This is a genomic window from Mumia sp. Pv4-285, from assembly GCF_041320275.1.
Lineage (GTDB): Bacteria > Actinomycetota > Actinomycetes > Propionibacteriales > Nocardioidaceae > Mumia > Mumia qirimensis.
This window is the reverse complement of record NZ_CP162023.1, coordinates 902,019-1,012,783: the sequence shown is the minus strand read 5'-3', so window position 1 is coordinate 1,012,783 and position 110,765 is coordinate 902,019. Positions and strand designations below refer to the sequence as shown.

The following is a 110,765-nucleotide window of genomic DNA, read 5'->3' as shown; positions in this document are numbered from 1 at the left end:
TAGCGGGCGACCGCGTCGCTGTCGTTCGCACGCACCGAGACGACGTCTCCGCGGATCTCGACCGACTCGACACCGGGGATCCGGGCCAGCGCGGTGCCGTCCGCGGACGGGAGCGTCGCGCGGACGAGACGTCCCGACGAGAGCGCCTTGATCTCGGCAGGTGTGCCGTCGGCGACGACGCGGCCACGCCGGACCAGGACGATCCGGTCGGCGTACGCGTCCGCCTCCTCGAGGTAGTGCGTCGCGAAGAGCGTCGTACGACCGTGTACGGCGTCGGCGCGGATCGCGGCCCAGAAGTCGCGGCGCCCCTCCACGTCCATGCCGGTCGTCGGCTCGTCGAGGACGAGGAGGTCGGGGTCGGACAGCAGCGCCATCGCGAACCGGAGCCGCTGCTGCTGGCCGCCGGAGCACCTGCCGACCAGCCGGGACCGGACGTCGGCGATCCCGGCGCGTTCGAGGACCTCACCCACCGGCCGCGAGGACGGGTGCAGCGATGCGACCAGCTCGACCGTCTCGCCGACCGTGTAGTCCTTGAGCAGCCCCCCGGTCTGCATCACCGCCGACACGGAGCCCCGCGCGATCGCGGCACGCGGCTTCATCCCGTGCACGGCGACCGTGCCGGAGTCCGGTTCGGCGAGCCCGAGGAGCACGTCGATCGTCGTCGTCTTCCCGGCGCCGTTGGGTCCGAGGAAGGCGACGACCTCCCCCGGCTGGATCTGGAGCGTGAGGTGGTCCACCGCCATGACGTCGCCTCCGGCAGAGGAGAACGTCTTCACCACGTCGTCGAGGAGCACCGCTGGAGCGGTCATCGCGTCGGCCTTCTTCGTCATGCCTCGATCCTCGTGCGGACGGTGCGCCCGCTCGTACGCCGAACGTCACGACCTCGCCCTGACATCTGTCACGCCCACCGTGAAGAATGGCGCTCGTGCAGATCCCCAAGAAGCTCCTCCCGTCCGACGGCCGATTCGGCTCAGGACCCTCCAAGGTCCCCCACGAGGCGATGGAGGCGCTCGCGTCGTCGACGCTGATCGGCACCTCTCACCGTCAGGCACCGGTGCGTGAGCTGGTCGGGTCCGTGCGCGCGCAGATGCGCGAGCTGTTCTCGCTCCCCGACGGTTATGAGGTCGTCCTCGGGGTCGGTGGGTCGACGGCGTTCTTCGACGCCGCGACGTTCGGGCTGGTCCGCCACCGCAGCCAGCACCTGGCGTTCGGCGAGTTCGGCGCGAAGTTCGCGAAGGCGGTGGCCGGTGCGCCGTTCCTGGACGAGCCGACCGTCCTGCGCGCCGAGCCCGGGAGCCACCCCGACCCGGTCGCCGAGGACGGCGTCGACACCTACGCCTGGACGCACAACGAGACGTCGACCGGCGTCACGGCTCCGGTCCGTCGGGTCGAGGGCGCGGCAGACGACGCGCTCGTGCTGATCGACGGCACATCAGCCGCCGGGGCGGTGCCGCTCGACCCCGCCCAGTGCGACGTCTACTTCTTCGCACCCCAGAAGGCCCTCGCATCCGACGCCGGGCTCTGGTTCGCCCTGATGTCGCCCGCTGCCGTCGCGCGGGTCGAGGAGATCGCCGCCTCCGACCGCTGGATCCCGGCATTCTTCGACCTGACCACAGCCCTCCAGAACTCCCGCAAGGACCAGACCTACAACACCCCGCCCCTCGCGTCGCTGTTCTGGACCGACCACCAGCTTCGGTGGATCCTCGACAACGGCGGGCTGCCCTGGTCGGTGGCGCGCTGCGAGGACTCGTCGTCACGGCTGTACGGATGGGCGGCGCAGTCGGACTACGCGACCCCGTTCGTCTCCGACCCCGGCAAGCAGTCGTCGACGGTCGTCACGATCGACCTCGAGGGCGTCGAAGCCGGTGCGGTCTCGGCTGCGCTGCGCGAGAACGGCATCCTCGACGTCGACGGCTACCGCGGTCTCGGACGCAACCAGCTACGGATCGCGACGTTCCCGGCGGTCGACCCCGACGACATCTCACAGCTCACCCGCTGCATCGACCACGTGGTTGAGAAGCTCAGGTTCGAGCACCTGTCCGCCTGAGCGGTCTCAGTCGAGGTCGATGATCCCGCTCGCGGGCGCGAGCATCGCGGCACGCTGGTCCTCGGGCAGGGTCACCCGCTGGATCGGCGACGGGAGGCCCTCGCTGCCCACGAGGACCGAGGTGCCGTCGGGCTCGGCTGCGAGCGACTCGCTCTGGCTCGTCTCGGGCAGGCTCGCCGACCAGGTCTCCTGCCAGGTCTCCGCGTCGAGGAGGTGGACGCCGAGGTAGGTGCGAAGGGCGACGCGTTCGCCGTCCGGCAGGAAGTCGCCGTCGGTGACCAGAGCGGGCGCCGCGGCGTCGGCGAGCGGCTCCGCGACGTTGACGCTCGTCCGGCTGAGAGTCTGGGGTAGCCGGTAGACCTGGCCACCGAGAAGCCCCTTGGAGACGATGAACATGCCGCGCCCGGAGGGGGCGGCGAGCAGCGCCTCGGCATCGGCGCTCCCGTCGGAGTAACGCACCTGGTAGCGGAGCGGTCGGACCGACTTCTCGCCGAGCACCGGCTCCTCCATGGCGTACAGCGAGACGGTCGAGCGGATCGCGTCGTTGTCGCCGATGTCGGCCACCCAGAGCGTGCCGTCCTGGTCGATCGTCAACGCCTCGGCATCGACGAGCTCGGCGCCACGCAGGCGCGTCGCTCCGACGACGTCACCGGTCGAGATCTCGACAGTGAAGACCGTCGGCTCGTTGCCGGAGTCGTTGACCGTGTAGGCGAGCTCAGGATCGCGCTTGCTCACCACGAGAGCACTGGACTCGGGGACGCGGGCGTCGGTGATCGTGCTCACCGGCTCGACGTCGGCCTCGGTCTCGTCGTCAGCGGCCCCGGCCTCGCGCGCGAGCGCGGCGATCAGCACGATGACGAGAAGGATCACGAGGAGCCCGGGGATCAAGGCCCTCCGGTGTCGCGGGTTCATGGACTCGGGGTCGCTCCTGCTCGGTGATCGACTGACTGGCCCCCGAGGAGCGACAGTATCGGGTCGACCCGCGCCCCGTACAGACGGTCGGCCTACGCGCTCGCCTCGGCGAAGCGTCCGTGCACCGCCTCGAGGAGCTCCTTGCGGCCCTCCAGCGTGAACGTGGTGGCGTCGCCGCGTCCCCACAGCCACAGGTAGACGTCGTGCGGGTCGCCCTCGAGATCAAGATCCGCGGTGCCGTCGCTCCCGGCCGTCACGACGACCTGGGTGCGCGAGAGGTCCACCGTCCACGACCGTGCGCCCGCGCGGATGCGGACGACGGCGTCGACGGGGTGCGCCGTCTCGTCCTCGTCGTCCCACCACGGGCCTCCGACCAGCACGCTCAGGAACTCGTCGATCCCGTCCTCGGCGACCGAGTGCTCGACCCGCTGGACCGACACGCCCGCGGCCTGCTCGGCATCGACACGGTGAACCGTCGCCTCGAGCGCCATCCGGCGGAACCAGAAGCCGTTCGACTGGTCGTCGGGGTACCAGGTGTGGCGGATCTGGCGGGGTCCGCGCTGCTGCAGCTCGGCGATCAGGACGGCTGCCTCGTCCGCGAGAAGGCGTCGGACGTCGGAGCTGTCGAGGCCGGTGATCGGCCAGGGCGGCTCGCTCGCCGTACGGATCGACTCGACCTTGTGCCGGAACACGCGCGCGACGTGGTCGAGCAGGTCTCGGACCGTCCAGCCGGGGCAGTTGGGCACGGATGCGTCCAGGTCCTGGGAGACCTGGAGGATCCTGTCGACCTCCGCGCTCAGGACCGCCAGATAGAGCTCCCAGGGGAGCCGGTCCTCCACGTCGGTCGGAGCCATGCGTCCAGCGTGCCACGGTGCCGAGTCCGCGCGAGGGTTTCTCGCTCCGTGGTCAGACGTCAGCGCGCACCGGCGCGGGCGCCTCGGCGACACCGGCGTCCAGCGACGCCGCGTCCTCGGCGGCCTCGACCGCGTCGCCGGCACGGACCGCCGCGCGCGGATCGCGCGGCACGACCGCGATCCGCGGACGCGCCCGCAGGTCGAGCCGCAGGTGCAGCCCGCCGCGCACGAGGTAGTACGCCGTCGCGGAGAGGATGCCGATCGCGGCGACGATGCCGCCGAGGATCAGCGTCCACCGGGCACCGAAGACCTCGCCGATCCATCCGATCACGGGAGCGCCGAGCGGCGTGCCGCCCATGAACACCATGAGGTAGAGCGCGGCGACCCGACCACGCATCTGCGGTGTCACCGTGAGCTGGATGTAGGCGTTGGCGGCGGTGACCATCGTCAGCGCGCTGAGTCCGAGCAGCGGCAGCACGAGGGCGAAGGTGAGGTAGGTCGGCATGAGCCCGGACGTGACCTCGACGGCCACGAAGACCAGCGCGGCGCCGACCACCAGCCGGCGGGTCGGACGCTCGCGGCGGGCAGCGACGAGCGCCCCGGCGAGCGAGCCGATCGCCATGATGGAGCCCAGGACGCCGTACGCCTGCGCGCCCTTGCCGAACACCTCGGTCGCCATCAGGGCCGAGGTCATCTGGAAGTTCATGCCGAACGTGCCGACGAAGAAGACGGTCGTGAGGATCAGGATCAGATCAGGCCGCGAGCGGACGTAACGGACACCGGCACGCACCGCCCCCTTGCCCCGCGATGCCGGCGTCGCAGGCCGGAGGTCGTGGGTGCGGAGCGCGAGCAGCGACATGAAGACGGCGAAGTAGCTCACCGCGTTGAGCAGGATGACCCAGCCGGTGGCGACGACGCCCGACCCGAGAGCCGCGATCATGACACCCGCGACGGCCGGACCGATCATGCGTCCGGAGTTGAACGAGGCGCTGTTGAGGCCGACGGCGTTGGCGAGGTCGTCCTTGCCGACCATCTCGACGACGAAGGACTGACGCGCGGGGGCGTCGAACGCCGTCGCGACCCCGAAGACGAACGCGAGCACGTACACGTGCCAGGCCTGAGCGACGCCCGTGATGGCCAGCACGCCGAGCAGCGCCGCGGGGACGGCCATCGCGACCTGCGTGACCATGAGGACGCGCCGCTTGGGGAAGCGGTCGGCGACGACGCCGGCGAGCGGTGAGAAGAGCAGCGCGGGCAAGAGCTGCAGCCCGGTCGTGATGCCGAGGGCGAGCCCGCTGCCCGTGAGCGCGAGGACGAGCCAGTCCTGAGCGACACGCTGCATCCAGGTGCCGACGTTGGAGATGAGGGCACCCGAGGCGTAGACCCGGTAGTTGCGGACGGACAGAGCGCGGAACGTGGGACTCACTCGCTCACGACCAGCTTCTCGAGCAGCGCGGACGCGTCGCGGAGGACGGTGCGCTCCTCGGTGGTGAGGGAGGCGAGGCGGCCGGCGAGCCAGGTGTCGCGACGGTCCCGCTCGGCGGCGAGGCCGGCTCGGCCCTCGTCGCTGATGGAGACGACGACCTGACGGCGGTCGGACGGGTGTGTCGCACGCTCGGCGAGCCCGTTGTCGACGAGGCAGTTGACGGTGCGGGTGACCGACGGGGGCTGGACGTGCTCGATCGCCGCGATCGCACCGGGGGTCAGCGGACCGTGGTGGTGCAGCGTGCCGAGGATGCTGATCTGGTTGGGCGTGAGGTCGGAGTGCCGCTCCTGCCGGAGTCGCCGGTTGAGCCGGGCGACGGCGGCGGCGAGCTTCTGGGCATCGGTGGGCATACGTCCAGAGTAGGTCGTTGCCAGTGTTAATTAAAACTGTTAACGAATGTTCCCGGTCACCCGGGCGGTGAGGTCGGAGTCACCGCCCGGGAGAGGGGTCAGCTCAGCCAGCGCGTGATCGGGTCGATCGCGAAGTACACCAGGAACAGCGCGGCGACGATCCACATCAGCAGGTGGACCTGGTTCGCCTTGCCACGCACGACCTTGATGAGCACGTACGACAGGAAGCCGGCGCCGATCCCGACGCTGATCGAGTAGGTGAACGGCATGAGCGCGATCGTGAGGAAGGCGGGGAGCGCGAGCTCGATGTCCTTCCACGGGATCTCGCTCACCTGCTGCATCATCAGGAAGCCGACGAGCACGAGCGCCGGGACGGCCGCCTCGTTCGGGATGTGCGCGACGACCGGCGAGAAGACCGTGGCGAGCAGGAACAGCACGCCGGTCACGATCGCGGCGAGGCCCGTCCGCGCACCGTCTCCGACGCCGGAGGCGGACTCGACGTACGCGGTGTTGCTGGAGACGCTCGCGGCACCACCGGCGACAGCGCCGATCGAGTCGATGACGAGGATCCGCTGCGCACCCTCAGGCGTGCCGTCCTCGTCGTTGAGGTCGGCCTCGGCGCCGATCGCCGTCATCGTGCCCATCGTGTCGAAGAAGTCGGCGAGCAGGAGCGTGAAGACCAGCAGCACCGCGGTGACGAAGCCGACGGACTCGAACGAGCCGAGCAGCGAGAAGTCACCCAGCAGCGAGAAGTCCGGCATGTCGACGAACTTCTCCGGACTCGTCGGGACGTTGAGGTTCCAGCCCTTCGACGTGGGGTCGCCGCCCGAGGATCCCGTGTCGGTGATCGCCTCGACGACGACCGCGATCACGGTGGTCGCGAGGATGCCGATGAGGATGGCGCCGCGGACGCCGCGGGCGTACAGGCTGATCATGAGGACCAGGCCGATGCAGAACACGAACACCGGCCAGCCCGAGAGCTCGCCGCCGATGCCGAGCCCGATGGGGGGCGACGGGTTGCCGGTCGTCCGGACCACGCCGGCGTTGACAAGGCCGACCAGCGCGATGAAGAGCCCGATGCCGACCGAGATCGCCATCTTGAGCGGCAGCGGGACCGCGTCGAAGACCGCCTTCCGGAAGCCCGTCAGGACCAGGACGAGGATGATGATGCCCTCGATGACGACGAGGCCCATCGCGTCGGCCCAAGTCATCTGGCTCGCGATGGAGTACGCGACGAACGCGTTGAGCCCGAGCCCGGTCGCCATCGCGAGCGGGAAGTTGGCGACGGCACCCATGAGGATGCTCATCACCCCCGCCACGAGCGCCGTGGCGGCCGCGACGAGCGCGAACGCCTGGGCCTGCGAGCCGCCGCCGAGATAGTTGCCGTCGGCGTCCTGGACGCCGGCGATGATGATCGGGTTCAGCACGATGATGTACGCCATCGTGAAGAACGTGACGACTCCGCCACGGAGCTCGCGAGCGACGGTGGACCCGCGCTGGGAGATCTTGAAGTAGCGGTCCAGCGAACCGGTCGCAGTCTGGGTGGACATGAAGCTCCTGACGGTACGAAGTAGGACAGTTCCCCAGGGAGGTACTGTAAGGGCGTGGCGGCAGGCAAGCGGAAACTCACCTCAGAACCGACGCCGAGGCGTGGCCGGGGTCACAGCGGGAGCCGCAAGGCTGATCGTGCCCAACCGGAGGAGAAGCCCGCAACCGGCGGGCGCCGTTCGGCGTCCGCGACCTCTGCACCTGCGCCCGCGCCCGCCGTCGAGAAGCCGGCACCGCCTGCGCCCACGCCCGCCGTCTCCGAGCCCGCGACCGCGCGTCGACGACCGCACGGCCTCGACCGGCCCGAGGTCACCGAGCTGGAGATCGGGAGCACCGTCCACCGCGTCGTCCCCGACCCGAAGCCGCTGGACGTCGACGGCATCCGGACGATGACCGTGGGGGCGATCCTGTGGCTCGCCGTGTTCCTCGGTCTGCTTCCCTTCCTCGGCACGCTCCAGCGCAACGGCGACGTCTGGTGGCTGTGGACCTGCCTGGCCGGATTCGGGCTCGGCCTGATGGGCGTCGAGTACTGCCGACGCCGGAAGGTCGCACTCGAGGCCGACGAGGACGACGGCGGCCACGCCGGAGCCTGACACTGCGTACGGCGAGGGGCCGCTCCCGGTGGGAGCGGCCCCTCGTACGTGGTGACCCGGTATCAGCGCGCGCCGACGACCTCGCGCTCGCTGCTCTCCTCGACGACGTCGGTCTTGCGGACGGTGGTGCGCAGCGGGACCTCCTTGATGAAGAGGACCGCGATCAGCGCGACGACCGCGACGGCTGCCGCCACGACGAAGATCTCCCCCGTCGCGTCGCCGTACGACGTGCGCACGAGGTCGGCGATCGGCGCCGGCATGTGCGCCAGGTCGAGCGTGCCGGACGCGTCCGAACCGGACCCGGAGACGCCCATCGCCGCGAGGCCCTGGGTGATCTTGTCCGTGACGCTCGAGGCCAGGATCGCGCCGAGGACGGAGACGCCCACCGTTCCGCCGAGCGACCGGAAGAACGCCACTGCTCCCGAGGTCGCGCCGACCTCGGTGACGTCGACCGTGTTCTGGACCGCGAGCACCAGGTTCTGCATGAGCATGCCCATGCCGAGGCCCATCAGGAACATGAAGATCCACAGGTGCCACAGCACCGTCGCGTGGTCGATCGTGCCCAGGAGGCCGAGCCCCGCGATCAGAAGCATCGAGCCGGCGACCAGGAAGCCCTTCCACCGTCCGTAGCGGACGATGAGGCTGCCGGACCCGATCGTGCCGATCAGCGAGCCCACCATCATGGGGATCGTGATGAGGCCCGCGTCGGTCGGGCTGTAGCCGCGGGCGACCTGGAGGTACTGGCCGAGGAAGACCGAGCTGCCGAACATGGCGATGCCGACCGCGACGCTCGCGATGATGGCGAGCGCGGTCGTCCGGTCGCGGAAGACCTTGAGCGGCACGATCGGCTCGGCGACCTTCGACTCGACGACCACGAAGGCGACGGTCGCCACGATCGTCCCGCCGACGAAGAGCGCGCTCTCCCACGACATCCACGCGAACGAGCCGCCGGCGAAGGTGACCCACAGGAGCGGCATGCTGGCGGCGATCGCGATGAGGACGGCGCCGACGTAGTCGACCTTGACGTCCCTCACGAGGGTCGGGAGCTTCAGGTAGCGCTGGAGGACCACGAGGCTCATGACCGCCAACGGCACGCACACGAAGAAGGTCCATCGCCAGCCGAGCGAGGAGTCGACGATGACGCCTCCGACGAGCGGTCCGCTGACGGTGGCCAGTGCCATCACGCCGCCCATGTAGCCCGCGTAGCGGCCGCGCTCACGAGGCGGGATGATCGAGCCGATGATCGCCTGGGCGAGCGCGGTGATGCCGCCCATCGCCAGGCCCTGGAGGCCGCGGGCGACGAGGAGCATCGGCACGCTCTGCGAGAACCCGGCGATGACCGAGCCGACGACGAACGTGACGATCGCGAGCTGGATGAGCAGCTTCTTGTTGAAGAGGTCGGACAGCTTCGCCCAGATCGGCGTCGACACGGTCATCGCGAGGAGCGAGGTGGTGACGATCCACGTGTACTGGGACTGGGTGCCGTCGAGGTCGGCGATGATCGTCGGCAGCGCGTTCGCGACGATGGTCGAGCTGACGAGGGCGGTGAACAGCGCGGCCAGCACGCCGACCATCACTTCCATGATGGCGCGGTGGCTGAGCTCCTCGCTGGTGTCGACGGGCGCGGTAGTGGTCACGCGACGGGGATCCTCTCGTTCGGTGGTGAGTCGAGCTCAGCGGACATGCGGTCCGCGGCGAGGTCGATGAGTTCTGCCATCCGCCCTGCTTCGACGTCGTCGAAGTCCACGAGGGCGCGGTGGACGAAGGCTGCGTAGCGACGGGTGATGTCTGCCAGCCGGTCACGGCCGGCGTCGGAGAGCCGGATCAGCACGACCCGTGCGTCCGTCGGATCGACACGGCGTACGACGAGCCCGTCGTGCTCCAGCGTGGCGACCTGCCTGCTGATCACTGACACGCTGACGCACTGCGGCTCGGCCAGGTCGCTCAGTCGCTGCTCGCCGTCGCGCTGGAGCCGGCGAAGGAGCGACACGTCCGTACGACGGACGCCGATGTCGAGCCGCTCCCAGCGTTGCGCCGACGACCGCAGCACGCGGCCGAGCTTTCCGAGCGCCGCGGCGATCTGCTCGGCTGTCTCGTCTCGCAGCACGCACGTCACCCCCGCCATAGATAGTTTGATAACGCAACTATATGACGAGAAGCTTTCACAAGACAACTAATTGGTCCGTGGCGCTCGCCACACGTGAGTGGCGCGGGCGAGGGAAGGTAGGTCAGGCCAGATCGACGTCGACGACCACGGGATCCACCGTCAGGGTGTCGTGGACCGGCGGCACTGCACCCTGGGCTCCCCGCTTCACGCGGGCCTCGGAGTGAGCCCCGCAGCCGTGGTCGAAGGACACGACCTTGCCGTCGTCGTTGGCCATCGCGTTGGCACACACACCGAAGAGCGCGCCCAGCGGCGGCGCGAGCCACACCATGAAGCCGCACCCCCGGCAGCGCCCCGGTGCCTGCTGGGCGATCGGCGTGTCCGGACCGCGGTCGCCGTCGTACCAGCGCTGGGCGGCGGCGGCGCGACCCTCGAGCGACAGCACCTCGACACGACCGATCGCGACCTCGTCCGCCACGGGGCGGACGGAGGTGGGATCGATCAACGGGTCGACCGCCTCGTCACCGACGAACCACGCCGGCGCGAGCCGTACGTCGTCGTCCTCCGGCGGAAGCAGGTCGCCGGGACTCATGTCGCCGGGAAGGACGCGATCCTTGTAGGGGGTCCAGTCCGGCGCGACGATCGCGTCGTCGCCCGGGAGGAGGACGATCTCGTCGACCGTGACCTTCTTCTGGCGCGACGCGCGCGTGACCGTGACGGACCAGTGCCATCCCTGGTAGCCGGCCAGGCGGGCGGCGAAGACGTGCGTGACGACACGGTCGCCCTCGGGGCGTACGCCGAGGTGCTCTCCGACCTGGCTCTCGCCCACGTCCTCGATCAGCGCAGCACGGGCTACGTCGACCGCGGCGGCGGTGACGGCGTCGAGCTTGGGGGCGCGAACGGACGAGGTCCGTGCGCCGGCACCGCGGCTGGAGGCAGGCATGAGGTCATTCTTCCGCACCTGGCAAGTCCCGACCAGGCCGGGTCCACGGTGGGTCGTCAGGCGGAGAGCTCGTCGGCAAGTGCCCGCAGGAGCGCCGCGGTCTGCTTGGACGTCCGGCCCTCGGGGAAGCGGCCCGCGCGGAAGGTGCCTCCGAGCTGGTCGAGCAGCCGGATAGTGTCCTCGACGATGACGACCATGTCCTCAGGGGGCTTGCGACGCGCCTTCGCCTGCTGCTTCGCGACCGAGGGCGTCGGATCGAGCACCCGCACCTGGAGCGCCTGGTCACCGCGACGACCTGCGGCGACGCCGAACTCGACCCGGGTCCCAGGCTTCAGCGACGAGACGCCGGCAGGCAACGCATCGGCCCGCACGTACACGTCCTCGCCGCCTTCGCGGCTCAGGAACCCGAAGCCCTTGTCGGCGTCGTACCACTTGACCTTGCCAGCAGGCACGTCTTGACCTCACCTTCGTCTCGGGCGGCCACGGCCGCAACCACCAAGACTAGGCCACGACGGCCCGCGGTCACAGGGTGTCCAGGACCTCGTCGAGCTGCTCGAGCGAGTCGACCACCGTCGCCGCCCCGGCGCCCTGCAGCTCCGTACGGCTCGAGGGTCCGGTGGTCACTCCGACACCCGGTACGCCGGCCAGGGCGGCAGCCTCCATGTCGTGCACGTGGTCGCCCACGTACGCCTGCGCCCCGAGCTCCCGCAGGGCGTCGGCCTTGCCCGAGCGCCATGCCCTGCCGCGTACCTCGTCGGCGTGCAGGCCGAGGTGGTCGAGGTGCGCGGCGGCGTCCTGCGCGTTCTTCGCGGTGATGACCGCGACGCGGCCTCCGCGCTCGCGGACCGCGTCGATCGCGTCGTACGCGCCGGGCAGGGCTGCGATGCGCTCGATCGCGATCCCGGCGTAGAGAGACCGGTAGAGGTCCGCCATCGCGGCGACGGCGTCGTGGGCGAACCAGTGGGCAAGCTCGACCTCCACGGGAGGACCGAGCCGCGAGACCACCAGAGACGAGTCGATCTCCACCCCGGTGCGGGTGGAGATCTCGTCGTACACGGCTCGGATCCCGGGACGCGAGTCGATGAGCGTCATGTCCAGGTCGAACCCGATGAGCCGGGAGGTCCCGAGATTGAAGGTGGGCACTCCCGCAGGCTACGTGGGCGTGCTCAGGACGACTTCGCGGCCTCCCTGACGATCCGCTCGGCGCCCCCGACGGTGGCCCGTCGGAGTGCGACCAGCTGCGCGATGCGCAGCCGAGCGGCCCTTCTTTGGCGTTCTGCAAGATCGATGTGCGACATCAGTGCCCCCTACACCTTGTGCCGTACCTTGTGCTCACTGTAGACGCGACAGGTACTCAGATTGTTTCCGTTCCGCGGTAACGGTTGCGTAACAGTGCGTGACGGACTAGTGACGATCGGCTTCACTGCGCGAGCCTCCGGGTCAGCGGGAGGCGGCTGCGTACGACCAGCGCCGATGCTGCGGCCGCGATCAGCGGGACGACGAAGACGATGGCTGCGAGCACGCCCCACGGGATGTCGACGACGGGTCCGGTGGTCTCCACGCCCGAACCCCACCGGTCGACCGTCATCGGCCAGGTCGCCGCAAGGCCGGGTGCGAACCCGACCGCGACCCCCATCAGCGCCCCGAGGGTGCCGAGCACGACGGCCTGCGCCGCCGCGACGGTCCGGCGGGTCCGCGGGCCGGCGCCGACGGCTGCGAGCGTCGCGAGGTCCGCCCGAGCATCGGCGAGCGCGAGACCAGTCGCCGTGAGCGTCCCGATCAGCACTGCGAGCCCGCCAGCGCCGAGGAGCAGGACCAGCACCACCGTGAACGTCTCCTGGAAACCCCGCTCGGTCGAGACGTCCTGGTCACCCGGGAGATCCCGCAGGGCGGCCTTCGTGTCGTGGAGCTGCCGCGGCGAGAGCTCGTCTCCGGCGATCGCCGTCGCGCGCTCGTACGGGATCCGCTGGGCGGCGGCGGTCTCCGGCGAGACGACGGCGAGCGCCACCGTGGGCTCCGGGCCCTGGGGCACAGCCCCCATCCCGAGGTCGGCGAGCGTCCCGTCGAGGGCGACGGAGCGGCCCTCACCCGTTCCGTCCTCCTGCACGTCGTACACGGTCAGCGTCACGCGTCCCTCGTCGAGCGCCACGCTGTCGCCGACGAGCACGCCCCCGGCATCCAGGGCACTGACCTGTTGCGGCGTCAGCTCCACACCCCAGGCTCCGAGCTCTGCAGGCGTCGCGACCGCCACCTGGGTGTAGCCCGACCAGTCGGTCATGCTCGGGCTCTCGACCGCGACATCGATCCAGCCCGTCCCGTTCTCGTCACCGTGGTCTCCGGCACTGCCGATCCCGGTGAAGCTGACTCCGCTCGCCTCCTCGGCCGACTCGACGGCTCGGTCGACCGCTCCGTCGTACTGGGAGAGCACCGTCGTCCCCATCGGATACATGAACGTGTAGGAGCGACGGCTCTGCTCGAAGTCGCTGGCCCCCGCGATCGCGAGGGCGGTGATGCCTGCGACCGTCGCCATGACCGCAGCGATCGCCGGCGTGCTGCGTGAGCGCTGTCGGGCCGTGTCACGGACCGCGAGGCGCAGCGGGAGCGGAAGACGTCTGCCGGCCCGACCGAGCAGCCCGATCACCAGCGGCGTGAGGAAGACGGTGCCGAGGACGACGGCAACCGTGCCACCGGCGACGGCGACCTCGCCGCCCGTACGGGTCCCACGGGTGAAGCAGACGCCCAGGCCGACGACGATGAGCGCAAGACCGACCAACGGCCAGCCCGCTCGGCGACTGGGCTCCGGCGAGCGTCCGACGAGCGCCGCGGTGACCTCCTGGCGCGCGACCTGCCGCGCTGGGACGAGCGCCGCCAGCACGGACGCGGCCGTGCCGAGGAGCAGCGCAGCGAAGACCGCAGGCCACATCACGTCGTACGGCCCGAAACCCTCGTCGCCCCATCGCGTGATGGCGGCCATGACGAGCGGCGTCACCACGAGCCCGAGCACAGCGCCGGCGAGCGAAGCGCCGGCGCCGAGGAACGCCGCCTGAGCGAGCACCGTGCGACGGACGTCGGCAGGGCTCCCGCCAGCGGCGGCCACGAGCGCGAGGTCACGCCGCTGGCGACGGACCCCGACCGCGAAGGCAGGCCCTGCGAGGAGGACGACCTGCAGGACGATCGCGGTGGTGATGACGACGAAGACGGCCTGCTGGGCGGCGTCCTGCTCGCCCCATTGCCCCGTCTCGTACAGGCCGACCGAAGGAGGGTTCTCGAGGACGTACCGCGAGGTCACCCAGAAGCCCTCCGCGTTGAGGCGTCTGACGTCCTCCCAGGTGACCGGCGCGACGCGGTCGACAAGGTACTCGGAGGAGACCGACGCCTGCTCGGGGTCGTCGGGAAGGACGAGCGTCCCTGGCAGAGCGACGACGCCGGCACTGTTCGGGTACGGCGCGACCGTACCGAAGGTCCCCGTCCCGACGACGGTGACCTGCTGCCCGCCTAGCTCGACGCGTTCACCCACAGCGGCGCCGAGCTGGTCGAGCAGCTTGGGGGTGACCACCACCTCGCCGACACGTCGGGGGAGGCGCCCGTCGACCACCGCGACCATCCCGTCGGTCACGGGGTGCGTGGTGTCGACCTCGAGGACCTCGACACCCGAACGGGTCACGAGCGGCGCCCAAGTGCTGTGCAGCTCCACGACGTCGGAGCCCGGCAGGAGCTGACGGATGCGATCGGGGCTGGGCTCGGTGGCAAGCTGCCCGCCAGGGCCCGTTCCGCCTGCCCTGCCGTCCGGGGACTGCTCGATCGGAGCGCCCGCCCACGACAGCCGTGCCGCCGACTGCCCCAGCGTCGCAGGCATGTCCTCGAGCGGCGTGACGTCATCGGTGGCGTACAGGGTCGAGAGGACCACCGCGAGCATCACGGGGGTGCCCACCATCACGGCGACCAGGACGCTGCGACCCTTCGAGCGCCGGATGTCGCGGCGGGCCATCCGGAGTGCGAGTCGCCAACGAGCGAGGACGGCACTCATGCCGGTGCCACCTCGCCGATGCCCACCGGGATCTCCCGTGCGTCGGCCGCGTCCACGACGAGACCGTCGCGCAGGAACACGACGCGGTCGGCCCAGGCTGCGTGGCGTGCCTCGTGGGTGACGAGGAGCCCGGCCGCTCCCGCATCGACGCGACGACGCAGGACGGCGAGCACCTCCTCGCCGGTCTCGGAGTCGAGCGCCCCCGTGGGCTCGTCGGCGAGCAGCACGCGTCGTGGTCCGACGAGGGCGCGCGCGATCGCGACCCGCTGTTGCTGGCCGCCCGACATCTCGTCGGGGAAGCGGTCGGCGAGCTCGGCAGTGCCGACCTCGTCGAGCGAGCGGAGCGCCTCCTCGCGGGCGTCGCGGGTTCGAACCCCGTCGAGCTCCAGCGGAAGCGCGACGTTCTCGGCGGCGGTGAGGCTCGGGATGAGGTTCAGGTCCTGGAAGACGTAGCCGAGGCCGCGGCGGCGTACGCGGGCGAGCTCGTTGCGGCCGTACGTCGCGAGCGACCGTCCCTCCACGATGATCTCTCCGGCCGTCGGTGCGTCGAGACCGCCGGCGAGGTTGAGCAGCGTCGACTTGCCGGAGCCGGAGGGCCCCATGACTGCGACGAGCTCACCGGCCGCCAACCGGAGGTCGACACCACGCAATGCGTAGACGGTGGCGGCACCCTCACCGTGCGTACGGCGCACGTCCCGCATCTCGAGCAGGACCTCGACGTCGTCGGGGATGGTCATCGCGCGTTCTCCTCTGCGGCGGGGGTGGTCGTACGGCGGTGGCTCCGTCGGATCCGTGACTCCATGTGGTCGAGCCAGCGCACCTGCGCCTCGATCGCGAAGATCGAACGCTCGAGCACCAGCTCGCGAGCGAGATCGTCCTTCTCGACCGCGGCCCGCTTGCGGCGGGTGAGCACCTGGAGGTGGCGCATCGAGTCGACGCGCTGCGTCTGGACGACGGACCTGACGTCGACGTCCGGCAAGGTGACGCCGAGCGCGACCTTGATGGTCAGCTCGTCGCGAGGGTCGGCATCGGGCGAGACCGACGAGGCGAACCACTCCCCCACGGTGGTCCGACCCACGTCGGTGAGCCGGTAGGTGATCCGGCCCTCCTCGTCCGGCTCGCCCGCCGACTCCACGAAACCGTCGCGCTGGAGGCGACCCAGGGTGGTGTAGACCTGTCCGACGTTGAGCGGCCACGTGCCAGCGGTTCTGTCCTCGAACTCGGCGCGCAGCTGAGCGCCGTACATCGGCTGCTGTGACAGCAGCGCGAGCAGTCCTTGCCGGATCGACATCCGCACCCCCTATACCGAGTATTCATCCAGGTAGAGAGATGTATACCGGGTATGCACGCTGCAGCGCAACCACCCCTCCGCGTTTGAGGTGCCCGCACCGGAAATGCCGGGATCCCACCCCGTACTCGAGGTGGGATCCCGGTGTTCGAGGTGCTCACACCTCAAACGGAGCGACGCGGACGGTCGGGGCAGGGGTCAGGCGGCGGCCTGGACCCCCTCCGCGGCAGGCTCGAGCGCCTGCGCGACGATCTCGGCCACGTCCGTCATCGGACGGACGTCGATCGCCTCGAGCACCTCCGCCGGCACGTCGTCCAGGTCGGGCTCGTTGCGGTGCGGCACGAACACGGTGGTGAGCCCGGCCCGCTGGGCGGCGAGCAGCTTCTGCTTCACCCCGCCGATCGGGAGGACCCTGCCGTTGAGCGTGACCTCGCCCGTCATGCCGACCTCCGAACGGACCTGCCGTCCGGTGGCCGCCGACACGAGCGCGGTCACCATCGTGACGCCCGCGGACGGGCCGTCCTTCGGGATCGCCCCGGCCGGCACGTGGATGTGCACGTGGTGGTCGAAGAACGCCGGATCGACGCCGAGGGCCTGCGCGTGCGAGCGGACGTAGGAGTGCGCGATGTGCGCCGACTCCTTCATCACGTCACCGAGCTGTCCGGTGAGCGTGATGCCCGGCTTGCCGTCGGTCGGTGTGGCCTCGATGAAGAGCACGTCGCCTCCGAACCCGGTGACAGCCAGGCCCGTCGCGACGCCCGGCACCGCCGTACGCTCGTCCGACTCCGGTGTGAACCGGGGGCGTCCGAGGTAGTCCTTGAGCTCCGCCTCGTCGACCACGACGGTCTGCTGACCCGTGGCGCCGGCAAGCTTCGTCGCGACCTTGCGCAGCACCTTGGCGAGGAGCCGCTCGAGCTGACGCACGCCCGGCTCGCGGGTGTAGTCGGCGACGATCTTCGCCAACGCGGCGTCGGTCAGCTCCACCTCGTCGGCGTCCAGCGCCGCCCGCTCCAGCTGGCGCGGCCAGAGGAAGTCACGCGCGATGGCCGCCTTGTCGTCCGCGGTGTAGCCGTCGAGCGTGACGAGCTCCATCCGGTCGAGCAGCGCCTGCGGGATCTGCTCCACGACGTTGGCCGTCGCGAGGAACAGGACGTCGGACAGGTCGAGGTCGAGATCGAGGTAGTGGTCGCGGAACGTGTGGTTCTGCGCCGGGTCCAGGACCTCGAGCAACGCGGCCGCCGGGTCGCCCCGGAAGTCGGCGCCGAGCTTGTCGACCTCGTCCAGCAGCACGACCGGGTTCATCGAGCCCGCCTCGTTGACCGCACGGACGATGCGGCCCGGGAGCGCGCCGACGTACGTACGCCGGTGGCCGCGGATCTCGGCCTCGTCGCGCACGCCGCCGAGGGCGACGCGGACGAACTTCCTGCCGAGGGCGCGCGCGACGGACTCGCCGAGCGACGTCTTGCCGACACCGGGAGGACCGGCGAGGACCATCACGGCGCCGGAGCCGCGGCCACCGACGACCTGCAGACCGCGCTGCGCCCGGCGGGCACGCACGGCGAGGTACTCGACGATGCGGTCCTTGACGTCCTCGAGGCCGTGGTGGTCGGCGTCGAGGACCGCGCGGGCGCCGTCCACGTCGTCGTTGTCGTCGGTCTTCACGTTCCACGGGATGTCGAGGACGGTGTCGAGCCAGGTGCGGATGTAGCCGGTCTCGGGGTTCTGCTCCGAGGACCGCTCGAGCTTGTCGACCTCGCGCAGCGCGGCCGTACGGATCTCGTCAGGGAGGTCCGCGGCCTCGACGCGCTCGCGGTACGAGTCGGCGCCGTCGGGCTCGTCCTCGCCGAGCTCCTTGCGGATCGCGGCGAGCTGCTGGCGCAGCAGGAACTCGCGCTGGGTCTTGTCCATGCCTTCGCGGACGTCCTCGGCGATCTTCTCGGCGACGTCCGCCTCGGCGATCGCGTCCTTCGTCCAGCCGAGCAGCGTCTCCAGCCGCTCGGTGACGTCGGGCGTCTCGAGCAGCTGACGCTTCTGGACGTCGGAGAAGTACGGGGCGTACCCGGCCATGTCCGCGAGCGATGACGGGTCGGTGACCTTGTTCACCATGTCGACGACCTGCCACGCGTCGCGGCGCTGCAGGTTGGCGATCACGAGGGACTTGTACTCCTTGGCGAGCTCGGCGACACGGTCGCCGTCGGCCTGCTCGTCGACGTCCTCCGCCTCGACCCACAGGGCCGCACCGGGGCCGGTGACGCCGTGGCCGATCCGAGCGCGACGCTCGGCCTTGAGGACCGCGGCGGACTCGCCGGACTGGGTCCGGCCGATCTGGACGATCTCTGCCACCACGCCGTACGAGGCGTAGCGGTCCTCGAGCCGCGGGGCCACGAGCAGACGGTCCTCGGAGCCGGCGCGCGCGGCGTCCACCGCGGCGCGGGCAGCTTCGTCGAGCTCGATCGGCACGACCATCCCCGGAAGGAGGACGGGCTCGGTCAGGAACAGGACGGGCAGCTGCTGGGGTGTGCGTGCCTCTGTCATGAGCAACCTTTCGAAGTTGAGCGTGTCCTACTCAACTTTGGTCGCGCACGACTTGTTCCCCCGAACGGTCGAACGGCGTCCGCGCTGAGCGAACACCCTCGCCACGAATCCGGCTCAGTCCCTGACGGCCGGGCGCTCGTCGGCGTCGCGGCGCCGGCGAGGAGGCGGAGGCGGCACCTCGACGTGGGGACGGGGCTCGGGCCGTCCGAACATCACGCGGATCGACTCGAAGCCCTTGTGCCGCTGGGCCTTCGCGTAGTCGGAGTACGCCCGCTGGTCGGCCTTCGTGAGCTGCACGTTGTCGGTGAACGGGGTCAGCAGTGCCCGCGGATAGAGCCGCTTCGCACGGACCACGTTGATCTGGACGCCGATCATCGCCATCACGGCCCCGATGTAGATCAGACCCAGCATCCCGAGGACGATCGCGAAGAGCTGGTTGAGGTTGCTCGAACGGGCGATGACGTTCTCGACGTACGCCGTCCCGGCGAACTGCAGCGCCTGCCACAGGATCGCGACGGCGAAGGCACCCGGAGCCGCCGCCCGGAAGCTGTGCTTGCGCGCCGACGCCAGCAGGAACAGAACGGTGAAGGCGATGCCGCTGAGCACGAGCGCGCCGAAGCGCGCCGCCCACCCGGCCCAGCGGTGCTCGTCGGAGAACCACGGGTTGGTCGACAAGAAACCCGTGAGGCCCGCGATCGTGAGCAGCGCGAAGCCCGCGAACCCCAGCATCACGATGCTGCGGCCACGTCCGAGGAAGGGGTTGGGGCGCGAGTTCCGGGGGACCGCCCAGGCCACGTTCATCGCGTACTGCGCGCACTGACCGAGACCGAGCACGCCGTACACCGCGACGAGCGCGCCGAACACGACGGCACCGGTCGACCCCTCGAGCCCTTCGGTGCTGGTGATCTGGTCGCTGATGATCGGGAAGCTGCCGATCGCGGTGTCGAGGAGCTGTTCTCGGAGCTCCTCGTCGTTCTGGAGGAAGAAGCCCAGGATGCTCGACCCGATGAGCAGCATCGGGAAGATCGCGAGGAACGCGTAGTAGGTGACGGCAGCGGCGAGATAGTTGCTCGAGTCGTCGAAGAACTTGTACGTGACGGCGATCGGGAACCCGACGAACGGGTGCCTCCGCTGGAAGCGGTCGATCCGATCGACGACTGACACCAGGCAAAACTACCCGTTGGGCGGATCGAAGTGGGCACGAACTCCCGTGGGACGCCGGTGCGGCACGCGGGTTGCTGCCGCGACGGTCACGCCGTACGTCCGACGCCTCCCCCGTCGAGCCCCAGGATCCCGACCGAGCGCTCCCTCATCTCGACCTTGCGGATCTTGCCCGTGACCGTCATCGGGAACTCGTCGACCACGACGACGTACCGAGGGATCTTGTGCCGCGCGAGCCGGCCGGCGCAGAACTCCCGCACCGCGTCCGCATCCATGGCGCCGGCCCCCTCGCGCAGCCTGATCCAGGCGCACAGCTCCTCGCCGTACCGCTCGTCCGGCACGCCCACGACCGAGACGTCGGCGACGTCCGGGTGGGTGTACAGGAACTCCTCGATCTCGCGGGGGTAGAGGTTCTCACCGCCGCGGATCACCATGTCCTTGATCCGGCCGACGATGTTGGCGTAGCCGTCCTCCCGCATGACCGCCAGGTCGCCGGTGTGCATCCAACGGTCACCGTCGATCGCACCGGCCGTCTTCTCCGGCTCACCCCAGTAGCCGAGCATCACCGAGTAGCCCCGGGTGCACAGCTCGCCGCCCTCCGCTCGGGGGAGCGTCTCGCCGGTGACCGGGTCGACGACCTTCACCTCGACGTGCGGATGGACGCGACCGACGGTCTCCGTCCGCCGCTCGACGTCGTCGTCGGGACGTGTCTGCATCGACACCGGCGACGTCTCGGTCATGCCGTACGCGATCGAGACCTCTTCCATGTGCATCTCGCTCATGCAGCGCTTCATCACCTCGACGGGGCACGGCGAGCCGGCCATGATGCCGGTCCGCAGGGACGCGAGGTCGTACGACGAGAAGTCGGGGAGGCTCTGCTCGGCGATGAACATCGTCGGCACGCCGTACAACGCGGTGCAGCGCTCGTCCTGGACGGCCTGCAGCGTCGCGGCCGGCTCGAAGGTCGGCGCCGGGTAGACCATCGTGGCGCCGTGCGTGGTGCAGCCGAGGTTGCCCATGACCATGCCGAAGCAGTGGTAGAGCGGCACCGGGATGCAGAGCCGGTCCTGCTCGGAGAAGCCGATCGTCTCGGTCGTGAAGAAGCCGTTGTTGAGGATGTTGCGGTGGCTCAGGGTCGCGCCCTTGGGGAAGCCGGTGGTCCCCGACGTGTACTGGATGTTGATGGCGTCGTCCGGGCTCAACGCCGCCATCCGAGCCGGGACCGCACCGTCGGGCTGCGACTCACCCGCGGCGACCAGCGCCGTCCACGTGTCGGTGCCGATCTCCACGACGTCGGTGAGCGTCGGACAGTCCGGACGGACCGACTCGATCATGTGACGGTAGTCGCTGTCCTTGTACGCGACGGCGGAGACGAGCATCCGCATCCCGGACTGGTTGACGACGTACGACAGCTCGTGGGTGCGGTACGCCGGGTTCACGTTGACGAGGATCGCGCCGACCTTCGCGGTGGCGTACTGGAGCAGCGTCCACTCCGCACACGTCGGCGACCAGATGCCGACCCGGTCGCCCTGGTCGATGCCACGGGCGAGGAGGCCTCGGGCGAGCGCGTTGACGTCGGCATCGAGCTCGGCGTAGGTCCAACGGCGCCCCGTCCACGTCTCGACCAGGGCTTCGCGGTCGCCGACGCGTGCGACGGTCCGTTCGAGGTTCGCGCCGATGGTGTCGTCGAGCAGGGGGACCTCGTCGGCACCGGCGGCGTAGGAGTCAGTTGTGACCGGCGTCATAGCGCCGAGTCTAGGCTCGCGTCAGTCGCAGGTGCAGAGGCAGAACGGGTGCCCGGCGGGGTCGGCGTACACGCGAAAGCCGCGCTCGACGGTCTCCGAGGGCGGGTCGACCGGGTCGAGCGGGGTGGCGCCGAGCGACACCGCGAGCGCGTGGGGCGCGGGGTACGACTCCACCGCGAGATCGAGGTGCGCCTGCTGCGGGAGGCCGTCCGGCCACTGCGGTGGCTCGTGGTCGTCGACGCGCTGGAACGCCAGCGCCGGTCCGGCACCGTCGAGCTCGGCCCACGCGTCGGTGCTGTCCTCCGCGACGTCGACGCCGAGCAGGCCGGCATAGAAGCGCGCGAGCGCGAGCGGGTCCGGGCAGTCGAGCACGTACGCACCGAGGCGCACGCCGGTGCCGCTCATACGGCACAGCCCATCGCGCGGGTCGGGCGGGCGGGGGCATCACGACGTCCGGTGCGCGACCTGCGGTGACGCTCCTCGCGCGCGATCGCGTCCCGGCTGATCAGGTATGCGGCCCACGGATGCATGGCGGCCTCCTCGATCGGTAACTGGTGATCTCACTTTGCCAGTTATCTGCCCGTACTGCAACCAGTGAACGGGCTATGCTGGTTGCATGAGGCGGGTCCGATGAGTGCGTACGAGGCGGCCGGCGTCGACCCCGCGGACCGCGTGGTCGCCTTCCTCAACACCCTCGACGTCGAGGACGACCTCGACGCGCTCGCCTCGGTCGAGGAGTACGCCGCGTGGTCGGGGCAGGACCAGACGCGTACGACGCTGGCGAAGGCGCGACGGCTGCGCGACCACCTCCGCGCCCTGGCGGCCGGAGAACCCTCCCCCGAACCGCGGCTGGAGGTCGGGGTCGACGTCGTCCTCGACGGCAGCGCGAGACTCAGCGGGCCGGACGTCGTCGCCGAGGTCGCGGCCGCGGCGGCGACCCTCGCCATCGAGGGACGCCTCGCGCGCGTCAAGATCTGCCCGGCCGACGACTGCCGATGGGCGTTCTACGACCAGTCCAAGAACCAGTCGCGTCAGTGGTGCTCGATGCAGGTGTGCGGCAACCGCGCGAAGGTCCGCACGCACCGCGAGCGCACCGCGCGCTGACCTCGAGCGCCGCGCCGTGACCGAGAGCTCAACCCACGTCGGCGTGCTTGCGTACGCCGGCGACGACCGCGTCGAAACGCTCGCGCGGCAGCACCGCACCCTCGCGACGCACCGCTGTGGGATCCACGGTGATCAGCCGGTCGAGCCGCACCTCGCTCGGGCGTCCCTGGCGGTCCCACCCGCCGGCGCCGATGTCGAGCCAGTGGCGACCCCAGCGCGCCTCGTCGGCGGCGTCGCGGTCGTGGTCCTTGCTGGTCATCGTGACGGCGACGAGCGTGCTGCCGCGCCTCCCGACGACGAGCACCGGGCGGTCCTTGCCCTGGCGCGGGTCGTCCTCGTACGCGACCCACGTCCAGACGATCTCGCCCGGGTCCGGACGTCCGTCGGGCTTCGGGGCGTACGTCATGTCGAGCGCCCCGGGAGCCGCCGTACTGGACGAGCGGCGCGTGGGCACCAGCGCCGACATGAGGCGGCCGAGGACGTCGCGTGTGCGGGACATGGGGCGAGCGTAGTGCGGCCGGTGGCGAGCACGGGACTACCGTGGGACGGATGACGACGTCCGAGGAGGCTCCGCGCACGCTCGCGGAGGACCTGCGCGCCCGCAGCGACGACGCGCTGCAGGTCCTGGTGCGCGCACGGCCCGACCTCGCGTCCCCTCCCCCGTCGGACATCGGCCAGCTCGCGTCCCGCGCCGCGTCGAGACCGTCGGTGCTGTGGGCCCTCGACCGTCTCGACACGGCTCACCTGTCGACGCTGGCGGCGATGGCGCTGCTCGAGCCTCCGGTCACGCGTGCAGCGCTCGAGCGGCAGGTCGACGCGCCCGACGACCGGATCGCAGCCATCGTCGCGCGGCTGCACGCCAGCGCCCTCGTCTGGGGGCGTCACGACGAGTGGAACGTGGTGCGCGAGGCGCGCGACGCGCTCCGCACCTACGGCCCGCGCGGTCCGTACGCAGGCCCGCCACCGGTCCGCACCCGCGAGGTCGACGACCGTCGCCGGCGCAACGCGAGCGCCGGCACCGTGATGGAGGTGCTCCAGCGTCTCGAGCAGCTTCTCGCCACGTGGGGCGAGTCGCCGCCGCCCGTGCTGCGCTCAGGCGGCAGAGGGGTTCGCGACGTCCGCAACGCGGCCACGATGCTCGGGGTCGATGTCGACCAGGTCGAGTTCCTGATCGGCGTCGCCGAGTCCGCACGTCTGCTCGGACGGGCCCCGGACGACAGCGCCGGTGAGGTCTGGGCGCCGACGACGCGCTTCGACGGCTGGCGCGACAGCCCGCCCGCGAGCAGGTGGGTCGAGATCGCGACCGCCTGGTTGACGGGTCCGGGGCGGCGCGTCCGCACCCAGGTGCTGCGCACGCTCTCGTCGCTCGACGGCGCCGCGTACGACGACGTCGAGGACGTCGTCGACGCCGCGGCCTGGGCGGTGCCGCGGGCCGACGACGAGCGCGACCTGCTGGTCCGGCGCACCTTGGTGGAGGCGGCCTGGTTGGGTGTCGTGACGCTCGACGCACTGAGTCCCGCCGGTGCAGGTCTCGGCCTGCCCGACGCCGCTGCCGTCGTCGAGGGGCTGCTCCCTTCGGCGGTCGACCACGTCCTGGTCCAGGCCGACCTCACCGCGGTCGCGCCTGGGCCCCTCGAGCCCGCCGTCCGCGAGCGGCTCGAGGACGTCGCCGACGTCGAGTCCCGTGGTGGCGCCACCGTCTACCGGTTCACGTCCGACTCGATCCGCCGCGCGCTCGACCGCGGCTGGCCGGCGAGCGAGATCCACGCCTTCGTCGAGCACGTCTCGGTGACCCCGATCCCGCAGCCGCTGACGTACCTCGTCGACGACACCGCGCGTCAGCACGGCCGGCTGCGACTGGGTGACGCCACCGCCTACCTGCGCTCCGACGACCCCGCCGAGCTCGACGCCCTCCTCGCCGATCCTTCCCTCGGGCCGACGCTGCACCGCATCGCACCGACGGTGGCGGTCAGCGGTGTCCGCCCCGACGTCCTCACCGAGAGGCTCGCCGCCGCCGGCCACCGTCCGGTGGACGAGGAGCCCGGCGGCGTCCTGCGCGTCCAGCGGCGCGACGTACGCCGTGCGGAGGTCGTCGACGTCGACCGCCGGTCTCCTGGAGACCCCGCAGAGACGGTCCGGGCGATCCGCGCCGGCGAGCTCGCGTCGTCGCTCCGCCCGGCTGACGGCCGCGACGTCGCACGCGGCTCGCTCGCCACGATGGCTCAGCTGCGCGAGGCCGCCGAGGACCAGCGGCGCATGTGGGTCGCCTACATGGATCAGGCCGGCACCCGCACCGAGCGCGTCGTCGAGCCGTTGCGCGTCGACGCGGGTTGGCTCACGGCGTTCGACCACCGGACGCAGAAGGTGCAGCGCTTCGCGGTCCACCGGATCGTCCAGGTAGCCTCCGCACCGTGACGGACCTGCCCGCGACGGCCGACGAGGCCGACCTGCCACCCCTGCCCGCAGCGAGCTTCTACGAGCGTGTCGACACGCACGCCTTCCGCTCGACCGCCGCCACCGAGAGCCCGTGGGACCCACGTGCTCAGCACGGCGGCCCGCCTGCGGCACTGCTGACCCGAGCGATCGAGGACGTCGTGGCCGGCGACGGGCTCGCGATCGGCAAGATCGACCTGGACTTCCTCGGCCCGATCCCCCAGGGCACCTGCGAGGTCGAGGTGACCACGCTGCGGCCGGGCCGACGCGTCCGGCTCGTCCAGGCGTCGCTGTCCAGCGACGGCCGAGCGGTCGTCGGAGCACGCGCGTGGCTGGTCTCGTACGACGAGGCGCGCGCACCCCGTACGGGGTCGGCCGCCTTCCCACCCGCCGTGCCCGACCCGCAGCCACAACCGCCGATGCCCGGGGCCGCTCCCGAGTGGGGCTACGGGCGGGCGATCGAGTGGCGCTACGTGAGCGGCGGGCTGTCGGGCCAGGCGCCGCCCGCCCAGGACGGGGTGACGCGGGCCTGGATGAGAGTGCGGGTCCCGCTGGTCGCCGGTGAACCGACGTCCGGCCTGCAGCGGCTGATGGTGGTCGCCGACTCCGCCAACGGCGTGAGCGCGACGCTGCCCTTCAGCGACTGGCTGTTCATCCCGCCGGGGCTCGGGGTGACGGCACAGCGACCGCCGGAGTCGGAGTGGCTCCTGCTGGAGGCCTCGTCGTGGAGCGAGACCCGCGGCACGGGGATGGCCCACGCCCGTGTGCTCGACGCCGTGGGCCTCTGCGCCTTCGTCGCTCAACCGCTGCTGGTAGCGCCCCGGGGATGATCCCGGGCGCAGATCACGCGCGTAACAGGCATCCGCCCCGCCACGACTTACACGTCAGCGGCCGGTCCGTCAGGTCCACAGCGATGCGCACCGCTTACGGCGCCTTGCCCCGCGGCTACGATTGCCCGATGGACTTCGTGGGGTACGCCGAGCGCGCCGCAGTGCTCGCGAACACGCCCCTCGGCTCCGTCGACGAGGTCCGCGCACACCTCGCCGGTCGCGAGTGGTTGGTGCCCCAGGTCACCGACCGTGACGTACGGGTGCTCCAGCGCTTCCAGCGTCGCCTCCGCACCGTGTTCGAGAACGGCGGCGCAGGCGAGACCCAGGGCGCGATCGGCGCGCTCAACGCCCTGCTCGCGTCGCACCGGATCACCCCGCTGATCGTCCCCACCGACGACGCCGGCACCGACTCCGGGCGTACGGCGAGCGGCTGGCGACTCCACGTCGCCGACCGTGCGGCGACCGTGGCCGACCTGCTCGTGGCGGAGTCGCTCATGGGCCTGTCGATCCTGGTGTGCGACCTCGGACCCGGACGCCTCGGCGTGTGCGCGTCGCAGGGCTGCAGCACGGCGTACGTGGACACCTCGCCCAACCACTCTCGCCGCTACTGCTCGGACCGGTGCTCGTCCCGGTCGAACGTGGCGGCGTACCGGGCGAGGAAGAAGGCGGGCACCCGAGCGCGCCGCTTGACCAGCGAGACCGATGGAGGAGACGCATGACCGGCGGCCCGCTGATCGTCCAGTCCGACAAGACGCTCCTGCTCGAGGTGGACCACGAGCAGGCAGCAGAGTGCCGGCGCGCCATCGCCCCGTTCGCGGAGCTGGAGCGATCACCCGAGCACATCCACACCTACCGCATCACGCCGCTCGGGCTGTGGAACGCACGCGCGGCCGGCCACGACGCGGAGCAGGTCGTCGACGCGCTCATGGACTACTCCCGCTACCCCGTCCCGCACGCGCTCCTCGTCGACGTGGCGGAGACGATGGCACGCTACGGGCGGCTCCGGCTCGAGAAGCATCCCGTGCACGGACTGGTCCTGATCACGACCGACCGTCCGGTGCTCGAGGAGGTCGTCCGCGCCAAACGGATCCAGGGAATGCTCGGCGAGCGGCTCGACGACGACACCGTCGCGGTCCACCCCAGCGAGCGGGGCGCCCTCAAGCAGGCCCTCCTCAAGGTCGGCTGGCCCGCCGAGGACCTCGCCGGGTACGTCGACGGTGAGGCGCACCCCATCGACCTGTCCGACGTCGACTGGCACATGCGGCCGTACCAGGCCGAGGCGGTCGAGTCCTTCTGGCACGGCGGCTCCGGTGTCGTCGTCCTCCCCTGCGGCGCCGGCAAGACGATCGTCGGCGCCGGCGCGATGGCCCAGGCCCGCGCGACGACGCTGATCCTGGTCACCAACACGGTCTCGGCGCGGCAGTGGAAAGAGGAGCTGCTCAGGCGGACGACGCTGACCGAGGACGAGATCGGCGAGTACTCCGGCGCCAAGAAGGAGATCCGACCCGTCACCATCGCCACGTACCAGGTGATGACGACCCGACGGAAGGGCGTCTACCAGCACCTCGAGCTGTTCGACGCCCGCGACTGGGGCCTGATCGTGTACGACGAGGTGCACCTGCTCCCGGCGCCCATCTTCAGGATGACCGCCGACCTGCAGGCGCGCCGTCGCATCGGGCTCACCGCGACGCTGGTCCGGGAGGACGGCCACGAGGGTGACGTCTTCAGCCTGATCGGTCCCAAGCGGTACGACGCCCCCTGGAAGGACATCGAGGCGCAGGGCTACATCGCTCCGGCCGACTGCGTCGAGGTCCGGGTGACGCTCGGCGACTCCGAGCGGATCGTCTACGCGACCGCCGAGGCGGACGTGCGCTACCGCCTGGCCGCCTCGACCGCCCGCAAGACCGAGGTCGTCGAGCGGCTGGTCGAGAAGCACCGAGGCGAGCCGACGCTCGTGATCGGCCAGTACATCGACCAGCTCGACGAGCTCGCCGAACGGCTCGGAGCGCCGGTCATCAAGGGAGAGACGTCGGTGAAGGAGCGCGAGTCCCTGTTCGCAGCGTTCCGCACCGGCGAGATCGACCTGCTCGTCGTCTCGAAGGTCGCGAACTTCTCGGTCGACCTGCCCGAGGCGTCGGTCGCGATCCAGGTGTCGGGCTCGTTCGGCTCGCGCCAGGAGGAGGCACAGCGGCTCGGGCGGCTGCTGCGGCCGAAGGGTGACGGCCGTACGGCGCGCTTCTACGCGGTCGTGGCCCGCGACACCGTCGACGCGGAGTTCGCCCAGCACCGCCAGCGCTTCCTGGCCGAGCAGGGCTACGCCTACCGGATCGTCGACGCCGACGACCTCTGAGCGATGAGATTCGCGCCTCGAGCGGGTCGACCCTGACGTACCGACCACGCTACGAGAGGAACGCGCATGCCTGGATTCCCCGATCTCGGACCGGCGACCCGTCGCGTCACCGAGCTCCTCAGCGGCGTCACCGACGACGGTCTGGGCGACCCGACGCCCTGCGACTACGACGTCGCGACCCTGCTCGACCACCTCGACGGCCTCGCCCTCGCGTTCACGCTCGCGGCACGCAAGTCCGACGACCCCGGTCTGGACGCACCGCCGGCCCCGTCGGCGGACCACCTCGCCGACGGCTGGCGCGACCGCATCCCCGCCCGCATGGCCGAGCTGGCCGAGGCGTGGCGCGCCCCGGAGGCGTGGACCGGTACGACGAAGGCGGGCGGCGTCACCCTGCCCGCCGAGGTCGCCGGCGTCGTCGCGCTCGACGAGGTGGTGCTGCACGGCTGGGACCTCGCTCGCGCGACCGGGCAGCCGTACGACGTCGACCCCGAGGCGCTCGCGGCGGTGCACGCGTTCGTCGAGGAGGCGGCGCGGCCCGAGGAGGCGGCCGGGCGCGAGGGACTCTTCGGCCCGCCGATCCGGCTGCCCGAGGAGGCCCCGCTCCTCGACCGGGTCGTCGCGCTGGCCGGCCGCTCACCGTCCTGGCCGCGGTGAACCGCAGGTGTCGTCTCGATGAGAGCGGTCTCATCGAGCCCTCACCTGATCCTCACCCCCGGTTGTTCTCTTGAAGGGACGACGAAGCCACACGAAGGGGAACATCATGACCAGCACCACGGTTCGCCACAGCCTCGCCCTCGGAGCCGCATCCCTGCTCGGGATCTCCGGGCTCGCTCTCGCGACAGGCACGGCCGCAGCAGCCCCGAACGCGACCTGCGGCGGGCTCCGGGCCACGATCGTCGGCACGAGCGGCGACGACGAGATCCGCGGCACGAACGGCCGCGACGTCATCGCCGGGCTCGGCGGCGAGGACGAGATCGCGGGACTCGGCGGCAACGACGTCATCTGCGGGGGCGCCGGAGAGGACGACATCGAGGGCGGGTCCGGCCACGACCGCCTCCGCGGCGGCAGCGGGGAGGACGACATCGAGGGCGACTCGGGCAACGACCGCATCTGGGGCGGTTCGGGGGGCGACGACCTGCAGGGCGGCTCAGGCAACGACCGCATCCGCGGCGGGTCGGGCAACGACGACATCGAGGGCGACCGCGGCCGTGACCGCCTCTGGGGCGGCGCGGGCAACGACAAGCTCGAAGGCGGAGCGGGCCGGGACTGGCTCCGAGGCGGGGCAGGTCGCGACCGGGTCTACCAGGGCTCGGACGACGACTGAGCCGACAACAGCCGTGGAACCCGGGTGCGCGATGATCGGACCATGGAGGCTGCGGCGCGCGAGAGCGCGGTCCACGTCGTCGTCCGGGGACGCGTCCAGGGCGTGTTCTACCGGGACACGCTGCGGCGCCGTGCCGACGCGGCGGGTGTTCGCGGATGGGTCCGCAACACCGAAGACGGGGCTGTCGAGGCGCTTCTGGTCGGGCGGCCGACCGCCGTCGATCGGCTGATCGAGTGGATGCGTTCCGGTCCAGAGGATGCCGTGGTCCTCAAGCTCGTGACCGAGCCGGCGACCGACCCGGGCGTCGACACGTTCGAGGTCCGGCCATGAGGGCCGCGAGGGTGTCCGCGGTGGACCGGTCACCGGCAGCGATCGGGTTCGGGCCGTAGATTGGATCAGGTGCACCCCCGCATACGGCTCGAGCTGGCGAAGCGCTGGTCCGAACCACACCGTGAGCATCACGACACGGACCACCTGGCAGAGGTCGTCCGCGCCGTGGACCTCCTCGCGTCCTCCGGGATGGCGTTCGACATCGACACCGTGAACACGGCCGCGTGGTTCCACGACGCCGTGTACGACGTCCACCGTGCCGACAACGTCGAACGCTCGGCGACGCTGGCGCAGCGTTGGCTGGGGCCGGGCGAGGGAGACCGCATCGCCCAGGTCGTCATGGCGACCACCGACCACGTCGCGGCCACGGGCGATGTCGAGAGCGCGGTGCTGTGCGACGCCGATCTGAGCATCCTCGGCGCCGACACGGAGCGCTACGACCGGTACGCCCATGCCATCCGGGTCGAGAACCTGCACGTCCCCGACGCCGAGTACAGGCGGCTGCGTTCCCGCGTCCTCGCCCGCTACCAGGCACGTTCCGAGCTGTTCGCGACTGCGGCGGCCCGTGAGCTCTGGGAGGACCAGGCCCGGGAGAACCTGGCCCGTGAGCTGACGCGCCTCGGTCGCCCCGTCGCGGTGTAGGGGTTGCCCCGCACGCCTAGTCTGGAGGCCGTGACCGAGTACCTCCTCGAGGCCCGTGCGCGGGTCCTGCACGACCTCGACGCGTGCCGTATGGCCGACGCCGCCGCCGTGTCAGCACTCGAGGCGGCGCTCAGCCAGCGCGGCTGGTGGGTCTCCCAGTGGCCGGACGGAGCGCCGTACGTCGTCGGGCTCGTCGCCCAGGACGTGCAGGACGCCCTCCTCGATGCCGGGAGTCGCTGGCCCCGCTGCGGCGCGTGCGACGAGGTCGCTGAGCACTCCCTCGGCGTGGAGCCGGAGCTCGGCGACGACCCTCACTGGGTCTGCACCGAGTCCGGGCTCGAGGTCGCACGGCTGGGCGCCCTGCGCGCGCCCCAGCAGACGGGTTGACCCGAGCGGCTCGCCCACGTCAGGATCTGCGCCGGCTCCTCACCAGCCGCCACAGGACGAACGCCACCAGGAGACCGACGAGCATGCGCGGGGCGTACCGGCGTGCGAGCACGGGCACCACGGTCGCACCCAGGTCGAGCTCTGCAGCCTCCGTCGCGAGCGTGTCGCCGGACGGCCCTCCGATCGGCGCGGGAGCGGGTGCGGCGACCGGAGCCGCAGCAGGCTGCGCGACGTCGCCGGACTCAGCCTCGCGCACCGGGGCGGAGTGACGCCCGCCGGCCGGCTCGACCGCCGGAGACGGCTCGACCGCCGGAGACGGCTCGACCGCCGGAGACGGCTCGACCGCGGGAGCAGGAGTGGTCAGACGGTCGCTGATGCAGCCGACGAACTGCGACAACAGCTTGTCGCTGACGTCCTGCATCACCCCGCGACCGAACTGCGCGGGCTTCCCGGTGATCGCGAGATCGGTCTGCACCTCGACCCGCGTGCCGTCTGCTTCCGGGAAGAGCCGTGCGGTCACCTTCGCCCCCGCCGTGCCCTGTCCTCGCTTGTCCTTGCCCCGCGCATCGATCACGACCCGACGCTGGGCCTCGTCACGCTCGACGTACGTCCCCGACCCGCCGTAGATCAGTGAGATCGGCCCGAGCTTGATCTTGATCGTGCCTGTGAAGTCGTTCTCGTCGACCACCTCCACCGTCGCCCCGGGCATGCAGGGGGCGATGGACTCGAGGTCGTTGAACGCGGCCCAGGTCGTCTCGATCGGTGCGGGGACGGTGAAGGTGTGCGTGAGCTCCATCAGGCGGTCGCCCCCCGCACCACGGCACGCTGCGTGAGGACGCGGGCAAGGTGCCGGCGGTAGTCCGCAGAGCCGTTGAGGTCGTCGGGCGGAGTCGTACCGTCGGAAACGCCGGCCACCGCGGCCTCGACGGCGTCCTTCACCGGCGCGACACCGATCAGGGCCTGCTCCACGGCGGTCGGGCGTACCGGTGTCGAACCCATGTTGGTCAGCCCCAGCCGCGCCTCCGCGATCGTGCCGCCCTCGACACGGAGGGTCGCCGCGACACCGACGATCGACCACTGCTGGGAGACGCGCACGAACTTCTCGTATGCGGCTCCCCACCCGGTGCGCTTCGGGATCCGCACGGCGGTGAGGATCTCGTCCTCGCCGACAGCGGTGGTGAACAGGTCGACGAAGAAGTCGTCCGCGGCCACCGTCCGTGCGCCCGACGGGCCTGTGATCTCGAAGCTCGCACCCAGCGCGAGAGCCGGCGCCGGCAGGTCGCCGGCGGGATCCGCGTGGACGAGCGCCCCGCCGAACGTGCCGCGATGGCGCACCTGAGGATCGGCCACGGTGCCGGCAGCCTCGGCCAGCAGAGCGGCGTGGTCACGGACGAGTCCGCTCGTCGCGACGTCGTGGTGCGGGGTCATGGACCCGATGACGAGCTCGTCGCCCTCCTCGCGGATGCCACGCAGCCCGTCGATGCGACCGAGGTCGACGATGAGCTCGGGCCCGGCGAGACGGAGCTTGAGGACCGGGATCAGGCTCTGCCCGCCGGCGAGGACCTTCACGTCGTCGCCGCCCTCGGCCAGCAGGCGTACGGCGTCCTCCACCGTGCCCGGAGACTCGTACTCGAACGCTGTCGGAATCACTGTGCTGTCCCCTCGTCCGTCCCTGTCTGGACCGCGCCCGTCGACGCGACGTCGCGTTCGGCGACCTCGGGGCTGTTCACCGTCGGTGCGGCGGCTTCGGCCCCCCGGCCCTTGTCCGCTCCCTGCAGCGCTGCCCAGACTCGGCTGGGAGAGCATGGCATGAGGATGTCATCGACTCCGAGATGTCGCACGGCGTCGATCACCCCGTTGACGATCGCGGGCGTCGACGCGATGGTCCCGGCCTCCCCCACTCCCTTCACGCCGAGCGCGTTGGTCGTGGACGCCGTCTCGGTGCGGTCGGTGACGAACGCCGGCAGGTCGGCCGCGCTCGGCACGAGGTAGTCGACGAAGGAACCGGTCACGAGCGTCCCGGCGTCGTCGTGGACCGCCTCCTCGAAGAGCGCCTGCGCGATGCCCTGGGCCAGACCGCCGTGGACCTGGCCCTCCACGATGAGCGGGTTGACGACGTTGCCGATGTCGTCGACGCACACGTACTTGCGCAGCGTCACCTGCCCCGTCTCGGTGTCGACCTCCATCGCGGCGAGGTGCGTGCCATGGGGGAACGAGAAGTTCTCCGGGTCGAACGTCGCGTCGGAGTCCAGGCTCGGCTCGACCCCGTCGGGCAGGTTGTGCGCGGCGAACGTTGCCAGCGAGACCTCCCCGAGGCCGACGCCCTGGTCGGTGCCGCGGACCGTGAACGTGCCGTCGGCGAACTCGAGGTCGTCCTCGGCAGCCTCGAGCAGGTGCGCGGCGATGACCTTCGCCTTCGCGATCACCTTGTCGGCCGCAGCGACGACCGCCATGCCGCCGACGGCGAGCGAACGGGAGCCGTACGTGTCGAGGCCCTTCTGCGCGATCGCGGTGTCACCGTGGAGCACCTCGACGTTCTCGAACGGCACGCCGAGCCGGTCGGCGACGATCTGGCTCCACGCCGTCTCGTGGCCCTGGCCGTGCGCACTCACGCCGGTGACGACCTCGACGTTGCCGGTCGGCAGCATCCGCACCTGGGCGTACTCCCAGCCGCCCGCGCCGTAGTCGAGGGAGCCGAGCACGCGTGACGGCGCAAGACCACACATCTCGGTGAACGTGGAGACACCGATGCCGAGCTGGACGGGGTCGCCCTCGTCCCTGCGCCGCTTCTGCTCGGCGCGCAGCTCGTCGTACCCGAACAGCTCGAGCGCCCGAGCGGTCGCTGCCTCGTAGTTGCCGGAGTCGTACTCGAGCCCGCACACGGTCGTGAACGGGAACTCCTCGTGCGTGATCCAGTTCTTGCGGCGAAGCTCGATCGGGTCCATGTCGAGCTCGGCCGCCAGATCGTCCATCAGCCGCTCGATCGCGAACGTCGCCTCGGGACGTCCGGCACCTCGGTAGGCGTCGGTCCAGACCTTGTTGGTGAACAGGTTCGTACACTCGAACCGGTAGGCCGGGATCTTGTAGATCGCCGGGAACATGAACGCTCCCAGGATCGGCACGCCCGACGTGACCAGACCGAGGTAGGCGCCCATGTCGGCGAGGAGCGCGACCTTGAGGCCCGTCACGACGCCGTCGCGGGTCGCGGAGAGGCTGAGGCGCTGCACCTGCGCTCGCCCGTGGTGGGCCGCGACCAGGGACTCCGAGCGGGTCTCCGTGTACTTGCAGGGCTTGCCCGTACGCCGTGCGGCGAGCATCGTGATGACCTCTTCGGGCGTCACCTGGAGCTTGCCGCCGAAACCGCCACCGACGTCGGGCGCGATCACCCGCACCTTCGACTCGGGGATGCCGAGGGTCAGCGCCAGCATGAGCCGCAGGATGTGCGGGACCTGGGTCGCCGACCACATCGTGATCTGCTCGCTGGTCGGGTCCACCACCGTGGACCGCGGTTCCATGAAAGCCGGGATGAGCCGCTGCTGGTAGTAGGTCCGGTCGACCCGGATCTCGTCGTCGGCGGCGTCGGCGTGCGCGAGCGCCCGCTCGACGTCACCGCCGGTGCCGGCCTCGCCGGAGTCGAAGACCCAGAGCGCGGACCTGTTCGTGCCGAGGTCGGGGTGCGCGAGGACGGTGTCCTTCTCGGCGTCCTCGAGGTCGAGGAGCACCGGGAGCTCGTCGTAGTCGACGTCGACCAGGTCGGCGGCGTCCTGCGCCTCCTTCTTGGAGCGTGCGACCACCACGGCGACGACCTCGCCCGCGAACGCCACCCGGTCGACGGCGATGGCCGGGTGCGGCGGCGCCTTCTGGTCCGGGGTGATCGGCCACGCGTTCGGGAGGCTGCCCTGGATGTCGGCGACGTCGGCACCGGTGATCACGGAAACCACGCCCGACGCGGCGCTCGCCTCGCTCGAGTCGATGTTGGTGATGCGGGCGTGCGCGAAGGGACTGCGCACCATCGCGAGGTGCAGCATCCCCGGCAGCACCATGTTGTCGGTGTAGCGCGAGCGCCCGGTGATCAGGCGCTGGTCCTCCTTGCGGCGTCGCGGCGCGCCGATCTCGGTGACCGTCATGCCACACCTGCCTCGGTGGAGGCCGGCGCCGCTGCGCCGCCCATCTCCTTCGCGCCGGCCTGGACCGCCTTGACGATGTTCTGGTAACCGGTGCACCGGCACAGGTTGCCCTCGAGGTTCTCGCGCACGGTCGCCTCGTCGGGCTCCGGGTGCTCGTTGGCGAGGTCGATGGACTGCATGATCATGCCTGGCGTGCAGAAGCCGCACTGGAGGGCGTGGCACTCGTGGAACGCCTGCTGCATCGGGTGCAGCGTGCCGTCAGCGGCAGCGATGCCCTCGATGGTGGTCACCTCGTGGCCGTCTGCCTGGACGGCGAACATCGTGCAGGACTTGATGCTGCGCCCGTCGAGGTGCACCGTGCAGGCGCCGCAGTTGGTGGTGTCGCAGCCCACGAGGGTCCCGGTCTTGCCGAGCTGCTCGCGGAGGTACTGGACGAGAAGAGTTCGCGGTTCGACGTCGTCGGCGTACCGCACCCCGTCGACGGTGAGACTGATCGGCTTCTTTGCCATTGGACTGGACTCCACTCCGCTCGGCGAGGGCAGGCGCCCGACTGGTTGAAGCCTTTCCTACACCCGAGTGACGTGGATCACAACGCGATCGCAAAGACTGGTGCCGTCTCGAGGCACCCCGCTCATCGGCGTTTGAGGTGTCCACACCCCAAGTACCGCGATCGCACCTCCCACATGAGGTGGGATCGGGAAATCTGAGGTGTGAACACCTCAAACGCCGCGCACCGGAAATGCGGAGGGCTGGTCACTCCACCTCGTGGTGGATGCGACCGTCCCGCTCGGTCAGCCGGTCGCCGCGGCCGCCCCACTGGAGGGCGATGATCTCCGCCGCGATCGAGACCGCCGTCTCCTCGGGCGTACGGGCTCCGAGGTCGAGACCGATCGGGCTCGACAGCCGTGCGAGCTCGTCCTCGGCGAGCCCGGCATCGCGGAGCCGCGCGAGGCGGTCGTCGTGGGTGCGCCGCGACCCCATGGCACCGACGAACGCCGGCCGGTGGGGTGGCTCCAACCGCAGCGCGAGCTCGAGCAGCGGCACGTCGAACTTGGGGTCGTGGGTGAGGACGCAGATGACCGTACGCTCGTCGATCGCGCCGGCCTCGACCTGCTTGGCGAGGTACTTGTGGGGCCAGGAGACGACGACCTCGTGCGCGTCGGGGAACCGCGCGGCCGTCGTGAAGACGGGGCGGGCGTCGCACACGGTCACCTGGTAGCCGAGGAACGCTCCCTGCCGCGCGACCGCGGCGGCGAAGTCGATCGCGCCGAAGACCAGCATGCGTGGCTTCGGGGCGTACGACGCGACGAACACGCGCATGCCCTCGCCACGGCGCTCACCGTCAGGTCCGTACGTCAGGGTCGCGGTGCGTCCGGCAGCGAGGAGTCCGCGGACGTCGTCGGCGACGGCGGCATCGGCACGGTCGGAGCCGAGCGAACCGGTGGCCTGCTCGGGACGGACCACCATCCGGCGCCCGAGCCAGCCGGCCTCCGGGTGCGCGATCACCGTGGCGACGGCCACCGGTCGGCCGGACTCGATGTCGGCAGCGACCTCACCGAGCTCCGGGAAGGTCGACTGCGACACCGGCTCGACGAACACGTCGAGGATGCCGCCGCAGGTGAGTCCGACCGCGAACGCGTCGTCATCGCTCACGCCGTACCGCTGGAGCGTCGGGGCACCCGACCCGACGACCTCCTGCGCCAGCTCGTACACCGCGCCCTCGACGCAGCCGCCGGACACCGAGCCGTACGCGCTGGCGTCCGGTGCGACGACCATCGAGGCGCCGGCCGGTCGCGGCGCCGACCGGAAGGTCTGCACCACAGTGGCGACCCCGGCGGTCTCTCCGGACTTCCACGTCTCCAGCAGCTCGTCGAGCACGTCGCGCATGTAATCCAGCCTACGTCGGTGGCGCTGGTCTCCGGGCGGTTCGACTTTCCGTTGGGCCCCACGGAGAGTCGCTGCCCCACCGCAACGTTCCGGTGGGGCAGCACGTCTCCGTGGGGCCCAACGGAAAGTGATCACCGCGGGGAGTCAGCGACCGACCTCGTCGAGGAGTGCCTGGAACGCTGCGAGCGAGTGACCGGCCACGAGCGCGTCGAGGTGCGGGTGCACCGCGGCGATCCCACCCTGTACGGGGGCGTAGCCGGGGCGCCCGCGGTGCGGGTTCGCCCACAGCACCCGGTACGCCAGGCGCTGCAGGCGCTGGACCTGCTCACCGAGCAGCACGGGGTCGCCGCGCTCCCATCCGTCGCTCGCGACGACGACGACCGCTCCCCGAGCCATGCCCCGCTGTCCCCACCGGTCGACGAAGGCCCGCAGCACCTCGCCCAGGCGGGTGCCCCCCGACCAGTCGGGGACGGCGGCGCCTGCCGCGGTGAGCGCGTCCTCGGCGTCGCGCAGCCGCATCGCAGCCGTCACCCGGGTCAGCCGCGTGCCGAGCGTGAAGACCTCGACCTGCCGCGGCGACGCGCTGACGAGGCGGTGCGCGAGCCGCAGCAGGCTGTCGGCGTACGCGCTCATCGAGCCGGAGACGTCGACGAGCAGCACGACGCGCCGCGGCCGCCGACGCGGGGCGCGGAACCGCAGCGGTCCTGGCTCGCCGGCGCGGCGGAGCTGGTCGCGCAGGGTGCGGGTGGGGTCGAGGTCGCCTCGGCGGTGCGGCGTACGGCGTGGGCTGCGGCGCAGCGGGACGCTCACGTCGAGCCCGTCGAACATCCGCGCCACCGCCGCACGCTCGGATGCGGACAGGGAGGCGACGTCGCGGTGCCGCAGCGTCTCGGTCCGGCTGGCCACCATCGCCACCTGCTGGTCGTCCCCGGAGCCGGTGCCGCCCTCGTCGGCGTCCTCGAGGCCGGCCTGCACCACGACCTGCGGGGACGGCTGCGTCCGCGTCCGCAGCCGGGGCTCCTCCGGGGAGAACCACGCCGCGAAGACCTTGTCGTACGTCACCACGTCGTCCGGCTCGGCGCACAGCGTGGCGCGACCCGCCCAGTAGACGTCGCTGCGCCGGTCCGGACCGAGGACGCTCACGGCCTCGAGGAACGCCTGCGTCCGGTCCGCGGTCACGCCGGTGCCCGCCTCGCGCAGCGCCTTGGCGAACCCGATGAAGATCGCGACGTCGGCCATCGGGTCAGGCGAGCATCGACGAGAGCGACTCTCGGACGCGGTCGATGTCCTCGCGGTACTTGCAGACCGCCCCGATCGTCGCCGCCGCGGTCTCGAGGTCGAGCTCGTCACGCTCCAGCCGGACCAGCGCCGTCGTCCAGTCGAGCGTCTCCGCGACACCCGGCGGCTTGAGCAGGTCGCCGCGGGTGCGCAGGTCCTGGACGACCTGGACCACCTGCTCGGCGAGACGCTGCGAGACCTCCGGCATCCGCGTACGGACGATCTCGATCTCGCGGGCCATGCCTGGGTGCTCGATCCAGTGGTAGAGGCAGCGCCGCTTGAGGGCGTCGTGGAGCTCGCGGGTCCGGTTGGACGTCAGCACGACGATCGGCGGGACCGCTGCGCGCACGGTGCCGAGCTCGGGGATCGTCACCTGGTTGGTCGAGAGCACCTCGAGAAGGAACGCCTCGAACTCGTCGTCGGCACGGTCGATCTCGTCGACGAGCAGCACCGCGGGGGCCTCCCGCAACGCGCGCAGGATCGGGCGCGCCAGCAGGAAGCGCTCGTCGAACAGCGACTGCTCCACCGCGTCGGGATCGACCTCGGCCGGGTCCGCCGTCGCCTCGACCGTCCGCAGGTGCAGGATCTGGCGCGGGAAGTCCCAGTCGTACAGCGCCTGCGTGGCATCGATGCCCTCGTAGCACTGCAGACGGATGAGCGGCACCTCGTACGCGGCGGCGAGGGCCTCCGCGAGCGCGGTCTTGCCGGTGCCGGGCTCACCCTCGAGCAGGAGCGGACGCTGCATCGCGAGCGCGAGGTACGCGATGGTGCCGAGGCCCTCGTCGGCGAGATAGCCGACCTGGCCGAGGTCCGCGACGAGCTCGTCGCTGCTGCGAGGCTGCTTCACGCGATCAGCCTATTGCGGCGGCGGCGACGGCGTGTCCTGATCGCGTCCCGTCGCGAGGTCGCCGCACTCGACCGCGAGCGCGCCGTGGTCGGCGAGATAGCGGCGTCCGCCCTCGTCGCCCGACAGCGTCGCCGCCATCGCCGCCCAGTGGTCGCGCCCGATGAGCACGGGGTGGCCTGGCCTGCCGTCGTACGTGGCGCGGGCGAGGACCGCAGCCCGGTCGGCGGCGGCGTCGGCCTGTTCGAGCATCCGTCGCACCACGTCCGGACCGACGTCAGGCAGGTCGACGAGCGCCACCACTGCGGCATCGGCGCCGGACGCAGCACCGAGATGTGCCAGCGCCGCACGCAGGGATGCGCCCATCCCCTGCTCCCAGTGCACGGCCGGAACCACCTCGGGCGCGGGCCGCAGGATCCCGAGCGCCTCCGTCACGCGCTCGGGCTCGGCTCCGACCAGGACCATCACCGGATCGCAACCACCATCACGCAGGACGCGGACGCCGCGGCGTACCCAGGGCTCTCCGCCTGTGTCCTTCACCAACGCCTTCGGCATACCCATCCGGCGCCCGGCGCCCGCCGCCAGAAGGACTCCCGTGACGTTCGCTCGGTCCGTCATCCCGCGATCCTGCCATCTCGCCTCGCGACGTGGAGCGGAGGAGCACACTGATGACGTGACCGTCTCCGTCGACAGCAGCGCCGTCCTCGCCCACCTCGACCCCGACCAGATCGCCGCCGACCTGGCAGCACTCGTCGGCCTTGCGCCCGTCGACGGCACCGTCGGCGAGGTGGCGGCGAGCCACTGGTGCGCCGATCGGCTGACCGAGCTCGGCGCCGAGGTCGACCACTGGGAGCTCGACCTTCCGACCCTGCGTCAGGAGACCGAGTTCCCCGGCATCGAGGTCGAGCGGACCGAGGCGTGGGGCACCGTCGGCATCGTGCCCGGGGAGAGCGGCGGCGTGCCCGCGCTCGCACTCTCGGGTCACCTCGACGTGGTCCCACCCGGAGACTCCGCGCTGTGGGCCGACGATCCCTTCACCGTGCGGGAGCGTGACGGTCGCTGGCACGGTCGAGGGGTGTGCGACATGCTCGGCGGCGTCGCGGCGGTCCTCGGCGCCGTCCACGCGCTCCGCACGAGCGGCATCCGCCTCGCCCGCCCCCTGGCGGTCCACACGGTGATCGGCGAGGAGGACGGCGGCCTCGGTGCGTACGCGACGTTGCGACGCGGTCATACCGCCGACGCGTGCGTGATCGCCGAGCCGACCGCCGGACACGTCGTGACCGACAACGCCGGGTCGCTCACGTTCCGGCTCGTCGTCCGTGGCCGCGCCGCGCACGGCTCGATGCGTACCAGCGGCATCAGCGCCCTCGACGGTCTCGACGTCGCCCGCGAGGTGCTCCGAGAGCTCGAGGCGCAGCGCAACACCGGCGTGGGCGAGCGCTTCGCCCACCTGTTGCTGCCGTTCCCGATCTCGATCGGCACCGTCCACGCCGGCGACTGGGCCAGCACCGTCCCTGACGTGTGCGTGGCCGAGGGTCGGTTCGGAGTACGCCCGGGCGAGCCCGTGGCCGCTGCGCAGGCGACCCTGCGTGCAGCGCTCGACGAGGCAGGTCGCGGCGACCTCTGGCTGCGTGACCACCCGATCGAGGTGTCGTTCCCGGGCGGGACGTTCGCGCCCGGACGGCTCCCCGACGACCATCCGCTCCTCGACGTCGTCCAGGATGCCGCCGCGGGGGCAGGCGCTCCCCGCCCGCGTGCGACGGGCGCGCCGTACGGCTCCGACCTCAGGCTGTACGCCGCGGCCGGGGTGCCGACCGTCCAGTACGGCCCCGGGGACATCGCGAACGCCCACGCGGTGAACGAGTACGTCGAGATCGACGAGGTCGTGCGGTGCGCGCGGGCGTACGTGCTCACGGCGCTGCGTCTGTGCGGCTGACGTCGATCGAGAGGAACGGCTTGGCCCGTCCGTCCGGGACGGGTTGGAGCGACAGCGTCACCTCGGCGCCGCCGGCCGGCTGGGTGGTCGACCACGGCAGGTCGCCGTCACTGTCGAGCCCGGGCGTCTCGAGGTCGAGGTCGTCGGCCCACGCTCGGACGACGTCGACGGCCTCGCCCTGCGAGGTCGTACGCCGGTTGACCTTGACGGACGTGACCACGTCCTCGTCGGTCCAGACGGTCACGGCGTCGGCGTCGGAGGAGAGCTCGGTGCCGTCCGGCAGCACGAGCTCGACACGATCCGAGCCGTAGTCGTACACCCCGGGGAAGCCGGGCATCTGCTCCTTGTCGAGCGATGCGGCCGTCACGGGCTCACGCAGATCGAGCTCCAGCGTGTCGGGATCGCTGGTCAGACCCACCCAGACGACCACGGCGATCGCGACAGCGGCGACGACCGCGAGCATCGACGCTCCCGCCCACACGAGCGGGCGCCCTCCCGGGCGACGAGACAACCCACCGGCCAGGAGAAGACCCATGCCCAGCACGGCGAGGCCGAGCAGCACGAGCGCCGCCAGCGCTACGAGGAGGCCGGCGGCGAGTCCGGAAGCGCCCACGTGTCAGCGGCGATCGCCCTTGCGGCGTTCGAGCATCCGACGGACGCGGGTCTGGTCCTGTCCGAGGACCTTGGACAGGAGCTGGACCCGGAAGACGTAGGCGGCGGCGACCAGCGCGATGATGATGAGGAGCCAGAGCATGGGCTCAGCCTACGTCGGCGGGATAGCCTCGTACGATGCTCCGCCTCGCCGCCGCCCTCACCGCCGCCACCCTCGTGGCCTCGGCAGGGTACGCCGCGGCCTCCGCGTCCACCGCGCCGACGCGGCCGACCGTGAGCGACGGCGCGGTGCCGGCGCCCTCCTCCGCGAGCCCGCACGCTGGATCCGTGTCACGTGCAGCGGCTCCGCTCGCGGGCACGACGATCGTGATCGATCCCGGCCACCAGCTCGGCAACAGCCGCTTCCCGCGCCAGATCAACCGGCCCGTGGCTGCCGGCGGTCTCCGCAAGGCGTGCAACACGACCGGGACGGCGACGAACGCCGGCTTCCCGGAGGCGACATTCACCTGGCGCGTCGCCAAGCGGCTGCGGGCGATGCTGCGGGCGCGGGGCGCGACCGTCGTGATGACCCGCACCCGCAACAGCCGGGCACTGTGGGGCCCGTGCGTCGACGTCCGCGGCAAGCTCGGCAACAAGGGATACCGCGGTCGTACCCGTGCCGCCGACCTAAAGATCAGCATCCACGGTGACGGCGCTGCGGCGTCGGGACGTGGATTCCACGTGATCGTGACGAGCAGGCGCGGCGCCGTCGTACGCTCCGCGCGCCTCGGCCGGCTGACCCGTAGCGCGCTCGAGGACCGCGGGTTCCGCCGTTCGACCTACACCGCGGCCGGGACCGCGCTCGTCCGACGCGGCGACCTGGGCACCCTCAACCTCAGCCGCATCCCGACCGTGATGGTCGAGCTCGGCAACATGCGCAACCCCAGGGACGCACGCACGATGCGGGCCAAGGCGGGCCAACGGCGGTACGCCCGCGCGCTCGCCGTCGCTGCACAGAGCTATCTGGGACGCTGACGTCCGTCGGTCGACGACCGTAGGCTGCGACGGTGGCCCCCACGCATCGCATCCTGCACCTGTCCGACACCCACGTGTCCCGCACCGGGCCTGACGAGGACGGCGTCGACGCGGTCGCCTCGCTCGAGCAGATCCTCGACGACGTCCGTCACGTTCCCGATCTCGACGTGGTGCTGGTGACCGGTGACATCGCCGACGACGGGTCGTACGAGGGATGCGTCGCCGTCCGTGACCTTGTGGGCGCCTTCGCCGAGGAGCGCGGCATCCCGCACGTCTACACGACCGGCAACCACGACGATCGTGAGGCGTTCGGGCGCGCGCTCGGATCGGGCCACCTCGGCCCCGACGGTCGCGACGTCGGCAGGCTCGCAGGCGGGACGAGCGGCAAGCGCGCCGCGGTGAGCGAGGTGCGGGGGCTCCGAGTCGTCACGCTCGACAGCCTCGTCCCGGGTTCGGTGCACGGCGAGCTCGACGGCGGTCAGCTGGCGTGGTTGCGGGGGCGTCTCGCCACCCCGGCGCCCTCCGGCACCGTCGTCGCGCTCCACCACCCTCCGCTGCACGTCGACTGGTCGCCGTTCATGCGCGACCACGGCCTCCACGACCGTGACCAGCTTGCCGCCGCGGTGGCAGGTGCCGACGTCCATGCGGTGCTGTGCGGGCACTTCCACCTCCAGCTCTCCGGGATGGCGAACGGCGTGCCGGTGTGGTCGACACCGGGCGTCGTCACACGGAACGACCGCACGTGTCCGCCGGAGCTGATCCGCGGTGTGCTGGGGGCGTCCGCGACAGTGGTCGACCTCGGTGGGCCCTTCTCACCGACGTTCCACACGCTGCACGCGCGTGACCCGCGGGCCGGCGAGCAGGTCTACCTCGTGGACCCGACGTCGTGGGACGACGTCGAGTCGGAGTGAACGTCCGGCCGCAGCGGGTCGGCCGTCATCGCGTCAGCGACGGCGTGCTCCTCCGGGCCACCCTCGGCACGCAGCCCAGCGACCACGCCCGCACGGTCGGCGTCGGAGCGGTTCTGGCTCAGCTTGGCCTTGCCGGCGACCGAGGTCACCAGGACCTCGATCCCGACGATGCCCCGCAGCTGGCCCTCGACGTACGCCTCCGGAGCATCGGTCACCTGCCACGGCTCGGGCCGCGGTCGCTCGTGCACCACAGTCAGGCGGGTGACGGCGTCCCGCAGCCACCCGGCCTCGCGGTGGACACGGACCGACCCGCGCAGCTCGACCCGGCTGTAGTTCCAGGTCGGCACGACGCGCCCGTGCTCGGCCTTCGCGGCGTACCAGGACGGCGACACGTACGCCTGAGGTCCCGTCACGACGACCAGGGCGGGCGAGCCGTCGTCGATCGTGCGCCAGTGCGGGTTCGCGACCGCCATGTGCGCGATCACCCGGTCCTCGTCGCGCAGCCACACCAGCGGGAGCCGGGTGGCGTACGGGAGCCCGTCGGCGTCCGCAGTCACGAGGTCACCCGCTCCCGCACTCGAGATCAGCGCGTCGATCGCGGCGGGGTCGTCGAGGGCGTTGGCTCGCGGCACGTACACAGCTCCACGGTACGACGGAGGCGCCCGCTGGCGTGGTCGGGCGACCTGAATGAACCGATCGCCCGCCCGACAACGTCCTTGAGACCATGACCCCTGAAGAGCGCGAATCCTTCGAAGCGTTCGTCGCCGTCCGCTGGACACCGATGTTCCGGCTCGCCCACGCCCTGACCGGCAACCGGAGCGATGCGGAGGACGTCGTGCAGTCCGCGTTCGCCAAGGCGTACTCGTCGTGGCAACGCGTCCAGGTCGCCGACCACCCCGACGCCTACGTACGCCGCATGGTCGTCAACGAGGCACGCGACGGGTGGCGCCGACGATGGCGGCACGTCGAGCGGTCGGTCCCCGACGTACCGGAGCGCGGGAACGTCGGTCACGCCGACGCGGTCGCGACCTCCGACCAGGTGTGGCGGTGCCTCCAGCGGCTCCCCGCGAAGCAGCGTGCCGTGGTGGTCCTCCGCTACTTCGAGGACCTGAGCGAGCGTGAGGTGGCGACCGTCCTCGGGATCCCGCCAGGGACCGTCAAGAGCCGTGCGAGCGCGGCAATGCGCGCCCTGCGCGCCGAGCTGGGTGCACGCGGCCACCGGCTCGCCCCGGAAGACGAACCCGACTCCGACCTCGCCCCGCAACCCACGATCGATCTCGGAAGGAGCCCGGCATGAACCTCGAGACGCTCGTTCACGACTCGGTCACGGACCACACGGCAGGCCACGTCCCTGCCCCCGACCTGGCGGCGATCACCGGACGCGAGCTCCGCCGTCGGGTCCCCCGGCTGGCGCTCGTCCCCGTCGTCACCGCCGCGGCCGCCGGTGCACTCGTCCTCGGCACCGTCCTCCTCCGGCCCCTCCTGCACGACAGCCAGCCACCGGTGAGCGTGCAGCCGACCTCGGGACTCCATGCCCACCTCGTCGGGTCGACCCACATCTCGATCCTGGGCACGGCGCACCCCCGCACCCACGGGGGTCCACGCGGGATGGCCGTCGCCACCCCCGAGGGCGTCGTCTACCTGGGCGACGACCGTCGGCCGTACCTGATGACGCCGGACGGGCACGAGACGCCGATCGGAGATCCGGTGAGCCGCGACGACGGATGGTTCCCCAGCCTGGCCGCCGACGTCGAGTCCTCCGTCGTCGCCTGGACGAGTCGCGCCGGAGGCCGCACGACTGTGCACGTCTACGACGTCGCCGAGGGTACGGAGCAGGCTCGACGCGTCCCGCTCGAGAAGTCGTCCGCCGAGGCTCCCGCCGACGACGGGGTCGTCCACGGCGTCTCGCGCGGTGTCGTGGTGATCGAGATGAAGATGGGGTCCGGTGGTGAGTACCGGGTCTGGAACACCCGACGAGACGACGGGTTCTTCGAGCCCGAGACGGCCGGTGACGTCCTGGTCGCCGCCGTCGCCGGACGCACCATCCTCACGTCCGGTGACGGCGAGCTCGGCCGGGGCGGACCCGGCGGAGGCCTCGAGGGCTGGACCGTCGTCCCGTTGAAGGGCGACGAGCGTGACGAGCAGCAGTACCTCGCCCCCGACGGGCGGCTGAGGCTGCTGGCCGGGAGCTGGGTCCAGCGGGACGGCCGACCGGGCGATCCGATCGTCGCCGAGGACGTCCGGACCGGACAGCGCACGGAGCTGCAGATCGACGAGCAACGTCTCGACATCCCTCAGGTCACGTTCGACACCGACGGGAGCCCGATGGTGCTCACACGGCTCGAGGGCCGTAAGGGCTGGACGCTCTACGACTGCGACGTGCCCCAGCGCGGCGTCGAGTCCGTCGAGTGCCGGGCACAGTCGACCGAGATCAGGAAGGCGATGTTCCCCGGCGAGGACACGTTCTGACATCACCGCACAGACGACGACGCCCCGCCGGTCCGAAGACCGACGGGGCGTCGTACGTGGTGCGTCAGACGGTGGCTCCGATCAGCTGTGCTGATCGTTCTGATCGCGAGCGATCAGAAGCCCATGCCGCCCATGTCGCCCATGTCGCCGCCCGGCATGGCCGGAGCGTTCTTCTCGGGCTTGTCGGCGACGACGGCCTCGGTGGTGAGGAAGAGCGCCGCGATCGAGGCTGCGTTCTGCAGCGCCGAGCGGGTCACCTTGGCCGGGTCGAGGATGCCCTCGGCGATGAGGTCGACGTACTCGCCGGTCGCCGCGTTGAGACCGTGACCGGCGGGGAGGCCCTGGACCTTCTCCGCCACGACTCCGCCCTCGAGGCCGGCGTTGATCGCGATCTGCTTCAGCGGAGCGGTCGAGGCCGAGCGCACGATCTGCGCACCGGTGGCCTCGTCACCTTCGAGCTCCAGCTTCTCGAACGCCGCAGCGGTCGCCTGGACGAGCGCGACGCCGCCACCGGCGACGATGCCCTCCTCGACGGCAGCCTTCGCGTTGCGAACGGCGTCCTCGATGCGGTGCTTGCGCTCCTTGAGCTCGACCTCGGTGGCCGCGCCGACCTTGATGACCGCAACACCGCCGGCGAGCTTCGCCAGGCGCTCCTGCAGCTTCTCGCGGTCGTAGTCCGAGTCGGAGTTCTCGATCTCGGCGCGGATCTGGTTGACCCGGCCGGTGATCTGGTCCTCCGAGCCACCGCCGTCGACGATGGTGGTCTCGTCCTTGGTCACGACGACCTTGCGGGCCGTGCCGAGCAGCGAGAGGTCAGCGTTCTCGAGCTTGAGGCCGACCTCCTCGCTGATGACCTCGCCACCGCTGAGGATGGCGATGTCGGTCAGCATGGCCTTGCGGCGGTCGCCGAAGCCCGGGGCCTTGACGGCGACGGACTTGAACGTGCCACGGACCTTGTTGACGATCAGGGTGGCCAGCGCCTCGCCCTCGATGTCCTCGGCGATGATCAGCAGCGACTTGCCCGACTGCATGACCTTCTCGAGGACCGGCACGAGGTCCTTGACGTTCGAGATCTTGGAGTTGGCGATGAGGATGTAGGGATCCTCGAGCACCGCCTCCATGCGCTCGGGGTCGGTGTAGAAGTACTGCGAGATGTAGCCCTTGTCGAAGCGCATGCCCTCGGTGAGCTCGAGCTCGAGACCGAAGGTGTTGCTCTCCTCGACGGTGATGACGCCTTCCTTGCCGACCTTGTCCATCGCCTCGGCGATGATCTCGCCGACGGTGGGGTCAGCAGCGGAGATCGAGGCCGTCGAAGCGATCTGCTCCTTGGTCTCGACGTCCTTGGCCATCCCGAGCAGCTGCGCGCTGACGGCCTCGACGGCCTTCTCGATGCCACGCTTGAGCGCGATCGGGTTGGCGCCGGCCGCGACGTTGCGCAGGCCCTCGCGCACGAGCGCCTGGGCGAGCACGGTGGCGGTGGTGGTGCCGTCGCCAGCGACGTCGTCAGTCTTCTTGGCGACCTCCTTGACGAGCTCGGCGCCGATCTTCTCGTAGGGATCCTCGAGCTCGATCTCCTTGGCGATGCTCACACCATCGTTGGTGATGGTGGGGGCGCCCCACTTCTTCTCGAGGACGACGTTGCGGCCCTTGGGGCCGAGGGTCACCTTGACGGCGTCGGCGAGGGTGTTCATCCCGCGCTCGAGGCCGCGACGGGCTTCCTCGTTGAATGCAATGGTCTTCGGCATGCTCCCGCGATTCCTCCGCGTAGAGGTGGATGGCCCAGGGGATGCCCGCGACGGACGGCCCGCGTCCACGACGAACCCTTCCCGCCGCGACCTTCGAACCTCATCGTCCTGGTCCGTTCGTGCTGTGCTTTGGCACTCGCCAGAGACGAGTGCTAATGCCATTTTTAGCACTCGGTCCCTGAGAGTGCAAAGAGTGGGGCGGACCGATGAGTTCGGCGTCGCCGGCTGGTCCCTGCTCCACACCCGACGGAAGGACCTGCCCGTGGCCACCTCGCTCTACCATGCCACTGCCAGCCTCGACGGCTTCATCACGGGCCCCGGCGAGGAGTTGAGCTGGCTCCTCGACCCCACCATGGGCGGCCCGAACGCGATCGTCGACACGGTGATCGCAAACATCGGCGCGCTGCTCGTCGGCGGGAGGACGGCGCACTGGCAGCCGCCGGGCGCCCAGCCCGACGACATCGAGGAGCTCACGGGCAAGCCGTTCGGCGGCGCGTGGGAGGGCCCGATCGTCATCCACACCCACGATCCGGAGGAGGCGCCGGCCAGCGAGGACCACGTGCACGTGACCGGCACCGTCGAGGAGGCGTACGCGGTCGCGGCCGAGGCCGCCGGCGACAAGTACGTCGTCGTCCTCGGCGCCGTCACGTCGCGGCGGCTCCTCGAGGCGGGACTCCTCGACGAGGTCCTGCTGCACGTCGTCCCACGGTTCGTCGGGGACGGCACCCGGGTGCTCGAAGCACCCGGCGGCCTCCCGGTGGCCCTGGAGTGGCTCGACCGGTCGACCTCGGGCGACGTGCAGAACCTGTGGGCGCGCGTCGTGCGCTGACCCGTCAGCCCAGCTCCGCCGCCACGTCCTCCAGCACCCTCAGCACGCGGCGTACGGCTGCCCGCTCGGCGCGGTCGGGGCGAGCGAGGGCAAACACGTGCCGCCCCGCGCGGACGCCGTCGAGCCGCAGGAGGCGTACGCCCTTGGCCTCGGCAGCTCGCCGCCACAGACGGGGCAGCAGGGCGACTCCCTGACCGGCCGCGACGAACGCGGCGACCACGTGGTTGTCGAGGAACCGCTGGACGACCCGCGGCTGGCGTCCGTCGACCGCGAGCATCGGCAGCAGCAGGTCGAACGGGTGTCCGACCGGGACGCCGATCCACGGCTCGTCGACCAGGTCCTGGGGTCGGACGCTGCCGGCGTCGGCGAGCCGGTGCTTCGCGGGAACCGCGACGTCGAGCGGCTCGCGCAGCAGCGGCGTGACGTGCAGGCGGGTCGTCGCCGGGTCGGGCACCGCGAGCACGGAGTGACCGAGGACCAGGTCGTGGTCGGCGGTCGCAGCCGCGAGCTCGTACTCGGCGAGATCGAGGTCGCTGAGCCGCAGCGTGACCCCCGGAGCCTCGACGGCGAGGCGGGGCAGCAGCGGTGCGAGCAGCATCTCCGCCCCGCTCGGGAATGCCGTGACCGTCACCTCTCCGGTCACGCCGCCGCGGAACTCCTCGAACCTGGCCCGGGTCCGCGCGACCGCCTCCGCCACCTCGACCGCACCGTCGGCGAGCAGCGCGCCGGCGTCGGTGAGCCGGACCCCGCGCCCCTCGCGCACGACCAGGACAGCGCCCAGGTCGCGCTCGAGCGCCTTGATCGCCTGCGAGACGGCGGAGGGTGTCCGGTACGTCGCGTCGGCGACCGCGGTGATGCTTCCCCGCTCAGCGAGCTCGCGCAGCATCGCCAGCTTCTCCACGTCCATCCCGGCGGTTTCCATGAAGGAACGCTACAACGTCAGCGAAGCAATAGTCGCTTGTGCTTCATCCTGGTTCACCCGCACGCTGGTCCGGTGACCAACCGCGACCGCTCGCTCGCCGTGCTCGTGGCGATCTGCTGGGGGCTGAACTTCATCGCCATCCACGCCTCGCTCGAGCAGTACCCGCCGATGTTCTGCGTCGCGCTGCGCTTCGGCCTGCTGGCGATCCCGACGATCCTCCTCGTCCCTCGTCCGGACGTGCGCCTGCGCTGGCTGATCGGCTACGGCGTCGGCTTCGGCATCGCGCAGTTCGTCTTCCTGTACGCCGGGATGCGTGCCGGGATGCCCCCCGGTCTCGCGTCGCTGGTCCTCCAGGCATCGGCACCGTTCACCGTCGTGCTCGCCGGCGTCCTGCTCCGGGAGCGGCTGAGCGGACGCCAGGTCCTCGGCATCGTCGTCGCGATCGTCGGGCTCGCCGGCGTCGCGTGGCACCGCTCGCAGACCGCGGCGCTCCTCCCCGTCGTGCTCACGCTGCTGGGCGCGCTCGGCTGGGCGTTCGGCAACCTCGCCAACCGGCAGGCGCGTCCCTCGAACCCGCTCCACCTCACGCTGTGGATGTCGGTCGTGCCGCCGCTTCCGATGCTCGCGGTGGCGCTGATCGTCGAGGGCCCGGACCGCATCGGCGAGTCCCTCGCCACGTCGTTCACGGTCGAGGCGCTGCCCGCGGTGCTCGGCATCGCGTACACCGTCGTCATCGGCACGGTGCTCGGGTCGGGCCTCTGGACGATCCTGATGACGCGCTACCCGTCCAGCACCGTCGCGCCGTTCTCGATGCTGGTCCCGGTCGTCGGGATGAGCGCCAGCGCCCTCCTCCTGCACGAGCGGCTCGACCCGGTGGAGCTGGTGTTCGGCGGGGTCGTGATCGCCGGTGTGCTGCTCGGATCCACGCAGTCGCGGCGACGGTTGACTCCGCCGCCTCCCGACGCCTACGGTGCGGACGTCCCCACGGGAGCCCTGGCCAAGGGCTGAGAGGGAGCCGATGCCGCTCCGACCGTCGAACCTGATCCGGGTCATGCCGGCGAAGGAAGGCAGGAGCAGGTGCCCTCGTCCGTCCCCAGCGTCGCCGTCGTCGGCGGCGGAGTCATCGGGCTCACCGTCGCGTGGACGCTCGCCCGTCGTGGCCACCGCGTCACCGTGTACGACCCCGTGCCCGCGCGCGGCGCGTCCTGGGCTGCCGCCGGGATGCTCTCCCCTGCGGGCGAGGCGTGGTTCGGCGAGGAGTCCCTGCTCCGCCTCGGGCTGGCCTCCCTCGATCGGTGGCCCGCCACCGCTCACGACCTCGAGGCCGATGCCGGGTGGGGGCCCGAGCTGCGCTCCGAGGGCACGCTCCTCGTCGCCGCCACGGACGACGATGCCGGCACGCAGGCCCGCCTCCACGCGCTGATGGCCTCGGCCGGGATCACGCACCGCCTGCTCTCTCGTCGCGAGGCGCGAGCGCTCGAGCCCGCACTCCACCCGGGGATGCACTCGGTCACGGAGGTGCTCTCGGACCACAGCGTCAACAACCGGACGCTGGTCGCGGCCCTGCTCGCCGCGTGCGCGCGGCGAGCAGTCGCCTTCGTCGAGGACACGGCCGACGTCATGACCGACACCGGTACGGCGACCGGAGTCCGTACGCGTCGGGCCGGACGGCACCGCCGGCACGAGGTCGTCGTGGTCGCCAACGGCGTGGGACTGGCCGACACCGCCGGCGTGCCCGGCTGGCTGCGCACCGCCGTCCGCCCGGTGAAGGGCGAGATCCTGCGGGTCCGCACCGACCGCCCGGCGCTGCAGCGGACCGTGCGCGCCGACGTCCGGGGGCGCGCCGTCTACCTCGTCCCCCGCGCCGACGGCGAGGTGGTCGTCGGCGCCACGAGCGTCGAGCGTGGGTACGACACCGCGGTCACCGCCGAGGCCGTCCACGACCTGCTCCACGACGCGACCGAGGTCGTGCCGGAGCTTCGGGACGCCACGTTCGTCGAGGCCACCGCCGGGCTCCGCCCCGCCGCACCCGACCACGTGCCTCTCGTCGGGTGGACGGGCGTCGACGGGCTCCTCGTCGCGAGCGGGCACCATCGCGGCGGGATCCTGCTGGCGCCGTGGACCGCTGACGTCGTGGCCGCACTCGTCGCCGGGGACGAGCCGCCTGCCGGCTGGGATACCACCGATCCCCGCCGCTTCACCGGGCCGGCCGGCGCCGGTCTCGCCGATCTCCAGGAGACTCGATGACGATCCGGCTCAACGGGTCCACCCACGACCTGCCTGGTGCGACCACCGTGCTCGGCCTGGTCGACGCCCTCGCCATCGGGCGGACCGACGTCGCCGTCGCCGTCGACGGCGCGGTGGTCCCCCGGTCGCAGTGGGCCGGCCACCTGATCCGCGACGGCGCCGAGGTCGACGTCGTCACCGCCGTCCAAGGAGGCTGACCTCGTGCACGAGAGCGTCCCAGACCCGCTCGTCGTCGCCGGGACCACGATCGAGAGCCGGATGTTCCTCGGGACGGGAGGGATCCCCAACCCCGAGGTGCTCCGCCGTTGCCTCGCCGCGAGCGGGAGCGACCTCGTCACCGTGTCGATCCGTCGTGTCGGCGCCGACGCGCCCGGGTCTCTGCTCGACGTCGTGCGCGAGCACGGTGCCCGGCTGCTCCCCAACACCGCGGGCTGCCGGACGGCGCGCGAGGCGGTCCTCACCGCCCGGCTCGCGCGTGAGGCCCTCGGAACGTCGTGGGTGAAGCTGGAGGTCGTCGCCGACGACGTGACGCTCCTTCCCGACGTCGTCGAGCTCATCGACGCGGCGGAGACGCTCGTCCGCGACGGTTTCGTCGTGCTCCCCTACACCAACGACGACCTGGTCACGGCGCGTCGGCTCGCCGACCTCGGGTGCGCAGCGGTCATGCCGCTGGGCTCACCGATCGGGTCGGGTCTCGGCATCACGAACCCGCGGGCGATCGCGGCGATCGCCGGTGCGGTGGACGTCCCGGTCGTGCTCGACGCCGGCATCGGCACCGCCTCCGATGCCGCTCTCGCGATGGAGCTGGGCTGCGACGCGGTGCTGTGCGCGACGGCCGTGACCCGCGCCGACGACCCGCCGGCGATGGCCGCGGCCATCGCCGGCGCAGTACGCGCCGGACGTGCCGCTCGCCGAGCCGGGCGGATCCCCCGCCGCGAGTCGGCGCTCGCGTCCAGCCCGACCACCGGTCTCGTCGGGACCTGACGTCGCCCGCCGGCAGCGCGCCGGACGTGGGACGGTGACGGCATGACCGACGACTACCTTGCCGTGAACCGGGCGATGTGGGACGACCGCGCACCGGCCCACGCCACGTCGCCCGAGTACGACCTCCGCCGGTACGCCGACGACCCCGCGGCGCTCAGCGACGTCGTACGGTTCGACCTCCCGTTGCTCGGCGACGTCGCCGGGCTGCGTGCCGTGCACCTCCAGTGCCACATCGGCTCGGACACCGTGAGCCTGCACCGCCTCGGCTGCGACGTGGTCGGGCTCGACCTCTCGCCGGCGTCGCTCGACCAGGCACGCGCCCTGGCGCGTCGGGCAGGCGCGGACGTGTCGTACGTCGAGGGCGACGTGTACGACGCGGTCGGGCTGCTCGGCGCCGGAGCGTACGACCTGGTCTTCACCGGCATCGGAGCGCTGATCTGGTTGCCCGACGTCGACCGCTGGGCCGGCGTCGTGAGCGACCTGCTCCGACCGGGCGGCCGGCTGTTCCTCCGTGAGGGCCACCCGATGCTGCTCACGCACGAGGTCGTCGACGGGCGGGCCACGCTGACCTACCCGTACTTCCACCAACCCGAACCGCTCGTGTTCACCACTGCAGAGTCGTACGTCGAGTCGACGGAGACGTTGAAGGAGCTCCCCAGCCGGGAGTGGGTCCACTCGCTCGCCGACGTGGTGACCGCCCTGCTCGACCACGGGCTGACCGTCACCGGTCTGGCCGAGCACGACTCCGTCCCGTGGGTCGCGCTCCCCGGGCTGATGGAGCCGCACCCCGACCACCCCGGGGAGCATCGGCTGGCCGACCACCCGGAACGGATGGCGGCCAGCTACACGCTGCAGGCCGTGAAGCCCTGACGGTCAGCAGCCGCCGGCGACCGCGGGGATGATCGAGACCTGCTGGCCCGTCGGGACCGTCGTGCCCAGCCCCTCGGCGAAGCGGATGTCCTCGGTCCCCACGTACACGTTGACGAAGCGGCGGATCGCACCGGTCTCGTCGACGACACGCGCCTTGATCCCCGGGTACGAGGCCTCGAGCGCGTCGATGACCGACGCGACGTCGTCGCCCTCGACCGTGACCTCGGAGTCGCCCTTGGTGTAGGTGCGAAGGATCGTGGGGATGCGGACGGAGACGCTCATGGTGTCCTCTCGGTCAGACGAGGTTGGCGGCGGTGAACGCCGAGTAGGTGGGGTCGATCGTGGCGGCCGGACCGACACGGTCGGCGATCGCGTCGAGGGTCTTGAGGCCGTCGCCGGTGTTGAAGACGACCGTCTCTGCGTCCGGGTCGAGCTGACCGGTCGCGATGAGCTTCTTGAGCGTCGCGATCGTGACGCCGCCGGCGGTCTCGGCGAAGATGCCCTCGGTGCGGGCGAGCAGCTGGATGCCGTCGCGCACCTCGTCGTCGGAGACGTCCTCGACGGCCCCGCCCGTACGACGGCACGTGTCGAGCACGTACGGCCCGTCGGCCGGGTTGCCGATCGCGAGCGACTTGGCGATCGTGTCGGGCTTCACCGGGCGGACGACGTCGTGGCCGTCGCGGAACGCCTGCGCGACCGGCGAGCAGCCGGTCGCCTGTGCGCCGAAGATCTTGTAGGGCGTCGCATCGACCAGTCCCAGCTTGCCCAGCTCGGTCAGACCCTTGTCGACCTTGGTGAGCTGTGAGCCCGAGGCGACCGGGATGACGATCTGCTGGGGGATGCGCCAGCCGAGCTGCTCGGCGGTCTCGTACGCGAGGGTCTTGGAGCCCTCCGCGTAGTAGGGACGGACGTTGACGTTGACGAACGCCCAGCCCTCCTCCTCGCCGGCGATCTCGCTGGCGAGCTTGTTCACGTCGTCGTAGTTGCCGCGGACCGCGACCAGCGTGCCGCCGTAGACCGCGGTGGTGAGGATCTTCGGCCGCTCGAGGTTCTCGGGGATGAAGACGACGCTCTTGATGCCGGCGCGGGCGGCAGCCGCGGCGACGGCGTTGGCGAGGTTGCCCGTGGACGGGCAGGCCAGCACCTTCATGCCGAGCTCGCGCGCGGCGGACAGGGCGACGGCGACGACGCGGTCCTTGAAGGAGTGCGTCGGGTTGCCCGAGTCGTCCTTGATCCAGAGGGACTTGATGCCGAGCTCGCGGGCCAGGTTGTCGGCCTTGACGAGACGGGTGAAGCCGGGATCGGTGTTGGGGAACGACGCGATGTCGGCCGGGACGGGCAGCAGCGGCTGGTAGCGCCAGATGCTCTTGGGTCCGGCTTCGATCTGCTCACGTGTGAGGGTGCCGAAGTCGTACGACACCTCGAGCGGACCGAAGCACTCGATACAGGCGTAGTGCGGGCCCAGCTCCTGAGCAGTGCCGCATGCGCGGCAGACCAGGCCGGTCGCGTTGCCGAAGGCTCCGGGACGGGCGGTCGTACGGCCGGTGGACTCCAGGGTGCTCGCGCTCACGAGGCCTCCTCGTCATCTCTCCTGTGCGCGACTTTCGCCACAGGACGGAATTGGCACCATCCCCTGGCGCGGCCTCGCAGTCTGCGCGAGCATCGCCGGGTGGTTGCCGGGGCTTCGTCGGGCCGTGTCCCTCCGCCCCTCGTGATGAGCTTTCGCAAGCGTACGTCGCCGTCTCACATACCGTCCAATCAGTCCAGCATCCGGACAGGCGTGACCGAGGGCTCGCCCACTCAGTCTCGCCAGCGCGGCGGGTTCACGCGGTAGTCGCCGTCGACGAGCACGGCGAGCCGCTCGAACGGGTTGTACGACCAGTGGTCGCCGGCCACCGCGTACGAGACCCCGACGCCGGCGAAGTACAGCGGGAGCATCACGGGGCCGAGGCACCACGCGTACTGCGTGCAGTGCCGGTCCTCGTGCAGCAGCAGCGCCGGCCGCCGCGTGAAACGGTCCTCGCCGTGCCGCGACACGATCACGCTGCCGACCGTGAACGCCGATGCCGCCGGGATGCGCCAGCGGTAGCCGGTAGCGACGTACGTCCCGCGTCCGCGCCGCCGCACCTCCGCGCCACCGATCCAGGCGAGCAGGAGGCCCAGCACGGTCGAGAGGTTGACCCAGTTCACCACCGTCCGGACGCGCGTCCACCCGGTGTGCGGAAGCAGAGGCGCGGTCGTCGGGGCCCGCATCAGCGCACCCCGCGCAGGGTCTCGCGCAGCGCCTCGACCTGCGCGTCGTCCCAGCCGTCCGGCGGCAGCATCGCGCGCCAGGCGTCCAGCGGCTGGGTGCCGTAGAGGTGGCCGTTGCCCTCGTCGAAGTCGTTGCCGACCGCCATGTCGAGGGCGACCGCGAAGAACGTGCCGGTCGGCCACCACCGCAGGTACGGGGAGACCGCGGGGTCACGACGCTCGTCCATCCAGTCCGGTTCGTGCCACGCCAGCGACGGCTCCCACCACACGATCGGGTCGTCGGCGTTCTGGAGGTACGTGACGCGCGGCGAGACCCCGTCGAGGTCGCTGACGCGGTTGGCGAAGCGGATCGTGCCGCCGTCACCGAGCACCGGGGCGACCTGCCGTGAACCGCGGACGCGCTCGCGCTCGGCGGTGCGTCGCAGCGCGGTGAACGACGGGGTCCCGACCCACAGGGCCCGGTCGACCTGCGTGGTCATCGCGTCGAGGTCCGCGAAGGCGCCTTGGCCGCCGTAAGCACCGAGGCTCTCGCCGGTGACGACCAGCAGCGGGCGATCGGTCCCGGGTAGCGCGTCGAGGCGGTCGCGCACGGCGTCGAGCGTCGCCCGCGCCGTGACGATCGCCGCGTCCTGCTCCATGAGGAACGCGACCGGGCTCGGCAGGTGCGAGTACTGAATGCCGACCACGGCACTGTCGCCGTCGTGGAAGTACTCCAGGGGCACGAACAGCTGCTCGTTCATCCAGCCGGTGCCGGTCGGCACGTTGACGACCACGATGCGGCGCGCCCACGCGTCCGTACGGTCCATCTCGTCGAGCAGCACCGCGACCCGCTCGTCGACGGTCTCGGCCGACCCGCGCCCGACGTAGAGGCGGATCGGCTCGACCGCGTCCTCGCCCGTCAGCTCGGTGATCCGCGCAGCGGTCGGCCGCCGCCCGAGGAACGTACGCCCCTGGTCACCGAGCCCGTCCCACGCGACGTCCGAGCCGGGTCCCGAGGTGGCGTACGGCGACTCGGGTGGTTCCGGGTCGAACGGCGTGAGGACCGTGTCCGACAACGACATCGAGCTGTTGAGCCCGTCGAGAGTGCGCTGGTACGCCCAGGCGTTCAGCGCCGCGACGACCGCCACCACCGTCACGACCGTCGCGAGGACCGAGGCCACGACCGGCCCGAGGAGCGTGCGGCCTCGTCGCGCGAGGACGTCGCGCACCCACCGCAGCGCGAGCGCGACGCCGACGATCACCAACAGCACCACGGCCGCGACCAGCGGGACGCCCAGGAGGGGACCCGCGGGCGCGTCGACGCCCAGCCGGGCGTACGTCCAGAGCTGGCGCTCGACGCTGCGACCGTAGGTCAGCACGACCAGCACGGCGGCCAGGCCCGGCAGCCACAGGCGCATCCGCCGGCTGCGCAGCACGACGACCGCGCCGGGCCGGACGCGGGCGAGGATCGTGCGGCCGACGAGTCCCAGCAGCGCGCCGAGGCCGTAGCCGATCGCCGTCAGCACCCCGCTCAGCACTCCTTGGAGCACCCACGTCCTCGGCAGCAGGGACGGCTGCAGCGAGAACCAGAAGAACGCGGCGGCGAGCAGCAGCCCGGCAGGACTGCGTCGCAGCGTCCACGCAGCGAGAGCGCGACCGGCCCGCTCAGCAGTCGAGCGCATCGGCCAGTCGCTCGAGCCAGTCCGCGAGCTCGTCGGGTCCGTGGAGGACGACGTCGGCGCGCGGCACCAGCGCCGGCTGCTCGTCCGAGGCGACCGCGACCAGCAGGGCCTCGACCTCTCCGGCGTCGCGCATCACCGTCAGTGCCTCGTACGCGGGCAGGTCACCGAGGTCGTCGCCGGCGTAGACGATCGTCCGCACGTCGGTCTCGGCCACGAGGCCACGCAGCGCGGCGCCCTTGTCGACGGACGGGTCACGGACCTCGACGACGAAGCGGCCGGGCTCCGCGGCGAGCCCGTGCTGCTCGGCGAGCTCGGCGAGCGGGCCCTCGAGGAGCGCCTGCGCTCCGGCCGGGTCCGGCAGCCCGCGGGTGTGCAGCACGACCGCGCGACCCTTGTCCTCGATCCGGACGTCGGCCAGCCCCATCGAGTCGAGCAGCGCGGGGAGCGCGGCGCGGACCTCGGCGACCGCCTCGGGCGGGGGCGGCACGGACTCGTCGCCGGTCGACGAGTCCCAGCGCTCGGCGCCGTACTGGCCCAGGATCGTCAGGTGGCTCATGCCGTCGCGCTCGGCGAACGCGCCGAGCCGCAGAGCGGTGCGGACGGGGCGGCCGGTGATCACGGCCAGCTTGCCCACGCAAGGGCCGATCCGCTGGAGCGCCGCGAGCGACCGGTCGTGGGCGTGCGCCTGCTCGGGGTCGTCGATGATCGGCGCGAGCGTCCCGTCGAAGTCGAAGGCGAGCATCGCCTGCTCGGGATCGCCGACCAGCGAGGCGAGCGCAGCGGCGCCCGCATCCGTACGAGGGGGCGGCGCCGGCACGGCAGAAAGAGGCATGCCTCCCATCATCCCAGGCACCGTCCGTGGGCGTTCGTCCTAGTCCGTGTTCGCGACGAGCGTGCGCAGCCGACGCGACTCCTCGGGTGTCCAGCCGGGAGTCCGCAGGATGGTGGCCCAGGCGTCCACGTGCTCGCCCGCGTAGACGTGGCCGTAGCCGGCGGGCACCTTGGTCCCCAGCGCCATGTCGGCGGTCACCTGCCAGAAGGTGACCAGCGGGATCCAGCGCACGGTGCCGAGGACGTCGGGGCCGCGGTCCTCGGCCAGCCAGTCCGGACGCGTGAGCAGCAGGGACTGGTTCCACCACACGATCGGGTCCGACGCGTGCTGGAGGTAGAGGATCCGCGGGCCGTCCCACGGCTGTCCGCGCGGCGGGATCGGGTCGGAGGCACGCCGCGCGAACCGCACACGCGCGCCGTCGGCGTACTGCGGGAGCACCTCCGGGGTGCCCGTCTCGCGGTCGCGGACGAAGCGTCCCCAGAGCGGGTTGAAGCTCGGCGGACCGACGAACAGCGCACCGCTGGTCCGGTTCGCGAGGTCGTACGCGCCGCTGAAGGCCGCCTCGGCGCCGAACGAGCCGAGGCTCTCTCCGAACACGTACAGCTCGGGCCGCGCCTCGGCCGGCATCGCCGACCAGTGCGCGTAGACCGCGTCGAACAGCTCGCGGCCCGCGTCGCGCGCCTGCTCCTGGTCGACGAGGTAGGAGATCCACGACGGGAACGACGAGTACTGCAGCGCGATCGTCGCGGTGTCGCCGCCGCCGAGGTACTCGAAGCCCGCCACGGAGGTCGGCTCCACCCACCCCGAACCGGTCGTCGTCGTGACGAGCAGCCTGCTGCGCGCGAACCCGCCCGCGCGTTCCAGGTCGTCGACCGCCAGCGCGGCACGCTCGGCGACGTCCTCGGCCGTCGCCAGCCCGGCGAACACCCGGACCGGCTCGCGAGCCACTTGCCCGGTGTACGCGCTGATCTGCGCCGCCCGCGGTCCCGACGCGGCGAACACCTGCCCCTCACGGCCGAGCGTGTCCCAGTCGACCAGCGACGCCTCGCTGCCGGAGCGCTCCGGCTCCAACGGCCGTTCGACGCCGTCGGGCGTGATCAGGTTGCGGTACGAGAAGACGTCGTCGGCACCGGCGCGGAGGCGTTCGAACAGCACGCCGTCGACGGCGGCGACGAGCAACCCGACCAGGACGGCGAGGCCGATCACCTTCGCGGCACGCTCACCGAGAGCGCGGTCGAGGAGACGGACCAGCCGTCGGTAGACCCAGACCGTCGCGCGGCCCAGCATCACCAGCAGGAGCGTGACGAGACCCCACACGAACGGGATCGCGAGCATCCACGCCAGCGGCTCGTCGTCCATGCCCATCAGCGCCCGGACCTCGTGCTGCCATCGCCACCCGAGGGCCAGCGAGGTGGTCACCGCCACCGTGGCGACTCCCGCGAAGACCGTCCAGGAGCGCCGGGACGGCTCCCGCGCCTGGCGCTCCACCAGCTCGCGCCAGACGTACGCCGCCAGCACACCGACCGCGTACCCCAGCGCCGAGGTCACGCCCGCGACCGCGCCCTGGAAGACCGCCGGCCGCGGCAGCAGCGACGGAGTGAATGCCAGGCAGCCCAGGAGGAGGGCGCCGTACGCCCCGGGCAGCGCGCAGTAGAGCAGCGAGCGGCGTGGGGCGAACACCCCGACAGGTTAGGGGGCGTCGGTCAGGATCAGCGTCAGCCGGTCGAACTTCATCGGTTCGATCGCGGGACGGACGCGGCCGATCCCGAGGTCGGCGGCGAGACGCTCGGCCTGGTCCTTGAGCTTCTTCGGGTAGTAGACGGTCGTCTCCTGGATCTTGCCGTACCAGTTGTCGACGCCCACGACCTTCCAGCCGGCATCCTGGACGCGACCGGCCGTCGAGTCGGCGAGGCCGGTGACACCGGAGTTGTTGTAGACCTCGACGAACGCGCGCGGCACCTCGGCCGTGGTGGGCGGCGCCGTGGTCGGTGCGGCGGCGACCGGCTCGGGCGTGGGCTGGGGCGTGGGTGTCGCGGAAGGTGCCGCCACCGGAGCAGGGTCGTCCGGGTCGTTGCCGACGAGGAGGCCGACCGCGGCAACCGCCAGCACGAGGATCGCGGCCACCAGCACGACCGACGGGACGGCACGCGGCTTGACCCGGGTACGGGGTGCGACGCGCTGCCGGTCGTCGACCGGGCGGTCTTCGCGAGTCTCGGTCACCAGGGCTCCTAGGCGTCTGCGTCCAGTCGACGCGCGGAACGGGTACGGCGCCGGGTCGCGCGCATGCGCCGGAGCCGACGCACGAGCAACGGGTCGTGGGCCAGGGCGTCCTCTCGGTCGATCAACGCGTTGAGGACCTGGTAGTAGCGGGTCGCCGACAACCCGAACTCCGCACGGATCGCCTGCTCCTTCACACCGGCGTACTTCCACCAGCCGCTCTCGAACCCGAGGATCGCCTCCTCGCGCTCGGTGAGTCCGGCGCGGGCGGGGTCTCGATCCTCCGCTGGCGCTCCGGCCTCGACCAGCGGTGGGGGTGCTGGCGCTCCGGCCTCGACCGGCGATGGGGTTTCCGTCGGTCGAGGCGACGCAGTCGATCGAGACCCGGGATCCATGCCCCCATCGTAGGTCGGCGAATCACACCCGTGGCATTCCCCGCCCGGCGTGGCGGGACCGTCCCGTACCGCCATGATGGTCGTCATGACGTCCCCCCTCCGCTGGGGCATCCTCGCCACCGGCGACATCGCCCACTCCTTCGTCCGCGACCTCGCCCTGGTCGACGACGCCGTCCTGCAGGCGGTCGGGTCCCGTTCTCTGGCCACGGCCCAGGCGTTCGCCGAGCTGTACACGACCGAGACCGCGACCCCCGTGGCGTACGGGTCCTACGCCGAGGTCCTCGCCGACCCGGACATCGACGTGGTCTACGTCGCGACACCCCACGGTCGTCACACCGAGGACGTCCTCGCCTGCTTCGACGCCGGCAAGGCGGTGCTCTGCGAGAAGGCCCTCACGCTCGACGCCGCCGACGCGCAGCACCTGGTCGACGAGGCACGGCGACGGGGGCTGTTCTTCGCCGAGGCGATGTGGATGCGGACGAACCCCAACATCCGCCGCCTGCGTGCGATGGCGGCGGAGGGGGCCTGCGGAACGGTGACCCACGTACGCGCCGACCTCGGGTTCGTCGCCCCGCTCGAGAAGGCACGGCTCTGGGACCCGGCGCTGGGCGCGAGCGCGCTGCTCGACGTGGGCATCTATCCGCTGACCTTCGCCTACCTGGTCCTCGGCCGGCCGGACGAGCTCCGTGCCGTCGCCACTCTCAGCGACCAGGGCGTCGACCTGTCCGGCGGGGCGACGCTGCGCTACGCCGGTGGCGCGATCGCCTCGATCAGCTGGACCCAGATGGGCTGGCCCGACGCCCGCGCCTCGGTGGCCGGTGACGGCGGCAGGCTCGAGCTGCCGGCGCCGTTCCATCATCCGCACTCCTTCACCTACGCCCGCAACTGGGAGGCCGAGGAGATCGCCGAGCCGGTGGTCGGCACGGGATACGCGCACGAGATCGTCGAGGTCGGCCGCTGCCTGCGCGAGGGGCTGACCGAGTCGCCGCTGCTCCCCCTCGACGAGACCGTGGAGATCATGGCGCTGATGGACGAGATCCGCGAGCAGGTCGACCCCAGCGGGAGCTGATGTCGGACGCCACGCTGGTCTGCCGTGGGTCGACGATCGCGGATAGGGTCGTGCCATGAGCGCTGACGTGTCCGAGACGGTTGCCAAGAGCCTGCGAGGACACGAGCACTCGGCGTCGTTCGTCGTCGTCGCGAACCGCCTCCCGGTCGACCGCGTGCAGATGCCCGACGGCTCCACCGCGTGGCGGACGTCGCCCGGCGGGCTCGTCACGGCCCTCGAGCCGGTGCTGCGCAAGCACGGCGGTGCGTGGATCGGATGGAGCGGCGCTCCCGACGAGAAGATCGACCCGTTCGACCTCGACGGCATCCAGCTGGTGCCGGTGCCGATCCACGACCAGGAGGTCAAGGAGTACTACGAGGGCTTCTCCAACGCGACCCTCTGGCCGCTCTACCACGACGTCATCGCGACCCCGGAGTTCCACCGCGAGTGGTGGGACTCCTACGTGGCGGTCAACCAGCGGTTCGCCGAGTACGCCGCCACGATCGCCGAGGAGGACGGTCTGGTCTGGGTGCAGGACTACCAGCTGCAGCTCGTCCCCCAGATGCTGCGCGACCTGCGACCCGACCTGCGCATCGGCTTCTTCCTGCACGTGCCCTTCCCGCCGGTCGAGCTGTTCACCCAGCTGCCGTGGCGCCGCCGCATCCTCGAGGGGCTCCTCGGCGCCGACATCGTCGGGTTCCAGACGACGGGGGCCGCCCAGAACTTCGTACGGCTCGTCCGGCAGCGCGTCGGCAGCAAGACCCACCGCGACACGATCTACCTCGACGACGGCCGTACGGTCGTGGCCAAGGCGTTCCCGATCTCGATCGACTCCAGCTACTTCGAGGACCTCGCCCGCAAGCCGTCCACCCAGGCGCGGGCCGACGAGATCCGGGCGAGCCTCGGCAACCCGAAGTTCGTCCTCCTCGGCGTGGACCGCCTCGACTACACCAAGGGCATGCCGCAGCGCCTCCGCGCCTTCGGCGAGCTCGCCCAGCAGGGCATCCTCGACCCGGCGGACGCCGTCTTCGTCCAGGTGGCGCCGCCGTCGCGCGAGCGCGTCGACCAGTACCGCCGCCTGCGCGACGAGATCGACCGCATCGTCGGTCGCATCAACGGCGACGTCGGACGCATCGGCCAGCCGCCGATCACCTACCTGCACTCCTCGTACCCGCGCGAGGAGATGGCCGCGCTCTACCGCGCTGCCGACGTCATGGTCGTCACGCCGCTGCGGGACGGGATGAACCTCGTCGCCAAGGAGTACGTCGCCTGCCGGTACGAGGAGACGGGAGCGCTGGTCCTGAGCGAGTTCGCGGGCGCTTCGGCCGAGCTGAAGCAGGCGTACCTCGTCAACCCGTACGACATCAACGGCATGAAGGCCACCATGCTGAAGGCCATCTCCGACACCCCCAAGGAGAAGGCGAAGCGCATGCGCGCCATGCGCCGCCAGGTCATGGAGCACGACATCGACAAGTGGGCCCAGTGCTTCCTGGAGGACCTCGAGACCGTGCGCGAGCCCCACGGCAAGCGCACCCGTCCCGTCGAGTGAGCGTTCGCTAGGGTCGAAGGATGCGACCGAGTCAGTGGTACGAAGCCCAGGACATGTTCGGTGATCACGTCACGCTCACGCAGCTGCGCCCCCACCACGCCGAGGGCGTCCTCGCCGCGTCCGAGGACGACTCCGTGTTCCGGTGGATGTCGTTCGACCGCCCCGAGACGCTGACGGAGGCGGAGTCCCTCGTCGCCCGCTACCTCGCGGTGCCCGGGGTCAACGCGTGGGCCCAGATGGACACGAAGTCCGGCGACCTCGCGGGCATCACGACGTACTACGACATCAACCCGGAGCGGCGGTCGCTGCTCATCGGCGTCACGTGGCTCGGCGAGCGGTTCCAGCGCACGGGCATCAACACCGAGTCCAAGCTGATGCTGCTCACGCACGCCTTCGACACCCTCGGCGCGGTGCGTGTCGCGTGGGAGATCGACGAGCGCAACGAGCAGTCGAGGGCCGCGATCGAGCGGATCGGCGCGACGAAGGAAGGCCTGCTGCGCAAGCACAAGCCCCGCAAGGACGGCTCGTGGCGCAACACCGTGCTCTACAGCGTGATCGACGACGAGTGGCCGGAGGTCCGTACGGCTCTGCGCACCGCGCTCGACCGCTGACCGGTCATCGCTGCGGCGCCGCCGCGAGCGTGCGCTGACTGGCGAGGGCCACGATCAGCGCGAGCCACGCGGCGGTGACCGTCACGCCCAGCGCCGGTGCGTACCCGCCGGCGTCGGCGAGCCGACCCGCGACGGTCGAGCCGATCGCGTACCCGATGCCCGTGGCGCCCGCGAGCAGGGTCATCGCCTGGCCGACGCGGCTGATCGGGACGATCCGCTCGCCCAGGGTGAAGTTGCTGATCATGTACGGGGCGACGGCGAAGCCGAGCACCAGGACGACCGCGACCAGGCCGCCGATGCTGTGCACGAGCACGAGCGGCGCCGACAGCACGGCCAGCGCCCCGGCCGCGACCAGGATGCGCTTCTCGAAGCCGATCCGCGCCGGGACCCAGGCCATCGAGAGGCCCGCGACGACGGATCCGACGCCGAGCGTCGCGTGGACGAGACCGGCGACGCCGGGCGTGCCCTCGGCGGTCGCGAGCGCGGTGGCTCCGGTCTGGACGGAGCCGAACAGCACGCCGACCAACAGCTGCGCCACGACCAGCGCGACGAACGCCGCCGACAGGATGCTCGCCTTCGTGCGTACGGCTCCGCGCGAACCGCGCACGAGCGCCGCGGTCCGGTGGAGGGCGAACCACCCGCCGAACACGACCAGAAGGCCCGCCGCGACCAGCAGCGATCCCGCGGGGTCGATCAGGACGGCGACCGCACCCACGAGGGCAGGGCCGAGCACGAACGATGCCTCGTCGGCGGCGCCCTCGTACGAGAACGCAGCGTCGACCAGCTGCGGCGACTCGCGTCCTGCGTGGCCGGTGATCGGACGCCACCGTACGCGGGCGAGGGGGCCGATCTGCGGCATCGCGGCGCCGGTCAGACCGGCGACGAGGACGAGCCAGCCACCGGCGGCACCCGCCTGCGTCAGCAGGACGAGCACCGAGAGCCCGGCGGCTCCGGCGAAGGACTGGGCGAGCACGACGGGTCGCTGACCGATCCGGTCTGCAGTCGCTCCGGCGATCGGCGAGACGACGGCGTTCGCGACCGCCAGGGCGCCCGCGGCGAGGCCGCCGAGGGTGTACGAGCCGGTGGTCGACGAGACGAGCAGCAGCGTGCCCATCTGGCTCATCGCGAGAGGCAGACGGCCCAGGAAGGCGACGACGACGTAGGCCGGTCCGGCGAGGGAGAAGAGTCGCCGATAGGCAGTCAGGGGTGACACGGATGTCCTCAGGGTAGGTCGAACTCCGGCGCGCCTCCCTCCACCAGAACGCGCCACGAACCCTGAGCCCCTCCAGTGTAACGGGGAAGTAAACCCTCGGCACCGCACGCACGTGCCGCGCACGTACGCTCGTGCGGTGACAGCCCTCCTCCGCGCTCGCGTCGCGACCAGTGCGTTCTTCGTGCTCAACGGATTCACCATCGGCGTGTGGGTCGTCAACATCCCGACCGTCCAGGACCGCGCCGGGGTCGACACCGTGGCCCTCGGGTGGCTGCTCCTGCTGATGGGCGGGTCGGCGTTCATCGGCATGCAGCTTGGCGGCAGGCTCGCGGACTCGATCGGCTCAGGCCGGGTCGAGCTCGTCGCCGGTGCCGTGATGGGTGTCACGCTGCTCGGCCCGGCGCTGGCGCGAGACCCCTATCAGCTGGCCGCGGGTCTCGTGCTCCTCGGCCTCGCCAACGGCGTGCTCGACGTCTCGATGAACACGCAGGCCGTCGAGGTCGAACGCGCGTACGCGCGGCACGTGATGGGGACCTTCCACGCCTACTACTCGCTGGGCGGCCTGGTCGCCGCGGTCGTCGGCGGGCTCGCCATCAGGGCCGGCGTCCCGCTCCCCGCGACCGCCGCAGTCCTCGGCGCCGCGGGTCTGCTCCTCGCGATCGTCGCGCGGTCGTCGGTATGGAAGCAGCGCGAGATCGAAGGAGGGTCCGGCGAGCCCGCTCAGAACACCCGCTCCCGCTGGACCCTGCAGATCGCCGGGCTCGCTGCACTCGCGTTCATGTTGTTCCTCGCCGAAGGTGTCGCCGGCGACTGGTCGGCGGTGCACCTGCACGACGTCCTCGATGCCGACAAGGCGACCGCGGCGTGGGCGTTCGGCGCCTTCTCCTTGATGATGACCGGCGGTCGCCTGGTCACCGACCGGGTCGTGACGCGGGTGGGGCGGGCCGCGTTCGTCCGCGGCGGCAGCCTCCTCGCGGCGGCCGGCCTGGCGGTCGCCGCCCTTGCACCGAGCGTGGCGGTCGCGGTCGTCGGGTGGGCCGTCTTCGGACTGGGGCTGTCGGGGTGCGTGCCGCAGTTCCTGTCCGCCGCAGGCCACGTCGATCCGGCACGGTCGGGCACCAACGTCGCGCGGGTCGCCGGCTTCGGGTACGTCGGCCTCCTCGCGGGTCCGGCGCTGATCGGGGTCCTCACGGCGGTGATGCCGCTGACTGCTGCGTTCTGGTTCCCGGTCGCGGGCTGCGTGGTCGCGGGGGTCGTTGCGCCGACCCTTCTCCGTTCGCGCACCGGACAGGTGACGACCGAACGCTGACGCTCAGCAGTGGCGCCGCTTGGCCTGTTCGGCAAGGGTGCCGGCGAAGACGCTCGGAACGCTCCCGCCGCGCGCCTCGTCGAGGATCAGCGTGGTCCGGCTCGCGAGAACGCCGGGGACCGTACGGATCTCCTCGAGCACGATCTCCCGCAGGCCCACGGTGTCGGAGGTCCTCACCAGCACCACCACGTCCGCGGTCCCGGCGCACAGGGCGATGTGGTCGACACCCGGCACGCGCGCCAACCGGTCACGCACGTCACGCCACTCCGCCTGCCGGATGGTCAGGAGCACCAGCGCCGACGTCCCGAGACCTGCACGCTGTGGCGACACCTGCGCCCCGAACTGCTCGATGACCCCTGCGTCGAGCATCCGCCGCAGCCGCGCGTAGGCGTTGGCTCTCGAGACGTGCAGGCGTGAGCTCAGCTCGTTGACGGAGGCGCGCCCGTCGTTGCTGAGCTCCCACAGCAGCCGCCGGTCGATCTCGTCGAGGCGAGACTCCGTCGTCGGGACAGTCGTCATCGGTCCACACCCCTTGCTCCCCGTGTGCCAGACCTTGGTGCCGACACCCTATGCACGAGCGCGACTGGCCGCAGTTCGACCGATCGTGGACCGTTTGCACGTTTCAAGTCCGACATCGACCGATCTGTCTCGACTGTGCAGCGAGACGCCTCCCCACCGTTGACCGAACCCGACGGCGTCGCGAGCCTGACCGGATCCGATTGGCGCAACTCCCGTCCTGGAGGACCCGACCATGAGAAGACGCAGCATCCTCGCCACAGCAGGCCTGGTGGTCGCCGGCCTGATCGTCTCGACCAGCAGTGCCAGCACCGCGGCACCACGCATCCCCGATCCCCCGACCTTCTTCGGCTTCGAGATGGGCGCCGAGGGGCAGCTGGCCGACTTCGCCAGCATCAAGGAGTACCTGCAGGTCGTCGCGGACAAGTCCAACCGCGTCGAGTACGAGGTGGTGGACAGGACCACCGAGGGGGAGGACTTCCCGATCCTGCGGATCAGCTCGCCCACCAACCTCGACCGTGTCGACGAGATCCTCGACATCAACGCTCGCCTCGCCGACCCGCAGACGATGCGCGAGGAGGCCGCGGAGGCGGGGCTCGAGCGCGACGCGTACGCCCGCAAGCTCGCCGCCACCAGTCTGCCGGTCTACTACGTCGAAGCCGGCATCCACTCCACCGAGGTGGGCAACACGCAGGCGCTGATGGATGTCGTCCACCGGCTCGCCACCGACGACTCGGCCTTCACCAAGCGCGTCCTCAAGAACATGGTCGTCCTCGTGGTCCCGTCGCAGAATCCCGACGGGCACAACCGCGTCGTCAACTACTTCAACGAGACGGCGGGCACGGACTACGCGCGTGTCTTCCCGGACCTGTACCAGAAGTACGTCGGCCACGACAACAACCGCGACTGGTTCATGGTGACCCAGAAGGAGTCGAAGATCCGGGTCGCGCTCGAGCAGAAGTATCGCCCGACGGTGCAGCACTACATGCACCAGGCAGGCACGAACAGCCCTCGCATCTGGTCGCCGCCGTGGGACGAGCCGATGTCCAGGACGCTCGACCCGCTCACGGTCTCCTCGGCGAACAGCATCGGCCAGGAGACCCAACGCGACCTGATCGCGGAGGGCAAGCCAGGCGCGAAGACCGACGACGCCTACGGGATCATGTGGAACGCCGACGTGATGGGCTACAGCACCTTCCAGGGCACCACGACGTGGCTCACCGAGATCGCTTCCGCACGCGACCTCGCCTACACGGTCGAGTCCGAAGAGATCCTTCAGCCGAACACCGCGACGCTGCGTTCGCCGCTGCCGTACGACAAGAAGACGTGGTCGCTGTCGCAGATCGTCGACTACGCGGAGTCCGCCGCCTACTCCGGCCTCGACACCGTGGCAGCCAACCCGCAGGAGTGGCTCTACAACAACATGTACCTCGTCAACCGCAACAGCGAGACGTGGACCGGTGGCCCGTACGCGTACGTGGTGCCTTCCAAGCAGCGCGACGCCTTCGCGACGTACGAGATGCTCAGCCTCCTCCACGCCGGCAAGGCGCGGATCGAACAGGCCACGTCGGCGTTCCAGGCCGACGGCAAACGGTACGGGAAGGGCTCGTGGATCCTCCGCACCAATCAGCCCATGGGCCGGTGGGTGGACCAGCAGCTGCGGGTCGACGAGTATCCAGACTCGGCACGCAAGTGCACGACGTGCCCGCTGATCATGCCGTACAGCGAGACCACCGACAACCTCGGTCTGCTGATGGGCGTGACGGTGAAGGCGGTCGAGGATCCGTTCGCCGCGGCCACGCGGCAGGTCACCGACATCGTGCCGACGCCACCGCCCTTCCCTGCGGCGCCCGGACGTCGGGGCGCGTACCTCGTCAGCCCTGAGTCGTACGGCGTGGGGCACGTGATCACGGCGCTGGAGCGTTCCGGGGTTCCGGCGTACCGGCTGAAGAAGAAGGTCTCAGTCCTGGGCAAGACGCTTCCGCCCGGAGCGCTTGTCGTCCCGGCGGCCGCACCCGGTGCGCGTGGGGCGCTGCAGGGCGCCAGCGCGGCGACGGGTCTGCAGGTCCACGCCCTCGCTCGGGTCCCCCGAGCCGCTGCGGTCAAGCTCGCGCCCACGACCCGCGTCGGTCTGGTCCGTGGCGCGAACAACATGCCAGGCGGATGGATGTGGTGGATGCTCGAGCAGTACGGCGCGAACGTGCAGGTCGTCGAGGCCGACGACTACGCCGCGCTCGACCAGTTCGACACGATCGTGCTCGCGCCGGGGGTCTCCACGCGATCGATCACGGACGGGCTCGACCCTGCTCGCTACCCGGCGGAGTTCCACTGGGCCCGCGGGGTCCCGGAGGGGCCGGCGAAGCTCGCGGCCTGGGTGAAGGACGGCGGCAACCTCGTCGCACTCGGGAGCGCCTCGATCACGGCCGCATCAGCGCTCTCGCTCCCGCTCGAGAACGTCACTCCGAGCGATCGTGCGGCGTTCACAGCGCCGGGCGCACTGCTCGAGCAGCGGTACGACCGAAGGGCGGCGGCGACCTGGGGCATGCCGGCCAAGTGGCCCGTCTGGTTCAACAACGACCCCGCGTTCGCGGTGTCGGGTGACGGCCAGGTCGCGGCGTCGTACCCGGACAGCGACGACCTGCTCGTCAGCGGGTACGCGAGGGGCACCGAGGCCATCGCAGGCGCGGCGAACGTCGTGACCTTCGACGTGGGCAAGGGCAACGCGACCGTCGCGGGCGGCCACATCACCTTCCGTACGTGGCCTCGCGCGGCGTGGACGATCGTGACCAACGCGATCTACAACGGTGCGGCGGCCGACGTGAGCGGAAGGGCGCTGGTCGACGCCTTCGGCCGCTGATCGACCCGCTCGACCCCCGGTCCACGTTGCGACCGGGGGTCGAGCGCCGTACCCGTCACGGGATGCCGCGGGTGCCGACAAGCTCGACGAGGACCGTCGACCCCACGTCGACGACCGTCCCGGGGCGGGGCGTGACTTTCAGTCGTGCGTAGTCCTCCGGGGAACTGCCGCCCCGGTCGATCTCCATCGCCAGTCCGACCCGCTCGAGCCGTCGCCGCAGCTCCGCCAGCGTGGGCAGCGCGTCGTTGCCGGCTTCACCGTCGTCGATGCCGATCGAGAGCTGCGGGATAGCAACCGCACCCTCCGGGAGCAGCGCGAGCGACGCCACGATCGTCTCCACGGAAGCGCCCGGGCCGCGTACGGTCAGGCGCACGTCTTCGTCAGGCACCACGACGACTGCGGTCTCGTACCCGGCCTGGGACGAGCGCGCCACGCCGTACGGGTGTCCGCCAAGGTCGTGGGTCCTCTCCCCCGGGTCGTCCGGGTTGCGGCCCGTGGCGGCGATCGAGTCGATCTGGAGGGTCGTGATGCCTGGAGGGCGATGGGCCGAGCAGGCCCTGAAGAAGCCGACCGTGAAGAAGTAGCCGTCGACCACGGGCTCGCTGCACTGCGGTTGGACAGAGCTCCACGTCACGGGAACCGAGACGACGACACGCCCCCTGCCCACCTGACGCGTGCTGACGGCCGTCAGGTGACCCATCCCGGCGTTCGCCCCGCCGGCGTCGTCGCGCCTCGGCGACGAGGTCTGTTCATCGCGAGACCTGTCGAAGATCGACGGGACGAACGCCACGCCCGCGACAAGGGCCGCGCACGCCGCCGCCGCGAGCAGCGGGGCGGCCTTGCGGCTGCGCGCGGACGCCTCAGGTCGACCGAGCCAGCGTCCCACCGCAACACGGTCGAGCAGGTCCTCCCCGTCGGGAGCCCGCTCCGCGAGGGCGTCCAGCCCGCGCCGCAGCTCGTCGGCGTTCATGACCCGATCCCGTCGGCCGACTGGTCCAGATCGGCACGAAGCCGCGCGACGCCACGCGCGAGCAGACTGCGGACGGTCGCCGGTCGGCAGTCGAGCGCCTCGGCGATCGTCGCGTCGTCGAGGTCCACCCAGTAGCGCAGCACGATCGCCTTCCGTTGTCGCTCCGACAGCCGGTCGAGGCCACGGCGCAACGCGTCGACCTCCTCGAACCCCAGCGTCGAGGTCGGCGCGTCGTGCCTCGTGTCCTCGTACGGGACCTCGAACGGCCGCTTGCGCCTCCATCGGCTGCGCTGGAGGTTGGCCATGATGGTCGCGGCGTACGCCCGGGGGTCGTCGGCCGCGGCGACCGCGTCCCACGAGCGCCAGACCCGCTCGCACGTCTCCTGCGCCAGGTCGAGGGCGTCCTCGCGACCGCCGGTGAGGAGGTAGGCCAGCCGGACCATCCACGTCGCGTGCTCGCGCACGAACGCCTCGGCGTCCGTGGCGCGCGGCAGGTCCGTCATGGTCACACATCATGGACGCACCGACGCTCCGATGTGTTGCAGACTCGTCCCATGAGCGGAACCGACCAGCGCTTCGTCCTGGCCAACGAGCGCACCTACCTCGCGTACGTCCGTACGGCCCTGGCCCTGATCGTCACCGGCGGCGCCGTCGTCCAGCTCGGCGACATCCTCGGCGGGACGGGCCGTACGCGCCTGGTCGGATCCGTCATCCTCGCCGGAGGAATCGTCATCGCGGTCCTCGGCTACCTGCGCTGGCGCGACAACGACAGGCGCATCGCGGACGACCTGCCGCTGCGCGCGACGCCGATCCCGATGCTCCTCGTGACCGGGGTGGCTTCGCTGGGCATCCTGGTGCTGGTCCTCTCGCTGATCTGACCGCACTACGCTGGCCCCCGTGCCCGCCGCCCCCCTGACAGATCTCGTCGCTCCCGACTGGGCCGAGGCGCTCGCGCCCGTCGCCGGACAGGTCGCCGCGATGGGCGACTTCCTGCGTGCGGAGATCGCCGCCGGCCACCAGTACCTCCCGGAGGGACGCCACGTCCTCCGCGCCTTCCAGGAGCCGATGGCGTCGGTGAAGGTGCTCGTCGTCGGCCAGGACCCGTACCCGACGCCGGGCCACGCGGTCGGGCTCTCGTTCTCGGTGGCCCCGCACGTGCGGCCGGTGCCGCGGAGCCTGATGAACATCTTCGCGGAGATGCGTACCGACCTCGGGGTGCCCGAGCCGACGTCCGGCGACCTCACGCCGTGGGCGAAGCAGGGAGTCCTGCTCCTCAACCGGGTCCTGACCGTGGCACCCGGTAGGCCGGCGAGCCACCGGGGCAAGGGCTGGGAGCCCGTCACGGAGCAGGCCATCAAGGCGCTCGTCGCCCGGGACCAGCCGCTGGTCGCCCTGCTGTGGGGCCGCGACGCGCAGTCGTTGCAGCCGTGGCTCGGTGACATCCCGGTCATCGCCTCTCCCCATCCGAGCCCCTTGTCGGCGTCGCGCGGATTCTTCGGATCGCGCCCGTTCAGCCGCGTCAACGCCGCACTGTCGGCCCTCGGCAGCGCGCCTGTCGACTGGAGACTTCCCTGATGGCCTAGCCTCGGTCCCGTGACCCGTGACCGCTCTGCCGTCCTCGCCAGCGGCTTCAGCACGCTCGCCCGCTGGTCGTGGCAGCTGATCGCCATCGCCGCCGGTCTGTTCGTCCTCGGCTGGATCATCGGCAAGTTCTGGATGATCGGCTATCCGGTGATGCTTGCGCTGATCGTGACGACGCTGCTCGGTCCTCCGGCGGCGTGGCTACGGGGGCGCGGCGTTCCCGCTGCCCTCGCGGCTGTGGTTGTCGTGCTCGGCTTTCTCGCGGTCCTGACGGGTGTGGTCGCGGTCCTGGCGCCGCAGGTGGCCGGCCAGGCCGGCGACATCGCCGCCGAGGGTGGCCGCGGCCTGCAGGCGATCCAGGACTGGGTCCAGGACGGTCCGCTCGGCGTCACCGAGAACCAGCTCGACAACGCGATCCAGTCGTTGCAGGACAAGCTCCGCGACAGCGCCGACGTCATCAGCGCCGGCGCCCTGTCCACCCTCGGTGCGGCGACCAACGTCATCGTCAACACGGTCCTCGTCCTGATGCTGACGTTCTTCTTCGTGAAGGACGGCCACAAGTTCCTCCCGTGGCTGCAGCGGACCCTCGGCGGACGGGTCGGCACGCACCTCAGCGAGGCAGGGAGCCGCGCGTGGGGCACGCTGGGCGGGTTCATCCGGACCCAGGCGCTGGTGTCGTTCGTCGACGCGGTCTTCATCGGGCTCGGCCTCGTCATCCTGGACGTCCCGCTCGCGATCCCGCTCGCCGTCATCGTGTTCTTCGGCGGGTTCATCCCGATCGTCGGCGCGTTCGTCACCGGGGCGCTCGCCGTGCTCATCACGTTGGTCACCAACGACTTCCGCGACGCCGTCATCATGCTGATCGTGATCATCGCCGTGCAGCAGCTCGAGGGCAACGTCCTCTCGCCCTGGCTGCAGGGCAAGGCGATGGACCTGCAGGCGGCGGTCGTGCTCCTCGCGATCACGGCCGGCAGCTCGCTGTTCGGCATCACGGGCGCGTTCCTGGCGGTGCCGGCCGTGGCGACCGCCGCAGCGGTCCTGCGCTACGTCAACGAGCAGATCGCGCTGCGGGCCGACGGTCCGCCGCCGCCACCACCGCTGTCACCGCCGCCGTCCGACGGTCCCGAGGGGCCGTTCCCTCGCGACGACACCCCGAGCACCCCGCCGACCCACGGCGTCGGACCCACACCGACCCCCGCCTGACCGCGCGACCGGCCGTTCTGCGGACGACCGGGGCCGGTGCCACGATGGCGCCGTGCCTCGTGCGCGTACGAACGTCGCCGTCGTGGCCGCGACCGCGGTCGCGGCCCTGCTCACCGCGTGCGGGGCACCGACGCCCGCCGCGTTCCTCGAGCAGTCGGACCGAGCGCTCGAAGACGCGACCAGTGCGGTCGCGACCACCGGCGTCGCCCTCGACCAGCTCCGGTTGCGGCGACTGCCGCGGCCGTACGGCACGGTGGTCCTGACCGAGCAGGAGGAGTCGCTCGGATCCACGCAGCAGTCGTACGCGGCCACCCAGCCGCCCGCCAGCGAGCAGGCGGTCTACGACTCGACGACCGACCTCCTCGAGGAGGCGTCCGGTCTGGTGACCGAGGCGCGCATCGCCGTACGCCGGGGGCGACACGGGTCGTACGCCCAGATCCGCTCCGACCTCGCCGAGGTCGGGTCGCAGATCGCTGAGGCACGTCAGGAGATCGCGCCGACGGTGGCCGAACGGTGAAGGGCGTCTTCGCCGTCGCCCTCGGCATCCTCACCGCCATCGGAGGGTTCGTCGACATCGGCGACCTCGTCACCAACGCCCAGGTCGGGGCGCGCTTCGGGCTGTCGCTCGCCGTGGTGACTCTCGTCGGCGTCCTCGGCATCTGCGTGTTCGCCGAGATGTCGGGGCGCGTGGCGGCGGTGAGCGGGCGTGCGACGTTCGATCTGGTGCGCGAGCGCCTCGGTCCGGGCATGGGCCTCCTCAACCTCCTCGCCTCGATGGGCGTCACGTTGCTGACCTTCGTGGCCGAGATCGGCGGCATCGCCCTCGCGTTGGAGCTCGCCAGCTCCGTCTCGTACCTCCTCGTCGTCCCGGTCGTCGCCGCGGCGGTCTGGCTGGTGCTCTGGCGGGTGAAGTTCGACGTCCTCGAGAACGTGTTCGGCCTGCTGGGGCTCGCTCTGGTCGTCTTCGCGGTCGCCGTGTGGCAGCTCGGCCCGGACTGGGGCGAGATGATCACCGAGGCGGTCACCTTCGCGAAGCCGCCGGACGAGAGCTGGACCGTCTACGCCTACTACGCCGTCGCGCTGTTCGGCGCGGCGATGACCCCGTACGAGGTGTTCTTCTTCTCCTCCGGCGGCGTCGAGGAGCACTGGTCCGTCCGAGACCTGCGGACGATGCGGATGAACGTCTTCATCGGCTTCCCTCTCGGCGGGATCCTGTCGCTGGCGATCGCCGCAGCGACGAGCATGCTCTTCCAACCCCTGGGCGTCGACGTGTCCACCCTCGGGCAGGTCGGCATGCCCGTCGCGCAGGCGCTCGGGACGATCGGGGTCGTCGTGGTCCTCGTCGGCTTCTTCGGCGCCACGTTCGGCGCCGCCTGCGAGACCGGGCTCTCCGTCGGCTACAGCATCGCCCAGTACCTCGGGTGGCAGTGGGGCAAGTACGTCCGGCCGCTCACCGCGGCGCGCTTCCACGCGGTGATGATCCTCGCCGTCGTCGCGGCGGTGCTCGTGCTCATGACGACGGTCGACCCGATCACGGTGACGGAGTTCTCGGTCGTGTTCTCGACCATCGCGCTCCCCCTGACGTATCTGCCGATCCTCGTCGTCGCCAACGACCGCACCTACATGGGAGAGCACGTCAACGGGCGCCTGGCGAACGCTCTCGGCACCGTCTTCGCGGGGATCATCCTCGTTGCGGCGGTCGCGGCGATCCCGCTCATGGTGATCACGCGGATGGGGCAGGGATGAGACGAAGGAGACGACGATGAGGACCAAGGACGTGCATCTCGACATGCTGCTCTCCTTGATGGACCGTCAGATCCTCGACCGGAGAGGCCGGATGGTCGGCAAGGTCGACGACGTGGTGGTCGAGCAGCGCCCGGACGGTCGCTGGGTGGTGGTCGGGCTCCAGACCGGGCCCGGGGCACTCGGGCCCCGGCTCCCCGGCTGGATCGCGCGCCCGCTGGTCGGTGCCTGGCGCCGGCTCTCCCGTCGCGACGCGCCCGCGACCATCGCGATGGACCTCGTCGCCGACCTCGGCTCGGCGGTGACGTTGTCGATCACCCGTGCCGAGACCGACGTCGACGGTCTGGAGGACTGGGTGCGCGAGCACCTCGTACGACGCATCCCCGGAGCCAGCGATGACCCCGAGCACTGAGCCCGTACGCCGGCGGCTCTCGCAGCTGCTCGGCCTCGAGGTCGTCGGCCCCGACGGCGAGCGCGTCGGCTACGTCAACGACGTCCGTGCGGTGCTCTCCGCCGGGACGTCGGGCTACACCTCGATGACGTTGGAGGGCCTGGTGGTCTCGCACCGCACGGCGGGCTCGCTGCTCGGCTACGACCGGCGCGCGGAGCAGGGCCCAGCGCTGGTCCGTGCGGTCGTGTTCGCGCTGCACCGGCACGCCACGTTCGCGTCCTTCGACGACGTGGAGGAGATCGATCTCGACCGGCGACAGATCCGGCTCGGGCGAGACCCGGTGCCGCTGCGTGAGGCGTGACGCCGACCGTCTCCGACAGGTGTGAGCGCGTCTTCCACGGGGTACTCGGCGGACAGGAGGTGCCCATGCCCGGTTCCCGTGAGGTCGTCCTCGTCGACGTCCCGGACCTCATCGACGACTACCTGTCCGTACGACTCGCCAACCTCGGCCGCGTGGCCCGTGTGACCAGCCGCGCCTTCGACGACGCCGCGCGGCTCGAGGAGCTCCTCGACCGCACCATGGTCACCGACCTCGTGGTCTGGCTGACCGACGACCCGGACGACTCCCTGGTCCGCCGGGCGGTGGCGGCCATGGTGCCCGGGGTGGTGTCGGCGAGCGGCTGCGTCGTCACGCTCGCGGGGACGACGATGCCACCGGACCGTACGGCCTGGTTCCGCGAGGTCCACGAGGCCTACCCCGCAGCGCAGGTCCACATCCTGCGCCACGACCCCGTGGCCGGCGTGTTCTGGGACTGCCGGGGCGAGCTACAGACTCTCGACACCCGCGGCCACGTCCCGCTGCCGATGCTCGCCAAGGCGGTGGCCGACGTGATGACCGACCGCACCCCGGGCTACCGCGAGACCACCTTGTCAGCCACCCAGGAGATCGTCTGATGCGGCTTCCCCGACCGCGGGGGCCGCTGAGTGCCCGCCTGCGCCACCTCCTGCTCGACGGGGACGGCCCGCTCGAGGAGCTCGACCGGACGGCAGAGGACCGCGCCGCCGCGGAACCACCGGCGACGGTCCTCGACGACCACGACCTCCAGCTCAGTCTCTGGATGATCTACGAGCTCAGCTTCCGCGGGTTCGAGGAGGTCGACGACCGCTGGGAGTCGGCGCCCGAGGTCGCCGGACTTCGCGCCGTGCTCGAGCGCCCGTTCGAGCAGGCGCTCCGCGACGTCACCGAGGGCTGGGTCAACCGGGCGCTCGGAGTCGACGGAGATGTGGCGGAGCAGGTCTTCGCCCTCGCCGAGGGCTTCGACGAGGGGCCGGACCTCTCCCGGTTCATCCGGCGCGACGCGACGCCCGACCAGGTGCGCGCCTTTCTCCGCCAGCGCAGCATCTACCACCTCAAGGAGGCGGACCCGCACACCTTCGTCATCCCGCGGCTGACCGGCCCGGCGAAGGCGCACCTCGTCGAGCTGCAGTACGACGAGTACGGCGGCGGCCGCAGCGGCTACCTCCACCACGAGCTGTTCGCGGTCACGCTCCGCGAGGCGGGGCTCGACGACGCGTACGGCGCCTACATCGAGGAGGCCGACGCGCCGACGCTGGCCGGCTCGAACGCGATGTCGCTGTTCTGCCTGCACCGCCGGCTGCGCGGTGCCGCCATGGGTCACCTCGCTGCGTTCGAGGCGACCAGCTCGATCCCGTGCCGCCGGATCGCCGCGGGCCTGCGCCGGACCGGGTTCGGGGACACCGCGGCGCGCTACTACGACGAGCACGTCGAGGCCGACGCCGTCCACGAGCAGCTCGCGGCCCGCGAGATCTGCGGCACGATGGTCCGGGCCGGGGACGTCACCGCCCGCGACGTGCTGTTCGGCGCCGCCGCCTGCCTCGTCCTCGACTCCCACCAGTCCGAGGCTCTGATGGCGCAGTGGGACAGCACCGACGAGCAAGCCCTGGAGGCAGCCCGATGAGCGGCCAGCCCCGGACACCTTCGGCCGAGGTCGTGCTCTGCCCCGGTGGACCGGCCCTGGTCCGCAGCGACGTCCTGGCCGTCGACGTGATCGTTTCCGACGACCAGCCGGCCGTGAAGCGTCCCGTGGTGGCGTTCTGCCGCTGCGGGCGCACCGGCCGCGAACCCTGGTGCGACGGCACGCACAAGCTCGCGCGCGGGTCGTCGTCCAAGAAGCTCCCGACGAGGAAGGACGAACGATGAAGGCAGTGACCTGGCAAGGACGACGCGACGTCCGCGTCGAGGAGGTCCCCGACCCCCGGATCGAGGAGCCGACCGACGCCATCATCCGCGTCACCAGCAGCGGCCTCTGCGGCTCGGACCTGCATCTGTACGAGGTGCTCGGGCCCTACATGACCCCAGGCGACGTGCTGGGGCACGAACCGCTCGGCATCGTCGAGGAGGTCGGGTCCGGAGTTCCCAACCTGGCCGTCGGCGACCGCGTCGTCGTCCCGTTCCAGATCTCGTGCGGCGCGTGCTGGATGTGCGACCGCGAGCTCTACAGCCAGTGCGAGACCACCCAGGTCCGCGAGCAGGGCAAGGGCGCCGCGCTCTTCGGCTACTCGGCGATGTACGGCCAGGTGCCTGGAGGGCAGGCGGAGTACCTTCGGGTCCCTCTCGCCTCGTCCACGGCGGTCCAGGTCGAGCACGGACCGCCCGACGACCGCTTCGTCTACCTCTCCGACGTCCTTCCCACGGCGTTCCAGGCCCTCGAGTACGCGGCCGTGCCGGACGGCGGGACCCTGCTCGTGCTGGGCCTCGGGCCGATCGGGCAGATGGCGGCACGCCTGGCGGTCCACCGGGGCGTCCGTGTGATCGGCGTCGATCTCGTCGACGACCGGCTCGCTCGCGCGTCGGCGCACGGTGCGGAGGTCCTCGACTCCCGGGAGGGCCATGTCGCCGAGCGGGTGAAGGATCTGACCGCAGGTCGCGGGCCCGAGAGCGTCGTCGACGCGGTCGGCATGGAGGCCCACGGGTCTCCTGTCGCCCAGGCGGCCCACACGGTGGTCGGCGTGCTCCCGGACATGCTGTCCAAGCCGCTGATGGAACACGTCGGCGTCGACCGGCTCGCGGCCCTGATGACGGCGATCGAGGTCGTGCAGCGTGGCGGCACGATCAGCCTGTCGGGCGTGTACGGCGGTGCCGCGGACCCGCTGCCGATGCTCGACCTCTTCGACAAGCAGGTGCAGCTGCGGATGGGCCAGGCCAACGTACGACGCTGGATCCCCCAGCTCCTGCCGCTCGTGCAGGATCCCTCGGACCCGCTCGACGTCGAGGGCTTCGCCACCCACCACCTGCCGCTCGACGAGGCGCCGTCGGCCTACGCGACGTTCCAGCGCAAGACCGACGGCGCCCAGAAGATCCTGTTCCGACCGTGACCGGGCCGGCAGGGTGGCGCGAGGGCGATCAGGCCTCCGAGATCTCCTGCACGACTCGGCCGACCACGTCGGCGTCGAGCGACCGCGCCACATCGGCCTGCGCGACCATGCCGACGAGGTCGTGGCCGTCGATCACCGGGAGCCGGCGGACGTCGTGGCGTGCCATCGTCCGGAGGGTCTCCTCCGCGGAGTCGTCGGCTCCGATGGTCACCGGCTTGCCCTGGGCGAGCGACCCCGCCGTGACCGAGGCGGGGTCGCCGCCGTCGGCGATGCACCGGATCACGATGTCGCGGTCGGTGAGCATGCCCTTCAGACGATCGTCCTCGCCGCAGATCGGCAGCGCGCCGACGTCGAGGTCGCGCATCTTCTGCGCCGCCTGCTGCAGGGTCTCGTTCTCCTGGACGCACTCCGCGCCCTCGGTCATGAGGTCTCGTGCCGTCGTCATCGTCGTCTCCGTTCCTCGGTTGGCGGTACCTGTGATGCCCTCGTCGGTACCCCGCGGCGCAGGCATCCATTCGCGTGCTTGCCAGCAGCACGGCCCATCCTCCAAGGTGGGGCCCTGACCGGGCTCGGACGCCCGGAGACGGAGGAGCCGATGACCGACGACGGGCGGGTGAAGGGCGAGACTCGCGACGAGCGGCTCACACGCAACTGGAACGAGCTCCTCCAGGAGCTGCGGGTCGCCCAGACCGGCGTCCAGATCCTCACCGCGTTCCTTCTCACCGTTCCGTTCACCGAGCGGTTCGAGGACCTCTCCGACGGCCAGGAGCTCGTCTACCTGGCGGTGCTCTCCGGCTCGGTGGCGGCGACGGCGCTCCTCGTGGCCCCGGTCGCCATGCACCGCGCACTCTTCCGTCAGGGTCAGCGACCCTGGCTCGTCCGTGCAGCGCACCGCTGCGCGAGCGTCGGTCTCGCCGCTCTGGCGATCACCGTCTCGGGCGTGCTCTGGCTGGTGTTCGACGTGGTGATCGGTCCGACCTGGGCCTGGTGGGCGTTCGCCGCGTCGGCACTGCTCTTCGGTTCCCTGTGGATCGCGCTGCCTCTGCTGAACCACAGGGCGCGATCGCGCGTCAGCTGAGCGACGGGAGCCTGCGGGTGGCGACGAGCTGCTCGGCGACCGTCCTCAGCTTGAGGTTGTGGTGCTGCGAGTAGCGCCGGAGCACCTCGAAGGCACGGGACTCGTCCAGGCCGAACCTCTCCATCAGGATGCCCTGCGCCTGCCCGATCAGCTTGCGCGCGTCGAGCGCGAGGTTGAGGTTGGCCTCCTGCTCCGACCGGGCGATCGCGATCGCCGCATGGCGCGCGAACAGGTGCGCGAGAGCAGCATCGTCCTCGTCGAAGTAGCGGGCCTCCTTCGAGTAGAGCGAGACCACACCGATGCGTCTGCCGCCGTGGGCCAGGCTCACCGCGAGCAGGCTCGCGACGCCGAGGTCGGCGAGCGCATCCGTCCACCGCGGCCAGCGGGTCTCCTCGCTCAGCTCGCCCGACCGGAGCGTCTGGTCCCAGGCGCCGTCGCAGCAAGGTCCCTCGCCCAGCTCTTCCTGCAGCTCGTCGGCCCGGAAGGCGACGTCACCGGTCGCTGCCACCGTCTCGATGCCTCCGCCGGCCCGGAGCATCGTCACACCGGCGTGGTCCATCTCGAGCATCTCGCACAGGTACTTGATGATCTGCTCCGCCGTCTCGTGCGGCGAGTCGGCCGAGTGCAGCTCCTCAGCGAGGTCTGTGAGCTCCCGGGGGTCGAGACCGTCGTCTGCCATGTCGTCCCCACATTCTTGCCAAGGATCGTGACCCCCGAATTCTAATCCCTCAGGAAGGAACGCGTCAGACTCGATCGGCGAGGTCCGCGCCCGTGCTCTCCCGAGCGCAGTGGGCGCAGCAGTACACGTCGCCGCCGACCTGCTGACCGTGGCCGACGACGGCGCAGCCGCAGTGGGCGCACCGAGGTGCGAGCGCGTGGATCGCACACTCGAAGCTGTCGAAGACCCGTGTCTCGTCGTCGGCGGTCGTGATGGTGAACGCGCCGTCGTACTGGTTGCCGCAGACGCTGCAGGTAGCCATGGTTCTCACTGCTCCTTCCGGCGCGAGGGGGTCCCTCGCGCGAGCGGACGGGAAGATGAAGGGTACGGCCGGTCGGCGCGGGCTCGCGCCGCCCTCGAGCGGTCGCGGTCCGTCCGCGAGACCGACGATCCGCGACTGGAGCTCGACGTCGTGGCCGACCGGGCGTCTGTTCGCCAGAGCACTCGGGAGTCGCGTGACGGCGTCGATGACACCCAGCACGCCGGCACGCCCTTCGCGGACGTGCCGGCCGATCCGCCGGGCGACGGTTCTGGCGGGGAGCCTCATGACGGCGGTGAGGACGTCGTTGCGCGCCAGTCGCCGCCGGCGCGCTCCGGTCGTCTTCCCCGGATCGGGGACGTGGCGGACGACGAGGTCGTCGAGGTAGCAGAGCCGGTGCCCTGCCTCGGCGAGGTCGAGGGCGACCCGCTCCTCCTCGCCGTGGATGTGGACGACGGAGTCGAAACCGCCGACCTCCAGCAGCGCCTCGCGCCGCACCACGACCGCGCACGCCATGAACCCGAGGACAGTCGTACCGGGATCGAGAGGTGATCGCGGGAGCGGCGAGCGGGCGAGCACCTCGCAGAACGGGTCGAGGGTGGCGTCCTCGCCGACCAGGACCCGCGCGGCGACCAGACCGATCGACGGATGGGCGTCGAGGACGTCGGCGGCGAGGGACAGCGAGCCGGGGGTCCACCACGAGTCGTCGTCGGCGAACGCGACGTACGGAGACTCTGCGGCCCGCGTGCCGACGTTGCGCGCGACCGCACCCGCGTTCTCTCCCAGCTCGATGACGCGTGCGTCCGGGGCGAGCTGGCGGGCCACCGCGGGAGAACCGTCGGTGGAGGCGTTGTCGACGACGATGAGGGGGCGGTGGTTTCGCTCGAGGGATGTGGAGAGCCGGTGGCGGCCGTCGTGCGTGATCACCACTGTCGTGACCCGGCCGTCCGGCTCCGGGCGGAGGCGCAATGCGGAAGACGTGGTCATGGGCCTTCGGTGCCCAATCGGGCTGCGCTCTATTCAGAATCGCCCCATCGGCGTTCGCTCACGACCTCGTGGTCGGGTCGGTGAAGCGTTTCGGCACCGAACCGTTTCTCCTGCCCAGTTCCTGGGAACCGAGGTGGGCATGGAGGACTTTCCGCGTGCTGCCGGCCGGCTGCTCGCCGTGCGGCTCGACAGTGCCGGCGACGTGCTGCTCGCCGGTCCGGCCGTGCGGGCGATGGCCGCCGCCGGCGAGGTCGATCTGCTCGTCGGCCCCGCCGGAGCCGACGCGGCCCGTCTCCTTCCGGGGGTCGATGAGGTCCACGTCTGGACCTGCCCGTGGATCGTCGCCGGCGCCCCTGCCGTGGACCCCGCCTCCCTGGACGACCTGGTGACGTCGCTCGCAGGCCGCTACGACCATGCGGTGGTCTTCACGTCCTTCCACCAGTCGGCGCTCCCGACCGCCCTGGTGCTGCGCCTCGCCGGCGTGAGTCGGATCAGCGCATACAGCGAGGACTATCCGGGCTCCCTGCTCGACGACCGGGTTGCACCGCCTGGAGACGTACCCGAGGCCGAACGTGCCCTTGACCTCGCCCGCCGTGCGGGCTTCGCGCTGCCGGCCGACGACGACGGGCGTCTGCGCGTCCGCCTCGGAGCCCCGACCGACGCGACCCCTCTCGGCCGCTTCGTCGTCGTCCACCCCGGGACGAGCGCGCCGGCGCGGGCGTGGGAACCCCGCAGGTGGAGGGCGTGCGTGCGGGCGCTGACACGTGCGGGTCATCAGGTAGCCGTCTCAGGGAGCCCGTCGGAGCGCGACCTGACCGCGTACGTCGCCGGTCCCGACGCGGTCGACCTCGGCGGCCGCACCACGTTGGCAGAGCTCGCCGTGGTGCTGTCGCGGGCCGACGCGCTCGTCGTCGCGAACACCGGGCCGGCGCACCTGGCCGCGGCGACCGGGACGCCCGTCGTGTCGCTCTTCGCGCCGACCGTCCCGCTGCGGCGGTGGGCGCCCTACGGCGTGCCGCTGGCCGTCCTCGGCGACCAGGACGCACCATGTCGCGGCACCCGCGCGGTGCGCTGCCCCGTGCCGGACCACCCCTGCCTCGGTTCGGTGACACCCGACGCCGTCGTCGAGGCGCTCACGAGCCTGCTGCGCGACTCCTCGGACGACGCAGCCCTCTCGGTCAAACCCCCTGTGACGAAAGACGAGGTGAATGCATGAGGATCGCCATGGTCTCCGAGCACGCCAGCCCGCTGGCGACGCTGGGAGGAGTCGACGCCGGCGGACAGAACGTCCACGTGGACGCGCTCGCGACCGGCCTGACCGCTCGGGGCAACGACGTCGTCGTCTACACGCGTCGAGACTCTCCACGACTTCCCGATCGGGTGACGACGCCCGGTGGCTACACGGTCGAGCACGTCCCTGCCGGGCCGCCGAGCGAGGTCCCGAAGGACGAGCTGTGGCCCTTCATGGGCGACTTCGCGGCGTACCTCGCACAGCGATGGGGGGAGAATCCCCCGGACGTGGTCCATGCGCACTTCTGGATGAGCGGAGCCGCCGCCACGTGGGCCGCCCGCCGCGTCGGAGTCCCTGTCGCCCAGACCTTCCACGCGCTCGGCGTCGTGAAGCGTCGCCACCAAGGCGTCGCGGACACCAGCCCGGCGGACCGGATCGAGGTCGAGGCCGAGCTCTGCCGGTCCGTCGACCTCGTCGTCGCGACCTGCACCGACGAGGTCCGCGAGCTCGTCGCGCTGGGGATCGACCCCGCGCACGTCCGGGTCGTGCCGTGCGGCGTCGACACCACACTCTTCCGGCCTCGGCACGCGGCGCCTCACCACCCGCCCCGCATCCTGAGCGTCGGGCGACTCGTCGAGCGCAAGGGCGTCGCCGACGTCGTCGCGGCCCTGGTGGGACTGCCGGAGGTCGAGCTGCACGTCGTCGGTGGTCCTTCGCAGGACGCCCTGGACCTCGACCCAGAAGTGGAGCGCCTGCGCGCGATCGCCGACGAGCACGGCGTCGGCGACCGGGTCGTCTTCCACGGCGGGATCGCCCGTGAGCAGATGCCCGAGATCTTCGCTGCGGCCGACGTCGTCGTCGCGACGCCGTGGTACGAGCCGTTCGGCATCGTGCCGGTCGAGGCGATGGCCTGCGGGCGCCCGGTGGTCGGCACGGCGGTCGGGGGGCTCCTCGACACGGTCGAGCCCGGCGTCACCGGGGAGCTCGTCCCTCCGCGCGACCCGGCCGCGCTCGCGCGCGTCCTCGGCGAGCTCCTCGCCGACCCGGAGCGTCGCGCCGCCTACGGGAAGGCCGGCGCGAAGCGAGCCGCGGCGTACGCGTGGGACGACGTCGCAAAACGGACGGAGGATGCACTGCGAGACCTCGTTCTCGCCGACCACAGCGAGGTGGTGCCGCGATGAGCACGACACAGCACGTCGCCCACCTGCGTGACGCGCTCGAGCGCTTCGAACACGGGTGCACGGTCCTGGAGGACTGGGGTTCCGCCCTCGTCCGGGTGCTCACCTCCGGCGGTCGGCTCCTCGCCGCGGGCAACGGCGGCAGCGCGGCTCAGGCCCAGCACCTCACCGCAGAGCTCGTCGGCCGCTACCAGGGAGAACGCCGGCCGTTCTCGGCGATCTGCCTCAGCGCCGAGACGTCGAGCCTCACCGCGATCACCAACGACTACCCGCCCGACGAGCTCTTCGCGCGCCAGGTCGAGGCGCACGGTCGACCGGGCGACGTCTTCGTCGGACTGTCGACAAGCGGCTCCAGCGCCAACGTCGTGAACGCCGCGCGTCGCGCACGTGCGTGCGGGTTGAAGGTCTGGGCGCTGACCGGACCCGCACCCAACCCGCTGGCCGACGCCTCCGACTCGTACGTGGCGGTCGAGGCGGCGTCGACCGCGACCGTCCAGGAGATGCATCTCGTCGCGCTGCACCTGCTGTGCGAGGTCTTCGACGAGCACCTTCGGATCAGCGAGCCCACCGGAGCCGTCGCCGACCTCGCCGAGGCACACCGGTGACGCCGCGCGTCCTCGTCCTCGGCGAGGCCCTGCTCGACGTCGACGTCGCGGGGCGCGCGTCCCGGCTGTCCCCGGACGCACCGGTGGCCGTGGTCGACGACCCCGTGGAGCGGCCACGCCCTGGGGGCGCTGCCCTGGCCGCCGCCCTCGCTGCGTCCGACGGAGCGGACGTCGTCCTTGCCACCCCGCTCGGCGACGACGCGGACGCAGACACCCTCCGCTCGGTGGTCCCGTCCGGAGTCGAGGTGATCGCGCTCCCTGCCGAGGGGGGTACGCCGGTCAAGCGGCGCGTCCTCGCCGCGGGTCAGGTCCTGGTCCGGTTGGACACGGGCGGCACGAGCGGCACGTGGGAGACGCCGCCGGCGGACCTCGACGCCGCGGTGCGCGACGTCGACGCGGTGCTGGTCGCCGACTACGGGCGTGGCCTGACCTCGATCCCGGCGTTCCAGCACCTGGTCACGCGCCTGGCCGAACGGGTCCCGGTCGTCTGGGACCCCCATCCCCGCGGCGCCGCGCCGGCCGCCGGCACGTGGCTCTTCCTTCCCAACCAGAGCGAGCTGTCGGCTCTCGACGGCACCGACGTGCACGCCGTGGGCGAGGTAGGGGACGCAGCCCGCCGGGTGCGCGAGCGCCTGGCGCCCCGGGCCCTCGCCGTCACGCTCGGCGACCGCGGTGCTCTCCTCGTCCAGGGCGACGCGCCACCCGCGGTGTTCGGCGTCGAGCCGGTGAACGGCCACGACACCTGCGGTGCCGGCGACCGCTTCGCCGCGGCGGCGACGGTGCGGCTCGCTCGCGGCGACGTGATGTCCGAGGCCGTCGAGCACGCCGTCCGGTCCGCAGCGTCGTTCGTCGCCGCAGGCGGGGCGGCGGCCTACGGCGAGGTCGGCACGAGCGCCGCCGCGACCGGATCGGGCAACGACGCCACCGACGGCCTCGACGTCCTCGCGCGCGTCCGTGCCGCCGGTGGCGTCGTCGTCGCCACGGGCGGTTGCTTCGACCTGCTGCACGCCGGCCACGTGGCGACGCTGGAGGCCGCTCGCCGGCTGGGCGACTGCCTGGTCGTGCTGCTCAACTCCGACGCGTCCGTCCGCGGGCTGAAGGGCCCGGGACGTCCGCTGGTCCCTGCGCGCGACCGTGCCCGCGTCCTGGCGTCGTTGGCCTGCGTCGACGCCGTCGTCGTCTTCGACGAGGACCGGCCGGACGCCGCGCTGCGCGACCTCCGGCCCCACCTGTGGGTGAAGGGCGGCGACTACGCCGGTGGCCCTCTCCCCGAGCAGCAGGTGCTCGACAGCTGGGGCGGGCGGAGCGTCGTGCTCCCCTACCTCAGCGGACGGTCCACGACCCGACTGGTCGCGGCCGCCAACGGGCACGCCTGAGGCGTTCCCGTCCCACCCCCATCACAGGAGGAACGATGACTGTCGGAACCGTTCTCGTCACCGGAGGCGCCTCCGGTCTCGGCGCGGCCGTCGCTGCGGCCGTCGACAAGGCCGGCGGCACCCCGTACGTCCTGGACCGCGTGGCGCCGGACTCGCCTTACGACCACACCGTCGTCGACCTCGCGGACACCGCTGCCGCGTCGCGTGCGGTCGAGGAGGCGATCGACCGGACCGGTGGTCTGCACGGCGTGGTGACCTGCGCCGGGACCGACGCGTGCGGGCGTCTCGAGGACGTCGCGACGGAGGACTGGGAGCGCGTGATCGCCGTCAACCTGCTGGGCACGGCCGCCGTGGTCCGCGCGGCACTGCCCTCGCTGCGCGCCGAACGCGGACGCATCGTGACGGTCGCCTCGACGCTCGGTCTGCGGGCCCTGCCGGATGCGACGGCGTACTGCGCCTCGAAGTTCGGCGTGGTCGGCTTCACCCGGGCCCTCGCGGCCGAGCTGGCCGGCGAGGTCGGCGTCACGATGCTGGTCCCCGGAGGGATGCGGACGGCGTTCTTCGACGGACGGACCGAGCAGTACAAGCCCCCGGCCGACGCGGTCCTCAACGACCCTGAGGACGTCGCGCGCGCTGTCGTCTTCGCCCTGGAGACACCCGCCGGGTGCGAGGTACGCGAGCTCGTCGTCACGCCCTCCGTCGAGCCGTCCTGGCCGTGAGCTCCCTGCCTGCGGCATCCTCCCGTCCGCGGGTCCTGGTGCTGCGGGCACTCGGCCTCGGTGACCTGCTCGCCGCGGTCCCCGCGCTGCGGGGACTGCGGCGGGGCCTGCCCCGGGCCGAGATCGTCCTCGTGGGCCCGCGCGACGCGGGTGGACTGCTGCGCGACGCCGGACTGGTCGACGAGGTAGTCCCGCACCAGGGCCTCGGACCGCTCCCGGGCGGAACCCACGGCGCCGACGTCGCGGTCAACCTTCACGGTCGGGGACCCCAGAGCCACCGCCTGCTGCTGAGCACACGGCCACGACGCCTCGTCGCGTTCGCGGACGCACTGACGCTCTCCTCCGGTCCCCCCTGGAGGGCGGACGAGCACGAGCGCGCGCGATGGTGCCGGCTGATCGACGAGGCGTACGACGTATCGGCGGACCCTGACGACACCGGGCTCGAGCTCGCGCTCGCCGAGCCGATCGTTCGCGGGGCCGTCGTCGTCCATCCCGGCGCAGCCGCAGGATCACGGCGCTGGCCCGCGGAGAGGTGGGCCTCGGTCGCGTCGACGCTGGCGGGCACCAGGCCCGTCGTCGTCACGGGATCACCCCGAGAACGTCCGCTCGCCGAGCAGGTCGCCGCCCTCGCCGGGCTGCCGCCGGAGTCGGTGCTGGCCGGCAGGACCGACGTACGGGCGCTCGCCGCCGTGGTCGCGTCGGCGCGACTCCTGCTCTCGTCCGACACCGGCGTCGCTCATCTCGCCCCGGCGTTCGGGACACCGTCGGTCACCCTCTTCGGACCGACCTCGCCGGCGACGTGGGGTCCGCCCCGGGGACGTGGGCACCGGGTCCTGTGGCACGGCGACGAGGGCCCCGTGCCGCACCGCGGCGATCCGCACGACGACCACCTCGATCCTGCGCTGGCCGCGATCACCGCCGAGGAGGTCCTCGCCCTCGCCCGCACGGCTCTGCGGGCGGGAATGCCGACCGCCGACGTGGGTACCGCCTCCACATGAGCGACTTCGATCGGCGGCGGCGACTCCTTCCCGGCGTGGCCTCGTGACCCCCGGCGCCCTCACCGACGCCCACGTGCTCGTCACCGGCGGAGCAGGGTTCCTCGGCTCCACCCTGTGTGAGTCGCTGCTCGCGTCCGGTGCCCGCGTCACCTGCGTCGACGACGAGTCCACCGGCTCCGCGGCGAACGTCGTGGCAGCGGCCAGGATCCCTCGGTTCCGTCTCGTGATCGCCGACGTCTCGGATCTCGACGCCGCCGACGCCCGTGGGGGCCACGGCCGGATCGACGTGCTCATCCACCTCGCCGCGACCGCGTCCCCGGTCCACTACCTCCGCATGCCGGTGCACACGCTGCGCTCGGGCAGCGCCGGGACGATGCGTGCGCTGGAGCTCGCCGCCGAGGACGACGCGCGCTTCGTCCTCGCGTCGACCTCGGAGGTGTACGGCGACGCCGAGGTCACGCCTCAGCCGGAGGAGTACTGGGGCAACGTCAACCCGATCGGACCGCGCGCCGTCTACGACGAGTCCAAGCGCTTCTCCGAGGCGGCAACGTTCGCGTTCCGGCGCTCGCGCGACCTCGACGTCGGTGTCGTTCGCATCTTCAACACCTACGGGCCCCGCATGGCTCTCGACGACGGCCGGGTCGTGACCACCTTCCTCGCCCAGGCGTGGCGCGGAGAGCCGCTCACCGTCCAAGGAGACGGCTCGCAGACCCGCTCGTTCTGCTACGTCGACGACACGGTGCGCGCTCTGGTCGCGATGGCGACCGCGGACGAACCGGGTCCCGTCAACGTGGGCAACCCGCACGAGATCACCATGCTCGAGCTGGCCGAGCAGGTGCTGAAGGCGACGGGGTCGCACTCCGAGGTCGTTCACGTCGACCTTCCGCAGGACGATCCGGCGCGACGCTGCCCCGACATCACGCGCGCGATGGAGACGCTGGGGTGGAAGCCCGAGGTGGACCTCGAGGACGGCCTCGCGCGGACGGCCGCCTGGGTGCGCGACCAGATCAACGGCGCCGCTCCGCCCACAGGACCACCGCATCGACAGCGGAGCTCAGATCAGGTCGTACGAACGTCGCCGCCGCGACCTCCTCAGGACGGGTGACGTCGTTCGGGACGAGGATGCCGCGAGCCCCGGCGGCGCGCGCGGCCTCGACGTCGGCTCCGATGTCACCGATCACGACGCACCGCTCGGGCGGCACGTCGAGCGTCGCGCACGCCTCGAGAACCATGCGGGGCGCCGGCTTGCGGCACGCGCACCCGTCCTCGGGCGCGTGCGGGCACACCTTGGTCACGTCGAACGGGCCGAGCAGCTCCTCGACCCGGCGGTTCACGGCATCGACCTGCTCGCGCTCGAGGAAGCCTCGGCCCACCCCTGACTGGTTGGTGAGCAGCCCGACGTACGCGCCGGCGCCTCGTAGTCGCGCCACGGCCTGCTCGGCGCCCTCGACCGGCTCGACCTTCTCGGGGTCGCCGTTGTAGGGCACGTCCCGGACCAGCGTCCCGTCGCGGTCCAGCAGGACCAGCCAGCGGTGCGACGGCCACGGCTCCTCGCGGCGGTGGAGGACGGCTCCGCGCGCGGCGTGCCAGGTGGCAGCCGGAGGGATCACCGCGCTGGTCATGAGCATCCGCACCGTCTCCGCACGGGAGCGGGATCCCGGGAGCCAGCGGGCGAGGAAGAGCTCGGCGGTCCCCGCCGCCCAGCCGCCGAGCGCTGCGGAGGCGATCCACGGTCGACGGGCGACCAGCGCGGTCACGCCGGCAGCCCCGAGGGCAGTCACGGCCGCGTGACGCCGCAGCCGACCCGGAGGTGCTTCCGCCCGCGTACGCCAGTCGCGTCCGTGGAGCGCACGCATGAGGCGGTCGTCGGCGTTGCCGCGCTGTGCACGCACGCTGACGCCGGCACGCTCGGCGCGGACCGGGTGGACGACCAGACGACGGCCTCGCACGAGGCGGGCGCCCGTCGCCGCGACCCGCAGAGCGAGGTCGGCGTCCTCGCGGTAGGCGCGCGGGAACCGTTCGTCGAAGCCGCCGGCCGCGACGAACGCCGCACGGCGGTACGACATGTCGGCGGTGATCCAGCGCGCCGTCGCGAGCCCCGCCGTGGCGCGCGCGAAGTCGTCGGGGCGCCGGTCGGCCGGCAGAGGGACCTCCACCCGACCCTGCGTCCCGGCCACGTCGGGAGCGACGGACTGCAGGTCGCGCACGAGGTGCGCGGCCCACCCCGGTTCCGGCTCGACGTCGTCGTCGAGGAACGAGATCCACGGTGTCCTGGCCCGTGCCGCTCCGAGGTTGCGAGCGGCCGCCGGCCCACGCCCGTACGAGCGGACGACGCTCAGCCACGGCCGCGAACCGTCGGGCGGGAGCGCCGGCACGACCTCCTGCAGCGGTCGTTCGTCGTCTGCCGGCCGGTCGTCGACGACGACCACCGCGGCGACTCCCGGATGGGCAGGGGCGAGGAACGTCGCGAGCACCCGCGCCAGCGAGGGGCGTCCGATCGTGGGTACGACGACGGTGGTATCGGCCGTCACCACGCCGGCCGGGGTCATCGGCCCCGCTCCCCGCGCCCGTGGACCGGCGGGCGGGTCAGGACGTACGGACCTATCACGAGCATCTCGACCGGAGCCGATCCGAACAGCTCGAGGGCGTCTCGCGGTGAGTCCACCATCGGCCGCCCGGCCGTGTTCAGGCTGGTGTTCACCAGCACCGGGACGCCCGTACGCTCCTCGAAGGCGTCGAGCAGCGCGGCGACCCTCGGCTCGCTCGTCCGGTCGACGGTCTGCACCCGCGCCGTGCCGTCGACGTGCACGACGGCAGGGATACGGTCGCGCCACTGCGGTCGGACGTCGTGGACGAAGAGCATGTGCGGCGACGGGAGCGGGCCCCGCTCGAAGATCGACGCGGCACGCTCCTCCAGCACCATCGGCGCGACCGGGCGGAAGCTCTCGCGCCCCTTCACGGCGTTGAGACGATCGAGGTTCTGGGCGTCCCGGGGGTCGGCGAGGAGCGAACGGTGGCCGAGTGCCCGGGGGCCGAACTCGCTGGCGCCCTGGAACCAGGCGACGATCCCACCGGCGGCGAGCCTGTCGGCCACGGTCGCCGCGAGATCGGCCGGGCGCTCGACCGGCCAGTGCGCCGTACGCAGTGCGGCCTCGATCTCGTCGTCGTCGAACCGGCTGCCGAGGCCCGCGCCCGGCCACGGGTGCGTGGGGCCGTCACCCGCCGCGACCTGCAGCGCCGCGCCGAGCGCCGTACCCGCGTCACCTGCGGCGGGCTGAGGGAGGATCGCCGTGTACGGGGTCTCGGCGAAGAGGCGCGTGTTGGCGACGCAGTTCAGCGCGACGCCGCCGGCGAGCGCGAGACTCTCGCCACCAGTCTGGTCGTGCAGCCACCGTGCAAGGTCGATGAGCGTGTCCTCGAGGACCCGCTGCGCACTCGCGGCGAGGTCGGCGTGGTCACGCGTCCACGACTCGTCGTCGGCGCGTGGCTTCGCGAACGCCGACCAGTCGACCTGCTCGGTGACGAACCCGCCTGCTCCGTCGGCGTGGATCCGCTCGCGCAGGGCGTCGGCGTGCCGTGCGCTGCCGTACGAGGCCAGCGCCATCACCTTGTACTCGTCGCTGCTGCGGAGGAAGCCGAGGTGCTCGGTCAGGTCCTCGTACAGCAGGCCGAGGGAGTGCGGCAGCCGCTGACCGGCGAGCGGGTGGAGAACCCCGCCCTCGTACCGACCCGCCAGGTGGCTCGTCGCCTCCCCGCGCCCGTCCAGGACGAGGACGTCGGTGTCGCCGGCGGTGAGGGCCAGCCCGGCGGAGGCGGCGTGCGCGACGTGGTGCGGCACGAACCGGACCACCGCGGGATCGAGTCCGGGGAGCGCGGTCGCGAGAAACCCGGGCGCGTGCTCGGCATAGCGCTGCCGGAGCCCGTCCCACGGGTCGTGCAGGCCGAGGGCCTCGATCGGCTCGGCCAGCGAGGGGTCGTACGCGTACGCCACCACGTCGAGGTCGGCCGGGTCGAGGCCGGCGCGCGAGAGGCACCACCTCATCGCCTGCTCCGGCAGCTCCCACGCGGCGAAGGGCACGGGTCTCTTGCCGTGCTTGCGTCGGCTGAACCGCTCCTCCTCGGCGGCGGCGACGACTCGCCCGTCGACGACCAGGGCCGCCGACGGGTCGTGGAACAGCGCGTTGACTCCGAGGACCTTCATGGTCGTCCGTTGCCCCGAAAGCGCGCCGGTGAAACGCGTCTTCCACGCATGACCGCCTCGGTCCCGGGCACCCCAAGACGGTGAGAGCATCGGTGATCGGAACGGGATACCTGGGCGCCACGCACGCCGCGTGCCTTGCCGCAGCAGGGCACGACGTGGTCGCTCACGACGTCGACCCCACCCGCCTCGAGGCATTGTCGGCGGGCCGTGCGCCCTTCCACGAGCCTGGTCTGGCCGACCTCCTGCAGGAGGGGGTCGGCAGCGGACGGCTGAGATTCACGACCGACGTCGCCGACGTCGCCGACGCCGAGGTGCACTTCCTCTGCGTCGGGACACCGCAGCAGCGTGGTGGCCGTGGCGCCGACCTCGGCGCACTCCGTACGGCCGCAGCCGCCGTCGCTCGGCACGCGCGACGTGACTGCCTGGTCGTGGGCCGGTCGACGGTCCCCGTCGGCACCGCGGACGACCTGCTCGGAGTCCTCGAGGCAGAGGCGCAGGTCTCCGTCTCGTTGGCATGGAACCCGGAGTTCCTCCGCGAGGGCCGTGCCGTGCAGGACTCGCTGCACCCCGACCGGCTCGTGCTCGGCGTCCGCGACGACGCGTCGTACGCGGTCCTCGCCGAGGTGTACGCGCGGTGGCTGAGCGAGGGCACGCCGGTGGTGCGCACCGACCTGCGGACGGCGGAGCTCGCGAAGGTCTCGGCGAACGTCATGCTGGCGGCGCGCATCTCGGTCGTGAACGTGCTCGGGGAGGTGTGCGAGCGCTCCGGCGCCGACATCGACGACCTGGTCCGCATCCTCGGTGCTGATCCTCGCATCGGCACCGACGTGCTCCAGCCCGGCCTCGGGTACGGCGGGAGCTGCCTTCCGAAGGACACGCGAGCGTTCGTCGCCCGGGCCGGTGAGCTGGGCGTCGAGTCAGCCGCGCTGCTCCACCACGTCGACCTGGTCAACATGCGCCAGCGCGCCCGCGCGGTCGACATCGTGCGCGAGCTGTGGGGCGAGCGGCGACGTGTGGCGGTGCTCGGCGTCGCTTTCAAGCCGGGCTCCGACGACGTCCGCGACTCCCCTGCTCTCGATGTCGCGACGACGCTGCAACGGCTCGGAGCCGACGTGCGGGTCCACGACCCGCGCGCTGCGGGGTCGGCAGCGCGGGTCGCCGACCGGCTGTCGTACGCCGACTCGGCGGAGGAGGCCTGCGCCGACGCGGACGTCGTGACGGTGCTGACCGCGTGGGAGGACTACATCGGACTCGATCCCGTCGCGCTGCGAGGAGCCGTCGCGTCCCCGGTGGTGGTCGACGCCCGCACGTGCCTCGACGCAGACAAGTGGCGCGCGGCGGGATGGTCGTTCCACGGCCTCGGGAGGTCGGCGTGCGCATCCTGATCTGGCACGTGCACGGGTCGTGGGCGACGTCGTTCGTCCAGGGTCCGCACGAGTACCTCGTCCCGGTGAACGCCGCGCGCGACGCCGACGGGCGCGGGCGTGCACGGACCTGGGACTGGCCGGCCACCGTGCGCGAGGTGACGGCCGAGGAGCTGGCGAGCGCCGCCGTCGACGCCGTCGTCCTCCAGCGACCGCACGAGGAGGAGCTCCTCCGGACGTGGACGGGACTTCGCGCGGGGGTCGATGTGCCCGCCGTGTACGTCGAGCACAACACACCTCCGGGCGACGCCGTCCGTACCCGCCACCCGTACGCCGACCGGCGCGACGTGCCGATCGTGCACGTGACGCCGTTCAACCGGGCGTACTGGGACTGCGGCAGCGCACCGACGTTCGTCGTCGAGCACGGAATCGTCGACCCGGGGCACCGCTTCACGGGTGAGTGGCCGCGCGCGGCGGTCGTGATGAACGAGCCCGTGCGTCGCACCCGGGTCCTCGGCACCGACCTTCTTCCGACGATCGTGCAGTCGGTGCCGCTCGACGTGTTCGGGATGGGCGTCGCGCCGCTGGCCGACGTCGACTGGGCGGGCGGACGCGTGTGGGCGTTCGAGGACCTTCCGCAGGACACCATGCACGAGGAGGTCGCACGGAGGCGCGTCTACGTCCACACGGCGCGCTGGACCTCGCTCGGTCTGTCGCTGCTCGAGGCCATGTTCCTCGGGCTGCCGGTCGTCGCGTTCGCGGGCACCGAGGCCCCGCGCGCCGTCGGCGACGCGGGGTTCACGTCGGCCGACCCCAGAGAGCTCCGCGACGCGGCCGCCCGGTTCGTCGCCGAGCCGACGCTCGCCGAGGAGACCGGTGCGGCCGCGCGCGAACGGGCCCGTGCCCGCTTCGGCCTCGAGCGCTTCCTCGCCGACTGGGAGGCGGTGCTCGACGAGGTTCGAGCGGGGGTCAGGAGCCGGGCCACTCTCCCGTGACGCGCTGGAAGCCCTTCGCGCCCCCGCGGTCGATGGCCGCCTTCACGACGGAGTAGATGACCCCCTGGATGGCCGAGGCGATGAGGATCTCGCGCCAGCTGTACGAGTCAGCCGCGAGGGGGTTGGGCGCCTCGTCCTCGTCGGAGACCTTCTTCCACACCTGCTTGAAGATCGCTCCAGCGATCAGACCGCCGGCGATACCGGTCAGGAGGCCGATGGGTCGGTACGCCAGCTTCGCTGCCTTGGGCATCAGGTGTTCCTCTCGTCGTTCTCGTCGGGTACGGTGCCAGGTCCTCGCGGATCCTCCGGGTACGGCTCGTTGGGCCGTGGTGCGTCCGGACTGGTCCGCGGGTCGGTGGCAGGGTCTGTGACGGGGTCGTCGCCGCTGGGCTCGGTCTTCGGCGTCCCCCCGCCGTCGTCCTCGGGCCCGAGACGAGGCCGTACACGCACCTTCTCGATCACGGTGGAAGTCATGTCCTGCGGGTGCCCGGACGCCCGCGGAACATGCGCAGGCCCTAGGTCTCGTCGCGCGAGTCGTTGCCCACGTCGAAGCGGTCCCGGTAGCGCTCCTGCGCTTCGTCCAGCGCAGCCTTGCCGATCACCGCCACCGGCGCGATCTCGTCGACGATCGGCTCGTGGTCCGGCCCCGACCCGACACGCCTACCCCGAAGCAGCCACGGGAAGCGGTCGGACTCGGTGCCGAGCTCGGCGTACTTGCAGATGCGTCGTGCGACCCAGTCGGACGTCGGGCGCCTCCACCACGGCTCGGGGTCGACGGTCGTCACCGACCACCCCGGCAGGTCCTGGCCGCTCTCGTAGTCACGGCTGGGCCCGTCCTTCAGATCTCGCTCCGGGCCTTCCGAGTAGCGGAGGTAGAGCCCGGGACAGGCCTCGACCAGGGCGACGACGTCGGCGAACGTCTCGAGCTCCCGCATGGCCGTCACCGCCGGGCTTCGGCCGTCGCTCGCTCGTTGGCATGCTGCAGCGCGTCCACGAGCTCGGCCTTCGTCATCCGAGACCGGCCGGGGACGTCCAGGCGCTTCGCCAGTGCGTACAGGTGCTCCTTGCTGGCGGAGGCATCGACGCCGCCGGCGGTGGGACGATCGGTGCCGCGCCCACCTTTCGCCTGTGCGTCGGACGGACCTCGTCGCTCCTTCGGCTCCCAGCGGTCGCCCACCTTCTCGAAGCTGTGCTTCAGCGCCGCGTACGCGACCTGGTGCGCGCGTGCGCCGTCTCCGTACTCCTCAGCGGCTGCGTCGTGCGCCTTCGCGAACGTCCGTTGCGCCTTCGCGCTCGAGCGGGCCACCGGGGCGGGGAGCTCCTCCTTGCGCGGCTTGCCGTCCTTGCGTGTCATCGGCATGGTGATCCTCCTTCGTCAGTCCGTCAGCAGCTTCAGCACCGCACGCTCCAGAGCGGGCCGGTCGCGCTCCTCGTCGATCCGCGGCCCGAGGCGGTGGAGGGTCGGCGCGACGGTCACCCCTTCGTCGAACAGCTCGACGACCCGCGGGTTGACGTACGACGCACGGGCGACGGCCGGCGTGTTGCCGAGCACGTCGGAGACCTCGCGCATCGTCGCCGCGACGGCGCGCCGTCGTGCGCGCTCCGACGTGGCCGTGCCGTCCACGGAGGCGAGCGAGACCGCGGCCAGCACGGTCGCGTGCCATGTCCGGAAGTCCTTGGCCGTCATGTCGGCGCAGACCCGCTCCTGCAGGTACGCGTTCACGTCGGGGCTGGACAGCTCGCTCCACCGCCGACGCTCCTGGAAGGCGAGCAGCGTCTCGCCGCCGCGACGTCGCCGCATCGGTCCGACGACGTCGTACGCCAGCGGGTCACCGACGACCACACGCTGCGCGACCCCGGCCTTCCCCTCGTAGGCGAACTCCATGGTCGACCGGTCGCGTCTGAGGGTCACGTGGTCCTTGCGCAGCGTCGCCAGTCCGTACCCGCCGCCCTCGGCGGCGTACCGGTCGTTGCCCACCCGGAACAGCCCGCGATCGAGCAGCCGGAACGCTGCCCCCAACGCCCGCTCACGCGTCACCCCGGTCGCGTCCAGGTCCCGAAGGACCCGCTCGCGGCCCTCCGGTAGCCGGTGCGCGACCTCCAGCACCCGCTCGTGCTTCTCCTGCTCCATCCGCTCGCGCCACAGCGGGTGGTAGAGGTACTGGACGCGTCCGGCGACGTCGCGTCCGGTCGCCTGCAGGTGTCCGGAGGGCCAGCGGCAGATCCACACGTCTTCCCACGCGGGTGGGATCGCGAGGGCGACGCAGCGCTCGCGGTCGCTCCCGGTGAGGACCTGGCCGCGCTCGTCGAGGTACTGGAACCCTCGCCCCGCGCGCCGCCTCGTCCACCCGCGCTCGTTGCGTGAGACCGTGCGGAACCTCATCGCTCGACGCTACGCCGCGCGCAGACCGTCACCCAGTCCCTCACGCAGCTGGGCGGTGATCCGGGTGAGGATCCGGGAGACCTGCATCTGCGTCACGCCGAGCTGGCCTGCGATCTGCTCCTGGGTCCACTGGTGGAAGTACCGAAGGGCGAGCGTCTCGCGGTCGCGGTCGCTGAGGCGACGGACGAGCGGCGCGAGCGACGCCTTCTCCTCGGCACGGGTGAACCCGTCGTCGACATCACCCAGGACGTCGGCGAGCGTGCCGACGCCGTTGCCTCCGGGCGACTCGAGCGACGACGCGTGGTAGCAGCCGTCGGCAGCGATCGCCTCCTCGACCTCCTCGAGAGCGATGCCGAGACTGTCGGCGACGTGCTGGGCGGTCGGTGTCTCGCCGAGCTCCTGCACGAGCTCCTCGACACAGGCCGTGACCTGCGCACGGGTCTCCTGGACGCGTCGCGCCGGCCGGACCATCCAGCAGCTGTCGCGGAACCAGCGGCGGACCTCGCCACGGATCGTGGGGACCGCGTAGGTGAGGAAGTCGTGGCCCATGTCGGGGTCGAACCCGCGGGCCGCCTTGGCGAGGCCGACGTACGCGACCTGCTCGAGGTCGTCCGCGTCGATGCCGCGGTTGCGGTACTGGGAGGCCACCGCACGGGCCACGCCCATGTTGACCTCGACGAGGCGCGCACGGAGCGCCTCGCGGTGGACCTCGTCGGCGTCGGCCAGTGCCTCGCACAGCTCGGTCGTGACGGACCTGCGGTCTTCGCGACTCAGATCGTGGGAGGGATCGTACGGTCGCTCGAGGATGGTTCCTGGATCAGACATAGCACGCTCCGACTCAAAAAGTTCGAGAACGTGGCACGCTGTTTGACCACTTGCCTCCTTTTCTAGCAGCACTCGACGGGCGTGTCGAGTGGACCGCCGACGGCTCAGGGCCGCCAGAAGCCCTCTCCGGCCCGCGCCTGGCCCGCGGCATCGCGCATGGTGCCCGTCCATACGGGCCCGTGGCCCGGGAAGAGCGTGGCCGCGTCCACCGCCGCGATCGCGTCGAGCGAGCGTCGCGCGGCGTCGCGGTCGTGGGAGAACGGCCGGACGATCAGCTGAGGGCCGTGCTTGCGGGACACGGCGTGCGCCGTGATCAGTGCGTCGCCGGACACGAGCACGCCGGATCCCGGCAGGTGGAACGCGGTGTGGCCGTCGGTGTGGCCCGGCGTCGGCACAGCGACGGGCGAGCCGGGAAGGTCGAGCCGGCCGGCGTCGTACGCCTGGGCCTCGGGGATCCCGTCTCGGTCGGTGCCGCCGAGCTTCGTGATGTCAAGGAGCCAACCGACGGCGCCGTGACGCCAGATCACCATCGGGAGGGCCGCGGGGCCGAGCTGCTGGAGGTGGTCTCGGCGAGCGTGCGGGACCTCGGCCTCACCGGTCCAGACGTCGATGTCGTACGCCGCTGCGATCCGCGCTGCGCCGCCGAGGTGGTCGACGTGCGCGTGCGTCAGGAGGATACCTCGGATGTCGCGCATCTGGTGCCCGATCTCACGGACGGACCGCTCGACGTCCTCGACGTTGCCGGGATAGCCGCCGTCGATGAGGGTGAGATCGTGCCCGTCCTCGACGAGCACCCAGTTCACGTGCTCGGTCGAGACGTGGTACGCGTCGCCGATGCGGGTGATCGAGTACGGCGTGGTCACCGGCGCTCCCCGTGCTCGTCGGACACCGCCGTGCCCGCGACCTCGACCGCCAGGGGAGGCCGCTCGGAGCGCGACCGGAGAACCTCGTAGCGGGTGAGCGCCCACGCGCCCGCGTCGCGGAGCCACGAGGCGGCGGAGGGATCGAGCGTGGCGACGCGCATCGCACGCGACATGCGCGTCGCCACCCAGAAGCAGAGCGGCAGTGGACCGGACGCCAGGCCGAGCACCACGAGGATCATGCCCATCAGGAAGCCGGTGCCGTGATCGCTCATCAGGACGACCGGCGCGGTCCACATCGCAAGGCCGATGATCACGCAGCACCCGAGGGCGACCTCGAACCGGGTCCAGCGTTCCTGCACCCGCAGGACGAGGAGGATGACGCCCGGCACGGCGAGCGCGAGGACGAGCACCGAGACCGGCTGGAGCGCCATGGGCACGATCAGCCCGAGGAACGAGGCGCCGGCGACGTACAAGGACGCCATCATCACCGAGAAGCCCCAGGACGGTCCGACCACGGCGACGGCGAACGTCGCTGCCTCGGCAAGCGTGATCGGATCGTTGGTCCGCGCCGCACTCAAGGTCGCCTCCGTCACCCGCACCAGGTGCAACCGCGAGCCACCCTGCTCGACGTAGCTCCTGGCTGATCCCGCCGCGAACCTAGTGCGTCGCATCGAGATGCGTCAACCGACGGTCGAGGGTTCTGGACGTGGTGTCGCGGGGAAGTCGCCGGCCGCAGCACGAAGCCTCTGGAGGAGCGCGAAGGTGGCGTCCTGCTCGACGGTGTCGAGACCGGTGATCGCGAAGTCGATGGCCGTCAGCGCGGTGGTCGCCTCGGCGACGACCGACCTCCCCGCGGCGGTGAGGGACGCGAGTGTGCGGCGTCGGTCGCCGGGGTCCGCGTCTCGCCTGACGAGCCCCTGGGCCTCGAGCCGGTCGATCGCGTTCGTCACCGACGTCGGGTGCACCATCAGGCGCTCGCCGATCTTGCTGAGGGGCAGCGACCCCGCCTGGCTGAACGTCAGCAGGACGAGCACCTCGTAGCGGGCGAACGTGATCGCGTACGGCTTGAGCGCGGCGTCGAGCTCGGCCAGGAGCAGCTGCTGGACCCGCATCACGGAGGTGGCGAGCCGCATGGCGGTCGCGTCGCCGAAGTGCGACTCCCACAGCTCGCCCGCGCGTTCGACCGGGTCGAACGGGAGGCGGTGTCCGTCAGGCATGCCGCTCACACTACCGGCGCTGGCTCGACATTACTAGGACGACCGACTATTTTAGGTCCTATGGAATTCGACGACGCCGACCGCGTACGCATCGTCACGGCCTCGAGCCTTTTCGACGGCCACGACGCCTCGATCAACATCATGCGCCGGATCATGCAGGCGCAGGGGTGCGAGGTGATCCACCTCGGCCACAACCGCTCCGTCGCCGAGGTCGTCGACGCAGCCATCGAGGAGGACGCACACGGCGTCGCCGTCTCGTCGTACCAGGGTGGCCACGTCGAGTACTTCGAGTACCTCGTGCAGCTGCTCGCCGAGCGCGGAGCCGGCCACGTGAAGGTGTTCGGCGGCGGTGGCGGCGTGATCGTCCCGGCAGAGATCGGGCGCCTGCGGGAGAGCGGGGTGCTGATCTTCTCGCCGGAGGACGGCCAGCGCCTCGGTCTGCCGGGCATGGTCGCCGAGGTCGTCGAAGCCTGCCGCAGCGACCTCTGGGCGCAGCACCAGCCGACGCCCGAGTCCGTGCTGGCCGGTGACCGGGCCGCGGTCGCACGAGCGATCACGGGGGCGGAGCAGGGGCGGCTCGACGGCGCGCTGGCCGACACGGTCCGCGGCGCGGCACGATCCTCGACGGCCCCCGTCCTCGGCATCACCGGCACCGGCGGCTCGGGCAAGTCGTCGCTGACCGACGAGCTCGTACGCCGCTTCCGCAGCGACCAGCAGGACAAGCTGCGCATCGCGGTGATCGCCGTCGACCCGACCCGCCGACGCGGCGGCGGTGCGCTGCTCGGTGACCGCATCCGCATGAACGCGATCGACGGCGTCCACACCACCTTCCGTTCGCTCGCGACGCGCGGCGCGCACGAGCTGCCGGGGACGTTGAGCGACGTGATCGCGGTCGTGAAGGCGGCGGGCTACGACCTCGTCGTCCTCGAGACTCCCGGCATCGGCCAGGGAGACGCAGCCGTCGTCCCGTACGTCGACGCGTCGCTGTACGTGATGACGCCCGAGTTCGGTGCCAGCTCGCAGCTCGAGAAGATCGACATGCTCGACCTCGCCGACGTCGTCGCGATCAACAAGTTCGAACGCCGCGGGGCGGCTGACGCCCTGCGCGACGTCGGCCGCACGATGGTCCGCAACCGCGAGGCGTTCGGGAGCCGGCCGGAGGACATGCCCGTGTTCGGCACGTCCGCGGCGACGTTCAACGACGACGGCGTCACCGCGCTCTACCAGGACCTGGCAGTCCGGCTCGCCGACCACGGGCTCCCGCTCGCCGAGGGCACCCTCCCCCGCGTCGACGTCCGCCACTCGACACGGTTCGCGCAGGTCGTCCCGGCCGCCCGGGTGCGCTACCTGTCCGAGATCGCCGAGACCGTCCGCGACTACCACGCCGCGACCGAGCGCATCGCCGACGCGGCTCGCCGCGCGCAGGCGGCGACGGAGGTCGCCGACGCGCTGCCCGACGTGGACGCGGTGGCGTCCTACGCCGCGGACGCCGTGAGCCGGGTTCCGGACGACGTCCGGAAGCGGATCGCGGACTGGCCCGCGCTCGTGGCGTCGTACGACGAGCACCAGCGCGAGTCGCTCTCCGGCACCCCCGTGCCGCGCGTCGCCCTTCCTCGTACGACCGACCACGGTGACCTCGTGCGCTACTGGCGCCGCGAGAACCTGCCGGGACGCTTCCCCTTCACCGCAGGAGTGTTCCCGCTCAAGCGCGAGGGCGAGGACCCCGCGCGGATGTTCGCCGGCGAGGGTGACCCGTTCCGGACCAACCGCCGGTTCAAGCTGCTCTCGGCCGACGGCGAGGCGACGCGGCTGTCGACCGCCTTCGACTCGGTGACGCTGTACGGCCGCGACCCCGGGGAACGCCCCGACATCTACGGCAAGGTCGGCACGTCGGGGGTGTCCGTCGCGACGCTCGACGACATGAAGGCGCTGTACGACGGGTTCGACCTGCTCGCCCCGACCACGAGCGTCTCGATGACGATCAACGGCCCGGCGCCGACCGTGCTCGCGTTCTTCCTGAACACCGTGATCGATCAGGCCCGCGAGCGCGGGATCGACCCTGCGGAGGCGCTGCGCACCGTACGCGGCACCGTGCAGGCCGACATCCTCAAGGAGGACCAGGGCCAGAACACCTGCCTCTTCTCCACCGAGTTCTCGTTGCGGATGATGGCCGACATCCAGGAGTGGTTCATCCAGAACCAGGTCCGCAACTTCTACTCGGTCTCCATCTCCGGCTACCACATCGCCGAGGCCGGAGCGAACCCTCTGAGCCAGCTCGCCTTCACCCTGGCCAACGGCTTCACGTACGTCGAGTCGTACCTCGCGCGCGGCATGGACATCGACGACTTCGCGCCGAACCTGTCGTTCTTCTTCTCCAACGGCATGGATCCGGAGTACTCGGTGATCGGCCGTGTCGCTCGCCGCATCTGGGCGGTCGCGATGCGGGACAAGTACGGCGCCAACGAGCGGTCGCAGAAGCTGAAGTACCACGTGCAGACGTCGGGCCGCTCCCTGCACGCGCAGGAGATGAGCTTCAACGACATCCGTACGACGCTGCAGGCCCTGATCGCGATCTACGACAACGCGAACAGCCTGCACACCAACGCCTACGACGAGGCGGTGACGACCCCCAGCGAGGAGTCGGTGCGTCGCGCGCTCGCGATCCAGATGGTGATCAACAAGGAGTGGGGCCTCGCGAGGAACGAGAACCCCCAGCAGGGGTCGTACCTCATCGACGACCTCACCGACCTCGTCGAGGAGGCGGTGCTCGCGGAGTTCGACCGCATCAGCGAGCGCGGCGGAGTGCTCGGCGCCATGGAGACGGGCTACCAGCGCGGCCGGATCCAGGACGAGTCGATGCTCTACGAGCAGCGCAAGCACGACGGCTCGCTTCCGATCATCGGGGTCAACACGTTCCGCAACCCGCGCGGCGACGAGGAGCACGGTCCGCTCGAGCTGGCACGCGCGACCGAGGACGAGAAGCGCTCGCAGCTGGCACGCGTGCGCGCGTTCCAGGAGGCGCACCGCGACGAGGCGGAGGAGGCCCTCGCGCGGCTCAAGGTGGCGGCGGCGTCGGACGAGAACGCGTTCGCGGTCCTGATGGACGCCGCACGGGTCTGCTCGCTGGAGCAGGTCACGGAGGCGTTCTTCGAGGTCGGCGGGCAGTACCGCCGCAACGTCTGACCGCGAGCCACTCTCTGGAGCACCGCGAGGCCACTCCGGTGCATGACTGGAGACCGAACGGGTACCGCGCGGTGTAGTGCGGCCGCACTCCCCCGAGCGGCCCCGAGTGAACGAGGAGCTCGACATGGACGACATCCAGTGGTGGGTGTGGGTCATCATCGCCGTCGTGGTGCTGCTGATCGCGCTCGCGATCATCGCCGCGATGCGGCAGGGCCGTCAGCGTGCCGCCGAGCGGCGGCGCGAGGAGGCAGGCGCGCTGCGCGAGCAGGCGGAGGAGACACGGCTGGAAGCCAGCCGCCGTGATGCGGAGGCTTCACGAGCCCGTGCTGACGCCGAGGAAGCGCGGGTGGCCGCCGAGCAGCGAGAGCGTGAGGCGCGCGAGCACCAGGAGCACGCACAGCGCACGCGCTCGGAGCTCGACGAGCAGCTGGCGAAGGCCGACAAGCTCGACCCGGACGGCTCTAGGGACGGGCGCCCGGGTGGAGACACCGGTGCCGACCGCGGCGACGACCGCCGCGACGACCGCACCACCGACGAGACGGTCGACGTGACGGAGACGTACGAGGTCCGTCGTGACGACCTGGAGTCGGACCCGCGTCACCGTGACACGGGTGACCCGCGACAGGTCTGAGCCACACGACGTGAGTTGCGACGACCTCGGTACGGAGGTCGATGTCCGACTGCCCGCGGGCCGGGTCGTCTCGCTGGTGCCGTCCCTGACGGAGGCGCTGGCGGCGACCCGGCCCGCGGCACTCGTGGGCGCGACCGACTGGTGCACGCACCCGGCAGACCTCGACGTCCCCCGGGTGCGCGGCACCAAGAACCCCCATCTGCGTGCCGTCGAGGAGCTTGCTCCCGACCTCGTCGTCGCGAACCAGGAGGAGAACCGCGAGCTCGACGTACGGCGCCTCCGCGAGGCCGGGGTGCCGGTCTGGGTGACGCGGATCCAGACCGTGGACGAGGCCTTCGCGTCGATGCGACGACTGTTCGACGACGCGCTCGGCTGGGGCGTACCCGCCTGGCTCGAGGAAGCAGCGCGGGTGTGGGCCGAGCCGACGCCGACCACCGCCGTACGTCCGCGGGTCGCCGTCGCGGTCTGGCGCGACCCGTGGATGGTGGTCGGTCGCGACACGTTCACGGGAGACCTCGTCGAACGACTCGGCTGGGTTCACGCGTACGGCGGAGCGGTCGAGCGCTATCCACACGTCTCGATCGACGAGCTCGACCGCGACGACCTCGACCTCGTCCTGCTTCCGGACGAGCCGTACGCCTTCGCCGCCGACGACGGGCCGGAGGCTTTCTCCCACGTACCGACGGCGCTCGTGTCCGGGCGGCTGCTCACCTGGTACGGCCCGTCGCTGCTCGAGGCCCGCTCGGGGCTCGAGCCGCGCTGCCGTTAGGCTCCCGCTCGTCGCGTCCCTCGCTCGAACGGAGTCACCGATGTCCGCGGTCACGGACGTCTCTACTGCACTCTCGAACGCTCTGGGCGCGGATCGCGCCGAGCAGGTGCTGAGACGACTCGACAGCTACTCGAACCAGCCCAATGCGGTCAAGGGCGCTTCGAAGCTCCCCAGCGATCCCGAGCTGGAACGCGCTGCCCTGCAGCTGTTCGACGACCCGGCTGCCGCAGCAGCGGCCAGCCTCGGCGACCTCACCGGAGCCGACCCCGCTGTCTCCAGCACGACGGCCTGGGCGCTGCTGGCCCTGGCGGCACGAGCCGACGTCACCCTCCTCGACCGCCTCCCCACGGAGATCACCGAGCGAGGCGCGCCGAAGCTGGCGATGATCCGCAGAGCGGTCACGAAGCACACCGCGGCGCTCGCGAATGCTCCAGCCTCGCCCGCGACGCCTGTGGCGGGCGACGCCCTCGCGATCCCCGAGAAGGTGTCCCAGGTGGCGCGGTGGCTCAAAGAGCGCCCCGATGCGGACCCGGCGCTGTTCGCCGCCCACCAGGGACAACGGGCGAACGCCCGGCGGGTCGCCATGCGCGCCCTGGGCTCTCTCGGCTCCCCCGCCGCTCTTCGCGTGCTCGAAGGGTACGTGCGCGACCGCTACCCCGATACCGAGCTCGCCGAGCTGCACCGTGCTTGGGGCCGCTTCGACCGGCGTACGTTCGCCGCGACCATGTTCCGCCCCGCGACGCGCTCGCTGCACCTCGGCGTGTGCTCGACCATCGAGGGTATCGGCGCGGTACGAGGGCTCGCGGGCCTCGACGTGGTGTTCGTCGACCACGCCGACCTCGCACCCCTGGCCGAGTGCACCGACCTCGAGCGACTGTCCGTGCACGCGACGCAGGGGTCGGCACTGACGAGCGTCGAGGCGCTGACGCGGCTGCCCGCACTGACCGAGCTGCACCTGATCGGCACGACCAGCGCTGCCGATCTCAACGTGCTGCAGACGACATCCGTCGAACGGCTCTACCTCCACCTCGACGGTGCCGACGGCACGTTCCTCACGCGCATGCCGCGTCTGAGGTCGCTCAAGCTCTCAGCCGGCACCGATTCGGATGACTCGGTGGTCGGAGACATGCTCGTCGACGTGGTCCTCGAGCTCGTCTCGGCAGGCGTCGAGGTGGTGGTGTATCGCCACGAGAAAGCCTGGGTCTCGCACCTGATCGCCGCTGCCCCGGACGACATCACCACCGTCGAGCAGAGCGGATACATCGGGCTCACCCGCGACGCGCTGGCTGCCGACGACCTCGGCAGGCGGCTGTTCTCCAACCTCGTGCCGTAGCGCGCAGTTTGCTCGACGCGCCGACGGGCGGGTTCGGGTCTACCTTCTGGCCATGGACGACTCCAGCCTGCGCCCGAAGATCCAGGGCCTGATGCCACAGATCAACGACGATCTCGAGGCCATGGTGGCACTCGCCTCGTGCGCCTTCCCAGGGTTTCCCTCCGAGCCGGTCCACGCGATGGCCCAGCACGTCGTCGACGCCTTCGGTCGGTGCGGCGTCGATGCGGAGATCACCGCGATCCCCGGCGGCTACCCTGCGGTCACCGCCGAGATCCCCGCACCCGAGGGCAAGCCGACCGTGCTGCTGTATGCGCACTACGACGTGCAGCCCGCGCCCAAGGAGCAGGGCTGGACGACCGAGCCGTTCACCCCGACCTGGAAGGACGGCCGGCTCTTCGGCCGTGGCGCGGCCGACGACAAGTCCGGCATCGCGATCCACCTCGCGACGCTCGCCGCGTTCGACGGCAAGCCGCCGGTCGGGGTGCGCATCGTGATCGAGGGCGAGGAGGAGACGGTCAGCCACCTCGAGGCGTGGGTCGAGGCGAACCCGGACCAGGTCCAGGCCGACGTCATGGTCGTGGCCGACATGGGCAACCTGGCTGTCGGGGAGCCCGTCCTCACCATCGACCTGCGCGGCCACGTCAAGGCGGTCGTCGAGGTCCGTACCCTCGCACAGCCCGTCCACTCCGGACTCTTCGGCGGTGCAGCGCCCGACGCGTGGATGGCGCTGATCAAGATGCTCTCCAGCCTCATCGACGACGAGGGCAACTGCCTCGTCGAGGGGATCGCCTCGGGTGAGTGGGACGGCGCCGAGTACTCCGAGGACGTGCTGCGCACCAACGCCGGCGTCCTCGACGGGGTCGATCTCGTCGGCACCGGGTCGGTGGCGTCCCGGCTGTGGTCGAAGCCGTCGATCAGCGTGCTGGGGATGGACGCGACGCCGGTCGCCGAGGCGTCGAACGTGCTCCAGCCCACGGCTCGCGCGATCGTCGCGATGCGGATCCCACCCGGCCAGGACCCACGCGACGCCGTCGAGAAGCTGATGGCCCACCTGCGTGCTGCCGCGCCGTGGAACGTCCAGGTCGACGTCCACCAGGACAAGGTCTCGCCGCCGTTCACGCAGGGGACGGACGGTCGCGCCTTCGGCCTGATGCGCGAGGCGCTCGCCGTGGCGTACAGGCGTGAGGTCGAGACCGTGGGCTCGGGGGGTTCAATCCCGCTCCTCGACACGCTGCGCGACGCAGCGCCGCAGGCCGACTTCGTCCTCATCGGCGCCGAGGACGCGGCACTCGCGAACATCCACGGTCCGAACGAGTCGGTCGACCCGTCCGAGATCGAGCGCATGGCGCTGGCCCAGGCTCTCCTCATCCAGTCCCTCGCCGAGTAGCACCTCCCCCATCCCGCCCGGCTCCCACCGGGCTACCGAAAGGTACGCGCGTGGACACTTTCCTGCTGATCCTGCAGGCACTCGTCGTCGTCGGCGCCATCTACATGGGCGTCAAGGTGGGCGGCGTCGGGCTCGGACTCTGGGGCGCCGTGGGCGTGCTGGTCCTCGTGTTCGTCTTCGGAGCACCACCAGGAAGCATCCCCAGCGACGCGATCATGGTGATCATCGCCGTGATCACGGCGGCTTCGGCGATGCAGGCTGCAGGTGGCATCGACTACCTGGTGTTCCTCGCGGAGAAGGTGATCCGCGCGCGGCCGAAGCTCGTGAACTATCTCGCGCCGCTCATCACCTTCGCGTTCTGTGCCGGGGCTGGCACCGGCAACATCATCTTCCCCCTGCTCCCGGTCATCTACGAGGTCGCGTACGAGCGCGGGATCCGTCCGGAGCGCCCGCTCTCGACGTCGGTCGCGGTCTCCGGCTTCGCCCTCGCCGCCAGCCCTGTCGCGGCAGCGATGGCGGCGTTCGTCGGGCTCACCGGCGGCCAGCCCGATGCGTTGAGCCTGGGCGAGATCCTGCTCATCACCTTCCCGGCGGTGCTGCTCGGAACCATCGTCGCGGCGGTGGTCCAGAGCCGCATCGGTCACGACCTGAAGGACGATCCTGAGTTCCAGCGGAGGCTCGCGGCGGGCCTGATCCACCCGCCCGCCTCGGACACGGGTGAGGTGAAGGGTGCCGACGTCCCGGTCAGCGCGAAGCGTGCCGCGGGCGTCTTCTTCGCCGGCGTCCTCGTGGTCGTGATCCTCGGCGCCTTCGACGAGCTGCTCCCGACGTACGAGGTCGACGGTGAGACCGTCACGTTGTCCCTGACGACGCTGCTCATCATGGTCATGCTGGTCGTCGCCCTCGCCGTGATGTACGTCGGCAAGGTGAAGCCCGGTGCCGTGCTCGACGCGCCGCTCACGAAGTCCGGCCTGACCGCGATCATCGCCCTGCTCGGCATCGCCTGGCTCGCGAACACGTTCATCGCGGGCAACGAGGAGACGGTGATCGGGGGACTGACCGACATCGCCGCGGAAGCCCCGTGGTTCCTCGCGATCGGGTTGTTCCTCGTCGCTGCCGCCACGACGAGCCAGTCGGCGGCCGTGAACACGATGATCCCGCTCGGCATCAGCCTGGGCATCGCGACACCGACGCTCGCGGCGTACCTCCCGGCGATGGGTGGTGTGATGACCCTGCCGGCCAACGGTTCACAGCTTGCCGCGGTCGAGATCGACCAGACCGGTTCGACCAGGATCGGCAAGTACGTGCTGAACCACTCGTTCATGCTGCCGACGCTCGTGATGGCGATCGTGTCGGTGCCGACGGCGCTGCTGATCTCGCGGCTTTTCGTGTGAGGTTCAGCGACGCCGACGGCTGGAGGTCTCCGAGCGGGCGAGGCGCAGCAGGCGCTCTGCCTCGAGCAGACCGCCGTCGGACCTCTGCTCGATCTGCGGGAGTGCACCGCGCGGCACCACCGCGCTCCCGACCACGACCGGCCCTGGCAGATCGTCGACCGGCGCCACGACGGGAGGAGTGATGACGACCGTCGCGTCGAGCCGGAGCAGACGCACGCCGAAGAGCCGCGCCACGACATGAGCTCGGACGACGGCTCCGACGGCGAGCGTCGGCTCGCCGTCAGCCGCGGGACGGACCGCCCGCGCCATCAGGGTCGCCGTACTTCTCGAGCCGTTGTCCTGCCTGCCTGGCAGCGGCGACGATCTTCTCGTACCGCTCCCGGCCCGCCCTGGTCCCGAGGACGTAGCCGATGCCGAACACGGCGAGCGTACGGAGCCTCACTGCTTGCGCTGCTTCTCTCGGATCGCGCTCACGGCGGCGCTGGCCGCCGACAAGCCGATCAGGCCCGCGGCGGTGAGAGCACCTCCGCGGAGCGCGCTGCTGCCGGGGACCTTCTCGACGGCGCGCTGCAACGGTGACTTGCGGTGGAAGAACTTCACGTGGATCTCTCCGTTCAACTGTGGGTGCGTGATGCGCGGCGGATGGCGTTGACGAGCTGGGTCTTCGTCTTTCCAGACGTGTCGTCGACCCCGAGCGACGCGGCGAGCTCCACGAGCTCCGCCTTCGTACGGCGCGGGAGGCTCGTCGAGATCTCCTGGGTCTGCTCTGCGCGGACCGCCTGCGCGGTGCTCTTGGCGACCGCGTCGCGCGCGGCCGCTGCTCGCGCCCGTGTCTGGTCAGCCTCGCCGGCCTGCTCCTCGGCCTGCGCGACGAGTCGGTTGGCCTCTTCGCGAGCCTTCCGTGCCGCCTCCTCGGCCGCCTCGGTGGCTTCGTCCGCGAGCTGCCGCGCCTCGTTCATCGCGGCGTGGGCAGCGTCGATGCGCTGCTGCGCGTCGCGCGCGGCGGCGTCGGCGTCGGCACGCGTTCGCTCGACGTCACGATCCGCTGTCTCGCGGACTCGTTCGAGACGCCCCTGTGCCTCCTCCTCGGCCTCGCGCCGCTCACCCTCGACCATCGCGTCGGCGCGACGCCGTGCATCGCGGACGCGCTGCTCGACCTCGTCGTGCGCCTCCTTCTGGGCCGCCCGGACGCGGTCACGCGCCGCCTTCTCGGTCGCGCTGGCCTCGTCCGCGCGCTTCTTGGCCTCCTGGGCGTGGGCGAGGGCCTCCTGCTCCTCGGCGCGCGCACGCTCGACGGCCGAGTGGGCGCGAGCCAGCCGTGTCTCGACGGAGTCCGTCCCTGGCACCTTGTCCTCGACCGCGGCCGTTGCGCGACGGAACTGGTCGACGACGCCGTTCTTCGACTCCGACGCGGCGTGCGAGGCGGCCTCTGGCACGCGGTCGATGCTCGCCGCCTTGGAGACGAGCCATGCGGCGTTGCGGGGCAGGTCCTTCAGCCCTCCGGCGACGCGCGTCGACGCTCGACGTAGTGTTCCCTGACTCGACATGTGATCTCCCCCTGGAGCTCTGTTGCACGACCACTACCCCGAGTCGGGGAATGTAATCCTCGTCACACTGGTCGCGCGAACCGGTGCTGCAGGTCGGCGTGGGCTAGCGCG

The 110,765-nt window shown here is 71.5% G+C and carries 119 protein-coding genes and 2 riboswitches (2 of these 121 cut by a window edge); of the genes, 55 read left to right on the top strand and 64 right to left on the bottom strand.

The annotated features are described in order from the left end of the window. Positions 1-809: the 5' portion of an ABC transporter ATP-binding protein gene (locus tag AB3M34_RS04875; protein ID WP_370619943.1), read on the bottom strand. 157 nt of this gene lie to the left of the window's left edge; 809 of the gene's 966 nt are visible here — the first part of the coding sequence; the start codon lies at positions 807-809; the stop codon falls past the left edge of the window. A gap of 107 nt (positions 810-916) precedes the next feature. Between AB3M34_RS04875 and serC the strand changes: the two genes are divergently transcribed. After that, positions 917-2,047 (top strand): phosphoserine transaminase, encoded by a 1,131-nt coding sequence (serC, locus tag AB3M34_RS04870; protein WP_370617964.1) that lies wholly within the window; start codon positions 917-919, stop codon positions 2,045-2,047. Between the two features lie 6 nt (positions 2,048-2,053). Here the strand turns inward: serC and AB3M34_RS04865 are convergent, their stop codons facing one another. The 5 genes from AB3M34_RS04865 to AB3M34_RS04845 all read right to left on the bottom strand — a co-directional run bounded on the left by AB3M34_RS04865 (position 2,054) and on the right by AB3M34_RS04845 (position 7,199). After that, positions 2,054-2,959 (bottom strand): hypothetical protein, encoded by a 906-nt coding sequence (locus AB3M34_RS04865; RefSeq protein ID WP_370617963.1) that lies wholly within the window; start codon positions 2,957-2,959, stop codon positions 2,054-2,056. A 92-nt stretch (positions 2,960-3,051) separates the two neighbouring features. After that, positions 3,052-3,813 carry a maleylpyruvate isomerase family mycothiol-dependent enzyme gene (locus tag AB3M34_RS04860; RefSeq protein WP_370617962.1) on the bottom strand — a complete coding sequence of 254 codons (762 nt, stop codon included), beginning with the start codon at positions 3,811-3,813 and terminating at the stop codon, positions 3,052-3,054. Between the two features lie 52 nt (positions 3,814-3,865). Beyond that, positions 3,866-5,239, bottom strand: coding sequence for an MFS transporter (locus tag AB3M34_RS04855; RefSeq protein ID WP_370617961.1), 1,374 nt, complete (start codon positions 5,237-5,239; stop codon positions 3,866-3,868). After that, on the bottom strand, positions 5,236-5,649 hold the full coding sequence (locus AB3M34_RS04850; protein ID WP_370617960.1) for a MarR family winged helix-turn-helix transcriptional regulator: 414 nt from the start codon (positions 5,647-5,649) through the stop codon (positions 5,236-5,238). The genes AB3M34_RS04855 and AB3M34_RS04850 overlap by 4 nt, the downstream gene beginning before the upstream one ends. A 98-nt stretch (positions 5,650-5,747) precedes the next feature. Next, on the bottom strand, positions 5,748-7,199 hold the full coding sequence (locus tag AB3M34_RS04845; RefSeq protein ID WP_370617959.1) for an NCS2 family permease: 1,452 nt from the start codon (positions 7,197-7,199) through the stop codon (positions 5,748-5,750). A gap of 54 nt (positions 7,200-7,253) precedes the next feature. On the opposite strand from AB3M34_RS04845, the gene AB3M34_RS04840 reads away from it, so the two are divergent. Further along, positions 7,254-7,790, top strand: a complete 537-nt coding sequence (locus AB3M34_RS04840; RefSeq protein ID WP_370617958.1) for a hypothetical protein — start codon at positions 7,254-7,256, stop codon at positions 7,788-7,790. Between the two features lie 62 nt (positions 7,791-7,852). On the opposite strand, the gene AB3M34_RS04835 is transcribed toward AB3M34_RS04840, so the two are convergent. From AB3M34_RS04835 to AB3M34_RS04775, 13 genes are all read right to left on the bottom strand, one after another. Continuing rightward, on the bottom strand, positions 7,853-9,427 hold the full coding sequence (locus tag AB3M34_RS04835; RefSeq protein WP_370617957.1) for an MFS transporter: 1,575 nt from the start codon (positions 9,425-9,427) through the stop codon (positions 7,853-7,855). Beyond that, on the bottom strand, positions 9,424-9,915 hold the full coding sequence (locus AB3M34_RS04830; protein WP_370617956.1) for a MarR family winged helix-turn-helix transcriptional regulator: 492 nt from the start codon (positions 9,913-9,915) through the stop codon (positions 9,424-9,426). The genes AB3M34_RS04835 and AB3M34_RS04830 overlap by 4 nt, the downstream gene beginning before the upstream one ends. 103 nt (positions 9,916-10,018) lie before the next feature. Next, complete coding sequence (locus AB3M34_RS04825) at positions 10,019-10,837, bottom strand: DUF3027 domain-containing protein (protein ID WP_370617955.1); 819 nt, start codon at positions 10,835-10,837, stop codon at positions 10,019-10,021. 56 nt (positions 10,838-10,893) lie between these two features. Further along, the gene (locus AB3M34_RS04820) at positions 10,894-11,289 is read right to left on the bottom strand and encodes a cold-shock protein (protein WP_370617954.1); all 396 of its coding nucleotides are present in this window, start codon (positions 11,287-11,289) and stop codon (positions 10,894-10,896) included. A gap of 70 nt (positions 11,290-11,359) precedes the next feature. Beyond that, positions 11,360-11,980, bottom strand: a complete 621-nt coding sequence (locus AB3M34_RS04815) for an HAD family hydrolase (protein ID WP_370617953.1) — start codon at positions 11,978-11,980, stop codon at positions 11,360-11,362. A gap of 277 nt (positions 11,981-12,257) precedes the next feature. Further along, the gene (locus AB3M34_RS04810) at positions 12,258-14,864 is read right to left on the bottom strand and encodes an FtsX-like permease family protein (RefSeq protein WP_370617952.1); all 2,607 of its coding nucleotides are present in this window, start codon (positions 14,862-14,864) and stop codon (positions 12,258-12,260) included. Beyond that, positions 14,861-15,601 carry an ABC transporter ATP-binding protein gene (locus AB3M34_RS04805; protein WP_370617951.1) on the bottom strand — a complete coding sequence of 247 codons (741 nt, stop codon included), beginning with the start codon at positions 15,599-15,601 and terminating at the stop codon, positions 14,861-14,863. Before AB3M34_RS04805 ends, AB3M34_RS04810 begins: the two co-directional genes overlap by 4 nt. Continuing rightward, positions 15,598-16,155 (bottom strand): PadR family transcriptional regulator, encoded by a 558-nt coding sequence (locus AB3M34_RS04800; RefSeq protein WP_370617950.1) that lies wholly within the window; start codon positions 16,153-16,155, stop codon positions 15,598-15,600. The genes AB3M34_RS04805 and AB3M34_RS04800 overlap by 4 nt, the downstream gene beginning before the upstream one ends. Positions 16,156-16,350: 195 nt before the next feature. Next, positions 16,351-18,687 (bottom strand): endopeptidase La, encoded by a 2,337-nt coding sequence (gene lon, locus AB3M34_RS04795; protein ID WP_370617949.1) that lies wholly within the window; start codon positions 18,685-18,687, stop codon positions 16,351-16,353. A 114-nt stretch (positions 18,688-18,801) separates the two neighbouring features. Beyond that, on the bottom strand, positions 18,802-19,851 hold the full coding sequence (locus AB3M34_RS04790; protein ID WP_370617948.1) for a YihY/virulence factor BrkB family protein: 1,050 nt from the start codon (positions 19,849-19,851) through the stop codon (positions 18,802-18,804). An 86-nt stretch (positions 19,852-19,937) separates the two neighbouring features. Beyond that, entirely contained in the window at positions 19,938-21,593 is a 1,656-nt protein-coding gene (locus tag AB3M34_RS04785; protein WP_370617947.1) for an AMP-binding protein, read from the bottom strand. A gap of 21 nt (positions 21,594-21,614) precedes the next feature. Next, positions 21,615-21,998: a VOC family protein gene (locus AB3M34_RS04780; protein WP_370617946.1), complete on the bottom strand. Its 384-nt coding sequence runs from the start codon at positions 21,996-21,998 to the stop codon at positions 21,615-21,617. Next, the gene (locus tag AB3M34_RS04775; protein ID WP_370617945.1) at positions 21,995-22,123 is read right to left on the bottom strand and encodes a hypothetical protein; all 129 of its coding nucleotides are present in this window, start codon (positions 22,121-22,123) and stop codon (positions 21,995-21,997) included. The genes AB3M34_RS04780 and AB3M34_RS04775 overlap by 4 nt, the downstream gene beginning before the upstream one ends. 100 nt (positions 22,124-22,223) lie before the next feature. Here AB3M34_RS04775 and AB3M34_RS04770 point away from each other — a divergent pair, with 100 nt between their 5' ends. Then, on the top strand, positions 22,224-22,697 hold the full coding sequence (locus AB3M34_RS04770; protein WP_370617944.1) for a CGNR zinc finger domain-containing protein: 474 nt from the start codon (positions 22,224-22,226) through the stop codon (positions 22,695-22,697). A 28-nt stretch (positions 22,698-22,725) separates the two neighbouring features. Here AB3M34_RS04770 and AB3M34_RS04765 read toward each other — a convergent pair whose 3' ends face one another. Continuing rightward, the gene (locus AB3M34_RS04765; RefSeq protein WP_370617943.1) at positions 22,726-23,196 is read right to left on the bottom strand and encodes a type II toxin-antitoxin system PemK/MazF family toxin; all 471 of its coding nucleotides are present in this window, start codon (positions 23,194-23,196) and stop codon (positions 22,726-22,728) included. A 50-nt stretch (positions 23,197-23,246) separates the two neighbouring features. Here AB3M34_RS04765 and AB3M34_RS04760 point away from each other — a divergent pair, with 50 nt between their 5' ends. From AB3M34_RS04760 to AB3M34_RS04720, 9 genes are all read left to right on the top strand, one after another. Further along, positions 23,247-25,112 carry a helicase-associated domain-containing protein gene (locus AB3M34_RS04760; RefSeq protein ID WP_370617942.1) on the top strand — a complete coding sequence of 622 codons (1,866 nt, stop codon included), beginning with the start codon at positions 23,247-23,249 and terminating at the stop codon, positions 25,110-25,112. Then, on the top strand, positions 25,109-25,960 hold the full coding sequence (locus AB3M34_RS04755) for a thioesterase family protein (RefSeq protein WP_370617941.1): 852 nt from the start codon (positions 25,109-25,111) through the stop codon (positions 25,958-25,960). The genes AB3M34_RS04760 and AB3M34_RS04755 overlap by 4 nt, the downstream gene beginning before the upstream one ends. Before the next feature lie 128 nt (positions 25,961-26,088). Continuing rightward, positions 26,089-26,679, top strand: a complete 591-nt coding sequence (locus AB3M34_RS04750; protein WP_370617940.1) for a CGNR zinc finger domain-containing protein — start codon at positions 26,089-26,091, stop codon at positions 26,677-26,679. Continuing rightward, complete coding sequence (locus AB3M34_RS04745; RefSeq protein WP_370617939.1) at positions 26,676-28,310, top strand: DNA repair helicase XPB; 1,635 nt, start codon at positions 26,676-26,678, stop codon at positions 28,308-28,310. The genes AB3M34_RS04750 and AB3M34_RS04745 overlap by 4 nt, the downstream gene beginning before the upstream one ends. 66 nt (positions 28,311-28,376) lie before the next feature. Beyond that, on the top strand, positions 28,377-28,964 hold the full coding sequence (locus tag AB3M34_RS04740) for a TIGR03086 family metal-binding protein (protein WP_370617938.1): 588 nt from the start codon (positions 28,377-28,379) through the stop codon (positions 28,962-28,964). Between the two features lie 106 nt (positions 28,965-29,070). Beyond that, complete coding sequence (locus AB3M34_RS04735; protein ID WP_370617937.1) at positions 29,071-29,634, top strand: calcium-binding protein; 564 nt, start codon at positions 29,071-29,073, stop codon at positions 29,632-29,634. A gap of 42 nt (positions 29,635-29,676) precedes the next feature. Continuing rightward, on the top strand, positions 29,677-29,964 hold the full coding sequence (locus tag AB3M34_RS04730) for an acylphosphatase (protein WP_370617936.1): 288 nt from the start codon (positions 29,677-29,679) through the stop codon (positions 29,962-29,964). Between the two features lie 69 nt (positions 29,965-30,033). Further along, the gene (locus AB3M34_RS04725) at positions 30,034-30,606 is read left to right on the top strand and encodes a metal-dependent phosphohydrolase (RefSeq protein WP_370617935.1); all 573 of its coding nucleotides are present in this window, start codon (positions 30,034-30,036) and stop codon (positions 30,604-30,606) included. 30 nt (positions 30,607-30,636) lie between these two features. After that, positions 30,637-30,993, top strand: a complete 357-nt coding sequence (locus AB3M34_RS04720) for a hypothetical protein (RefSeq protein ID WP_370617934.1) — start codon at positions 30,637-30,639, stop codon at positions 30,991-30,993. Between the two features lie 19 nt (positions 30,994-31,012). Here AB3M34_RS04720 and AB3M34_RS04715 read toward each other — a convergent pair whose 3' ends face one another. From AB3M34_RS04715 to AB3M34_RS04680, 8 genes are all read right to left on the bottom strand, one after another. After that, complete coding sequence (locus AB3M34_RS04715) at positions 31,013-31,789, bottom strand: SRPBCC family protein (RefSeq protein WP_370617933.1); 777 nt, start codon at positions 31,787-31,789, stop codon at positions 31,013-31,015. After that, entirely contained in the window at positions 31,789-32,643 is an 855-nt protein-coding gene (locus AB3M34_RS04710; RefSeq protein WP_370617932.1) for an FAD binding domain-containing protein, read from the bottom strand. Before AB3M34_RS04710 ends, AB3M34_RS04715 begins: the two co-directional genes overlap by 1 nt. Next, on the bottom strand, positions 32,640-35,120 hold the full coding sequence (locus AB3M34_RS04705; protein ID WP_370617931.1) for a xanthine dehydrogenase family protein molybdopterin-binding subunit: 2,481 nt from the start codon (positions 35,118-35,120) through the stop codon (positions 32,640-32,642). The genes AB3M34_RS04710 and AB3M34_RS04705 overlap by 4 nt, the downstream gene beginning before the upstream one ends. Then, positions 35,117-35,629 (bottom strand): (2Fe-2S)-binding protein, encoded by a 513-nt coding sequence (locus tag AB3M34_RS04700; protein ID WP_370617930.1) that lies wholly within the window; start codon positions 35,627-35,629, stop codon positions 35,117-35,119. Before AB3M34_RS04700 ends, AB3M34_RS04705 begins: the two co-directional genes overlap by 4 nt. A gap of 244 nt (positions 35,630-35,873) precedes the next feature. Beyond that, a complete protein-coding gene (locus tag AB3M34_RS04695; protein ID WP_370617929.1) occupies positions 35,874-37,007 on the bottom strand; it encodes an XdhC family protein in 1,134 nt (377 codons plus the stop codon). Positions 37,008-37,151: 144 nt separating this feature from the next. Beyond that, the gene (locus AB3M34_RS04690) at positions 37,152-38,246 is read right to left on the bottom strand and encodes a vWA domain-containing protein (protein ID WP_370617928.1); all 1,095 of its coding nucleotides are present in this window, start codon (positions 38,244-38,246) and stop codon (positions 37,152-37,154) included. A 4-nt stretch (positions 38,247-38,250) separates the two neighbouring features. Next, positions 38,251-39,132, bottom strand: a complete 882-nt coding sequence (locus AB3M34_RS04685; RefSeq protein ID WP_370617927.1) for an AAA family ATPase — start codon at positions 39,130-39,132, stop codon at positions 38,251-38,253. Positions 39,133-39,141: 9 nt separating this feature from the next. Then, on the bottom strand, positions 39,142-39,747 hold the full coding sequence (locus tag AB3M34_RS04680) for a nucleotidyltransferase family protein (RefSeq protein ID WP_370617926.1): 606 nt from the start codon (positions 39,745-39,747) through the stop codon (positions 39,142-39,144). Positions 39,748-39,802: 55 nt separating this feature from the next. On the opposite strand from AB3M34_RS04680, the gene AB3M34_RS04675 reads away from it, so the two are divergent. Beyond that, positions 39,803-41,065 carry an ArgE/DapE family deacylase gene (locus AB3M34_RS04675; RefSeq protein WP_370617925.1) on the top strand — a complete coding sequence of 421 codons (1,263 nt, stop codon included), beginning with the start codon at positions 39,803-39,805 and terminating at the stop codon, positions 41,063-41,065. Here the strand turns inward: AB3M34_RS04675 and AB3M34_RS04670 are convergent. Both AB3M34_RS04670 and AB3M34_RS04665 read right to left on the bottom strand, forming a co-directional pair. Next, positions 41,040-41,678, bottom strand: a complete 639-nt coding sequence (locus AB3M34_RS04670; RefSeq protein ID WP_370617924.1) for a hypothetical protein — start codon at positions 41,676-41,678, stop codon at positions 41,040-41,042. The genes AB3M34_RS04675 and AB3M34_RS04670 overlap by 26 nt on opposite strands. Positions 41,679-41,681: 3 nt before the next feature. Beyond that, positions 41,682-41,819 carry a hypothetical protein gene (locus AB3M34_RS04665; RefSeq protein WP_370617923.1) on the bottom strand — a complete coding sequence of 46 codons (138 nt, stop codon included), beginning with the start codon at positions 41,817-41,819 and terminating at the stop codon, positions 41,682-41,684. A gap of 35 nt (positions 41,820-41,854) precedes the next feature. Between AB3M34_RS04665 and AB3M34_RS04660 the strand changes: the two genes are divergently transcribed. Both AB3M34_RS04660 and AB3M34_RS04655 read left to right on the top strand, forming a co-directional pair. Next, positions 41,855-42,691 (top strand): N-acetylmuramoyl-L-alanine amidase family protein, encoded by an 837-nt coding sequence (locus AB3M34_RS04660; protein ID WP_370617922.1) that lies wholly within the window; start codon positions 41,855-41,857, stop codon positions 42,689-42,691. A gap of 32 nt (positions 42,692-42,723) precedes the next feature. Continuing rightward, entirely contained in the window at positions 42,724-43,602 is an 879-nt protein-coding gene (locus AB3M34_RS04655) for a metallophosphoesterase family protein (RefSeq protein ID WP_370617921.1), read from the top strand. On the opposite strand, the gene AB3M34_RS04650 is transcribed toward AB3M34_RS04655, so the two are convergent. After that, positions 43,557-44,240 carry an FMN-binding negative transcriptional regulator gene (locus tag AB3M34_RS04650; protein ID WP_370617920.1) on the bottom strand — a complete coding sequence of 228 codons (684 nt, stop codon included), beginning with the start codon at positions 44,238-44,240 and terminating at the stop codon, positions 43,557-43,559. The genes AB3M34_RS04655 and AB3M34_RS04650 overlap by 46 nt on opposite strands. Positions 44,241-44,326: 86 nt before the next feature. On the opposite strand from AB3M34_RS04650, the gene AB3M34_RS04645 reads away from it, so the two are divergent. Continuing rightward, positions 44,327-44,899 (top strand): SigE family RNA polymerase sigma factor, encoded by a 573-nt coding sequence (locus tag AB3M34_RS04645; RefSeq protein ID WP_370617919.1) that lies wholly within the window; start codon positions 44,327-44,329, stop codon positions 44,897-44,899. Beyond that, entirely contained in the window at positions 44,896-46,071 is a 1,176-nt protein-coding gene (locus AB3M34_RS04640; protein WP_370617918.1) for a hypothetical protein, read from the top strand. The genes AB3M34_RS04645 and AB3M34_RS04640 overlap by 4 nt, the downstream gene beginning before the upstream one ends. Before the next feature lie 113 nt (positions 46,072-46,184). Here AB3M34_RS04640 and groL read toward each other — a convergent pair whose 3' ends face one another. Beyond that, positions 46,185-47,816: a chaperonin GroEL gene (gene groL, locus AB3M34_RS04635; RefSeq protein WP_370617917.1), complete on the bottom strand. Its 1,632-nt coding sequence runs from the start codon at positions 47,814-47,816 to the stop codon at positions 46,185-46,187. Between the two features lie 193 nt (positions 47,817-48,009). Here groL and AB3M34_RS04630 point away from each other — a divergent pair, with 193 nt between their 5' ends. Next, the gene (locus AB3M34_RS04630; protein WP_370617916.1) at positions 48,010-48,645 is read left to right on the top strand and encodes a dihydrofolate reductase family protein; all 636 of its coding nucleotides are present in this window, start codon (positions 48,010-48,012) and stop codon (positions 48,643-48,645) included. Positions 48,646-48,649: 4 nt separating this feature from the next. On the opposite strand, the gene AB3M34_RS04625 is transcribed toward AB3M34_RS04630, so the two are convergent. Then, positions 48,650-49,567 (bottom strand): LysR family transcriptional regulator, encoded by a 918-nt coding sequence (locus tag AB3M34_RS04625; protein ID WP_370617915.1) that lies wholly within the window; start codon positions 49,565-49,567, stop codon positions 48,650-48,652. 72 nt (positions 49,568-49,639) lie between these two features. On the opposite strand from AB3M34_RS04625, the gene AB3M34_RS04620 reads away from it, so the two are divergent. From AB3M34_RS04620 to AB3M34_RS04600, 5 genes are all read left to right on the top strand, one after another. Beyond that, positions 49,640-50,575, top strand: a complete 936-nt coding sequence (locus AB3M34_RS04620; protein WP_370617914.1) for an EamA family transporter — start codon at positions 49,640-49,642, stop codon at positions 50,573-50,575. After that, positions 50,542-50,651: riboswitch (TPP riboswitch) on the top strand. It overlaps the preceding gene by 34 nt. Continuing rightward, positions 50,645-51,814: a glycine oxidase ThiO gene (gene thiO / locus AB3M34_RS04615; protein ID WP_370617913.1), complete on the top strand. Its 1,170-nt coding sequence runs from the start codon at positions 50,645-50,647 to the stop codon at positions 51,812-51,814. Its footprint overlaps the riboswitch before it by 7 nt. Then, entirely contained in the window at positions 51,811-52,011 is a 201-nt protein-coding gene (gene thiS, locus AB3M34_RS04610; RefSeq protein WP_370617912.1) for a sulfur carrier protein ThiS, read from the top strand. Before thiO ends, thiS begins: the two co-directional genes overlap by 4 nt. A gap of 4 nt (positions 52,012-52,015) precedes the next feature. Further along, a complete protein-coding gene (locus tag AB3M34_RS04605; RefSeq protein WP_370617911.1) occupies positions 52,016-52,798 on the top strand; it encodes a thiazole synthase in 783 nt (260 codons plus the stop codon). A gap of 42 nt (positions 52,799-52,840) precedes the next feature. Then, on the top strand, positions 52,841-53,668 hold the full coding sequence (locus tag AB3M34_RS04600) for a class I SAM-dependent methyltransferase (protein WP_370617910.1): 828 nt from the start codon (positions 52,841-52,843) through the stop codon (positions 53,666-53,668). 3 nt (positions 53,669-53,671) lie between these two features. Here AB3M34_RS04600 and AB3M34_RS04595 read toward each other — a convergent pair whose 3' ends face one another. From AB3M34_RS04595 to AB3M34_RS04560, 8 genes are all read right to left on the bottom strand, one after another. Next, on the bottom strand, positions 53,672-53,950 hold the full coding sequence (locus tag AB3M34_RS04595) for a MoaD/ThiS family protein (protein ID WP_149769864.1): 279 nt from the start codon (positions 53,948-53,950) through the stop codon (positions 53,672-53,674). 13 nt (positions 53,951-53,963) lie between these two features. Beyond that, a complete protein-coding gene (thrC, locus tag AB3M34_RS04590; protein ID WP_370617909.1) occupies positions 53,964-55,238 on the bottom strand; it encodes a threonine synthase in 1,275 nt (424 codons plus the stop codon). A 9-nt stretch (positions 55,239-55,247) separates the two neighbouring features. After that, a riboswitch (SAM riboswitch) is annotated at positions 55,248-55,389 on the bottom strand. 79 nt (positions 55,390-55,468) lie between these two features. After that, positions 55,469-55,921 (bottom strand): hypothetical protein, encoded by a 453-nt coding sequence (locus AB3M34_RS04585; protein WP_370617908.1) that lies wholly within the window; start codon positions 55,919-55,921, stop codon positions 55,469-55,471. After that, entirely contained in the window at positions 55,921-57,582 is a 1,662-nt protein-coding gene (locus tag AB3M34_RS04580) for an alpha/beta-hydrolase family protein (protein WP_370617907.1), read from the bottom strand. Before AB3M34_RS04580 ends, AB3M34_RS04585 begins: the two co-directional genes overlap by 1 nt. Further along, a complete protein-coding gene (gene otsB / locus AB3M34_RS04575) occupies positions 57,566-58,414 on the bottom strand; it encodes a trehalose-phosphatase (RefSeq protein ID WP_370617906.1) in 849 nt (282 codons plus the stop codon). Before otsB ends, AB3M34_RS04580 begins: the two co-directional genes overlap by 17 nt. Before the next feature lie 39 nt (positions 58,415-58,453). Next, positions 58,454-60,094, bottom strand: coding sequence for an alpha/beta hydrolase (locus AB3M34_RS04570; RefSeq protein WP_370617905.1), 1,641 nt, complete (start codon positions 60,092-60,094; stop codon positions 58,454-58,456). Between the two features lie 9 nt (positions 60,095-60,103). Beyond that, positions 60,104-60,634 (bottom strand): LytR C-terminal domain-containing protein, encoded by a 531-nt coding sequence (locus AB3M34_RS04565; RefSeq protein ID WP_370617904.1) that lies wholly within the window; start codon positions 60,632-60,634, stop codon positions 60,104-60,106. An 8-nt stretch (positions 60,635-60,642) separates the two neighbouring features. Continuing rightward, a complete protein-coding gene (locus AB3M34_RS04560; protein ID WP_407070173.1) occupies positions 60,643-61,026 on the bottom strand; it encodes a DUF3263 domain-containing protein in 384 nt (127 codons plus the stop codon). 85 nt (positions 61,027-61,111) lie between these two features. Here AB3M34_RS04560 and AB3M34_RS04555 point away from each other — a divergent pair, with 85 nt between their 5' ends. The 3 genes from AB3M34_RS04555 to AB3M34_RS04545 all read left to right on the top strand — a co-directional run bounded on the left by AB3M34_RS04555 (position 61,112) and on the right by AB3M34_RS04545 (position 64,234). Then, positions 61,112-62,095 carry a Gfo/Idh/MocA family protein gene (locus tag AB3M34_RS04555; RefSeq protein WP_370617903.1) on the top strand — a complete coding sequence of 328 codons (984 nt, stop codon included), beginning with the start codon at positions 61,112-61,114 and terminating at the stop codon, positions 62,093-62,095. A 67-nt stretch (positions 62,096-62,162) separates the two neighbouring features. Then, positions 62,163-63,623: an alpha,alpha-trehalose-phosphate synthase (UDP-forming) gene (locus AB3M34_RS04550; protein ID WP_370619940.1), complete on the top strand. Its 1,461-nt coding sequence runs from the start codon at positions 62,163-62,165 to the stop codon at positions 63,621-63,623. Between the two features lie 20 nt (positions 63,624-63,643). Beyond that, positions 63,644-64,234, top strand: a complete 591-nt coding sequence (locus AB3M34_RS04545; RefSeq protein ID WP_370617902.1) for a GNAT family N-acetyltransferase — start codon at positions 63,644-63,646, stop codon at positions 64,232-64,234. Between the two features lie 4 nt (positions 64,235-64,238). On the opposite strand, the gene AB3M34_RS04540 is transcribed toward AB3M34_RS04545, so the two are convergent. Next, a complete protein-coding gene (locus AB3M34_RS04540) occupies positions 64,239-65,447 on the bottom strand; it encodes an MFS transporter (protein WP_370617901.1) in 1,209 nt (402 codons plus the stop codon). Positions 65,448-65,583: 136 nt separating this feature from the next. On the opposite strand from AB3M34_RS04540, the gene AB3M34_RS04535 reads away from it, so the two are divergent. Then, complete coding sequence (locus AB3M34_RS04535) at positions 65,584-66,756, top strand: MFS transporter (RefSeq protein WP_370617900.1); 1,173 nt, start codon at positions 65,584-65,586, stop codon at positions 66,754-66,756. Positions 66,757-66,759: 3 nt separating this feature from the next. On the opposite strand, the gene AB3M34_RS04530 is transcribed toward AB3M34_RS04535, so the two are convergent. Continuing rightward, positions 66,760-67,275 (bottom strand): Lrp/AsnC family transcriptional regulator, encoded by a 516-nt coding sequence (locus tag AB3M34_RS04530; RefSeq protein ID WP_370617899.1) that lies wholly within the window; start codon positions 67,273-67,275, stop codon positions 66,760-66,762. Positions 67,276-67,507: 232 nt separating this feature from the next. Here AB3M34_RS04530 and AB3M34_RS04525 point away from each other — a divergent pair, with 232 nt between their 5' ends. Further along, positions 67,508-70,129 (top strand): M14 family metallopeptidase, encoded by a 2,622-nt coding sequence (locus tag AB3M34_RS04525; RefSeq protein WP_370617898.1) that lies wholly within the window; start codon positions 67,508-67,510, stop codon positions 70,127-70,129. Between the two features lie 55 nt (positions 70,130-70,184). Here AB3M34_RS04525 and AB3M34_RS04520 read toward each other — a convergent pair whose 3' ends face one another. Both AB3M34_RS04520 and AB3M34_RS04515 read right to left on the bottom strand, forming a co-directional pair. Then, the gene (locus AB3M34_RS04520) at positions 70,185-71,099 is read right to left on the bottom strand and encodes a PASTA domain-containing protein (RefSeq protein WP_370617897.1); all 915 of its coding nucleotides are present in this window, start codon (positions 71,097-71,099) and stop codon (positions 70,185-70,187) included. After that, a complete protein-coding gene (locus tag AB3M34_RS04515) occupies positions 71,096-71,602 on the bottom strand; it encodes a SigE family RNA polymerase sigma factor (RefSeq protein WP_370617896.1) in 507 nt (168 codons plus the stop codon). Before AB3M34_RS04515 ends, AB3M34_RS04520 begins: the two co-directional genes overlap by 4 nt. Positions 71,603-71,653: 51 nt before the next feature. Between AB3M34_RS04515 and AB3M34_RS04510 the strand changes: the two genes are divergently transcribed. The 11 genes from AB3M34_RS04510 to AB3M34_RS04460 all read left to right on the top strand — a co-directional run bounded on the left by AB3M34_RS04510 (position 71,654) and on the right by AB3M34_RS04460 (position 79,413). Next, on the top strand, positions 71,654-71,977 hold the full coding sequence (locus AB3M34_RS04510; RefSeq protein ID WP_370617895.1) for a YidH family protein: 324 nt from the start codon (positions 71,654-71,656) through the stop codon (positions 71,975-71,977). A 19-nt stretch (positions 71,978-71,996) separates the two neighbouring features. Next, positions 71,997-72,674, top strand: coding sequence for a uracil-DNA glycosylase (locus AB3M34_RS04505; RefSeq protein WP_370617894.1), 678 nt, complete (start codon positions 71,997-71,999; stop codon positions 72,672-72,674). An 18-nt stretch (positions 72,675-72,692) separates the two neighbouring features. Next, a complete protein-coding gene (locus AB3M34_RS04500; RefSeq protein ID WP_370617893.1) occupies positions 72,693-73,883 on the top strand; it encodes an AI-2E family transporter in 1,191 nt (396 codons plus the stop codon). 52 nt (positions 73,884-73,935) lie between these two features. Further along, a complete protein-coding gene (locus AB3M34_RS04495) occupies positions 73,936-74,400 on the top strand; it encodes a hypothetical protein (protein ID WP_370617892.1) in 465 nt (154 codons plus the stop codon). After that, positions 74,397-75,629: an NRAMP family divalent metal transporter gene (locus tag AB3M34_RS04490; RefSeq protein ID WP_370617891.1), complete on the top strand. Its 1,233-nt coding sequence runs from the start codon at positions 74,397-74,399 to the stop codon at positions 75,627-75,629. The genes AB3M34_RS04495 and AB3M34_RS04490 overlap by 4 nt, the downstream gene beginning before the upstream one ends. A gap of 16 nt (positions 75,630-75,645) precedes the next feature. Further along, positions 75,646-76,038, top strand: a complete 393-nt coding sequence (locus AB3M34_RS04485; RefSeq protein WP_370617890.1) for a hypothetical protein — start codon at positions 75,646-75,648, stop codon at positions 76,036-76,038. Continuing rightward, positions 76,022-76,378 (top strand): PRC-barrel domain-containing protein, encoded by a 357-nt coding sequence (locus AB3M34_RS04480; protein ID WP_370617889.1) that lies wholly within the window; start codon positions 76,022-76,024, stop codon positions 76,376-76,378. The genes AB3M34_RS04485 and AB3M34_RS04480 overlap by 17 nt, the downstream gene beginning before the upstream one ends. 65 nt (positions 76,379-76,443) lie before the next feature. Continuing rightward, positions 76,444-76,971 (top strand): hypothetical protein, encoded by a 528-nt coding sequence (locus tag AB3M34_RS04475; RefSeq protein WP_370617888.1) that lies wholly within the window; start codon positions 76,444-76,446, stop codon positions 76,969-76,971. Next, positions 76,971-77,996 (top strand): iron-containing redox enzyme family protein, encoded by a 1,026-nt coding sequence (locus AB3M34_RS04470; RefSeq protein ID WP_370617887.1) that lies wholly within the window; start codon positions 76,971-76,973, stop codon positions 77,994-77,996. Before AB3M34_RS04475 ends, AB3M34_RS04470 begins: the two co-directional genes overlap by 1 nt. After that, positions 77,993-78,238, top strand: coding sequence for a CDGSH iron-sulfur domain-containing protein (locus AB3M34_RS04465; protein ID WP_370617886.1), 246 nt, complete (start codon positions 77,993-77,995; stop codon positions 78,236-78,238). Before AB3M34_RS04470 ends, AB3M34_RS04465 begins: the two co-directional genes overlap by 4 nt. After that, on the top strand, positions 78,235-79,413 hold the full coding sequence (locus AB3M34_RS04460; RefSeq protein WP_370617885.1) for an alcohol dehydrogenase catalytic domain-containing protein: 1,179 nt from the start codon (positions 78,235-78,237) through the stop codon (positions 79,411-79,413). Before AB3M34_RS04465 ends, AB3M34_RS04460 begins: the two co-directional genes overlap by 4 nt. 28 nt (positions 79,414-79,441) lie before the next feature. Here AB3M34_RS04460 and AB3M34_RS04455 read toward each other — a convergent pair whose 3' ends face one another. Beyond that, complete coding sequence (locus AB3M34_RS04455) at positions 79,442-79,858, bottom strand: CBS domain-containing protein (RefSeq protein WP_370617884.1); 417 nt, start codon at positions 79,856-79,858, stop codon at positions 79,442-79,444. Between the two features lie 150 nt (positions 79,859-80,008). Here AB3M34_RS04455 and AB3M34_RS04450 point away from each other — a divergent pair, with 150 nt between their 5' ends. Next, the gene (locus AB3M34_RS04450; protein ID WP_370617883.1) at positions 80,009-80,491 is read left to right on the top strand and encodes a DUF6328 family protein; all 483 of its coding nucleotides are present in this window, start codon (positions 80,009-80,011) and stop codon (positions 80,489-80,491) included. On the opposite strand, the gene AB3M34_RS04445 is transcribed toward AB3M34_RS04450, so the two are convergent. Together AB3M34_RS04445 and AB3M34_RS04440 are read right to left on the bottom strand one after the other, a co-directional pair. Then, positions 80,484-81,170: a GAF and ANTAR domain-containing protein gene (locus AB3M34_RS04445; protein WP_370617882.1), complete on the bottom strand. Its 687-nt coding sequence runs from the start codon at positions 81,168-81,170 to the stop codon at positions 80,484-80,486. The two genes, AB3M34_RS04450 and AB3M34_RS04445, sit on opposite strands and share 8 nt — an antisense overlap. A 64-nt stretch (positions 81,171-81,234) precedes the next feature. Beyond that, complete coding sequence (locus AB3M34_RS04440; RefSeq protein ID WP_370617881.1) at positions 81,235-82,455, bottom strand: glycosyltransferase family 2 protein; 1,221 nt, start codon at positions 82,453-82,455, stop codon at positions 81,235-81,237. Positions 82,456-82,594: 139 nt separating this feature from the next. Here AB3M34_RS04440 and AB3M34_RS04435 point away from each other — a divergent pair, with 139 nt between their 5' ends. From AB3M34_RS04435 to AB3M34_RS04405, 7 genes are read left to right on the top strand one after another with little or no spacing between them, the layout of a single operon-like run. Continuing rightward, on the top strand, positions 82,595-83,671 hold the full coding sequence (locus AB3M34_RS04435; protein ID WP_370617880.1) for a glycosyltransferase family 9 protein: 1,077 nt from the start codon (positions 82,595-82,597) through the stop codon (positions 83,669-83,671). Continuing rightward, positions 83,668-84,867, top strand: coding sequence for a glycosyltransferase (locus AB3M34_RS04430; RefSeq protein ID WP_370617879.1), 1,200 nt, complete (start codon positions 83,668-83,670; stop codon positions 84,865-84,867). Before AB3M34_RS04435 ends, AB3M34_RS04430 begins: the two co-directional genes overlap by 4 nt. After that, positions 84,864-85,469, top strand: coding sequence for a D-sedoheptulose-7-phosphate isomerase (locus tag AB3M34_RS04425; RefSeq protein ID WP_370617878.1), 606 nt, complete (start codon positions 84,864-84,866; stop codon positions 85,467-85,469). Before AB3M34_RS04430 ends, AB3M34_RS04425 begins: the two co-directional genes overlap by 4 nt. After that, positions 85,466-86,845, top strand: coding sequence for a PfkB family carbohydrate kinase (locus AB3M34_RS04420; RefSeq protein ID WP_370617877.1), 1,380 nt, complete (start codon positions 85,466-85,468; stop codon positions 86,843-86,845). Before AB3M34_RS04425 ends, AB3M34_RS04420 begins: the two co-directional genes overlap by 4 nt. A 35-nt stretch (positions 86,846-86,880) precedes the next feature. Beyond that, positions 86,881-87,564 carry an SDR family oxidoreductase gene (locus tag AB3M34_RS04415; RefSeq protein ID WP_370617876.1) on the top strand — a complete coding sequence of 228 codons (684 nt, stop codon included), beginning with the start codon at positions 86,881-86,883 and terminating at the stop codon, positions 87,562-87,564. After that, positions 87,561-88,562: a glycosyltransferase family 9 protein gene (locus AB3M34_RS04410; protein WP_370617875.1), complete on the top strand. Its 1,002-nt coding sequence runs from the start codon at positions 87,561-87,563 to the stop codon at positions 88,560-88,562. Before AB3M34_RS04415 ends, AB3M34_RS04410 begins: the two co-directional genes overlap by 4 nt. 43 nt (positions 88,563-88,605) lie before the next feature. After that, positions 88,606-89,667 carry an NAD-dependent epimerase/dehydratase family protein gene (locus tag AB3M34_RS04405; protein ID WP_370617874.1) on the top strand — a complete coding sequence of 354 codons (1,062 nt, stop codon included), beginning with the start codon at positions 88,606-88,608 and terminating at the stop codon, positions 89,665-89,667. Here AB3M34_RS04405 and AB3M34_RS04400 read toward each other — a convergent pair. Next, a complete protein-coding gene (locus AB3M34_RS04400; RefSeq protein WP_370617873.1) occupies positions 89,570-91,111 on the bottom strand; it encodes an HAD-IIIA family hydrolase in 1,542 nt (513 codons plus the stop codon). The two genes, AB3M34_RS04405 and AB3M34_RS04400, sit on opposite strands and share 98 nt — an antisense overlap. Further along, positions 91,108-92,763 carry a carbamoyltransferase family protein gene (locus AB3M34_RS04395; RefSeq protein WP_370617872.1) on the bottom strand — a complete coding sequence of 552 codons (1,656 nt, stop codon included), beginning with the start codon at positions 92,761-92,763 and terminating at the stop codon, positions 91,108-91,110. The genes AB3M34_RS04400 and AB3M34_RS04395 overlap by 4 nt, the downstream gene beginning before the upstream one ends. Positions 92,764-92,855: 92 nt before the next feature. On the opposite strand from AB3M34_RS04395, the gene AB3M34_RS04390 reads away from it, so the two are divergent. Together AB3M34_RS04390 and AB3M34_RS04385 are read left to right on the top strand one after the other, a co-directional pair. Next, complete coding sequence (locus tag AB3M34_RS04390; RefSeq protein WP_370617871.1) at positions 92,856-94,148, top strand: UDP-glucose dehydrogenase family protein; 1,293 nt, start codon at positions 92,856-92,858, stop codon at positions 94,146-94,148. After that, on the top strand, positions 94,136-95,122 hold the full coding sequence (locus tag AB3M34_RS04385; RefSeq protein ID WP_370617870.1) for a glycosyltransferase: 987 nt from the start codon (positions 94,136-94,138) through the stop codon (positions 95,120-95,122). The genes AB3M34_RS04390 and AB3M34_RS04385 overlap by 13 nt, the downstream gene beginning before the upstream one ends. Here AB3M34_RS04385 and AB3M34_RS04380 read toward each other — a convergent pair. From AB3M34_RS04380 to AB3M34_RS04340, 9 genes are all read right to left on the bottom strand, one after another. Then, positions 95,097-95,372: a DUF4235 domain-containing protein gene (locus AB3M34_RS04380; RefSeq protein WP_370617869.1), complete on the bottom strand. Its 276-nt coding sequence runs from the start codon at positions 95,370-95,372 to the stop codon at positions 95,097-95,099. The two genes, AB3M34_RS04385 and AB3M34_RS04380, sit on opposite strands and share 26 nt — an antisense overlap. After that, a complete protein-coding gene (locus tag AB3M34_RS04375; RefSeq protein WP_370617868.1) occupies positions 95,372-95,596 on the bottom strand; it encodes a hypothetical protein in 225 nt (74 codons plus the stop codon). Before AB3M34_RS04375 ends, AB3M34_RS04380 begins: the two co-directional genes overlap by 1 nt. 41 nt (positions 95,597-95,637) lie before the next feature. After that, the gene (locus AB3M34_RS04370) at positions 95,638-96,057 is read right to left on the bottom strand and encodes a DUF6098 family protein (protein ID WP_370617867.1); all 420 of its coding nucleotides are present in this window, start codon (positions 96,055-96,057) and stop codon (positions 95,638-95,640) included. A gap of 5 nt (positions 96,058-96,062) precedes the next feature. Then, positions 96,063-96,482: a ChaB family protein gene (locus tag AB3M34_RS04365; protein ID WP_370617866.1), complete on the bottom strand. Its 420-nt coding sequence runs from the start codon at positions 96,480-96,482 to the stop codon at positions 96,063-96,065. 15 nt (positions 96,483-96,497) lie between these two features. After that, positions 96,498-97,505 carry a DNA topoisomerase IB gene (locus AB3M34_RS04360; RefSeq protein ID WP_370617865.1) on the bottom strand — a complete coding sequence of 336 codons (1,008 nt, stop codon included), beginning with the start codon at positions 97,503-97,505 and terminating at the stop codon, positions 96,498-96,500. A 9-nt stretch (positions 97,506-97,514) separates the two neighbouring features. Then, positions 97,515-98,330, bottom strand: a complete 816-nt coding sequence (locus AB3M34_RS04355) for a sigma-70 family RNA polymerase sigma factor (protein WP_370617864.1) — start codon at positions 98,328-98,330, stop codon at positions 97,515-97,517. Positions 98,331-98,434: 104 nt separating this feature from the next. After that, positions 98,435-99,193, bottom strand: coding sequence for an MBL fold metallo-hydrolase (locus AB3M34_RS04350; protein ID WP_370617863.1), 759 nt, complete (start codon positions 99,191-99,193; stop codon positions 98,435-98,437). Next, positions 99,190-99,864, bottom strand: coding sequence for a hypothetical protein (locus AB3M34_RS04345; RefSeq protein ID WP_370617862.1), 675 nt, complete (start codon positions 99,862-99,864; stop codon positions 99,190-99,192). Before AB3M34_RS04345 ends, AB3M34_RS04350 begins: the two co-directional genes overlap by 4 nt. Before the next feature lie 9 nt (positions 99,865-99,873). Continuing rightward, positions 99,874-100,410: a MarR family winged helix-turn-helix transcriptional regulator gene (locus AB3M34_RS04340; protein WP_370617861.1), complete on the bottom strand. Its 537-nt coding sequence runs from the start codon at positions 100,408-100,410 to the stop codon at positions 99,874-99,876. A 60-nt stretch (positions 100,411-100,470) separates the two neighbouring features. Here AB3M34_RS04340 and icmF point away from each other — a divergent pair, with 60 nt between their 5' ends. The 6 genes from icmF (at position 100,471) to AB3M34_RS04310 (ending at position 109,107) form a co-directional block, all read left to right on the top strand. Further along, complete coding sequence (gene icmF / locus AB3M34_RS04335) at positions 100,471-103,593, top strand: fused isobutyryl-CoA mutase/GTPase IcmF (protein WP_370617860.1); 3,123 nt, start codon at positions 100,471-100,473, stop codon at positions 103,591-103,593. 124 nt (positions 103,594-103,717) lie between these two features. Then, positions 103,718-104,224, top strand: a complete 507-nt coding sequence (locus AB3M34_RS04330; protein ID WP_370617859.1) for a hypothetical protein — start codon at positions 103,718-103,720, stop codon at positions 104,222-104,224. A 10-nt stretch (positions 104,225-104,234) separates the two neighbouring features. After that, positions 104,235-104,993, top strand: coding sequence for a helical backbone metal receptor (locus AB3M34_RS04325; protein WP_370617858.1), 759 nt, complete (start codon positions 104,235-104,237; stop codon positions 104,991-104,993). Positions 104,994-105,033: 40 nt separating this feature from the next. Continuing rightward, positions 105,034-106,326 (top strand): hypothetical protein, encoded by a 1,293-nt coding sequence (locus tag AB3M34_RS04320; RefSeq protein WP_370617857.1) that lies wholly within the window; start codon positions 105,034-105,036, stop codon positions 106,324-106,326. A 52-nt stretch (positions 106,327-106,378) separates the two neighbouring features. After that, the gene (locus tag AB3M34_RS04315) at positions 106,379-107,713 is read left to right on the top strand and encodes a M20/M25/M40 family metallo-hydrolase (protein WP_370617856.1); all 1,335 of its coding nucleotides are present in this window, start codon (positions 106,379-106,381) and stop codon (positions 107,711-107,713) included. A 50-nt stretch (positions 107,714-107,763) separates the two neighbouring features. Then, positions 107,764-109,107 carry an anaerobic C4-dicarboxylate transporter family protein gene (locus AB3M34_RS04310; RefSeq protein WP_370617855.1) on the top strand — a complete coding sequence of 448 codons (1,344 nt, stop codon included), beginning with the start codon at positions 107,764-107,766 and terminating at the stop codon, positions 109,105-109,107. A gap of 3 nt (positions 109,108-109,110) precedes the next feature. Here the strand turns inward: AB3M34_RS04310 and AB3M34_RS04305 are convergent, their stop codons facing one another. The 5 genes from AB3M34_RS04305 to AB3M34_RS04285 form a co-directional block, all read right to left on the bottom strand. Next, entirely contained in the window at positions 109,111-109,416 is a 306-nt protein-coding gene (locus AB3M34_RS04305) for a hypothetical protein (protein WP_370617854.1), read from the bottom strand. Continuing rightward, positions 109,388-109,549: a hypothetical protein gene (locus tag AB3M34_RS04300; protein ID WP_370617853.1), complete on the bottom strand. Its 162-nt coding sequence runs from the start codon at positions 109,547-109,549 to the stop codon at positions 109,388-109,390. The genes AB3M34_RS04305 and AB3M34_RS04300 overlap by 29 nt, the downstream gene beginning before the upstream one ends. Next, positions 109,546-109,707, bottom strand: coding sequence for a hypothetical protein (locus AB3M34_RS04295; protein ID WP_370617852.1), 162 nt, complete (start codon positions 109,705-109,707; stop codon positions 109,546-109,548). The genes AB3M34_RS04300 and AB3M34_RS04295 overlap by 4 nt, the downstream gene beginning before the upstream one ends. Positions 109,708-109,721: 14 nt before the next feature. Then, on the bottom strand, positions 109,722-110,654 hold the full coding sequence (locus AB3M34_RS04290) for a hypothetical protein (protein ID WP_370617851.1): 933 nt from the start codon (positions 110,652-110,654) through the stop codon (positions 109,722-109,724). 62 nt (positions 110,655-110,716) lie between these two features. After that, on the bottom strand, positions 110,717-110,765 hold the 3' portion of the coding sequence (locus tag AB3M34_RS04285; protein WP_370617850.1) for an isocitrate lyase/PEP mutase family protein. The gene runs 776 nt beyond the window's last position; the window shows 49 of its 825 coding nt (coding positions 777-825); its start codon lies beyond the right edge, outside the window; the stop codon is at positions 110,717-110,719.

Excerpts from the sequence above, each read along its gene's own strand:
- serC (WP_370617964.1), top strand. The coding sequence starts at position 917 with ATGGCGCTCGTGCAGATCCCCAAGAAGCTCCTCCCGTCCGACGGCCGA.
- AB3M34_RS04865 (WP_370617963.1), bottom strand. The coding sequence starts at position 2,959 with ATGAACCCGCGACACCGGAGGGCCTTGATCCCCGGGCTCCTCGTGATC.
- AB3M34_RS04860 (WP_370617962.1), bottom strand. The coding sequence starts at position 3,813 with ATGGCTCCGACCGACGTGGAGGACCGGCTCCCCTGGGAGCTCTATCTG.
- AB3M34_RS04850 (WP_370617960.1), bottom strand. The coding sequence starts at position 5,649 with ATGCCCACCGATGCCCAGAAGCTCGCCGCCGCCGTCGCCCGGCTCAAC.
- AB3M34_RS04845 (WP_370617959.1), bottom strand. The coding sequence starts at position 7,199 with ATGTCCACCCAGACTGCGACCGGTTCGCTGGACCGCTACTTCAAGATC.
- AB3M34_RS04830 (WP_370617956.1), bottom strand. The coding sequence starts at position 9,915 with ATGGCGGGGGTGACGTGCGTGCTGCGAGACGAGACAGCCGAGCAGATC.
- AB3M34_RS04825 (WP_370617955.1), bottom strand. The coding sequence starts at position 10,837 with ATGCCTGCCTCCAGCCGCGGTGCCGGCGCACGGACCTCGTCCGTTCGC.
- AB3M34_RS04810 (WP_370617952.1), bottom strand. The coding sequence starts at position 14,864 with ATGAGTGCCGTCCTCGCTCGTTGGCGACTCGCACTCCGGATGGCCCGC.
- AB3M34_RS04805 (WP_370617951.1), bottom strand. The coding sequence starts at position 15,601 with ATGACCATCCCCGACGACGTCGAGGTCCTGCTCGAGATGCGGGACGTG.
- AB3M34_RS04800 (WP_370617950.1), bottom strand. The coding sequence starts at position 16,155 with ATGTCGATCCGGCAAGGACTGCTCGCGCTGCTGTCACAGCAGCCGATG.
- lon (WP_370617949.1), bottom strand. The coding sequence starts at position 18,687 with ATGACAGAGGCACGCACACCCCAGCAGCTGCCCGTCCTGTTCCTGACC.
- AB3M34_RS04785 (WP_370617947.1), bottom strand. The coding sequence starts at position 21,593 with ATGACGCCGGTCACAACTGACTCCTACGCCGCCGGTGCCGACGAGGTC.
- AB3M34_RS04780 (WP_370617946.1), bottom strand. The coding sequence starts at position 21,998 with ATGAGCGGCACCGGCGTGCGCCTCGGTGCGTACGTGCTCGACTGCCCG.
- AB3M34_RS04775 (WP_370617945.1), bottom strand. The coding sequence starts at position 22,123 with ATGCATCCGTGGGCCGCATACCTGATCAGCCGGGACGCGATCGCGCGC.
- AB3M34_RS04770 (WP_370617944.1), top strand. The coding sequence starts at position 22,224 with ATGAGTGCGTACGAGGCGGCCGGCGTCGACCCCGCGGACCGCGTGGTC.
- AB3M34_RS04765 (WP_370617943.1), bottom strand. The coding sequence starts at position 23,196 with ATGTCCCGCACACGCGACGTCCTCGGCCGCCTCATGTCGGCGCTGGTG.
- AB3M34_RS04760 (WP_370617942.1), top strand. The coding sequence starts at position 23,247 with ATGACGACGTCCGAGGAGGCTCCGCGCACGCTCGCGGAGGACCTGCGC.
- AB3M34_RS04750 (WP_370617940.1), top strand. The coding sequence starts at position 26,089 with ATGGACTTCGTGGGGTACGCCGAGCGCGCCGCAGTGCTCGCGAACACG.
- AB3M34_RS04745 (WP_370617939.1), top strand. The coding sequence starts at position 26,676 with ATGACCGGCGGCCCGCTGATCGTCCAGTCCGACAAGACGCTCCTGCTC.
- AB3M34_RS04740 (WP_370617938.1), top strand. The coding sequence starts at position 28,377 with ATGCCTGGATTCCCCGATCTCGGACCGGCGACCCGTCGCGTCACCGAG.
- AB3M34_RS04735 (WP_370617937.1), top strand. The coding sequence starts at position 29,071 with ATGACCAGCACCACGGTTCGCCACAGCCTCGCCCTCGGAGCCGCATCC.
- AB3M34_RS04730 (WP_370617936.1), top strand. The coding sequence starts at position 29,677 with ATGGAGGCTGCGGCGCGCGAGAGCGCGGTCCACGTCGTCGTCCGGGGA.
- AB3M34_RS04715 (WP_370617933.1), bottom strand. The coding sequence starts at position 31,789 with ATGGAGCTCACGCACACCTTCACCGTCCCCGCACCGATCGAGACGACC.
- AB3M34_RS04705 (WP_370617931.1), bottom strand. The coding sequence starts at position 35,120 with ATGACGGTCACCGAGATCGGCGCGCCGCGACGCCGCAAGGAGGACCAG.
- AB3M34_RS04700 (WP_370617930.1), bottom strand. The coding sequence starts at position 35,629 with ATGGCAAAGAAGCCGATCAGTCTCACCGTCGACGGGGTGCGGTACGCC.
- AB3M34_RS04695 (WP_370617929.1), bottom strand. The coding sequence starts at position 37,007 with ATGCGCGACGTGCTCGACGAGCTGCTGGAGACGTGGAAGTCCGGAGAG.
- AB3M34_RS04690 (WP_370617928.1), bottom strand. The coding sequence starts at position 38,246 with ATGGCCGACGTCGCGATCTTCATCGGGTTCGCCAAGGCGCTGCGCGAG.
- AB3M34_RS04680 (WP_370617926.1), bottom strand. The coding sequence starts at position 39,747 with ATGACGGACCGAGCGAACGTCACGGGAGTCCTTCTGGCGGCGGGCGCC.
- AB3M34_RS04665 (WP_370617923.1), bottom strand. The coding sequence starts at position 41,819 with ATGCTCTGGCTCCTCATCATCATCGCGCTGGTCGCCGCCGCCTACGTC.
- AB3M34_RS04660 (WP_370617922.1), top strand. The coding sequence starts at position 41,855 with ATGCTCCGCCTCGCCGCCGCCCTCACCGCCGCCACCCTCGTGGCCTCG.
- AB3M34_RS04645 (WP_370617919.1), top strand. The coding sequence starts at position 44,327 with ATGACCCCTGAAGAGCGCGAATCCTTCGAAGCGTTCGTCGCCGTCCGC.
- AB3M34_RS04640 (WP_370617918.1), top strand. The coding sequence starts at position 44,896 with ATGAACCTCGAGACGCTCGTTCACGACTCGGTCACGGACCACACGGCA.
- groL (WP_370617917.1), bottom strand. The coding sequence starts at position 47,816 with ATGCCGAAGACCATTGCATTCAACGAGGAAGCCCGTCGCGGCCTCGAG.
- AB3M34_RS04625 (WP_370617915.1), bottom strand. The coding sequence starts at position 49,567 with ATGGAAACCGCCGGGATGGACGTGGAGAAGCTGGCGATGCTGCGCGAG.
- thiS (WP_370617912.1), top strand. The coding sequence starts at position 51,811 with ATGACGATCCGGCTCAACGGGTCCACCCACGACCTGCCTGGTGCGACC.
- AB3M34_RS04600 (WP_370617910.1), top strand. The coding sequence starts at position 52,841 with ATGACCGACGACTACCTTGCCGTGAACCGGGCGATGTGGGACGACCGC.
- AB3M34_RS04595 (WP_149769864.1), bottom strand. The coding sequence starts at position 53,950 with ATGAGCGTCTCCGTCCGCATCCCCACGATCCTTCGCACCTACACCAAG.
- AB3M34_RS04585 (WP_370617908.1), bottom strand. The coding sequence starts at position 55,921 with ATGCGGGCCCCGACGACCGCGCCTCTGCTTCCGCACACCGGGTGGACG.
- AB3M34_RS04580 (WP_370617907.1), bottom strand. The coding sequence starts at position 57,582 with ATGCGCTCGACTGCTGAGCGGGCCGGTCGCGCTCTCGCTGCGTGGACG.
- otsB (WP_370617906.1), bottom strand. The coding sequence starts at position 58,414 with ATGCCTCTTTCTGCCGTGCCGGCGCCGCCCCCTCGTACGGATGCGGGC.
- AB3M34_RS04560 (WP_407070173.1), bottom strand. The coding sequence starts at position 61,026 with ATGGATCCCGGGTCTCGATCGACTGCGTCGCCTCGACCGACGGAAACC.
- AB3M34_RS04555 (WP_370617903.1), top strand. The coding sequence starts at position 61,112 with ATGACGTCCCCCCTCCGCTGGGGCATCCTCGCCACCGGCGACATCGCC.
- AB3M34_RS04545 (WP_370617902.1), top strand. The coding sequence starts at position 63,644 with ATGCGACCGAGTCAGTGGTACGAAGCCCAGGACATGTTCGGTGATCAC.
- AB3M34_RS04530 (WP_370617899.1), bottom strand. The coding sequence starts at position 67,275 with ATGACGACTGTCCCGACGACGGAGTCTCGCCTCGACGAGATCGACCGG.
- AB3M34_RS04525 (WP_370617898.1), top strand. The coding sequence starts at position 67,508 with ATGAGAAGACGCAGCATCCTCGCCACAGCAGGCCTGGTGGTCGCCGGC.
- AB3M34_RS04520 (WP_370617897.1), bottom strand. The coding sequence starts at position 71,099 with ATGAACGCCGACGAGCTGCGGCGCGGGCTGGACGCCCTCGCGGAGCGG.
- AB3M34_RS04515 (WP_370617896.1), bottom strand. The coding sequence starts at position 71,602 with ATGACGGACCTGCCGCGCGCCACGGACGCCGAGGCGTTCGTGCGCGAG.
- AB3M34_RS04510 (WP_370617895.1), top strand. The coding sequence starts at position 71,654 with ATGAGCGGAACCGACCAGCGCTTCGTCCTGGCCAACGAGCGCACCTAC.
- AB3M34_RS04485 (WP_370617890.1), top strand. The coding sequence starts at position 75,646 with ATGAGGACCAAGGACGTGCATCTCGACATGCTGCTCTCCTTGATGGAC.
- AB3M34_RS04480 (WP_370617889.1), top strand. The coding sequence starts at position 76,022 with ATGACCCCGAGCACTGAGCCCGTACGCCGGCGGCTCTCGCAGCTGCTC.
- AB3M34_RS04475 (WP_370617888.1), top strand. The coding sequence starts at position 76,444 with ATGCCCGGTTCCCGTGAGGTCGTCCTCGTCGACGTCCCGGACCTCATC.
- AB3M34_RS04470 (WP_370617887.1), top strand. The coding sequence starts at position 76,971 with ATGCGGCTTCCCCGACCGCGGGGGCCGCTGAGTGCCCGCCTGCGCCAC.
- AB3M34_RS04465 (WP_370617886.1), top strand. The coding sequence starts at position 77,993 with ATGAGCGGCCAGCCCCGGACACCTTCGGCCGAGGTCGTGCTCTGCCCC.
- AB3M34_RS04460 (WP_370617885.1), top strand. The coding sequence starts at position 78,235 with ATGAAGGCAGTGACCTGGCAAGGACGACGCGACGTCCGCGTCGAGGAG.
- AB3M34_RS04455 (WP_370617884.1), bottom strand. The coding sequence starts at position 79,858 with ATGACGACGGCACGAGACCTCATGACCGAGGGCGCGGAGTGCGTCCAG.
- AB3M34_RS04450 (WP_370617883.1), top strand. The coding sequence starts at position 80,009 with ATGACCGACGACGGGCGGGTGAAGGGCGAGACTCGCGACGAGCGGCTC.
- AB3M34_RS04445 (WP_370617882.1), bottom strand. The coding sequence starts at position 81,170 with ATGGCAGACGACGGTCTCGACCCCCGGGAGCTCACAGACCTCGCTGAG.
- AB3M34_RS04440 (WP_370617881.1), bottom strand. The coding sequence starts at position 82,455 with ATGACCACGTCTTCCGCATTGCGCCTCCGCCCGGAGCCGGACGGCCGG.
- AB3M34_RS04435 (WP_370617880.1), top strand. The coding sequence starts at position 82,595 with ATGGAGGACTTTCCGCGTGCTGCCGGCCGGCTGCTCGCCGTGCGGCTC.
- AB3M34_RS04430 (WP_370617879.1), top strand. The coding sequence starts at position 83,668 with ATGAGGATCGCCATGGTCTCCGAGCACGCCAGCCCGCTGGCGACGCTG.
- AB3M34_RS04425 (WP_370617878.1), top strand. The coding sequence starts at position 84,864 with ATGAGCACGACACAGCACGTCGCCCACCTGCGTGACGCGCTCGAGCGC.
- AB3M34_RS04415 (WP_370617876.1), top strand. The coding sequence starts at position 86,881 with ATGACTGTCGGAACCGTTCTCGTCACCGGAGGCGCCTCCGGTCTCGGC.
- AB3M34_RS04400 (WP_370617873.1), bottom strand. The coding sequence starts at position 91,111 with ATGACCCCGGCCGGCGTGGTGACGGCCGATACCACCGTCGTCGTACCC.
- AB3M34_RS04395 (WP_370617872.1), bottom strand. The coding sequence starts at position 92,763 with ATGAAGGTCCTCGGAGTCAACGCGCTGTTCCACGACCCGTCGGCGGCC.
- AB3M34_RS04380 (WP_370617869.1), bottom strand. The coding sequence starts at position 95,372 with ATGCCCAAGGCAGCGAAGCTGGCGTACCGACCCATCGGCCTCCTGACC.
- AB3M34_RS04375 (WP_370617868.1), bottom strand. The coding sequence starts at position 95,596 with ATGACTTCCACCGTGATCGAGAAGGTGCGTGTACGGCCTCGTCTCGGG.
- AB3M34_RS04370 (WP_370617867.1), bottom strand. The coding sequence starts at position 96,057 with ATGCGGGAGCTCGAGACGTTCGCCGACGTCGTCGCCCTGGTCGAGGCC.
- AB3M34_RS04365 (WP_370617866.1), bottom strand. The coding sequence starts at position 96,482 with ATGCCGATGACACGCAAGGACGGCAAGCCGCGCAAGGAGGAGCTCCCC.
- AB3M34_RS04360 (WP_370617865.1), bottom strand. The coding sequence starts at position 97,505 with ATGAGGTTCCGCACGGTCTCACGCAACGAGCGCGGGTGGACGAGGCGG.
- AB3M34_RS04355 (WP_370617864.1), bottom strand. The coding sequence starts at position 98,330 with ATGTCTGATCCAGGAACCATCCTCGAGCGACCGTACGATCCCTCCCAC.
- AB3M34_RS04345 (WP_370617862.1), bottom strand. The coding sequence starts at position 99,864 with ATGCGACGCACTAGGTTCGCGGCGGGATCAGCCAGGAGCTACGTCGAG.
- AB3M34_RS04340 (WP_370617861.1), bottom strand. The coding sequence starts at position 100,410 with ATGCCTGACGGACACCGCCTCCCGTTCGACCCGGTCGAACGCGCGGGC.
- icmF (WP_370617860.1), top strand. The coding sequence starts at position 100,471 with ATGGAATTCGACGACGCCGACCGCGTACGCATCGTCACGGCCTCGAGC.
- AB3M34_RS04330 (WP_370617859.1), top strand. The coding sequence starts at position 103,718 with ATGGACGACATCCAGTGGTGGGTGTGGGTCATCATCGCCGTCGTGGTG.
- AB3M34_RS04320 (WP_370617857.1), top strand. The coding sequence starts at position 105,034 with ATGTCCGCGGTCACGGACGTCTCTACTGCACTCTCGAACGCTCTGGGC.
- AB3M34_RS04315 (WP_370617856.1), top strand. The coding sequence starts at position 106,379 with ATGGACGACTCCAGCCTGCGCCCGAAGATCCAGGGCCTGATGCCACAG.
- AB3M34_RS04305 (WP_370617854.1), bottom strand. The coding sequence starts at position 109,416 with ATGGCGCGGGCGGTCCGTCCCGCGGCTGACGGCGAGCCGACGCTCGCC.
- AB3M34_RS04290 (WP_370617851.1), bottom strand. The coding sequence starts at position 110,654 with ATGTCGAGTCAGGGAACACTACGTCGAGCGTCGACGCGCGTCGCCGGA.